This is a genomic window from Buttiauxella izardii, from assembly GCF_003601925.1.
In the GTDB taxonomy this organism is placed as follows: Bacteria; Pseudomonadota; Gammaproteobacteria; order Enterobacterales; family Enterobacteriaceae; genus Buttiauxella; species Buttiauxella izardii.
Window position 1 is genome coordinate 224,670 of the sequence record NZ_QZWH01000006.1, and the last position, 115,343, is coordinate 340,012.

General features: G+C 51.9%; 101 protein-coding genes, 1 other RNA gene and 1 pseudogene (2 of these 103 cut by a window edge). 59 read left to right on the forward strand and 44 right to left on the reverse strand.

What is annotated here, in order from left to right:
* The 9 genes from pheT to selO form a co-directional block, all read left to right on the forward strand.
* Window positions 1-1,513, forward strand: partial view of a phenylalanine--tRNA ligase subunit beta gene (pheT, locus tag D6029_RS04250; protein ID WP_120063567.1) — the 3' portion only. Its footprint begins 875 nt before the window's first position; the window shows 1,513 of its 2,388 coding nt (coding positions 876-2,388); the start codon falls outside the window, past its left edge; it ends in the stop codon at window positions 1,511-1,513.
* 4 nt (window positions 1,514-1,517) lie between these two features.
* Complete coding sequence (gene ihfA, locus D6029_RS04255; protein WP_001229265.1) at window positions 1,518-1,817, forward strand: integration host factor subunit alpha; 300 nt, start codon at window positions 1,518-1,520, stop codon at window positions 1,815-1,817.
* 118 nt (window positions 1,818-1,935) lie between these two features.
* Window positions 1,936-2,916: a vitamin B12 ABC transporter permease BtuC gene (gene btuC / locus D6029_RS04260; RefSeq protein WP_120063757.1), complete on the forward strand. Its 981-nt coding sequence runs from the start codon at window positions 1,936-1,938 to the stop codon at window positions 2,914-2,916.
* A gap of 28 nt (window positions 2,917-2,944) precedes the next feature.
* Entirely contained in the window at window positions 2,945-3,493 is a 549-nt protein-coding gene (locus tag D6029_RS04265; RefSeq protein WP_120063568.1) for a glutathione peroxidase, read from the forward strand.
* Window positions 3,490-4,239, forward strand: a complete 750-nt coding sequence (btuD, locus tag D6029_RS04270) for a vitamin B12 ABC transporter ATP-binding protein BtuD (protein WP_147365219.1) — start codon at window positions 3,490-3,492, stop codon at window positions 4,237-4,239. The genes D6029_RS04265 and btuD overlap by 4 nt, the downstream gene beginning before the upstream one ends.
* A 78-nt stretch (window positions 4,240-4,317) precedes the next feature.
* A complete protein-coding gene (locus D6029_RS04275; protein WP_120063570.1) occupies window positions 4,318-4,779 on the forward strand; it encodes an NlpC/P60 family protein in 462 nt (153 codons plus the stop codon).
* Between the two features lie 22 nt (window positions 4,780-4,801).
* On the forward strand, window positions 4,802-5,776 hold the full coding sequence (locus D6029_RS04280; protein ID WP_120063571.1) for a LacI family DNA-binding transcriptional regulator: 975 nt from the start codon (window positions 4,802-4,804) through the stop codon (window positions 5,774-5,776).
* A gap of 168 nt (window positions 5,777-5,944) precedes the next feature.
* A complete protein-coding gene (locus D6029_RS04285; RefSeq protein WP_120063572.1) occupies window positions 5,945-6,670 on the forward strand; it encodes an EAL domain-containing protein in 726 nt (241 codons plus the stop codon).
* Window positions 6,671-6,739: 69 nt separating this feature from the next.
* Window positions 6,740-8,185, forward strand: coding sequence for a protein adenylyltransferase SelO (selO, locus tag D6029_RS04290; RefSeq protein WP_120063573.1), 1,446 nt, complete (start codon window positions 6,740-6,742; stop codon window positions 8,183-8,185).
* 5 nt (window positions 8,186-8,190) lie between these two features.
* Here selO and D6029_RS04295 read toward each other — a convergent pair whose 3' ends face one another.
* The 8 genes from D6029_RS04295 to ppsR all read right to left on the reverse strand — a co-directional run bounded on the left by D6029_RS04295 (window position 8,191) and on the right by ppsR (window position 16,313).
* The gene (locus D6029_RS04295) at window positions 8,191-8,970 is read right to left on the reverse strand and encodes a heme ABC transporter ATP-binding protein (protein ID WP_120063574.1); all 780 of its coding nucleotides are present in this window, start codon (window positions 8,968-8,970) and stop codon (window positions 8,191-8,193) included.
* The gene (locus D6029_RS04300; RefSeq protein WP_167455965.1) at window positions 8,963-9,961 is read right to left on the reverse strand and encodes a FecCD family ABC transporter permease; all 999 of its coding nucleotides are present in this window, start codon (window positions 9,959-9,961) and stop codon (window positions 8,963-8,965) included. Before D6029_RS04300 ends, D6029_RS04295 begins: the two co-directional genes overlap by 8 nt.
* Entirely contained in the window at window positions 9,961-10,776 is an 816-nt protein-coding gene (locus tag D6029_RS04305) for a heme/hemin ABC transporter substrate-binding protein (RefSeq protein WP_120063575.1), read from the reverse strand. The genes D6029_RS04300 and D6029_RS04305 overlap by 1 nt, the downstream gene beginning before the upstream one ends.
* Complete coding sequence (locus D6029_RS04310) at window positions 10,773-11,804, reverse strand: hemin-degrading factor (RefSeq protein ID WP_120063576.1); 1,032 nt, start codon at window positions 11,802-11,804, stop codon at window positions 10,773-10,775. Before D6029_RS04310 ends, D6029_RS04305 begins: the two co-directional genes overlap by 4 nt.
* Before the next feature lie 9 nt (window positions 11,805-11,813).
* Complete coding sequence (locus D6029_RS04315; RefSeq protein ID WP_120063577.1) at window positions 11,814-13,790, reverse strand: TonB-dependent hemoglobin/transferrin/lactoferrin family receptor; 1,977 nt, start codon at window positions 13,788-13,790, stop codon at window positions 11,814-11,816.
* Window positions 13,791-13,871: 81 nt separating this feature from the next.
* A complete protein-coding gene (gene hemP, locus D6029_RS04320; RefSeq protein ID WP_120063578.1) occupies window positions 13,872-14,036 on the reverse strand; it encodes a hemin uptake protein HemP in 165 nt (54 codons plus the stop codon).
* Window positions 14,037-14,272: 236 nt separating this feature from the next.
* Window positions 14,273-15,319, reverse strand: a complete 1,047-nt coding sequence (gene aroH / locus D6029_RS04325) for a 3-deoxy-7-phosphoheptulonate synthase AroH (RefSeq protein WP_120063579.1) — start codon at window positions 15,317-15,319, stop codon at window positions 14,273-14,275.
* 160 nt (window positions 15,320-15,479) lie between these two features.
* Window positions 15,480-16,313, reverse strand: coding sequence for a posphoenolpyruvate synthetase regulatory kinase/phosphorylase PpsR (gene ppsR, locus D6029_RS04330; RefSeq protein ID WP_120063580.1), 834 nt, complete (start codon window positions 16,311-16,313; stop codon window positions 15,480-15,482).
* 319 nt (window positions 16,314-16,632) lie between these two features.
* Between ppsR and ppsA the strand changes: the two genes are divergently transcribed.
* Window positions 16,633-19,005 carry a phosphoenolpyruvate synthase gene (gene ppsA, locus D6029_RS04335; RefSeq protein ID WP_120063581.1) on the forward strand — a complete coding sequence of 791 codons (2,373 nt, stop codon included), beginning with the start codon at window positions 16,633-16,635 and terminating at the stop codon, window positions 19,003-19,005.
* A 76-nt stretch (window positions 19,006-19,081) separates the two neighbouring features.
* Here ppsA and D6029_RS04340 read toward each other — a convergent pair whose 3' ends face one another.
* On the reverse strand, window positions 19,082-20,479 hold the full coding sequence (locus tag D6029_RS04340) for a glycoside-pentoside-hexuronide (GPH):cation symporter (RefSeq protein WP_120063582.1): 1,398 nt from the start codon (window positions 20,477-20,479) through the stop codon (window positions 19,082-19,084).
* Between the two features lie 309 nt (window positions 20,480-20,788).
* Here D6029_RS04340 and D6029_RS04345 point away from each other — a divergent pair, with 309 nt between their 5' ends.
* Window positions 20,789-23,161 carry a glycoside hydrolase family 3 N-terminal domain-containing protein gene (locus tag D6029_RS04345; RefSeq protein ID WP_120063583.1) on the forward strand — a complete coding sequence of 791 codons (2,373 nt, stop codon included), beginning with the start codon at window positions 20,789-20,791 and terminating at the stop codon, window positions 23,159-23,161.
* 147 nt (window positions 23,162-23,308) lie between these two features.
* On the opposite strand, the gene rprA is transcribed toward D6029_RS04345, so the two are convergent.
* An RNA gene (gene rprA / locus D6029_RS04350) (antisense sRNA RprA) lies at window positions 23,309-23,413 on the reverse strand.
* Window positions 23,414-23,626: 213 nt separating this feature from the next.
* Window positions 23,627-24,721 carry an AI-2E family transporter YdiK gene (ydiK, locus tag D6029_RS04355; RefSeq protein WP_120063584.1) on the reverse strand — a complete coding sequence of 365 codons (1,095 nt, stop codon included), beginning with the start codon at window positions 24,719-24,721 and terminating at the stop codon, window positions 23,627-23,629.
* A 203-nt stretch (window positions 24,722-24,924) separates the two neighbouring features.
* Between ydiK and ydiJ the strand changes: the two genes are divergently transcribed.
* Both ydiJ and menI read left to right on the forward strand, forming a co-directional pair.
* Entirely contained in the window at window positions 24,925-27,981 is a 3,057-nt protein-coding gene (ydiJ, locus tag D6029_RS04360) for a D-2-hydroxyglutarate dehydrogenase YdiJ (RefSeq protein WP_120063585.1), read from the forward strand.
* On the forward strand, window positions 27,978-28,388 hold the full coding sequence (gene menI / locus D6029_RS04365; protein ID WP_120063586.1) for a 1,4-dihydroxy-2-naphthoyl-CoA hydrolase: 411 nt from the start codon (window positions 27,978-27,980) through the stop codon (window positions 28,386-28,388). Before ydiJ ends, menI begins: the two co-directional genes overlap by 4 nt.
* Here the strand turns inward: menI and nadS are convergent, their stop codons facing one another.
* Both nadS and D6029_RS04375 read right to left on the reverse strand, forming a co-directional pair.
* Window positions 28,389-28,679, reverse strand: a complete 291-nt coding sequence (gene nadS, locus D6029_RS04370) for a NadS family protein (RefSeq protein ID WP_120063587.1) — start codon at window positions 28,677-28,679, stop codon at window positions 28,389-28,391.
* A gap of 53 nt (window positions 28,680-28,732) precedes the next feature.
* Window positions 28,733-29,047: pseudogene (locus D6029_RS04375) on the reverse strand (type II toxin-antitoxin system RelE/ParE family toxin); the annotation flags it as partial.
* Window positions 29,048-29,322: 275 nt separating this feature from the next.
* Here D6029_RS04375 and nudI point away from each other — a divergent pair.
* The 5 genes from nudI (at window position 29,323) to D6029_RS22490 (ending at window position 32,638) form a co-directional block, all read left to right on the forward strand.
* Complete coding sequence (gene nudI, locus D6029_RS04380) at window positions 29,323-29,748, forward strand: nucleoside triphosphatase NudI (RefSeq protein ID WP_120063588.1); 426 nt, start codon at window positions 29,323-29,325, stop codon at window positions 29,746-29,748.
* A 34-nt stretch (window positions 29,749-29,782) separates the two neighbouring features.
* Window positions 29,783-31,096, forward strand: a complete 1,314-nt coding sequence (locus D6029_RS04385; RefSeq protein ID WP_120063589.1) for a sensor histidine kinase — start codon at window positions 29,783-29,785, stop codon at window positions 31,094-31,096.
* A complete protein-coding gene (locus D6029_RS04390; RefSeq protein ID WP_120063590.1) occupies window positions 31,096-31,710 on the forward strand; it encodes a response regulator transcription factor in 615 nt (204 codons plus the stop codon). The genes D6029_RS04385 and D6029_RS04390 overlap by 1 nt, the downstream gene beginning before the upstream one ends.
* Window positions 31,711-31,811: 101 nt before the next feature.
* Window positions 31,812-32,312 carry a GlcG/HbpS family heme-binding protein gene (locus tag D6029_RS04395; RefSeq protein WP_120063591.1) on the forward strand — a complete coding sequence of 167 codons (501 nt, stop codon included), beginning with the start codon at window positions 31,812-31,814 and terminating at the stop codon, window positions 32,310-32,312.
* 164 nt (window positions 32,313-32,476) lie between these two features.
* On the forward strand, window positions 32,477-32,638 hold the full coding sequence (locus D6029_RS22490) for a hypothetical protein (protein WP_167455966.1): 162 nt from the start codon (window positions 32,477-32,479) through the stop codon (window positions 32,636-32,638).
* A gap of 78 nt (window positions 32,639-32,716) precedes the next feature.
* On the opposite strand, the gene D6029_RS04400 is transcribed toward D6029_RS22490, so the two are convergent.
* Window positions 32,717-33,031, reverse strand: a complete 315-nt coding sequence (locus D6029_RS04400; protein WP_120063592.1) for a hypothetical protein — start codon at window positions 33,029-33,031, stop codon at window positions 32,717-32,719.
* A gap of 435 nt (window positions 33,032-33,466) precedes the next feature.
* Here D6029_RS04400 and sufA point away from each other — a divergent pair, with 435 nt between their 5' ends.
* The 7 genes from sufA (at window position 33,467) to ldtE (ending at window position 40,281) form a co-directional block, all read left to right on the forward strand.
* Window positions 33,467-33,835: a Fe-S cluster assembly scaffold SufA gene (sufA, locus tag D6029_RS04405; RefSeq protein WP_120063593.1), complete on the forward strand. Its 369-nt coding sequence runs from the start codon at window positions 33,467-33,469 to the stop codon at window positions 33,833-33,835.
* Window positions 33,836-33,843: 8 nt separating this feature from the next.
* Window positions 33,844-35,328, forward strand: coding sequence for a Fe-S cluster assembly protein SufB (gene sufB, locus D6029_RS04410; protein ID WP_120063594.1), 1,485 nt, complete (start codon window positions 33,844-33,846; stop codon window positions 35,326-35,328).
* 154 nt (window positions 35,329-35,482) lie between these two features.
* Window positions 35,483-36,229 carry a Fe-S cluster assembly ATPase SufC gene (sufC, locus tag D6029_RS04415; protein WP_120063595.1) on the forward strand — a complete coding sequence of 249 codons (747 nt, stop codon included), beginning with the start codon at window positions 35,483-35,485 and terminating at the stop codon, window positions 36,227-36,229.
* Window positions 36,204-37,484, forward strand: coding sequence for a Fe-S cluster assembly protein SufD (gene sufD / locus D6029_RS04420; protein ID WP_120063596.1), 1,281 nt, complete (start codon window positions 36,204-36,206; stop codon window positions 37,482-37,484). Before sufC ends, sufD begins: the two co-directional genes overlap by 26 nt.
* Complete coding sequence (sufS, locus tag D6029_RS04425) at window positions 37,481-38,701, forward strand: cysteine desulfurase SufS (RefSeq protein WP_120063597.1); 1,221 nt, start codon at window positions 37,481-37,483, stop codon at window positions 38,699-38,701. Before sufD ends, sufS begins: the two co-directional genes overlap by 4 nt.
* Window positions 38,702-38,714: 13 nt before the next feature.
* Complete coding sequence (sufE, locus tag D6029_RS04430; protein ID WP_120063598.1) at window positions 38,715-39,131, forward strand: cysteine desulfuration protein SufE; 417 nt, start codon at window positions 38,715-38,717, stop codon at window positions 39,129-39,131.
* A 100-nt stretch (window positions 39,132-39,231) separates the two neighbouring features.
* Window positions 39,232-40,281, forward strand: coding sequence for a L,D-transpeptidase LdtE (ldtE, locus tag D6029_RS04435; protein ID WP_120063599.1), 1,050 nt, complete (start codon window positions 39,232-39,234; stop codon window positions 40,279-40,281).
* A gap of 76 nt (window positions 40,282-40,357) precedes the next feature.
* Here the strand turns inward: ldtE and D6029_RS04440 are convergent, their stop codons facing one another.
* The 3 genes from D6029_RS04440 to ynhH form a co-directional block, all read right to left on the reverse strand.
* Entirely contained in the window at window positions 40,358-40,594 is a 237-nt protein-coding gene (locus D6029_RS04440) for a major outer membrane lipoprotein (protein ID WP_034455915.1), read from the reverse strand.
* Window positions 40,595-40,901: 307 nt separating this feature from the next.
* On the reverse strand, window positions 40,902-42,314 hold the full coding sequence (gene pykF / locus D6029_RS04445; protein WP_120063600.1) for a pyruvate kinase PykF: 1,413 nt from the start codon (window positions 42,312-42,314) through the stop codon (window positions 40,902-40,904).
* Entirely contained in the window at window positions 42,311-42,535 is a 225-nt protein-coding gene (ynhH, locus tag D6029_RS22830; protein WP_418230241.1) for a protein YnhH, read from the reverse strand. The genes pykF and ynhH overlap by 4 nt, the downstream gene beginning before the upstream one ends.
* A 320-nt stretch (window positions 42,536-42,855) precedes the next feature.
* On the opposite strand from ynhH, the gene D6029_RS04450 reads away from it, so the two are divergent.
* Entirely contained in the window at window positions 42,856-43,062 is a 207-nt protein-coding gene (locus D6029_RS04450; protein ID WP_120063601.1) for a hypothetical protein, read from the forward strand.
* 59 nt (window positions 43,063-43,121) lie between these two features.
* On the opposite strand, the gene D6029_RS04455 is transcribed toward D6029_RS04450, so the two are convergent.
* The 6 genes from D6029_RS04455 to D6029_RS04480 all read right to left on the reverse strand — a co-directional run bounded on the left by D6029_RS04455 (window position 43,122) and on the right by D6029_RS04480 (window position 49,259).
* Window positions 43,122-44,288: a cupin domain-containing protein gene (locus D6029_RS04455; RefSeq protein ID WP_120063759.1), complete on the reverse strand. Its 1,167-nt coding sequence runs from the start codon at window positions 44,286-44,288 to the stop codon at window positions 43,122-43,124.
* Window positions 44,289-44,299: 11 nt separating this feature from the next.
* On the reverse strand, window positions 44,300-45,091 hold the full coding sequence (locus D6029_RS04460; RefSeq protein WP_120063602.1) for an HpcH/HpaI aldolase family protein: 792 nt from the start codon (window positions 45,089-45,091) through the stop codon (window positions 44,300-44,302).
* Complete coding sequence (locus tag D6029_RS04465; RefSeq protein WP_120063603.1) at window positions 45,088-45,819, reverse strand: alpha/beta fold hydrolase; 732 nt, start codon at window positions 45,817-45,819, stop codon at window positions 45,088-45,090. Before D6029_RS04465 ends, D6029_RS04460 begins: the two co-directional genes overlap by 4 nt.
* A complete protein-coding gene (locus tag D6029_RS04470; RefSeq protein WP_120063604.1) occupies window positions 45,816-46,580 on the reverse strand; it encodes an SDR family NAD(P)-dependent oxidoreductase in 765 nt (254 codons plus the stop codon). Before D6029_RS04470 ends, D6029_RS04465 begins: the two co-directional genes overlap by 4 nt.
* A gap of 2 nt (window positions 46,581-46,582) precedes the next feature.
* Window positions 46,583-47,914: a histidinol dehydrogenase gene (gene hisD, locus D6029_RS04475; RefSeq protein ID WP_120063605.1), complete on the reverse strand. Its 1,332-nt coding sequence runs from the start codon at window positions 47,912-47,914 to the stop codon at window positions 46,583-46,585.
* A gap of 94 nt (window positions 47,915-48,008) precedes the next feature.
* Window positions 48,009-49,259, reverse strand: coding sequence for an MFS transporter (locus tag D6029_RS04480; protein WP_120063760.1), 1,251 nt, complete (start codon window positions 49,257-49,259; stop codon window positions 48,009-48,011).
* 294 nt (window positions 49,260-49,553) lie between these two features.
* Between D6029_RS04480 and D6029_RS04485 the strand changes: the two genes are divergently transcribed.
* The 5 genes from D6029_RS04485 to D6029_RS04505 all read left to right on the forward strand — a co-directional run bounded on the left by D6029_RS04485 (window position 49,554) and on the right by D6029_RS04505 (window position 54,724).
* Window positions 49,554-50,624 (forward strand): LacI family DNA-binding transcriptional regulator, encoded by a 1,071-nt coding sequence (locus D6029_RS04485; RefSeq protein ID WP_120063606.1) that lies wholly within the window; start codon window positions 49,554-49,556, stop codon window positions 50,622-50,624.
* Window positions 50,621-51,592: a nuclear transport factor 2 family protein gene (locus D6029_RS04490; protein WP_120063607.1), complete on the forward strand. Its 972-nt coding sequence runs from the start codon at window positions 50,621-50,623 to the stop codon at window positions 51,590-51,592. Before D6029_RS04485 ends, D6029_RS04490 begins: the two co-directional genes overlap by 4 nt.
* A 191-nt stretch (window positions 51,593-51,783) precedes the next feature.
* Complete coding sequence (locus D6029_RS04495; RefSeq protein ID WP_120063608.1) at window positions 51,784-52,923, forward strand: nuclear transport factor 2 family protein; 1,140 nt, start codon at window positions 51,784-51,786, stop codon at window positions 52,921-52,923.
* Window positions 52,924-52,926: 3 nt separating this feature from the next.
* Entirely contained in the window at window positions 52,927-54,234 is a 1,308-nt protein-coding gene (hisD, locus tag D6029_RS04500) for a histidinol dehydrogenase (RefSeq protein ID WP_120063609.1), read from the forward strand.
* 175 nt (window positions 54,235-54,409) lie between these two features.
* Window positions 54,410-54,724, forward strand: coding sequence for a hypothetical protein (locus tag D6029_RS04505; RefSeq protein ID WP_120063610.1), 315 nt, complete (start codon window positions 54,410-54,412; stop codon window positions 54,722-54,724).
* Between the two features lie 91 nt (window positions 54,725-54,815).
* On the opposite strand, the gene D6029_RS04510 is transcribed toward D6029_RS04505, so the two are convergent.
* The 5 genes from D6029_RS04510 to D6029_RS04530 form a co-directional block, all read right to left on the reverse strand.
* Window positions 54,816-55,685: a transporter substrate-binding domain-containing protein gene (locus tag D6029_RS04510; protein WP_167455967.1), complete on the reverse strand. Its 870-nt coding sequence runs from the start codon at window positions 55,683-55,685 to the stop codon at window positions 54,816-54,818.
* A 74-nt stretch (window positions 55,686-55,759) separates the two neighbouring features.
* On the reverse strand, window positions 55,760-56,677 hold the full coding sequence (locus D6029_RS04515) for an amino acid ABC transporter substrate-binding protein (RefSeq protein ID WP_120063612.1): 918 nt from the start codon (window positions 56,675-56,677) through the stop codon (window positions 55,760-55,762).
* Entirely contained in the window at window positions 56,674-58,917 is a 2,244-nt protein-coding gene (locus D6029_RS04520) for an EAL domain-containing protein (protein ID WP_120063613.1), read from the reverse strand. Before D6029_RS04520 ends, D6029_RS04515 begins: the two co-directional genes overlap by 4 nt.
* A gap of 448 nt (window positions 58,918-59,365) precedes the next feature.
* On the reverse strand, window positions 59,366-59,764 hold the full coding sequence (locus tag D6029_RS04525) for a hypothetical protein (protein ID WP_147365220.1): 399 nt from the start codon (window positions 59,762-59,764) through the stop codon (window positions 59,366-59,368).
* A gap of 189 nt (window positions 59,765-59,953) precedes the next feature.
* Window positions 59,954-61,024: a LacI family DNA-binding transcriptional regulator gene (locus tag D6029_RS04530; protein ID WP_120063615.1), complete on the reverse strand. Its 1,071-nt coding sequence runs from the start codon at window positions 61,022-61,024 to the stop codon at window positions 59,954-59,956.
* A 257-nt stretch (window positions 61,025-61,281) separates the two neighbouring features.
* Here D6029_RS04530 and D6029_RS04535 point away from each other — a divergent pair, with 257 nt between their 5' ends.
* The gene (locus tag D6029_RS04535) at window positions 61,282-64,389 is read left to right on the forward strand and encodes a beta-galactosidase (protein WP_120063616.1); all 3,108 of its coding nucleotides are present in this window, start codon (window positions 61,282-61,284) and stop codon (window positions 64,387-64,389) included.
* Between the two features lie 78 nt (window positions 64,390-64,467).
* Window positions 64,468-65,733, forward strand: coding sequence for an MFS transporter (locus tag D6029_RS04540; protein ID WP_120063617.1), 1,266 nt, complete (start codon window positions 64,468-64,470; stop codon window positions 65,731-65,733).
* 57 nt (window positions 65,734-65,790) lie between these two features.
* Here D6029_RS04540 and D6029_RS04545 read toward each other — a convergent pair whose 3' ends face one another.
* A complete protein-coding gene (locus D6029_RS04545; protein WP_120063618.1) occupies window positions 65,791-68,049 on the reverse strand; it encodes an FAD-dependent oxidoreductase in 2,259 nt (752 codons plus the stop codon).
* Window positions 68,050-68,111: 62 nt separating this feature from the next.
* Here D6029_RS04545 and D6029_RS04550 point away from each other — a divergent pair, with 62 nt between their 5' ends.
* Window positions 68,112-68,807 (forward strand): IclR family transcriptional regulator, encoded by a 696-nt coding sequence (locus D6029_RS04550; protein WP_120063619.1) that lies wholly within the window; start codon window positions 68,112-68,114, stop codon window positions 68,805-68,807.
* Here D6029_RS04550 and D6029_RS04555 read toward each other — a convergent pair.
* From D6029_RS04555 to D6029_RS04570, 4 genes are all read right to left on the reverse strand, one after another.
* Window positions 68,776-70,113: an MFS transporter gene (locus D6029_RS04555; protein ID WP_120063620.1), complete on the reverse strand. Its 1,338-nt coding sequence runs from the start codon at window positions 70,111-70,113 to the stop codon at window positions 68,776-68,778. The two genes, D6029_RS04550 and D6029_RS04555, sit on opposite strands and share 32 nt — an antisense overlap.
* A gap of 250 nt (window positions 70,114-70,363) precedes the next feature.
* Window positions 70,364-71,359, reverse strand: coding sequence for a DUF2891 domain-containing protein (locus D6029_RS04560; RefSeq protein ID WP_120063621.1), 996 nt, complete (start codon window positions 71,357-71,359; stop codon window positions 70,364-70,366).
* Window positions 71,360-71,394: 35 nt separating this feature from the next.
* Window positions 71,395-72,381 carry a DUF979 domain-containing protein gene (locus D6029_RS04565; RefSeq protein ID WP_120063622.1) on the reverse strand — a complete coding sequence of 329 codons (987 nt, stop codon included), beginning with the start codon at window positions 72,379-72,381 and terminating at the stop codon, window positions 71,395-71,397.
* Window positions 72,378-73,106, reverse strand: a complete 729-nt coding sequence (locus D6029_RS04570; protein WP_120063623.1) for a DUF969 domain-containing protein — start codon at window positions 73,104-73,106, stop codon at window positions 72,378-72,380. Before D6029_RS04570 ends, D6029_RS04565 begins: the two co-directional genes overlap by 4 nt.
* Window positions 73,107-73,266: 160 nt before the next feature.
* On the opposite strand from D6029_RS04570, the gene D6029_RS04575 reads away from it, so the two are divergent.
* The 4 genes from D6029_RS04575 to D6029_RS04590 all read left to right on the forward strand — a co-directional run bounded on the left by D6029_RS04575 (window position 73,267) and on the right by D6029_RS04590 (window position 75,822).
* On the forward strand, window positions 73,267-73,830 hold the full coding sequence (locus tag D6029_RS04575; protein WP_120063624.1) for a winged helix DNA-binding protein: 564 nt from the start codon (window positions 73,267-73,269) through the stop codon (window positions 73,828-73,830).
* Window positions 73,831-74,061: 231 nt separating this feature from the next.
* On the forward strand, window positions 74,062-75,207 hold the full coding sequence (locus tag D6029_RS04580) for a transglutaminase-like domain-containing protein (protein WP_120063625.1): 1,146 nt from the start codon (window positions 74,062-74,064) through the stop codon (window positions 75,205-75,207).
* On the forward strand, window positions 75,179-75,541 hold the full coding sequence (locus D6029_RS04585) for a mercuric transporter MerT family protein (protein WP_120063626.1): 363 nt from the start codon (window positions 75,179-75,181) through the stop codon (window positions 75,539-75,541). Before D6029_RS04580 ends, D6029_RS04585 begins: the two co-directional genes overlap by 29 nt.
* Window positions 75,538-75,822, forward strand: a complete 285-nt coding sequence (locus D6029_RS04590; protein WP_120063627.1) for a heavy-metal-associated domain-containing protein — start codon at window positions 75,538-75,540, stop codon at window positions 75,820-75,822. Before D6029_RS04585 ends, D6029_RS04590 begins: the two co-directional genes overlap by 4 nt.
* Window positions 75,823-75,884: 62 nt before the next feature.
* On the opposite strand, the gene ychF is transcribed toward D6029_RS04590, so the two are convergent.
* Window positions 75,885-76,976 carry a redox-regulated ATPase YchF gene (gene ychF / locus D6029_RS04595; RefSeq protein ID WP_064518423.1) on the reverse strand — a complete coding sequence of 364 codons (1,092 nt, stop codon included), beginning with the start codon at window positions 76,974-76,976 and terminating at the stop codon, window positions 75,885-75,887.
* 136 nt (window positions 76,977-77,112) lie between these two features.
* Window positions 77,113-77,697: an aminoacyl-tRNA hydrolase gene (pth, locus tag D6029_RS04600; protein WP_064547411.1), complete on the reverse strand. Its 585-nt coding sequence runs from the start codon at window positions 77,695-77,697 to the stop codon at window positions 77,113-77,115.
* 275 nt (window positions 77,698-77,972) lie between these two features.
* On the opposite strand from pth, the gene ychH reads away from it, so the two are divergent.
* Window positions 77,973-78,251, forward strand: coding sequence for a stress-induced protein YchH (ychH, locus tag D6029_RS04605; protein ID WP_120063628.1), 279 nt, complete (start codon window positions 77,973-77,975; stop codon window positions 78,249-78,251).
* A gap of 56 nt (window positions 78,252-78,307) precedes the next feature.
* On the opposite strand, the gene dauA is transcribed toward ychH, so the two are convergent.
* The 4 genes from dauA to lolB all read right to left on the reverse strand — a co-directional run bounded on the left by dauA (window position 78,308) and on the right by lolB (window position 82,637).
* Window positions 78,308-79,981 carry a C4-dicarboxylic acid transporter DauA gene (gene dauA, locus D6029_RS04610; RefSeq protein WP_120063629.1) on the reverse strand — a complete coding sequence of 558 codons (1,674 nt, stop codon included), beginning with the start codon at window positions 79,979-79,981 and terminating at the stop codon, window positions 78,308-78,310.
* Between the two features lie 93 nt (window positions 79,982-80,074).
* Window positions 80,075-81,022 (reverse strand): ribose-phosphate diphosphokinase, encoded by a 948-nt coding sequence (gene prs, locus D6029_RS04615; RefSeq protein WP_008454180.1) that lies wholly within the window; start codon window positions 81,020-81,022, stop codon window positions 80,075-80,077.
* A gap of 122 nt (window positions 81,023-81,144) precedes the next feature.
* Entirely contained in the window at window positions 81,145-82,014 is an 870-nt protein-coding gene (ispE, locus tag D6029_RS04620; protein WP_120063630.1) for a 4-(cytidine 5'-diphospho)-2-C-methyl-D-erythritol kinase, read from the reverse strand.
* Complete coding sequence (lolB, locus tag D6029_RS04625; protein WP_120063631.1) at window positions 82,014-82,637, reverse strand: lipoprotein insertase outer membrane protein LolB; 624 nt, start codon at window positions 82,635-82,637, stop codon at window positions 82,014-82,016. The genes ispE and lolB overlap by 1 nt, the downstream gene beginning before the upstream one ends.
* Before the next feature lie 203 nt (window positions 82,638-82,840).
* Here lolB and hemA point away from each other — a divergent pair, with 203 nt between their 5' ends.
* From hemA to kdsA, 6 genes are read left to right on the forward strand one after another with little or no spacing between them, the layout of a single operon-like run.
* Window positions 82,841-84,097 (forward strand): glutamyl-tRNA reductase, encoded by a 1,257-nt coding sequence (gene hemA, locus D6029_RS04630; RefSeq protein ID WP_120063632.1) that lies wholly within the window; start codon window positions 82,841-82,843, stop codon window positions 84,095-84,097.
* 35 nt (window positions 84,098-84,132) lie between these two features.
* Window positions 84,133-85,215 carry a peptide chain release factor 1 gene (gene prfA / locus D6029_RS04635; protein ID WP_120063633.1) on the forward strand — a complete coding sequence of 361 codons (1,083 nt, stop codon included), beginning with the start codon at window positions 84,133-84,135 and terminating at the stop codon, window positions 85,213-85,215.
* Complete coding sequence (gene prmC, locus D6029_RS04640; protein WP_120063634.1) at window positions 85,215-86,045, forward strand: peptide chain release factor N(5)-glutamine methyltransferase; 831 nt, start codon at window positions 85,215-85,217, stop codon at window positions 86,043-86,045. The genes prfA and prmC overlap by 1 nt, the downstream gene beginning before the upstream one ends.
* 18 nt (window positions 86,046-86,063) lie before the next feature.
* Window positions 86,064-86,453 carry a SirB2 family protein gene (locus tag D6029_RS04645; RefSeq protein WP_120063635.1) on the forward strand — a complete coding sequence of 130 codons (390 nt, stop codon included), beginning with the start codon at window positions 86,064-86,066 and terminating at the stop codon, window positions 86,451-86,453.
* 3 nt (window positions 86,454-86,456) lie between these two features.
* On the forward strand, window positions 86,457-87,266 hold the full coding sequence (sirB1, locus tag D6029_RS04650) for an invasion regulator SirB1 (protein ID WP_120063636.1): 810 nt from the start codon (window positions 86,457-86,459) through the stop codon (window positions 87,264-87,266).
* Between the two features lie 40 nt (window positions 87,267-87,306).
* The gene (gene kdsA, locus D6029_RS04655; RefSeq protein ID WP_120063637.1) at window positions 87,307-88,161 is read left to right on the forward strand and encodes a 3-deoxy-8-phosphooctulonate synthase; all 855 of its coding nucleotides are present in this window, start codon (window positions 87,307-87,309) and stop codon (window positions 88,159-88,161) included.
* A 240-nt stretch (window positions 88,162-88,401) separates the two neighbouring features.
* On the opposite strand, the gene chaA is transcribed toward kdsA, so the two are convergent.
* Entirely contained in the window at window positions 88,402-89,505 is a 1,104-nt protein-coding gene (gene chaA / locus D6029_RS04660; RefSeq protein ID WP_120063638.1) for a sodium-potassium/proton antiporter ChaA, read from the reverse strand.
* A 280-nt stretch (window positions 89,506-89,785) separates the two neighbouring features.
* On the opposite strand from chaA, the gene chaB reads away from it, so the two are divergent.
* Complete coding sequence (gene chaB / locus D6029_RS04665; protein WP_120063639.1) at window positions 89,786-90,016, forward strand: putative cation transport regulator ChaB; 231 nt, start codon at window positions 89,786-89,788, stop codon at window positions 90,014-90,016.
* 342 nt (window positions 90,017-90,358) lie between these two features.
* The gene (locus D6029_RS04670; protein WP_147365221.1) at window positions 90,359-91,054 is read left to right on the forward strand and encodes a gamma-glutamylcyclotransferase; all 696 of its coding nucleotides are present in this window, start codon (window positions 90,359-90,361) and stop codon (window positions 91,052-91,054) included.
* A gap of 43 nt (window positions 91,055-91,097) precedes the next feature.
* Here the strand turns inward: D6029_RS04670 and D6029_RS04675 are convergent, their stop codons facing one another.
* Together D6029_RS04675 and D6029_RS04680 are read right to left on the reverse strand one after the other, a co-directional pair.
* Window positions 91,098-91,343, reverse strand: coding sequence for a DUF1883 domain-containing protein (locus D6029_RS04675; RefSeq protein ID WP_120063641.1), 246 nt, complete (start codon window positions 91,341-91,343; stop codon window positions 91,098-91,100).
* 236 nt (window positions 91,344-91,579) lie between these two features.
* On the reverse strand, window positions 91,580-91,933 hold the full coding sequence (locus D6029_RS04680) for a DsrE/DsrF/TusD sulfur relay family protein (RefSeq protein WP_120063642.1): 354 nt from the start codon (window positions 91,931-91,933) through the stop codon (window positions 91,580-91,582).
* Between the two features lie 71 nt (window positions 91,934-92,004).
* On the opposite strand from D6029_RS04680, the gene D6029_RS04685 reads away from it, so the two are divergent.
* The 7 genes from D6029_RS04685 to D6029_RS04715 all read left to right on the forward strand — a co-directional run bounded on the left by D6029_RS04685 (window position 92,005) and on the right by D6029_RS04715 (window position 104,602).
* Window positions 92,005-93,216, forward strand: coding sequence for a nitrate regulatory protein (locus D6029_RS04685; RefSeq protein WP_120063643.1), 1,212 nt, complete (start codon window positions 92,005-92,007; stop codon window positions 93,214-93,216).
* Between the two features lie 334 nt (window positions 93,217-93,550).
* On the forward strand, window positions 93,551-94,804 hold the full coding sequence (locus tag D6029_RS04690) for a CmpA/NrtA family ABC transporter substrate-binding protein (protein ID WP_120063644.1): 1,254 nt from the start codon (window positions 93,551-93,553) through the stop codon (window positions 94,802-94,804).
* 10 nt (window positions 94,805-94,814) lie between these two features.
* The gene (gene ntrB, locus D6029_RS04695) at window positions 94,815-95,696 is read left to right on the forward strand and encodes a nitrate ABC transporter permease (RefSeq protein ID WP_120063645.1); all 882 of its coding nucleotides are present in this window, start codon (window positions 94,815-94,817) and stop codon (window positions 95,694-95,696) included.
* A gap of 2 nt (window positions 95,697-95,698) precedes the next feature.
* A complete protein-coding gene (locus D6029_RS04700) occupies window positions 95,699-96,487 on the forward strand; it encodes an ABC transporter ATP-binding protein (RefSeq protein ID WP_120063646.1) in 789 nt (262 codons plus the stop codon).
* A 10-nt stretch (window positions 96,488-96,497) separates the two neighbouring features.
* Window positions 96,498-100,565 carry a nitrite reductase large subunit NirB gene (nirB, locus tag D6029_RS04705; protein ID WP_120063647.1) on the forward strand — a complete coding sequence of 1,356 codons (4,068 nt, stop codon included), beginning with the start codon at window positions 96,498-96,500 and terminating at the stop codon, window positions 100,563-100,565.
* Window positions 100,562-103,135, forward strand: a complete 2,574-nt coding sequence (locus tag D6029_RS04710) for a nitrate reductase (protein WP_120063648.1) — start codon at window positions 100,562-100,564, stop codon at window positions 103,133-103,135. Before nirB ends, D6029_RS04710 begins: the two co-directional genes overlap by 4 nt.
* A gap of 66 nt (window positions 103,136-103,201) precedes the next feature.
* Window positions 103,202-104,602 carry a YchO/YchP family invasin gene (locus D6029_RS04715; protein WP_120063649.1) on the forward strand — a complete coding sequence of 467 codons (1,401 nt, stop codon included), beginning with the start codon at window positions 103,202-103,204 and terminating at the stop codon, window positions 104,600-104,602.
* A 79-nt stretch (window positions 104,603-104,681) separates the two neighbouring features.
* Here the strand turns inward: D6029_RS04715 and narL are convergent, their stop codons facing one another.
* Window positions 104,682-105,332 (reverse strand): two-component system response regulator NarL, encoded by a 651-nt coding sequence (narL, locus tag D6029_RS04720; protein ID WP_064518454.1) that lies wholly within the window; start codon window positions 105,330-105,332, stop codon window positions 104,682-104,684.
* Window positions 105,325-107,109, reverse strand: coding sequence for a nitrate/nitrite two-component system sensor histidine kinase NarX (gene narX / locus D6029_RS04725; protein ID WP_120063650.1), 1,785 nt, complete (start codon window positions 107,107-107,109; stop codon window positions 105,325-105,327). Before narX ends, narL begins: the two co-directional genes overlap by 8 nt.
* A gap of 309 nt (window positions 107,110-107,418) precedes the next feature.
* On the opposite strand from narX, the gene narU reads away from it, so the two are divergent.
* The 5 genes from narU to D6029_RS04750 all read left to right on the forward strand — a co-directional run.
* Window positions 107,419-108,810 (forward strand): nitrate/nitrite transporter NarU, encoded by a 1,392-nt coding sequence (gene narU / locus D6029_RS04730; protein WP_120063651.1) that lies wholly within the window; start codon window positions 107,419-107,421, stop codon window positions 108,808-108,810.
* 198 nt (window positions 108,811-109,008) lie between these two features.
* Window positions 109,009-109,716, forward strand: coding sequence for a GntR family transcriptional regulator (locus D6029_RS04735; protein ID WP_120063652.1), 708 nt, complete (start codon window positions 109,009-109,011; stop codon window positions 109,714-109,716).
* Between the two features lie 8 nt (window positions 109,717-109,724).
* Window positions 109,725-110,693, forward strand: coding sequence for a sugar phosphate isomerase/epimerase family protein (locus tag D6029_RS04740; RefSeq protein ID WP_120063653.1), 969 nt, complete (start codon window positions 109,725-109,727; stop codon window positions 110,691-110,693).
* 103 nt (window positions 110,694-110,796) lie between these two features.
* Entirely contained in the window at window positions 110,797-112,062 is a 1,266-nt protein-coding gene (locus D6029_RS04745) for an MFS transporter (protein ID WP_120063654.1), read from the forward strand.
* Window positions 112,063-112,379: 317 nt separating this feature from the next.
* Window positions 112,380-115,343 carry the 5' portion of a nitrate reductase subunit alpha gene (locus tag D6029_RS04750; RefSeq protein ID WP_120063655.1) on the forward strand. It continues 783 nt past the right edge of the window, so 2,964 of the gene's 3,747 nt are visible here — the first part of the coding sequence; the start codon lies at window positions 112,380-112,382; its stop codon lies off the right edge, out of view.

A 115,343-nucleotide genomic window follows, 5' to 3' on the forward strand; every position in this document is an offset into this window, starting at 1 on the left:
CAACGAAGCGAAGCTGAATGCAGATACGCTGATTATCGCTGACCACAACAAAGCACTGGCAATGGGCGGTATCTTTGGTGGCGAACATTCTGGCGTAAATGATGAAACTCAAGACGTGCTGCTGGAATGTGCATTCTTCAGCCCGCTGTCCATCACCGGTCGTGCGCGTCGCCATGGCCTGCATACCGATGCTTCTCATCGTTATGAGCGTGGTGTGGATTCAGCTCTGCAATATAAAGCCATGGAGCGTGCAACTCGCCTGTTGACTGATATCTGCGGTGGTGAAGTCGGTCCGGTTATTGACGTGACTAACGAAGCACATCTGCCAAAAGCTGCCACAATTACTCTGCGTCGCAGCAAACTGGATCGTCTGATCGGTCATCACATTGAAGATGCACAGGTTAGCGATATCCTGCGCCGCTTAGGTTGTGAAGTGACTGAAGGTGACAACCAGTGGACGGCAGTCGCACCAAGCTGGCGCTTCGATATGCAGATTGAAGAAGATCTGGTTGAAGAAGTGGCGCGTGTATATGGCTACAACAGCATCCCAAATGAGCCTGTGCAAGCGGGTCTGATCATGGGCAGCCATCGCGAAGCAGACTTGTCGCTCAAGCGTGTGAAAACCATGCTGGTCGATAAAGGCTACCAGGAAGTGATCACTTACAGCTTTGTTGATCCTAAAGTTCAACAACTGCTGCATCCGGGTGAAGAAAATCTGATTCTGCCAAGCCCAATTTCCAGCGAAATGTCAGCAATGCGTTTATCCTTGCTGACAGGCCTGCTCAATACGGTGGTCTATAACCAAAACCGCCAGCAGGCACGCGTGCGTATCTTTGAATCAGGCTTGCGCTTTGTTCCTGATACTCAGGCAGACCTGGGTATCCGTCAGGATCTTATGCTGGCTGGCGCGATTTGTGGTAACCGCTACGAAGAGCATTGGGATCTGGCGCGTAACGGCGTCGACTTCTATGATCTGAAGGGCGATCTGGAAGCGGTATTGGATCTTACTGGTAAGCTTTCTGACATCGAATTTAAAGCTGCAACCAACCCTGCGTTGCATCCAGGCCAAAGTGCTGCAATTTATTTACGCGGCGAATACGTTGGTTTCATTGGTGTTGTGCATCCAGAACTCGAACGCAAGCTGTCACTCAATGGCCGTACTCTGGTGTTCGAAGTGCTGTGGAACAAGCTCGCAGACCGCGCTGTGCCTGAATCGGCTGAAATTTCGCGCTACCCTGCGAACCGTCGCGACATCGCTGTTGTGGTCGCTGAAAACGTTCCCGCAGCAGATATTTTGGTCGAGTGTAAGAAAGTTGGCGCAAATCAGGTAGTTGGCGTAAACTTATTTGATGTGTACCGTGGCAAAGGCGTAGCCGAAGGCTATAAGAGCCTTGCCATAAGCCTTATCCTGCAGGATACGGGCCGTACACTCGAAGAAGAGGAGATTGCCGCTACCGTTGCAAAATGCGTAGAGGCATTAAAAGAGCGATTCCAGGCATCATTGAGGGATTGAACGTATGGCGCTTACAAAAGCTGAAATGTCAGAATATCTGTTTGATAAGCTAGGGCTTAGCAAACGTGATGCTAAAGAGTTGGTAGAGCTGTTTTTCGAAGAGATCCGTCGCGCTCTGGAAAACGGTGAGCAGGTTAAGCTATCAGGCTTTGGTAATTTTGACTTACGCGATAAAAACCAACGTCCCGGGCGTAACCCGAAGACTGGTGAAGATATTCCTATCACGGCTCGCCGTGTTGTGACTTTCCGACCTGGTCAGAAGTTGAAAAGTAGGGTTGAAAACGCGTCGCCAAAAGACGAGTAACCTGAGTTAACCAAAAAGGCCGCTTCCAGCGGCCTTTTTCTTTTCTTCTTGTCCTGCACGGAAATTCCCCCGTAAAATCAATTTTATGAAATGTTACTAATTGGATCTTATTATCCAGATGCACACTTTTGTTGCGCGACAACGCTCTCTCGAACGCCGTTGGCTACTCGCATTATTTGCCACAATGTTGGGAATGGTAGTGCTGAGTTTGAGTGCCGGGGATCAATGGTTTGCCCCTCAACACTGGATGCGCGAGGATGCGCAACTGTTTATCTGGCAAATTCGCCTGCCACGCACATTAGCGGTTTTGCTGGTGGGCGCAGCACTGGCGATTTCTGGCACCATCATGCAAGCGCTTTTTGAAAACCCCCTGGCAGAGCCCGGACTATTAGGTGTCTCCAATGGGGCGGGTGTCGCATTGGTGGCGGCGGTACTACTCGGGCAAGGCATGTTGCCGAGTTGGGTGTTGGGTATTTGTGCGATTGCTGGCGCGCTGATTATCACATTTATCCTGCTGCGCTTTTCGCGGCGCCATCTTTCTAATAGCCGTTTGCTGCTTGCCGGTGTGGCGCTGGGGATCATTTGTAGCGCACTCATGACCTGGGCCATTTATTTCAGCAGTAGCCTCGATTTGCGCCAGTTAATGTACTGGATGATGGGCGGATTTGGCGGCGTGGATTGGCGGCAGTGGTGGCTAATGATCACTTTATTGCCTGTGATGCTATGGTTATGCCGCAACTACGCGCCACTCAATTTAATGGCATTGGGCGAAATATCCGCCCGACAGCTAGGTTTACCCGTCTGGATGTGGCGCAATATTTTGGTGATTGCCACCGGCTGGCTGGTGGGAGTGAGCGTGGCGCTTGCCGGGGCGATTGGTTTTATCGGCCTGGTCATTCCCCATATGCTGCGCCTCAAAGGCTTAACCGATCACCGTATTTTACTGCCCACTAGCGCGCTGGCAGGTGCTACCGTGTTATTGGGTGCCGATGTGATTGCGCGTCTGGCACTGGCTTCCGCAGAATTACCGATAGGCGTCGTGACCGCAACTTTAGGCGCACCTGTATTTATCTGGCTATTATTAAAGGCTGGGAAATAATCAATGTAGTTCAATTCAGGGGTAAACAATGCAAGACATTCTGAACACTCAAGTTACGACCATTGATGGTGAAACGACCACGCTCGAAAACTGGAAAGGGAAAGTGCTGCTGGTGGTGAACGTTGCCTCTAAATGTGGCCTGACCGTGCAATACGAACAATTGGAAAACCTGCAAAAAGAGCTCGAGCACGATGGTTTTACCGTTTTGGGCTTCCCTTGCAACCAGTTCCTGGGGCAGGAACCGGGTAGCGAAGAAGATATTAAAACGTTTTGCAGCACCACTTACGGTGTGACCTTCCCGATGTTCAGCAAGGTGGATGTTAACGGCGAAAACCGCCATCCACTCTATGCAAAACTGACTGCAGCAGCGCCGCAAGCGACTGCGCCAGAAGGCAGTGGTTTCCTGGAAAAAATCAGCGGCAAAGGATTGGCTCCAGCTCAGACTGGCGACATTCTGTGGAATTTCGAAAAATTCCTGATTGGCCGCGATGGTCAGGTGATTCAACGTTTTGCTCCAGATATGAAACCTGAAGATCCGATTGTTGTGAGTGCGATTAAGTCGGCGTTGGCCAGATAATGCCGTTGTTGCAACTTAATGAAATAGCGGTGGCGGAGCGGCTTGGGCCGATTTCCGCCACGGTTCAGGCTGGCGAACTGGTGCATTTAGTGGGGCCAAACGGAGCCGGGAAAAGTACTTTGCTCACGCGTGCTGCGGGTTTAAGTTCAGGTGCCGGGAAAATTACCTTCCTTGAGCGTGAACTGAATGACTGGCAGCCGACGCAACTGGCACGCCACCGCGCTTATCTGTCTCAGCAACAGATGCCGCCGTTTTCTATGCCGGTCTGGCACTATCTACAGCTTCATCAAACGCTCGGCCCAACAGACACGGTAATGCTCAACCTGGTGGAAACGCTCGGTCTGGCCGACAAACTCACCCGCAGCGTGAATCAGCTTTCGGGCGGGGAGTGGCAGCGCGTTCGTCTGGCCGCCGTCGTTCTGCAAATTCACCCTGAAATTAATCCGCAAGGGCGTCTACTTTTATTAGACGAGCCGATGAATAGCCTGGATGTCGCTCAACAAACCGCGCTGGATAGAATCCTGGTGGCGTTGTGTGAAGCGGGCATTGCAGTGGTGATGAGCAGCCATGATTTGAACCACAGTTTGCGTCATGCGCACACCGTCTGGTTATTGCGGGCAGGTAAAATGATTGCGCAGGGAAGTCGGGATGAAGTGCTGTCACCGCAACATTTAGCGACAGCTTATAACATGCACTTCCGCCGATTGCAGATTGAAGGGCACAGTATGCTAATAGCCCCGCTTTAATGATGGTAAAAACTTGCACCAAATCATAGGTAAGCGCTAAATTACTGGAAATTATAAACGGGTGAGGATTAGCCTGAAATGCGTGTGTGGATTCTTCTTGTAGCATGTCTGGTACTTGCAGGGTGTAGCCATCATGCGCCGCCGCCAAATTCTCGTCTCTCGGACTCGATAACGGTCATTGCGACACTTAATGATCAACTAAGCGGATGGCATGGAACACCGTATCGTTATGGTGGAATGAGTCGTCGTGGCGTTGATTGCTCCGGCTTTGTGTCAATTACTTTCCGCGACCGGTTCGAGCTACAATTGCCGCGTGAAACAAAGCAGCAAGCGAAGATTGGAACTGAAATCGATAAAGACGATCTGCTTCCGGGCGACCTGGTATTCTTCAAAACGGGGTCTGGCGAAAGTGGCTTGCACGTCGGTATTTACGATACTGATAACCAATTTATTCATGCCTCGACCAGCCGTGGCGTTATGCGTTCGTCGTTAGATAACGTCTACTGGAGCAAAAAATTCTGGCAGGCTCGCCGCATCTAGCCTCTCCTTGAAAGGACAGTTCATGGTTACTCTGGAAGATGTTGCCGCCAGTGCAGGTGTATCCCGGGCAACCGTTTCACGCGTGGTGAATGGCGATACTAAAGTCAGATCCCAGACGCGAGTCAAAGTTGAAGCTGCCATTATTGAACTGGGTTATTCCCCTAATCCTGCCGCTCGCGCGTTAGCCTCCAGCCAAAGTCATACTCTCGGTTTAGTAACCACGTCATATCGCGGAGGTTTCTTCGGTGCCTTAATGGACACCGTGCAAAGTGAAGCGGAGCTACACGGTAAACAGTTACTGGTGACGCAAGGGCGGGACACGGCCGAGAAAGAACTCAATGCGATTTCGCGGCTTTTCAATCTGCGCTGCGATGGGCTGGTATTACACGTCCGTGCCATCAGTGATGAAACACTTAACCAACTGGCCGAGCGAGAAAAAAAATTTATCGTATTAGATCGGGATGTTCCCGGCCTCGAACAGCGTTGCGTCGTGTTTGATCATCGTGCTGCGAGTGCGCTCGCGACTCAGGTTTTTATTGATGCAGGCCATACAGAAATTGCCTGTTTGCACGGGCCGAATACGCGTTCCTCAAGCATGTTGCGCAGGCAGGGGTTTATTGATGCCATGGCGCGGGCAAAATTAGAACCCGTGGCAGTTTTGGGTGGTGAGTATGATATGCCCAGTGGCTATGAACTGGCCGCACAACTGCTTGAAAATACGCGCCCGACGGCTATTTATTGTTGTAACGAAGAACTGGCGATTGGAGCCATGCTGGCTATCACCGAACGTGGGCTGCGAATTCCCCAGGATATCTCGCTTATTTGTTATGATAGTGGGGAGCGTGCCGCATTTGTGCGTCCGGCAATGACCAGTGTGCATTTCCCGATAAGTGAAATGGCTCGTTTCGCTATCCGGAAATTATTGGATAATGATTGTGAGAATGAATCTTTTTCTCCCGAGATAATCTCTCGTGAATCGGTTCGAGTTATTCGCTAAAACTGGCGATAGTAAGATAACCAGGATAATATAAAATAAATTCAAAAATAATTCTGATAAAGACTCAGGGATGAACTTGCGCTTAATACTTTTAAAATCAATCCAGTTAATGCTGGATGTTCATTGTGCTGCGATACCCTCCACCCCTTTTGATACACGGCTGGCACCATGATCCTGGAACTTGAAACACAATATCGTTCAGATTTTTACTTTCAGCCAGTTTACTTGCCGGGTGATGAGGTTTTAGGCATTGAATTATTAGTTAATTTTGTTGGGATTGATGCGCCAGTACGTATTCCAACAGAATTAGTCACAACAGTAATTACGCCCGATCAGCAATTAATATTATTCAAAGAACAAATAGAATTACTCGAAAACTATCAAGAGTTCTTTAAGGCTGAAAGAATAGTTGTGTGGGTTAATATAAGCGTGGTAATTGTTGACGCGATTTTAGCCAGTACCGAGCTGCTTTCCCAGCTGGTGCAGCTTTCTTTCATTGAATTTTCAATCAATGAGAACTTTCCCGAACTTAATCTTGGCAATGAAAATGCCCGGCTAATGGCAATGATTAAGCATTATCCATTAGCGCTGGCTAATTTTGGTGCCGGCATTGCGACCACCAAACCGATTTTCGACGGCTTATTTAAACGTGTTTTTTTGGATAAAGTATTTATTCACAAACAAATTAAACAACGTTCTTTTGAGCCTTTTATGATGGCTTTGCTGGCACAGCTTTCACCGTTTTGCCAGACTCTGGTGATTAACGGTATTGAAGATGCCGCCGCTCGCCAAACAGTGCTGAAATTATCGGACTTCGCAATGCAGGGTAATTACTGGCCTGGCATTCCCTCAAATGCACTGATCGACTGGCTTCATCCTTATTCTCTGCATTAATGGAATACCCCTGCCAATGTGCCGTGTTTAAAACTTCACACAAGCACTACACTATCGGCAGGAGGATCCATGACCCATAAACCTGTATTCAATAATAGCTGGCACGATGAATTGTCCGGCTTCTATACGGCTCTTAAGCCAACGCCGCTGCATAATGCGCGCTTGTTTTACCATAACCGTCCGCTGGCCGATGACCTTGGGCTTGATGACTCGCTGTTTGATGAAACTCACAGCGGTATCTGGAGTGGCGAAACGCTGCTGCCGGGAATGCAGCCCCTCGCGCAAGTTTATAGCGGGCATCAGTTTGGTGTCTGGGCAGGGCAACTGGGCGACGGGCGCGGAATTTTGCTTGGTGAACAACAACTGGCAGACGGGCGTAAATTCGACTGGCACCTGAAAGGGGCGGGGCTCACGCCATATTCACGTATGGGCGATGGGCGCGCGGTGTTGCGTTCAACGATTCGTGAATTTCTCGCCAGTGAAGCGATGCACGGTTTGGGCGTTCCCACCACTCGCGCGCTCACGATTGTTACCAGCGACACGCCAGTGCAACGTGAAACCACCGAGCAAGGTGCGATGCTGATTCGCATTGCGCAAAGCCATGTTCGCTTCGGTCACTTTGAGCATTTTTACTATCGCCGTGAACCGCAAAAAGTCCAGCAACTGGCGGATTACGTGATTGCTCATCACTGGCCGCATCTGGTTGATGAAGCAGACAAATATCAGCTTTGGTTCCGTGATGTTGTTGAGCGCACCGCGCAGATGATTGCCCACTGGCAAACAGTTGGCTTCGCCCATGGCGTGATGAACACTGACAATATGTCGATTCTCGGACTGACGATGGATTACGGCCCCTACGGTTTCCTCGACGATTACCAGCCTGATTTTATCTGCAACCATTCTGACCATCAGGGGCGCTACGCTTTTGATAATCAACCCGCCGTGGGATTGTGGAACCTGCAACGCCTGGCGCAAACTTTGTCACCGTTTATTTCGGTGGAGTGGCTCAACGAATTGCTCGACCATTATCAATTCGCATTGATGAAAGCCTTCGGGGAATTGATGCGCGGGAAATTGGGTCTGTTAACCGAGCAAACGGCGGACAACGAAATACTGACTGAAATGTTCGGGCTGATGGCAAAAGAGGGGAGTGACTACACGCGCACCTTCCGCATGCTAAGCCTGACCGAACAGAACTCGGCAAGCTCGCCGCTGCGCGATGAATTTATTGACCGCGCCAGTTTCGATAGCTGGTTTACCCGTTATCGCGACCGTTTGCAGACTGAGCAAATTAGCGACGAGCAACGGCAGCAGACGATGAAAGCTGCCAATCCATCGGTAGTGTTGCGTAACTGGCTGGCGCAGCGGGCAATTGATGCTGCCGAACGAGGTGATGTTAGTGTTCTTGCGCAGTTGCATGAAGTATTACAAAACCCGTTCGCCGATCATTCAAGTGATTTAACCCAGCGCCCACCTGACTGGGGCAAACGTCTCGAAGTGAGTTGTTCGAGTTAACGCGATTACTGCTGCAACCAAACCTGTGGCACCGGGTGTTCGGGATGATTGAACACCCGTAAATCGGCCTGATACCAATGCTGCAATACTGATTCGTTCAGCACTTCTTGTGGCGAACCACTGGCAACCAGACGCCCTTCATGTAACAACACAATCCGGTCGGCCCATAGTGCGGCCAGATTTAAATCATGCAGCACTACGCAAACTGATAACGTCCCCATCAGCGATAAGCGGCGCAATAAACGCAGAATATGTTGCTGATGATAGAGATCGAGTGCGGAAGTGGGTTCATCTAAAAACAGCCAGCCGTGCGGTTGCCCGTTCTGCCATAACTGAGCCAGTGCGCGAGCAAGTTGCACTCGTTGTTGCTCGCCGCCAGAAAGCTGGCAAAAATCCCGTCCGGCGAGGGAGTCGCAACCCGTCAACGCCATCACTTCCTGAACGATTGCTTTGGTATCCTTTTCGGGCCACGGCGCTCGCCCCATGGCAATCACATCTTCCACCGCCCAACTAAATGCCATGCCGCTGCGCTGGCGCATCACTGCACGTTTAAGTGATAGCGCCTCGCCAGACCACTCTTGTAGCGGGTGCCCGGCAAGGGAAATCGCGCCGCTTTCGGGCAACTGAAATCCCGTAAGCACTCGCAGCAAAGTGGATTTCCCGGCACCGTTCGGGCCGATTAATGCCACCACTTCGCCCGTAGCCAGCGTCAGATTAATATCATCGAGCAACTTTCGTTCGCCACTGCGCAGCGTGACGTTTCTCGCCAGGAGTAAATCAGCCATCCGTTTCTCTCCGTTGACGGAAAATGAGTGCTAAAAACCACGGGCCACCGAGCAGGCTGGTCAGCAAGCCGACGGGCATTTCCGCAGGAGCAACCAGCGTGCGGGCGAGGGTGTCGGCAACCAGCAATAACATCGCCCCAGCCAGTACCGAGCCTGGAATCAGCCAGCGATGATCGGCACCGAGCCACATCCGCACCAGGTGCGGAACCACCAGACCCACGAAACCAATCACGCCACTGACGGCAACTGCTGCCGCCACTAAAAGCGCGCTGAGAATCAGTAATTGCCGCTGAGTTTTTTTGACATCAACGCCAAGGTAATGCGCCTCTTCGTCGCCAAGCTGCAAAAGGTTAAGGCGTCTGGATGCAAACGCGATAGCCACTGATGCCGGAACAATAAACGAAGCGGTAGCCAGTAACGTTGACCACTGCGCCTGCCCGAGGCTGCCCATTCCCCACAGCGATAACTGGCGCAACTGCGCGTCGTTGCTGATCCACGAAAGCACACCCACCGCCGCACCGCATAACGCGTTAATCGCGATACCGACTAACAGCAGCCGCGAAAGGCTGTTATTGCCCTGGCGGCTCAGGAAGAAAATCACCAGCGTGACGGCAATACTGCCCAAAAATGCGGCCAGCATCGGAACGTACAACGCCAACACCACGGGCAAGGCGATCGGCAGAACCACCGAAAACCCAACCGCCAGCGCCGCACCGCTGCTGATCCCGAGCAAACCCGGATCAGCAAGCGGATTGCGAAACAGCCCCTGCATCACGCACCCTGAAAGCGCCAGCGCACCGCCCACCAATGTGGCGAGGAGCACACGCGGCAGGCGAATGTTGAGCCAAATATGGCGTAAGGCTTCATCCTGCGCTTGCCACAAAACGGCAATAGAAAGCCGCATCGCACCTAAATTGGCGGCAACCAAAGAAAGTGCTAACAACGCCAGAACCATGGCGAACAGGGCGCGTTGAGGCAAGGGGCGACGCATCAAGGCAATTGCTCCGCTTTATGACGTAGTGCAAGAATCGCATCCGGCGTTTGCAGGCCAAAACCCAACAGCGCCATATCATCGACAACTAACAGCTGGCGATTTTTCCCGGCGGGTGTTTGTGCAAGCCCTGGCAAATTCCAGACGTTGTCTTCACCGCCCAGGGTTTTCACGCCATCGGCAGTCACCAAAACCAGTTGTGGTTGGCTGGCAATCACGCCTTCCTGCGACATCGGCTGGTAACGTTTGAAACCTTGCATTGCATTTTGCAAACCTGCGGCATGAATCGCGGCGTCCGCTGCCGTTTCTTGTCCGGCTGCCATCGCAGTCATGCCGCCGTGACTCATGATAAACAGCACTTTAACCGGCAGCGGTTTATCAGGAATCGCTGCCAGTTTTTCATGCACTTGCTTGCGCAAAGTTTCACCCTGAGCGGCTTTCCCCATCGCCTGCGCGACGGCATCAATCTTGTCATCAATGCCATCCAGCGAATTGGTTGCCGGAATAGTGACGACTTTGACGTGGCTGCTCGCGACTTGTTCAAGCGCCAGCGACGGTTTGGCCTGAGCGCTCGCCAGCACCAGCGTCGGGCGCATTGCCAGAATCCCTTCGGCATTGAGCTGACGCATATAGCCCACATCGGGCAGTTGAGTGGCCGCCGCCGGATGCAAACTGGTGCTGTCGCGAGCGACTAACTGGTCGCTCGCGCCTAACGCAAAGGCAATTTCTGTCACGTCACCGCCAATCGCCACCACGCGTTCACTGGCGGTGGCAACTGCTGGCAATGCAAGCAGGGCAATTAACCAGCGTGTCATGCGGCAAGCCCTTTGTTGACCAGCGCTTCAAGCTGGGTGCGCCACTGTTGTTGCTCTGGTTCACCTTCAGTACGTTGGCCGTAAAGCTGGGCGATTTGCGTGCCATCGGCGGCAAACAGTTCCAGGCTGGTGACGTAACCGTCACCGCTGGGTTTGCGGGTTACCCAGCTTTCAGCGATGGTGTCAGCCAGCAAATGCAGCGTAAATTGCGGGTTAAAGATGTTAATCCAGTTGTCCATCGGCACCACTTTTTCAACGGTGCCAGTGAAAATCTGCACGCTGCCACGGTTGCCTACAAACACCATGATTTCGTTTTTGTCTTGTTTAGCCATCGCCAACAGTTGTGCCAGCGCGCTGTTATCCACCTGGCAGGCAAGATCTTCAGCAACCAGACGGAACGCCTGTTGGCGCGTGAGCTGGTGGCGTTTGAGCAGGCCAAAGAACTGATGCACGTCACGCATGGCACGCCATTCAGCTTCAATTTCTTTGCCATCAACGGCTGGCGTCATCACACTTTCTTCCGGGGCTTGCAGCTCAAGCTCCGGGTTATCGGCATAAATATAGGTCGCCAGAACCTGACCCCAGGCCGCGAAATCCGTGTTGTCGGTGGTATACACCTTCAGCAGCGCATCACCCTGATGATCAAAGAACTGAATACTTTGACGCTCGCCGCGCGCGGTTTCTTCACGAACATGGAAGGCGAAAGCCCATTGATTCAGGAACAGACGCAAATCCAGCGCGCGCGGGTTCAGCACCAGCCCGGCATGGCCGTGCAGTTGCTGGTTTTCAAAACGCCCGATGTGTTCATGCACCGCATATTCGTTACGGCAAATGGACTTGATTTCGCCGACGCTTTCCAGCGACGTCAGAATGTCGCGCACTTCACCTTTTAAACGCCAGGCATCATGCCCCACGCGGGCATGAGTCAGTTCGGCTTCGCTGATATTCATCAGACGAGCGATGTCGCGAGCATATTTTTTAGGGTTCTCTTTTTTGAGCTGCAACCAGTTTTCATAACGCTGAGTCATTTTGCTTCCTTACCATTGATAACTAACGAAGATTTTGCCGTTACGGCCATCTTGTGGGAGCCCCTGTGGTGACCAGTATTCCTTATCAAAGGCGTTACCCAGTACCAGGGAAGTGGTTAGCCCGCGCAGTTGCTGCTGGCCGGTATAACTGATGTAGAAATCGTTCACGCCGTAGCCCGGCTGCGCGCTGTAGCTGCTGCTGATGTGCGTTGAACGCTCGGCAAATGTGCCGACCCAGCCCACTGAGAAGCCGCTTTGTGCTACGGGAACATCCAGAATGCTGGTGACAGTGTCCGGGTTCAGGCTTGAAATCCAGTCGCCGGTATCGGTGTCTTTCCCACGGGTACGGTTGTACGCCAGGTCCAGGCTAAACCATGTGCTGGTATATTTCGCCGTCATATCCCAACCCCAGATTTTGGCATTCGGGACGTTGTAGGACATGGTGGTCGCTTTGGCGAAATCGACGGTGGTGGAAATGTAGTCTTTCGCGTTGGTATCGAAGTAGCTGGCTTTAAACTCGATGCCGTCGTCAGCCAACATTAAATCGTCGAAGCGCAGGCCAAAACCGTATTCCTGGGTTTCGTTAGTTTCCGGGCGCAGGTTCGGGTTCGGCACCCAATAGTTGGTGTAACGCGTGCCAATCGAGAAGTGTTTCGCGTCGTTATACATCTCGCCCATTGTTGGGGCGCGGAAGGCTTGCGCGTAAGAGCCGAACAACATCAGCCAGTCGGTTGGCGTAATAGAAAGTGCACCACGAGATGACCATTGGTCGGCATTCACATCTTCATAGCCGTCGCTGCTGCCGCTGTAATCGTCGTAACGCGTGCCCGCAAGAATCGACACCGGCAGGTCGCGCAGAGTGATTTCATCCTGCAACCAGCCAGAACCGAAGTCGATATTGGCCTGTGGGAAGCCGGTGGTATTGCCGCCCGGTTTTTGATCCTGGCGATAATATTCACCGCCGTAAGTCAGCAAATGCCCGGCGAAGCTGTCGGTAAACAAGTGGCTGCGGTTTTCAAGTTTGCCGCCAGTGGTGGTTTGTTTGCGGAATTCAGCGCCGTCCGTTTGGCCTTGTGCGTTGATACGCGCCTCAGACCAGTAAGCGGTAGCGTCGGCATTCAGCCAGTCGCTTTGGTCAGGGCCGATATGGTATTTCAACTGCGCGTCACGCTGAATCGTTGAGCGATCCACCATCGGATTGCTTGGATCTGCCGTGGTGACCTGCGGGTTTTTCGGTTCCTGAGCGGCGTTATTGTAGTAACGCAGAGAGCCGCCCAAAGATTGCGCCGGGTCGATATACCAGGTGCCTTTGGTCAGGAAGTTACTGATGTTTTCATCGTTGGGTGCTGTTTCGCCATCGCTCTGACGAATATCCCCACGGTCACGGCTTGACCAGGCGACAAGGCCATCAAGATTGTCAGTGCGGCCAAAGGCGCTGGCACCCATTCCCACACTATGATCGCCCGTTGCGCCAGTGCCGAAAACGCGGAAACCACTGTTCTGGCCTTCATACAACAAATCGCTGGCATCGGCGGTTTCGTAAGAAATCACACCGCCCAACGCACCGCTGCCGTACAACAAAGCGCCGGGGCCACGTACCACTTCGATACGTTTGATTAACGCCGGGTCGATAAATGTGCTGTTAAGGTGCCCGGTGTCAGTCCCCTGGCGAACGCCGTCAACCAGCATCAATACGCCACGGCGGTCGTAACCACGCATATTGATATCCTGGCCGTTGGTACGCCCAGAGCCGGAAGCGGTAATCCCCGGCACTTTACGCAACATATCGGCGGCGGAAGAAGAGGTCTGGCCTTCAGGGGTATCGCCATCAATGACGGTGACCATCATCGGCGCTTCAAAAGTGCTGCGTTGGTTGCCGGTGGCGACGACGGTCATTTGATCATCTTTGGCACTGGCAGGCAGGGCAGAAAAAACCGCAACAGTCAGTAATGACAGACGGAAGCCGACTGTGTGTAAAGCAGGCATGCGCAAATCTCCATAGGAAAAATTAAAAGCGCTGGCTGCCTGGGATAACCTGGGTGGCTTGCGGAACTGATTATTTAGGGTTTATTTGGTCAGGATTAACTTTCCTGCCTGGGTCTGACGTAATTGATATTGTTGGCCTTCGTGGACAATCACCACGCGTCCGTCAGGGCCGAGCAGAAGTTTACTGTCTATCTGACGGGGAACAGCCGCAGATTGCGAATTCGTAGGGGCGAATGTTTTATCCATGTTTCACTCTGTATACAAATGACAATCGATGTAACAATGATAATCATTATCAATAAACTGTGTTTCGTCATCAAGTGTTATTTGTAAGAAATTTGTGAATGGATCAATTTTGAGTAAATCGGGGAAGTAAGGGGCGCGCAAACCCCCTCTCCCTAAGGGAGAGGGCTGGGGTGAGGGTGGCTTCAAAATGAGACACCCTCATCCCAACCTTCTCCCCAGGAGAAGGAGCTCAAAAATCAGAAGCGGCTGTCCGTCGCGTCTGCCAGCATATCCAGCAGCGTTTCAGTGTCTTCCCAGTTCAGGCAAGGGTCGGTAATCGACTGGCCGTAAACCAGCGGTTGCCCGGCGACAATCTTCTGTGTGCCTTCGCGGATAAAACTTTCTGCCATCACGCCTGCAATGGCGCGTGAGCCGTTGCGAATCTGGTTACAGACGTTTTCGCACACTTCTAACTGGAGACGATGCTGCTTCTGGCAGTTGCCGTGGCTGAAATCAATCACCAGTTGTTCTGGTAAATCAAATTCATGCAGGCTGTCGCAAGCGGCGGCGATATCGGCTGCGTGGTAGTTAGGCTGTTTGCCACCGCGCATAATAATATGGCCGTACGGATTGCCGCTGGTCTGGTAAATCGTCATCTGGCCGTGCTTGTCCGGCGAGAGGAACATATGGCTGGCGCGAGCGGCGCGAATCGCATCAACCGCAATACGCGTATTGCCGTCGGTGCCATTTTTGAAGCCGACCGGGCAGGAAAGGGCTGATGCCATTTCGCGGTGGATCTGGCTTTCCGTAGTACGTGCGCCAATCGCGCCCCAACTGATTAAATCGGCAATGTACTGACCCGTCACCATATCGAGAAATTCAGTGGCGGTCGGAACGCCCAGCTCGTTCACCTGCAACAGCAAGCGACGAGCCTGCTCAATGCCGTGATTCACACGATAGCTACCGTTTAAATCCGGATCTGAAATTAACCCTTTCCAGCCGACAACAGTGCGCGGCTTCTCGAAATAAGTGCGCATCACAATCTCAAGGCGATGTTGGTGCTTTTCACGCGCCGTTTGCAGGCGATGGGCATAATCCATGGCTGCATCCAGGTCATGAATTGAGCAAGGGCCAACAATAACCAACAAGCGATTGTCTTCGCCATTGAGGATTTTTTCGATACGACGACGTGCGGCAGTTACGTTTTGCGCAACTTCCTGCGAAACGGTCAGGCGCTGGGCCAGTTCCGCAGGTGTAACCAGACTGTCGATGCGCGCGGTGCGCAATTCATCTGTTTTATTCATTGGGTGTCTCAGAAAATTTTGTCTTCAGCTCGGCAGGAATACCGGGAAGTGATGGCAGTCACGATAAACCAATTTATGTTGAATTCAACCGTAAAACTGAATCGTTACCACCAGATTGCGTACACCCTACCATACAAAATTGCACCTTTGAACTAGTTTGTTAGTACATGCGGCGATTCAGACCCATGATATCGAGGATCTTAGTCGCCATCTCTTCAACGGAATAATTGGTGCTGTTGAGGTAACGAATTTGGTTCTTGCGAAACAGCGCTTCCACTTCCGCCACTTCAAGGCGGCACTGGCGCATTGACGCATAACGGCTGTTTTCGCGACGTTCTTCGCGGATGGCGGCGAGGCGTTCTGGGTTGATCGTCAGGCCAAACAGTTTGTGTTGCAGCGGTTTGAGCACCGCAGGCAGTTGAATATTGTCCATATCATCGGCAATAAACGGGTAGTTTGCGGCACGGATCCCAAACTGCATCGCCAGATACAAACTGGTTGGCGTTTTCCCGCAGCGCGACACGCCGAGCAAAATCACCTGCGCCTGGTCGAGATTACGCATTGAAATGCCGTCATCATGCGCCAGCGTGTAATCAATGGCGGCGATACGCGCATCATATTTGATTAAGTTGCCTGGATTCAGGCCATGAGTTCGGTGGGCAATCGGCGTTGGCTCAAGCTTCAATTCTTGCTGCAAAGGCGCAACCAGCGCTTGCACGATATCCTGACAAAAACCTTCACTTTGCAAAATAATGTCGCGAATTTCCGGTAAAACGATGGAGTAGAACACCAGCGGACGCACGCCAGATTGCTGGTAAATAGCATTAATTTGCTCTTTCACCGCATTGGCCCGACTTTCGTTTTCGACAAACGGCAAGGTAATACTGTTTATCGCCACTGGGAACTGCGACATCACCGCGTGACCGAGCACTTCAGCGGTAATCGCGGTGCCGTCGGAAATATAAAAAACCTGTCTATCTACAGAGTTATCCATTTTTCAATCCTGAAAGTTTCGACCTTCGCTGAAGCATAAATTAAAACTTAGCCTGATGGATCATTCTCATTTCATTTTTAAAAGTGAAACGTGGTTTTTATTTTTAATGAAATCACTGGTTCATTTTTATAATTGCATTAACCCCTTATTAAAATAGGGATTAAATTAAGAATCAATGGGTTATGCAAAAGGTAAATATATCTGAAAATTTCAAATTTTTATTTTGCTTGAACGATTCACCCGTTTCACTACGCCCTACAAATATGCCAATCTAAAAGAGATGTAATACCCATTCATCTATCACAAAAGGATTGTTTCGATGTCCAACTCGTCACCGCTGGTGCTTTGGTACAACCAACTCGGCATGAATGATGTAGACAGGGTCGGGGGCAAAAATGCCTCTTTGGGTGAAATGATTACTAACCTTTCAGGCATGGGTGTTTCCGTGCCGAATGGTTTTGCCACCACGGCCGAAGCGTTTAACTTGTTTCTTGACCAAAGTGGCGTGAACCAGCGTATCTATGAGCTGCTGGATAAAACGGATATTGATGACGTGACTCAGCTTGCAAAAGCGGGCGCGCAAATCCGTCAATGGATAATCGATACGCCATTCCAGCCTGAGCTGGAAAAGGCCATTCACGACGCCTACGAACAACTTTCCTCAGACGATGCTGATGCTTCCTTCGCTGTGCGTTCCTCCGCCACCGCCGAAGACATGCCGGATGCGTCGTTTGCCGGACAACAAGAAACTTTCCTCAATGTGCAAGGTTATGACGCGGTATTGATTGCCGTGAAACACGTCTTTGCGTCCTTGTTTAACGACCGCGCTATTTCTTATCGCGTTCACCAGGGTTATGACCACCGTGGCGTTGCGCTCTCTGCGGGCGTGCAGCGTATGGTGCGTTCGGATCTTGCTTCTTCCGGCGTACTGTTCTCCATCGACACCGAATCTGGTTTCGACCAGGTGGTGTTTATCACCTCCGCTTATGGCCTGGGCGAAATGGTGGTGCAGGGCGCGGTCAACCCGGACGAATTCTACGTTCACAAGCCAACGCTTGCGGCGGGTAAACCGTCGATTGTGCGCCGTAATATGGGTTCTAAAAAAATCCGTATGGTGTACGCGCCAAGTCAGGAACACGGTAAGCAAGTGCGCATCGAAGATGTGCCGCAGGCCGACCGCGATAAATTCTCTATCACGCCGGAAGAAGTGCAGGAACTGGCGAAACAAGCGGTACAAATCGAGAAACACTATGGCCGCCCGATGGATATCGAGTGGGCGAAAGACGGGCATACGGGCAAGTTGTTTATTGTTCAGGCGCGTCCGGAAACCGTGCGTTCGCAAGGCCAGGTGATGGAGCGTTACCAGCTGCATTCTCAGGGCAAAATCATTGCTGAAGGGCGTGCCATCGGTCATCGCATTGGCGCGGGGCCGGTGAAAGTGATTCACGACATCAGTGAAATGAACCGCATTCAGCCGGGCGACGTGTTAGTCACCGACATGACCGACCCGGACTGGGAACCGATCATGAAAAAGGCGGCGGCTATTGTCACGAACCGTGGTGGACGTACTTGCCATGCGGCGATTATCGCCCGTGAACTGGGTATTCCGGCAGTGGTCGGCTGCGGCGACGCCACCGAACGCATGACGGATGACCAGAATGTGACGGTTTCTTGCGCCGAAGGCGACACCGGTTATGTCTACCAGGAACTGCTGGATTTCAGCATCAAGAGTTCCACCGTCGATACCATGCCGGATCTGCCGCTCAAAATCATGATGAACGTCGGCAACCCGGACCGCGCCTTTGATTTCGCTTGTTTACCGAACGAAGGTGTGGGGCTGGCGCGTCTGGAATTCATCATCAACCGCATGATTGGCGTACACCCGCGTGCGTTGTTGGAGTTTGATCAGCAAGAGCCTCAGATTCAAAACGAAATCCGCGAAATGATGAAGGGTTATGACGACCCGGTTGAGTTTTATGTTGGCCGCCTGACGGAAGGGATCGCCACACTCGGCGCGGCCTTCTGGCCGAAGCGAGTGATCGTGCGTCTTTCTGATTTCAAATCTAACGAATACGCCAACCTGGTCGGCGGCGAGCGTTATGAGCCGGAAGAAGAAAACCCGATGCTCGGCTTCCGTGGCGCGGGGCGTTATGTTGCTGATAGCTTCCGCGACTGCTTCGCGCTGGAATGTGCGGCGATGAAACGCGTGCGTAACGAAATGGGCCTGACCAACGTCGAAGTGATGGTGCCGTTTGTCCGTACCGTGGCGCAAGCCAAAGCTGTGGTTGAAGAACTGGAACGTCAGGGGCTGAAACGCGGTGAAAACGGCCTGAAAATCATCATGATGTGCGAGATCCCATCGAATGCCTTATTGGCCGATGAGTTCCTGCAATACTTCGATGGTTTCTCAATCGGTTCTAACGATATGACTCAGTTGACGCTGGGGCTGGATCGCGATTCTGGCGTGGTTTCTGAACTGTTTGACGAGCGCAACGATGCGGTGAAGGCACTGTTATCGATGGCGATTAAAGCGGCGAAGAAACAGGGTAAATACGTTGGGATTTGTGGTCAGGGTCCGTCCGACCATGAAGATTTTGCCGTGTGGTTGATGGAAGAGGGGATTGATAGTCTTTCTCTGAACCCGGATACCGTGGTGCAAACCTGGTTGAGCCTCGCAGAAACGAATAAGTAAAAAAAAGCTCCTCATTGTGAGGAGCTTTATTATCTCGTAGGTCGGATAAGCGCTTGCCCGACCTACCATACATTTATTACAAGGTTCCTGGCGTCATCACTCCAGTGACTTCGCTCTCGCTCTGGAATCTTCCTTCGCGAAGGTCGCTCACCACCACGTTCATTCTCTCTTCGGTCAGTTTGTAATAACGAATCGAGATAGCGGTAATCAAGTAGAAAATAGCGGGCAGTACGGTAAACAGAATCAACACACCCTGCACAGCTTCGGCAGATTGCTGTTCAACGCCAGCCTGATAACCAAATGCCGCCAGACCCCAACCGGTTAATGCACCACCAATCGCGACACCTAATTTAATAATGAAGATATTTGCTGCGACGTTCATACCGGTAATACGGCGCTGGGTTTTCCATTCGCCATAGTTATTGGCATCGGTAATCATTGACCATTGCAGCGGGGCGTTAATGCCTTGCAGTATATTCAGGAATATATGCACCAGGAATGCGGGAATCCAATAATTGGTTGGCAGTACGAGGAATAATAATCCGACTAATGCGCTCAGTACGTTAATCCAAATAGAGGCGCGGATTTTACACATCCAGCCACCGAGATGTTTGGCAAACAAACTACCAAATACGGCGGCAATCGTTGTGGCAAGCATAAACATCGAAATAATGCCACTACCTTGATTGAGGATATATTGCACAAAGTAAACTAACAGGCTGCCACGAACCACCACACCGCACAGCATCGCCAGGTTATAAACCGACAAAATACGCCACTGATCGTTTTTTAATAATACTTTCACGTCACGCATTATATTCAGGTTTTCTTCTTTCACTGGCGTAATACGTTCGCGAGTAGTAAGGAAACAGATCAGGAACATGATGCAGCCAATCACGCCAAAGAGGCCCATCGCCCATTGCATACCGGCAGCTCTGTCGCCTGGCGAGATAAAATCAGCCAACGGCAGAATCAATGCTGTACCCATCGCACCGCCAATAGGCGCTATAGCGAAACGCCAGGATTGCAAAGACAAGTTTTCTTTTGGGTCAGAAGTAATAGCGGCACCCAGCGAGCAATAAGGGATATTAATCGCCGTGTACATTAGCGTCATGAATATATAAGCGAGGACGGCATAAACAATTTTACCGGTTTGCTCAAAGTCTGGCGTTGAATAAACCAGCACACAACTTACAGCAAAGGGAACGCAGATAATCAATAACCATGGGCGGAAACGACCCCAACGGCTTTTAGTCTGGTCGGCAATTGCACCCATAATCGGGTCGGTAATCGCATCCAATACCCGGACAACTAAAAACAGTGTCCCCATTACGGCTGGGGGTAAGCCATAAATGTTGGTGTAAAAATAAGCCAGAATAGCGACGGAGGAATCAAAAACGATGTGGCTTGCCGCATCGCCAAGGCCAAAGCCCAGTTTTTCTTTGTTGGTAATTTTTTCAGTAAGCACGGACATGCATCCACCTTTATTAAAATCACGAATATGGCACTAGTTATATGTTGTGAATGTTAATTGGAGTATTGTAATTTTTCATTTGTGTTTTATGTTTCTTATCAAATGTGACGGAGTTATCTCTAAATCCATTTTCTTTGTACAGAAAAGTCCTGATTCCCTGTCTATTTTTGAATCCCGTCACACTTATGGCTAAAAACCAAAAAACGTAATCTCACTGGTTATTCTGGCAATTGTTCCCCGCGCTATACATCACTCATATTGATGATTGGATCTCATCTTTGCGAACGCCTGAATTGAAAAGGGGAATATATGTCTGCCATTTACCAGGATGCTCACCGCCCAATAAACGAAAGAGTCGTTGATTTACTCACCCGTATGACGCCGGAAGAAAAATTTGCCCAAATGCATGCCTACTGGCTGATTTTATCCAGCGACGGCAACCACCGGGAACGCACCGATTTGAGCGATGAGTTTTCCGGCGTCACCGAACAGGCAGCACTTTCGGAGCGTTTAAAGCTGGGCATCGGTCAAATCACCAGGCCGTTAGGCACGCATATTGTGGATGCAAAAGAGGGCGTTCGTGCCGCTAACCGCTTACAGAAAACGCTGGTGGAAGAAACCCGACTCGGCATTCCTGCCTTGTTCCATGAAGAGTGTTTAGTCGGATTGTTATGCAAAGACGCCACGCTGTTCCCGTCCTCGCTTAACTACGGTTCCACCTGGGATTTGGAACTGATTGAGAAAGCCGCCGCCGCGATTGGCGAAGAAGCTCGTTCGACGGGTTGCCACCAGGGTTTGGCACCGGTTCTTGATGTATCGCGTGATGTGCGATGGGGGCGCACCGAAGAAACATTCGGTGAAGATCCGTGGCTGGTGGGCATGATGGCGACGCATTACGTCAAAGGTTTGCAGGGCAAAAACCGTGACTTATTAGCCACTCTCAAGCATTACGTCGGCCACTCGTTTAGCGAAGGCGCACGTAATCACGCCCCGGTTCATCTGGGCTTTTGCGAATTAAACGATACCTTCCTGCTGCCATTTGAAATGGCGGTAAAACTGGCGAACGCCGGTTCAGTGATGCCCGCTTACCACGATATTGATAACCAGCCGGGGCATTCGGACGAATTCCTGATGACCACCGTTTTGCGCGAGCAATGGGGCTTTGACGGGCTGATTGTGGCGGATTACGGCGGCGTGAGTTTGTTGCATCAGCACCACGGAATTTCACACGATGCGGCTGAGTCCGCGGCGCTGGCGTTTAACGCCGGGCTGGATGTGGAATTGCCAAAAGATGATTGCGCCCGTCATTTGGCTGAAGCCGTGGAACGCGGTTTGATTTCAATGGCAAAGGTCGATGAAATCGTCAGCCGTGTATTAAAGGAAAAATTCCGCCTTGGACTGTTTGAACATCCTTATCGCGACGAAAATGGCATTGTTTTGCAAAGCGAATCGACCAAACAAATCGCCCGCGACGTGGCGACGCGTTCAATAACGCTGCTGGAAAACCACGGCATTCTGCCCCTGCAAGGCAAACCTCGCGTGGCGGTAATCGGCCCGACGGCGGACGATCCTCTGGCGTTATTGAGCGGTTATAGCTTCCCGGTACATCTCATCATCAGCGACATGCTGGAACAAACCTCGCAAGTCACCACGCCTTTGGAAGCCCTGCGCGAGCAACTGGGCAGCGACAACGTTCGTTACAGCAAAGGCTGTCACATTATCGAAAAACGTATGGCGGGCGCACCGGTATTCCCCGGCGATAGCGGCGGAAAACCAATGCAGTCATCGCCTGTTTCACGCGATATTTCTCTGATTCCTGACGCCATAAAAACAGCTGAACAAAGCGATGTGGTGGTGCTGTGCGTCGGTGATTTATCCGGCCTGTTCCAGAGCGGCACCGTGGGCGAAGGCTCCGATACCGACAGCCTGGAATTGCCTGGCGTACAGCAACAATTGCTTGATGAATTAGTCGCGACCGGGAAACCCGTAATCGTGGTGATGACCGGAGGGCGACCTTACAATTTAGGCGGCCAGGAAGATAAAGTCGCCGCATTACTGATGGCTTGGGCTCCGGGACAAGAGGGCGGATATGCTATTGCCGATGTGCTGACCGGACGCGCAGAACCTGGCGGACGGCTGGTGGTTTCCATGCCGAAAAGCGCGGGTGCCGTACCGTATTACTACAACCACAAACTGAAAAGTGGCGGCACGCCGTTTGCTTTCCATTTTGGCTCGCGTTACCCGTTTGGCTACGGCAAAACCTGGACCGAGTTCGACTACAGCCCTCTGCAAGTTGAAAGCGACAGTGTTCCCAACGACAACGGCGTGGTGAGTGTCAGCGTCATCGTTCGCAACAGCGGAACCGCAGCTTGCAGCGAAGTAGTGCAGGTTTATGTTCACGACAAAGTGGCATCAATGGTGCGCCCGGTGCAGGAATTAAAAGCCTTCCAGCGCGTGCATCTTGAACCCGACGCCAGCGCGAAACTCACCTTTAACATCCCCACCGATATGCTGAACTTCACTCGCCGAAATGGTGAGCGCGTCGTGGAACCGGGCGAGTTTGAAATTCGCATCGGTGCATCGAGTGCTGATATCAGAAGTGTTGGAGTCGTCAAGGTTACGGGCGAAACGCGAGTGATTAACGGAAATTGGCGCATGGTAAGTGATTGTAAGGTTTTATAATCACGAATTTAATGCGTGCCCTAAATAATTCGAGTTACAGCAAGGCGGCAAAGGAACTCATCCCCAGGAGCTTACTCAAGTAAGTGACTGGGGTGAGTGAGTGCAGCCAACGCCGCTGTAGCGCGAAGTATGACGGGCAAACGATATGCAAAAAAAAGCCCATCAGTGATGGGCAAAGACTACACACAGCAATTCGTTGTTTCACTCAGGGGATTTCCATGCTTATAAATCAATGTGTTGATTCATAGCCATGGACTAATAGTAGGCATCTCGACTTTGAGCGTCACTCGGATTCGTCTCAATAGTTAATAAGAAGTTAACGGTTGAGATCACATTACGGCATGTTTGTAGAATCAAAGGGTTAAACAGAAGATTAAAAGCGGGGGATTGATAAGCTTTGTTAATCAGTTTGCCTGTATTGCTCCCCATCCGGGCGAGCAACACAGGCTTTAACGTCTTTTATTCTTATCCTTCGAGAATTTCTACCACTTCATTTGGGTCATCTTGTGGCGGTGGGGCTTCGTGCATCCATACCGAAATTAAACGATAAGAGACTGCCAACAGAACTGGGCCGATAAACAGGCCAATCATGCCAAAGGCAATCAAACCACCGATAACGCCAGACAGAATCAGGATCATCGGCAAATCGGCACCCATGCGAATCAGCACAGGGCGGATAAAGTTATCCATCGTCCCGACCACACAACTCCACACCAGCAACACCGTGCCCCAGGTGGTATCACCGGTCCAGTACAACCAGGCAATAGAAGGAACCAACACCAGCAACGGGCCGATTTGCACCAGGCAACACAGCATCATCACTACGGTTAACAGCGTGGCATTCGGAATACCTGCAATGGCTAAACCCACACCACCAAGTACCGACTGAACCAACGCGGTAACAACCACGCCCAGCGCAACGGCGCGAATCGCTTGCCCTGCCAGTAGCACCGCAGCATCACCACGTTTACCCGCCAGACGGAATGCAAAGTGACGAATACCATTACCCAGCGTTTCACCTTTGGCATACAGCAGCACGCTGAACAGCAACATCAGGCCGCAATGCATCAGGAAGCTTCCAACGTGGATTGCCTGGCCGAGGAACCAGGTTGTCGTGGTGCCAATATAAGGGCGAATTTTCGCCATAATGGCGCTGCCGCCGCTATCAACCAGCGCATTCCAGCCGGCATAAAGTTTGTCGCCTACCAATGGAATGGTATTAAGCCAATCAAACTTCGGCAGTTCCATATTGCCTTTGGTCGCCCAATCAATAACCGGGCCGCTGTTATCCACCAGACTATTCACCAACAGAGCAACGGGGATCACGAATAACATCAATAGCAACAGCGTCATCACCAGAACGGCAAGCGAGCGTTTGCCCCATAGCAATTTCTGAAATTTGAGCATCAGCGGCCAGGTGGCGATAACGATCGTGCCAGCCCAGGCAAAACCAAGCACAAAGGGGCGGACTATCCACAAACAGGCGATGATCATCACCGAGATAAACAACACCGACAGCAGGATTTGTAGCAGATCCTTTGGCTGAGTCACTTTAACCATAGATAAAATCCCTTAATTACTGATAACGGGCAAAACGCCACGTTAAAACCGCGAAGCGGATGGGTTAATGATGATGTATTTCCTCGATTTTGGACAGGGACAAAACAGACGGGATTGTCTGAATAAAATGTGTTAAAAAATAAATGGAAGCAAACGCAAACGATAACTCACAACTTATAACGTCAGGCAGGGTCGACCCACTAATGATCCCACAAATTTCTCAGGCACCTGGACTCGTTCAATTGGTGCTCAATTTTTTGCAGGCACTGGAACAACAAGGTTTCACCGGCGATACCGCCACCAGCTACGCTGACCGGCTGACAATGGCCACTGATAACAGCATTTATCAACTGTTGCCGGATGCCGTGTTATTCCCCCGTTCAACAGCCGATGTCGCGCTACTAACAAGGCTCGCCTCGGAAGATCGTTTCAAATCTCTGGTCTTTACGCCAAGAGGCGGCGGCACTGGCACCAACGGCCAGGCGCTGAACAAAGGCATCGTCGTCGACATGTCGCGCTACATGAACCGCATCATCGAAATCAACCCTGAGCAGGGTTGGGTGCGCGTCGAAGCGGGCGTGATCAAAGATCAGCTCAATCAATATCTCAAACCTTACGGTTACTTTTTCGCACCGGAACTCTCAACCAGCAACCGCGCAACCCTGGGTGGGATGATCAACACCGATGCCTCCGGGCAGGGTTCGCTGGTCTATGGCAAAACTTCCGACCACGTGATGGGCGTGCGCGCGGTGCTGTTAAACGGCGATATTCTTGACACACATCCTATGTCGACAGCGCTCGCCGAAGAGATGGGGCGCGATGACACCTCGACCGGCAAGATCTATAGCACCGTGCTTGAACGTTGCCGCGAACAGCGCCAGTTGATTATCGATAAATTCCCAAAACTGAACCGCTTCCTGACCGGCTACGATCTGCGCCATGTCTTTAACGACGACCTCACGCAGTTCGATTTGACGCGTATTCTCTGCGGCTCTGAAGGCACGCTGGCGTTTATTACTGAGGCGAAGCTGGATATCACGCGCCTGCCAAAAGTGCGCCGCCTGGTAAATATCAAATATGACTCTTTCGACTCGGCCCTGCGTAACGCACCATTTATGGTGGAAGCGAAAGCCTTATCCGTCGAAACCGTCGATTCCAAAGTGCTCAATCTGGCGCGGGAAGATATCGTCTGGCATTCAGTCAGTGAATTAATCACCGATGTTCCCGGCAAAGAAATGCTCGGCCTGAACATCGTTGAATTTGCCGGCGACGACCTGGAATTAATCGAAGGGCAGGTTGCGTCACTGTGTGAACGCCTTGATTCATTGATTTCACAAGGCGAAGGCGGCGTAATTGGCTGGCAAGTTTGTACTGAACTGGCTGGCATTGAGCGCATCTATAACATGCGTAAAAAAGCTGTCGGCTTGTTGGGTAATGCCAAAGGTCAGGCGAAGCCGATTCCTTTTGCGGAAGACACCTGTGTGCCACCGCAACATCTGGCTGATTACATTACCGAATTCCGCGCATTGCTCGACAGCCATCATCTGAGTTACGGCATGTTCGGCCATGTTGATGCGGGTGTTTTGCACGTGCGCCCGGCGCTGGATATGACCGATCCGCATCAGGAAGTGCTGATGAAACGCATTTCTGATGATGTGGTTGCGCTAACCGCGAAATACGGCGGTTTGTTGTGGGGCGAACACGGCAAAGGGTTCCGCGCCGAATACAGCCCGGCGTTCTTTGGCGAAACGTTGTATGAAGAACTGCGCCGCATCAAAGCAGTATTCGACCCGGATAACCGTTTAAATCCAGGGAAAATCTGCTCGCCGTTGGGCGTTGACGATCCGATGATGCAGGTTGATGCCGTCAAGCGTGGCACTTTCGACAGGCAAATTCCTATTGCTACGCGTACTTCATGGCGTGGGGCGATGGAATGCAACGGCAACGGTTTATGCTTTAACTTCGACGTGAAAAGCCCAATGTGCCCGTCGATGAAAATCACCAGCAACCGCATTCACTCGCCGAAAGGGCGCGCAACATTAACTCGTGAGTGGCTGCGTTTACTGGCGGATCGCGGCGTCGACCCGGACGCACTCGAAAAACAACTGCCAGAAAAACGCGCCAGCCTGCGGGGGTTAATCGAACGGACGCGCAACACCTGGCATGCAAATAAAGGCGAATACGATTTTTCACATGAAGTGAAAGAGGCGATGTCTGGCTGCCTGGCGTGCAAAGCGTGTTCCACGCAATGCCCAATCAAAATCGACGTGCCGGAATTCCGCTCGCGGTTCTTGCAGCTTTATCACACTCGCTATTTGCGCCCGATGCGTGACCATCTGGTGGCAACCGTTGAAAGCTACGCACCGCTGATGGCGCGCGCACCTAAGACATTTAACTTCTTTATTAGCCAGCCGTGGGTGCGCAATCTTTCGGCTAAACACATCGGCATGATTGATTTGCCGTTGCTCTCTACGCCGTCGCTACAGCAGCAACTCGTCGGACACACTTCAGCGAACACCACGCTTGAGCAGCTCGAAAGTTACAGCGCTGAACAACGTGCCAGAACGGTGCTGGTGGTGCAGGACCCGTTCACCAGTTATTACGATGCACAAGTGGTCGCCGATTTTGTGAAGCTGGTTGAAAAACTCGGCCTTGATCCAGTGGTATTGCCATTCTCACCAAACGGTAAAGCTCAGCACATCAAAGGTTTCCTGCAAAAATTCGCTCGCACTGCGCGCAAAACCTCTGAATTCCTCAACCGTATTTCAAAACTGGGGATGCCAATGGTCGGTGTCGATCCGGCGCTGGTGCTGTGTTATCGCGATGAATACAAGCAGACGCTTGGCGAAGAACGCGGCGATTTCCACGTTCAACTTGTTCACGAATGGCTGCCGGATGTGTTGGCAAACCGTGAGTTAACGACGGTGGGCGGTGAATCCTGGTATTTGTTTGGTCACTGCACAGAAGTCACTGCGCTGCCAACTGCACCAAACCAATGGGCGGCAATATTCGCACGTTTTGGTGCGAAGCTTGAGAACGTCAGCGTCGGCTGCTGTGGCATGGCGGGAACCTACGGACACGAAGTGAAAAATCACGCCAATTCGTTGGGCATTTACGAGCTTTCCTGGCATCAGGCAATGCAACGCCTGCCTCGCCAACGTTGCCTGGCAACCGGTTATTCGTGCCGCAGCCAGGTAAAACGCGTGGAAGGCAACGGCGTGCGTCATCCGCTACAAGCATTACTGGAGATTATGGGATGATCTGGCGACGTGAAGTAAACCTGGAAGCGCTCAATAAAATGGGCGCGAACAACATGGTTGAACATGTTGGCATCGTTTTCACCCGCATTGGTGAAAACGATCTTGAAGCCACCATGCCAGTCGATAATCGTACCCGCCAGCCGTTCGGCCTGTTGCACGGCGGCGCATCTGTGGTTCTGGCGGAAACGCTCGGTTCTGTTGCCGGGTATCTATGTACCGAGGGCGAGCAGAAAATTGTTGGCCTGGAAGTCAACGCCAACCATCTGCGTTCCGCGCGTGAAGGCATGGTGCGCGGCGTATGCAAAGCGGTTCACGTCGGGCGCAGGCATCAGGTCTGGCAAATTGAAATCAGCGACGAACAAGGGCGGCTTTGTTGTACATCGCGGCTGACGACGGCGGTGGTGTAATTAAATTGCCAGCAGCACATTAATCAGCGCCGGGTTATGTTCGAGCATCAGCAATATTTTTAGTGATGACCCGGACGGGATTCGGCGCTTTTGCTCCCAGCTTTGCACCAGCGAAGGGCTAACACCCACCGCCTGGGCAAATTCTTCTTGTTTTAGCCCGACATTTTCACGCAGGGCTTTAACATCTGGCAGAGGGTGCCGATGGACTCGTGCTGGCTGCATTTCACCTTTTTCAATCGCCACCATCTCTTCCATGCTTTGCACAAGATCGTTGAAAAGTTGCTTATCCATAATGTCACCCTTAAATTTTCTTCGTGAAAATCAGACAGCGCCTGATCGAGTTGATGTATCAACCGTTTAAGCACTGTTTTCTCAGCTTCGGTCATATCCTCTTTGACGTTCTTCGCGTAAATCGTCAACAGATAGAGTTTTCCTTTTTCAGTCACCGCGTAGTAGATAACTCTGACACCACCCCGTTTACCCGTTCCTGGCCGATTCCAGCGCAGTTTCTTACAGCCCCCGGTATTTCTTATGGTGTCACCGTCAACATGCTGTTTCAGGAGATATACCTGTAATTGCTGGAAAGTCTCATCATCCAATAAGTGCTCACGCTGCCTGAAAAACGTCGGTGTCTCTATAAATTCGAAATATTCCATCATCTGAGTTGTCCTTGAGAGGTATTTTTAATCGTACTCGGTGCGAGTGTCAAGGTTTGGTTTCGTACTTGGTACGAAATTTTATCCATCGTTCGAAGCAGTATTGGCTACGAATCTGTGACTCTAATTTCATTGCAAGCGTAAAAACAAATTCATGAATAAACTCCGGAAAGCGCCTCGCAAATAATTAATTCTCAGCGTCATAAGCGCTATGCGGGGTGAGACTCGCTGGCCCATTTCTGCTAACGTTTGCGAAATAAAAGACATCAGGAGGTCGTATGCGTCAGAGAGTTATCGTTTGTCCCATCATCGAAAATAATGGTGAAGTGTTGCTGTGTAAGATGGCAAACGATCGCGGTGTTTTCCCTGGGCAATGGGCATTATCTGGCGGCGGAATGGAGCCAGGTGAACAAATGGAAGAAGCTTTGCTGCGAGAAATTGGTGAAGAGTTAGGAACACAACTGCAAATTACCAGTATCAAGCCCTGGACCTTCGCCGATGATGTGCGCGTGAAAACTTACGCTGACGGCAGTAAAGAAGAGATTTATATGATTTACCTGATGTTTGACTGCGTGAGTGCCAACCGCCTGGTGGCCTTTAACGAAGAGTTTCAGGAAATCGCCTGGGTTAAACATTCCGACCTCAACAACTATGATTTAAACGAAGCGACGAAAGTGACATTCAGCAAGAAAGGCTGGATTTGATTCCCAATCAACTATTTCCTGATTAAGGAACGCAATGCTTAAGGTACTCATTTGGCTGATTTTGACTGCGCTGTCGGGTAGCGGCGTGGTCGTTTATGCGTTGCATCAGCAATATGAGGAACAAAGTGCCGAGTTCCGTATTTTGTACCGTGACATTACCGTTAAACTCTCGCAAAACGATGTGATTCTCGCACTGCTTTCTAACAGCAGCGACCCTGCGGTGGTGCAACAAAAATTCCCCTATATTTTGCGCTGGCAAACCAAACCCCATAAACCTCCACGCCCGGATATCAATCCCGCACGAGCCGGGACCTACTGGATTAATTCTCCGCAAGGCTCTCTGTTGATTGATTTACCTAAGCTGTTGGCTGATTTCGTGCATTCACAGAAATTTCATCACTTTAGTTTGAGTTGGCAGGGAACGCCGCTTCTCAGTCAGGGCGCGGAAGGGAAAAAAGATAGGTGGCGTTGGGAAAAACAGATCGCCAGCCCTTCGCAGCCGCTTAATCTGCTGGTGACCAACAATCCGGATTGGCGAGCTTTGCCGTGGTTTGTTCTGCTGTTAATCGGTATTTTCTGGGCTGCGGTTATCTACTTTTATAATCAGTATCAGGTGACTAAACGGCAGCGCTATATTGCTGACTTACGCGCCCATTATTCAGAGTTGGCGCGGTTGAATGCGATGGGGGAAATTGCGGCGGGTATGGTGCATGAACTGAATCAGCCGCTGACGGCGATTCTCAGTTATTCGCAAACGGCGCAGCGATTGATTAAAAACCAACAAGCGGAAAAAGCGCAGCCCCTGCTCGATGCTGCGGTGATGCAAACCAAGCGGATTAGCGCTTTGCTGCTGGCGTTTCGGGAAAAATTGCACAGTGATGAACAGGTTTTACAACCGGTCAATTTACGCCAGGTTTGGGAAAGAGTGGTGATGCTGTTGGGCAACGAAATCGAGCGTGGAAAACTCAGCATTATTAATCAGATTCCTGATTCGTTGCCGCCGCTCACCGCCTCGCCATTGGGTATTGAGCAAATCTTCCATAACCTGCTTAATAATGCGATTCAGGCGCAGCAGCAAACAGACAAACCCTGGGTCGCGATTAATGCAACACAGACGTCGGACAGCATTATGCTGACCGTTACGGATGGCGGGCCAGGTCTGTCCGAAGTGGCGTTACAACAGGTCTTTATGCCGTTCTTTACGACTCGCAAAGAGGGGCTTGGGCTAGGAATGGCGCTGACGGAAACGTTGGTGCAGCGCTTAAATGGCAGAATTCAGGTTGAAAACAGTGCCACTGGCGGGGCATGTTTCACTTTAGTTTTCCCTCTCACTCAACAGGAGGCGTGATGGCGCAATGTATCTATTTAATTGATGACGATGAAGCCATCCGCTGCTCATTGACGGCACTTTTGGCGACGATGGGTTGGGAAACGCAATCCTATGAAAGTGTGCAAAGTTTCCTGGAATCTCAGTCGGAGTTGCGAAATCTGAATGGTTGCCTGCTGCTCGATATTCGTATGCCCGGTAAATCAGGCATCACGTTGCTTGAAAGCTGGGAACAAATGGGCAGCACGTTGCCGGTTATCATGATGACCGGCCATGGCAGTATTGACCTTTGTCGCCGAGCATTTAAAAACGGCGCTTTTGAATTTCTCACCAAACCGGTTGATGCTGATTTATTGATTGAAACGGTTGGGGCGGCACTTGAACAGCAGCAACAGAGTCAACAACTGCGAGAAAATCAGGCTGATTTGCAGGCAAAACTTGCCACGCTTTCTGCTCGTGAACAGGAAGTGATGGCACTGATTATTCAGGGTAAATCAAATAAAGAGATGGCTCGGGATCTTTCGCTATCACCGCGAACCGTGGAAGCGCATCGCGCCAGTTTGTTTGCCCGGCTCGAAATAAACTCGCTGGCGAAACTGATTAAAATCTACGGTGGCCTGAAGGGGATTACGTAAAATTACCTGGTTTGCCAGGTATTCGCCCGAATGGTTTTGCATCACACGGTTCGTTACCTTAACTCCTGTCAATTAATCACACCGAGTTGAGGGAATAAACCATGAAAACATCAATCTTGCTAGCGGCTGCTCTGTTCAGTAGTGCGGCGGCAATGCCAGTATTTTCCAGCAGTGTTCTGACTGAAAAGAACCTCTCTCTCGAGTTTGCTGACAAACTCGCCCAAAGCGCAATTCAGGCTTGTGGAGCTAAAAACTACAACGTAGCGGTAACGATTGTTGACCGTGCGGGTGTGGTGAAAGTGGTTAAACGTATGGATAACGCAGGCCCGCACACCGTGGAAGCCAGCCGTATGAAAGCGTATACCGCGCTGACCACCAAATCTGTCACTGGCGATGTGATGAAGAGCGCACAAGATAACGCGGGCGCACAAAACCTGCGTGATATTCCTGGCTTCCTGTTGCTCGGCGGCGGCGTGCCGGTGAAAGTGGATAACCAGACCATCGGAGCAATTGGGATTGGCGGTGCACCGGGCGGCCATTTGGATCAACAGTGTGCAGTTGACGCGCTGGAAGCGAATAAATCTGCGCTTAACGCTTCTTAATAACGAGACATTTTCAATGCTTTAGTTGCAGGCGCCTTACAGTCCTGCAACAAACCTCACCTTGATCATGGTCAAATTTTTTGTCAAAATATTACTTTAAGCGTCAAATACTTTGAGTGTTACACGGACGTTTTAAGCATTGATAAAAAAGTGAGGGAGTAAAAATGAAGTATATGGTCGCACTGGTACTGACGATGACACTATCAGGCTGTACAGCGAGTGATTGGGTTGATGCCGCTGGTGGAATTATGCAGGCCAAAGATCAAAATGAAAAAGATGCGCGTAATAAGCGCATTAAAGCCGCTAACAAAGCCGCAGGTTATTAATATTTTTCATCTTTGAAATAGCATTTGAAGTGTTCCTCTTTTGATAGCTGAAGAGGAACACGACATTAGAGAAATAACTTAGCGACTAAAAACACCCTTAGATCTTGCTTCTATGCAGGTAATATAACCAAATTGTTTCCGGTTTCCGTTCTTATCAAAAGCGACGTAAAAAGGCATAGTTTCAGCCTCTTTTTTTAACGTGTAATTGATGCAAGTCCCGCCGATTTCAGGAACATTCATCTCGCTATCCGGTTTGCCACCAGCAGCAATAACCGAACTCTTTGTCGCACCAGTGGCATACGTTGCCTGCACCACAGGGTCATTATCAAATTTCATAAAACTAAAGCTACATGCACTTAATAAAGGCACAATTAATAAAGGTGTATAGCGCATTAAATATCCTTCCGTAGAATATAGAGTAATAAAAACAAAATGATTCAGCGGGACTAAGCAATACTGGCTAAATTCATTAGCGTATTATTTTACGCAAATGATTGAACAGAACAAATATCCCGCTAATGGTCACTGTGATTAACAAATTGCTTGTACCAGCTTATCGCGCGACCAATCGCACAAATTGGTATTTTCTATACATCTTCTGTTTTCTATCGCCTAAGCTTTTTCTACGCAAATAAATCCTCTTTGTATCAGCATGTTAATAAGCCCTGAACACCGTCTGCAAGAGTTTCAGCAGGGTCTATCCTTAACTAAGACGCTTAAAAAGTCAGCATTTCGTGAATACCCCTGTTATCAGGATGTTGTATTGATAATTGTTATCATTAACATAGGGTATTGGCCTTTGGGCGGCAAAACATAAAGAGGTGAACTATGGATGTGCAAACCGGTAGCTTCGATCCCAACGACTTCGCCTGGAAGGGGCTGACGTTAACCCCTGATGCTGCGGCACATATTCGCAAACTAGCCAGCCAACAGCCGGGGTTTTTGGGCGTGCGTTTGGGTATCAAACAGACGGGATGTGCGGGTTTTGGCTATGTGCTGGACACCGTAAAAGAGCCTAAGCCTGACGATCTCCTTTTTGAAACGGACGGCGCAAAGTTGTGGGTTCCGCTTTCAGCGATGCCGTTTATCGACGGAACGGAAGTCGATTATGTGCATGAAGGATTAAACGAAATATTCAAATTCAACAACCCGAAAGCACAGCACGAATGTGGCTGTGGTGAAAGCTTTGGGGTGTAGGCGGGATTATGTCACGTAACACTGAAACGTCTGAAGAAGTGCAAACCTGGGCGGGAAGCCATTCTTATAAAGAAGGTTTTTTCACCCAGTTAAAAACCGACGAAATGGCGCACGGCATCAACGAAGATGTGGTGCGGGCAATCTCTGCGCGTCGTAATGAGCCGGAATGGATGCTGGAATTTCGCCTGAGCGCTTATCGCGCCTGGCTTGAAATGGAAGAGCCGCACTGGCTGAAGGCCAATTACGAAAAACTGAATTATCAGGATTACAGCTACTATTCCGCGCCGTCTTGTGGCAGTTGCGATGATAACTGCGAGTCGCAGCCGGGCGCGGTTCAGCAACCTGGCAGCAACGCGTATCTGACGGGCGAAGTGGAAGAAGCGTTTAAACAGCTCGGCGTGCCGGTGCGTGAAGGTTCGAATGTCGCCATGGATGCGATTTTTGACTCGGTTTCCGTCGCCACCACTTATCGTGAAAAACTCTCCGAACAAGGGATTATTTTCTGCTCCTTCGGGGAAGCGATTCACGAGTTTCCTGAACTGGTGCAGAAATATCTCGGCACCGTGGTGCCGAGCAATGACAACTTCTTTGCTGCACTAAACGCAGCAGTGGCCTCCGACGGCACCTTTATTTACGTGCCGAAAGGCGTGCGCTGCCCGATGGAGCTTTCAACTTATTTCCGTATCAACGCCGAGAAAACCGGTCAGTTTGAACGCACCATTTTAATCGCCGACGAAGGCAGTTACGTCAGTTACATCGAAGGGTGTTCGGCTCCGGTACGCGACAGCTATCAGCTGCACGCGGCGGTGGTGGAAGTCATCATCCATAAAGATGCGGAAGTGAAGTATTCGACGGTGCAGAACTGGTTCCCAGGCGATGGCAACACAGGCGGGATTCTTAACTTCGTCACCAAGCGTGCGCTGTGCGAAGGGGCGAATAGCAAAATGTCCTGGACGCAGTCTGAAACGGGTTCGGCGATTACCTGGAAATACCCGAGCGTGATTCTGCGCGGTGATAACTCCATCGGTGAATTTTTCTCGGTGGCGCTGACGGCGGGGCATCAGCAGGCGGATACCGGCACCAAGATGATCCATATCGGCAAAAACACCAAATCGACGATTATCTCGAAAGGGATCTCCGCCGGGCATAGCCAGAACAGCTATCGCGGGCTAGTGAAAATCATGCCGACGGCGACCAACGCCCGTAACTTTACCCAGTGCGACTCAATGCTTATCGGCCCGGACAGCGGTGCGCATACGTTCCCATATGTCGAATGCCGCAATAACACCGCGCAACTGGAACATGAAGCGACAACGTCACGCATCGGCGAAGATCAGCTGTTCTATTGCCTGCAACGCGGGATCGCCCAGGATGATGCTATCTCAATGATCGTTAACGGATTCTGCAAAGATGTGTTCTCGGAATTGCCGCTGGAGTTCGCGGTGGAAGCACAAAAATTATTAGCTATCAGCCTCGAACACAGCGTCGGATAAAGCCTGGACCAGCAGGCTATTTTATTTGTCATTTTGACCCGGGGCAGTGCTCAGAATCCTCACGTACTACGTGTACGCTCCGGTTCTTGCGCGCTGTTCCGCGCCAAACTGACGGCAACAATTACGCCTGATGGACCAGGCTTCAGGAGAAAGTATGCTGAGCATTAAAGATTTACAGGTAAGCGTTGAGGACAAAGAGATCCTGCGCGGTTTGAGCCTTGAAATAAAACCGGGTGAAGTGCACGCCATCATGGGGCCGAACGGTTCAGGAAAAAGTACGCTTTCTGCCACGCTTGCCGGGCGTGAAGATTATGAAGTCACCGGCGGCGAAGTTCATTTTAAAGGCAAAGATTTGCTGGAGTTATCGCCAGAAGATCGTGCCGGTGAAGGCATTTTCATGGCGTTCCAGTATCCGGTGGAAATCCCTGGCGTCAGCAACCAATTCTTCCTGCAAACCGCGCTGAATGCGGTACGTGAATATCGTGGCAAAGAAGAACTCGACCGTTTTGATTTCCAGGATTTGATGGAAGAGAAAATCAAATTGCTGAAAATGCCGGAAGATTTACTGACCCGTTCGGTGAACGTTGGTTTCTCCGGTGGTGAGAAAAAACGTAATGACATTCTGCAAATGGCGGTGCTGGAGCCTGAACTTTGTATTCTTGATGAATCCGATTCCGGGCTGGATATCGATGCGCTGAAGATCGTTGCCGAAGGGGTGAACTCCCTGCGTGATGGCAACCGTTCGTTCATTATCGTCACGCACTACCAGCGTATTCTTGACTACATCAAGCCTGATTTTGTTCATGTGTTGTATCAGGGGCGAATCGTGAAATCGGGTGATTTCAGTCTGGTGAAACAACTGGAGGAGCAGGGTTATGGCTGGCTTACCGAACAGCAATAGCAGCAACGCCCTGCAACAGTGGCATCACCTGTTTGAAACCCAGGGCGAAAAACGCAGCAAAGAAGCTCAGGAACATATGCAGCAAATGCTGCGCCTGGGGCTGCCAACGCGCAAACATGAAAACTGGAAATACACTCCGCTGGAAGGGTTGCTGAATAACCAGTTTGCGTTGCCTGCACCAGAAGCGTTGAGCGAAATAGAGCGCGATAAACTGGCATTGCCGGTGGACGCATGGCGGCTGGTGTTTGTTGATGGCCGATTTAGCCGCGAGTTAAGCGACGATCTCACCAACAGTGGTTTTGATGTGTCCGTGGATGAAAAGCGTGAATCGTTGCCAGCCGCAGTACAGAGCGAAGTATTTTTGCATCTCACCGAAAGCCTCGCCGAAACCGTAACGCATATTCGCGTGGCGCGTAACCACAGCCCGGCGAAAGCCCTGTTGCTGATGCACATCAGCCGGGGAAGCGGGCAGGAGGAGATGAACACCGCGCATTATCGCCACCATTTGTCTCTTGGCGAAGGCGCAAAGGCGACGGTTATCGAACACTTTGTGAGTTTTGATGAGCAGCCGCATTTTACTGGCGCACGTTTTACTGCAGAAGTGGCGGCCAATAGCCAACTCCATCATGACAAACTGGCGTTTGAAAACGCCCAGAGCTACCACTTTGCCCATAACGATTTAGTCGTCGGGCAGGATGCGACGGTTGAGAGCAATAGCTTCCTGCTCGGCGCGGCGGTGTTGCGCCACAACACCAGCACCCAGCTTAAAGGTGAGAACACGCAACTGCGCATGAACAGCCTGGCGCTGCCGGTTAATAACGAAGTGTGCGACACGCGCACCTGGCTTGAGCACAACAAAGGCTATTGCAACAGCCGTCAGCTGCACAAAACCATCGTGCGAGACAAAGGCCGGGCGGTGTTCAACGGCATGATTAAAGTCGCGCAACATGCGATTAAAACTGACGGACAGATGACCAACAACAACCTGTTGCTCGGGCGTCTGGCGGAAGTGGATACCAAACCGCAGCTCGAAATTTATGCCGATGACGTGAAGTGTAGCCACGGCGCGACCATTGGCCGCATCGACGACGAACAGATGTTTTATCTGCGTTCGCGCGGGATTAAAGAACAGGCCGCCATGCAGATGATTATTTTTGCCTTTGCCGCAGAATTAACGGAAAACATCGGTGACGAGGCATTAAAACAGCAGGTGTTGGCGAGGATCGGCCAGCGCTTTGCAGGAGATGATGCATGAGTTTTTCCATCGAACGAGTGCGGGCTGATTTCCCGATTCTAAGCCGCGAAGTCAACGGCCAGCCGCTGGTCTATCTGGACAGCGCCGCCAGTGCGCAAAAACCGCAGGCGGTTATCGACGCCGAACTGGATTTTTACAGCCACGGCTATGCGGCGGTGCATCGTGGGATCCACACCCTGAGCGCGGAAGCCACGCAGCTTATGGAAAACGTGCGCAACCAGGTTTCACGCTTTATTAATGCGCGATCGCCAGAAGAAATCGTCTTTGTGCGCGGCACGACTGAAGGGATTAACCTCGTCGCCAACAGTTGGGGACGCGCCAATATTCAGGCTGGAGATAACATTATTATTTCCGCCATGGAGCACCACGCCAATATCGTGCCGTGGCAGATTCTGTGTGAGCACACGGGGGCGACGCTACGCGTAATCCCGCTCAATCAAGACGGCACGCTGCAACTTGATGTTTTCCCGACGCTGATTGATGAACGCACCAAATTACTGGCGATTACCCAGGTTTCCAATGTGCTCGGCACCGAAAACCCGGTTCAGGAAATGATTGCGACCGCGCATCAGGCAGGCGTGAAAGTGCTAGTGGATGGCGCGCAAGCCATCATGCATCACGCCATTGACGTGCAGGCGATGGATTGCGATTTCTATCTTTTCTCCGGCCATAAAATTTATGGGCCGACAGGCATCGGCGTGCTGTATGCGCGTGAGGAAATCCTGCAAAACATGCCGCCGTGGGAAGGGGGCGGATCAATGATTGCCAGCGTCAGTCTCACTGAAGGCACCACGTATGCTGCTGCACCGTGGCGTTTTGAGGCGGGTACGCCCAACACCGCCGGGATTATCGGACTAGGTGCGGCGTTACGTTACGTAGAAAGCCTGAATCTGGTCGAGGTGAGTGAGTATGAGCATTCGCTAATGCGCTACGCGCAGCAGGCGTTGAAAGCGGTTCCTGACTTGACGATTTATGGCCCCGAATCCCGGCTTGGGGTTATCGCGTTTAATCTCGGCAAACATCACGCTTACGACGTGGGTAGTTTCCTTGATAACTACGGCATTGCAGTTCGTACCGGGCACCATTGCGCGATGCCGTTGATGGCGTTCTACCAGGTTCCGGCGATGTGTCGTGCTTCGTTCGCCATGTACAATACCGAAGAAGAAGTGGACCGCCTGGTCACCGGATTACAGCGCATCCACCGCTTGCTGGGCTAACAGGGAGAAAGCCATGGCTACGTTGCCAGACAAAGATAAATTACTTAAAAATTTCAGCCGCTGTAGCAATTGGGAAGAGAAATATCTCTATATCATTGAGTTGGGTGGGCGATTGCCGGAATTACCGCCGGCTGAACATAAAGCGGAAAATATCATTCAGGGCTGCCAAAGCCAGGTGTGGATTGTGATGCATCAACAACCCGATGGGGTGATCACGCTTGAGGGTGACAGCGACGCAGCAATCGTCAAAGGGCTGATTGCTATCGTGTTTATCCTCTACCAACAGATGACTCCACAGGATATTGTCGCGTTTGATGTCCGTCCGTGGTTTGAGAAACTTGAGCTGGCTCAGCATCTTACGCCGTCCCGCTCCCAGGGCCTCGAAGCAATGATCCGCGCAATTCGCACCAAAGCAACCAATCTTAGCTAAACTCATAGAACAGCTTTCATCCTGTTAACGCGAGGCGATTTTATTGCCTCGCATGGCTTTCAGCATTCCGGCATTCAGCCGGTGAATACAGGAATTCAATATGAAACGCGCGTTCTCTCAAATAACACTTCTAATGTTAAGCACTCTGGCCGCAAGCCAGTCGGCGTGGGCTGTCGATTATTTACTCCCGCCACCGGGTAGCCGGATTATTGGCATGAATCAAACTTACATTGTTCCCAATGATGGTAAAAACCTCGAAACAGTTGCCGCAAAATATAATACCGGCGTACTACTACTGCTTGAGGCGAATAATACCGTTGACCCATTCCTGCCAAAACCTGGCAGCGAACTGACCATTCCTTCACAAATGATCCTGCCGGATACGCCACGCGTCGGGATTGTGATTAATCTTGCCGAGTTGCGGCTGTATTACTACCCGCCAGGGCAAAATCGCGTTGAGGTTTATCCGTTAGGGATTGGCCAGCTTGGACGTGAAACGCCGGTAATGGTGACGCGTATTAGCCAGAAAATCCCGAATCCAACCTGGACGCCGACGGCGAATATTCGTGCACGTTCTGCTGCACAAGGAATTACGCTGCCCGCAGTCGTGCCAGCAGGGCCAAACAACCCGCTGGGGCGCTATGCGCTGCGACTGGAGCAGGGTGGGGGCGAATATCTGATTCACGGCACCAATGCGCGTAATAGCATTGGGCTGCGCGTGAGTTCTGGCTGTATGCGTATGCGCGCGCCGGATATTAAAGCCCTGTTTAGCCAGGTCGCCTGGGGCACGCGGGTACAAATCATTAATGAGCCGGTGAAATTTAGCATTGAGCCGGACGGCAGGCGATTTGTGGAAGTGCATCAGCCGCTGTCGCGTAACGATTGGGAAAACCCGCAAACGGTGCCGATTGCGATTTCTGCCTCGTTCGGTGAGTTTATCGATAACCCAATGAGTGACAGAGCGCAGGTGGACAGTGCCATTGTCAGGCGGGCGGGATATCCAGTGCTGGTGAACGCGCCGCAGGGTGTTCCTTCACAGCCAGTTAACATCACGCCAATACAGAGCGTCAAAGCGTCCTCTGGCAGCACGTTAACCCCAAACAGTAACGGAAGCGTGATTAGCGGACAAAACAGCGTGGTGATGAACTAGCGGGGCTTTTACGGGGTAAGGAATTTCAGGCAAAAAAAATGGCGCACAATGTGCGCCATTTTAATACAAGTTACTCTTACTTACGGTAAGAGTGAGCTTGGTTGTCCAGACGCTGGTTAGCGCGTGCTGCGTCGTCTTTAGCAGCTTGAACGTCTGAACGCATTGCGTTCACGTCGTTGCTCAGCTGATCAACTTTAGCGTTCAGAGTCTGAACGTCAGAAGACAGTTGATCGATTTTAGCGTTAGAAGAACAACCTGCCAGCATAGTAGAAGCCAGGATTACCGCGCCCAGTACCAGTTTAGTACGATTCATTATTAATACCCTCTAGATTGAGTTAATCTCCATGTAGCGTTACAAGTATTACACAAACTTTTTTATCTTGAGAATAAATTTTTGATGGGAATGCACTTAAATTTGATCGTTCGCTCAAAGAACCAGCGAACCGGGGCTAAAATCTAAAAAAAATAGAAAAAACAGAGGATTTTAATCGGATTCATCTTACTAAATTGCGACTTAAATAGAGCAGGCCGATTTGATTTTTATTTCAGACAGTCTATTTAACCCAATAAAAAAAGCGCCCGTAGGCGCTTTTTTAGCAAATTATTCGTTCACAGGAAATTTACAGTACGTGAACAGATGCAGTATTGGTGGTGCCGCTTGGTACTAATGCGCCAGAAACCATCACTACGATGTCGCCTTTACGAGCCAAACCGCTCTCCAGAGCAACTTCTTTACCCAGACGGTAGAAATCATCGGTAGAAGCGATTTCTTTAACCAGCTGAGGAATCACGCCTTTGCTCAGAACTAACTGACGAGCAGTGACTTCATTGGTGGTCAGCGCCAGGATAGTTGCGTTCGGGAAGTATTTACGCACAGCTTTAGCTGATTTGCCGCCCTGGGTTGCAACAACAACCACTGGAGCTGACAGGTTTTCTGCAGTTTCAACTGCGCCACGGCAAACTGCTTCGGTGATACGCAGTTTACGGCTGTCATTGTTGTTATCCAGACGGCTGGTCATCACGCGGTCAGTACGCTCACAGATGGTTGCCATGATGGTCACAGCTTCCAGTGGGTATTTACCTTTAGCAGACTCACCAGACAGCATAACTGCGTCGGTGCCGTCGATGATGGCGTTAGCAACGTCGCCCGCTTCTGCGCGAGTTGGACGTGGGTTTTTGATCATGGAGTCGAGCATCTGAGTTGCAGTGATAACAACTTTACGTGCGCGAACACATTTCTCGATCATCATCTTCTGAGCGAAGATAACTTCTTCAACCGGGATTTCAACGCCCAGGTCGCCACGAGCAACCATGATGCCGTCAGAAGCTTCGAGGATTTCGTCGAAGTTGTTCAGGCCTTCCTGGTTTTCGATTTTGGAGATGATCTGGATGTTTTCGCCGCCGTGAGCTTTCAAATGCTCGCGGATTTCAACAACGTCAGAACGTTTACGGATGAAGGACGCTGCTACGAAATCAACGCCTTGCTCGCAACCGAACACCAGGTCTTGTTTGTCTTTTTCAGCCAAAGCTGGCAGCGCGATGGAAACGCCCGGCAGGTTAACGCCTTTGTTTTCGCCCAGGTCGCCGTTGTTCAGCACTTTACAAACAACGTTTTTACCTTCGATTGCAGTGACTTCCATACCGATCAGACCATCGTCTACCAGTACGGTGTTACCGACGCTCAGGTCGCTGGTGAAACCTTCGTAAGTTACAGCAACGATATCGCTGTTACCCACAACAGTTTTGTCGGTAGTGAAAGTAAAGGTCTGGCCCGCTTTCAGGGAAACGTCGTTGCCGCCTTCCAGTTTGATAGTACGGATTTCAGGACCTTTGGTGTCCAGCAGGATTGCTGCTTTCTTACCGGTTTTTTCCATTACGTTGCGCAGGTTCTTGATACGCTGACCGTGTTCTGCATAGTCACCGTGGGAGAAGTTCAGACGCATTACGTTCATGCCAGCATCAAGCATTTTGCTCAGCATTTCTTCGGATTCGGTTTTTGGACCGATGGTGCAAACAATTTTAGTCTTTTTCATGACAGTCTTATCTGTAAGTTGAGAAGGATTGTGAAAATTCGGTTCCGGTCGATACGGGCGCCGGAGCGCAAACTAAAGCTGGTATTGTTCATGTGCCACCCGGTAAGGATAGGTGACAGAAATAAAGCGTGCAGAGGAAAGTGTGCTTGCGGTTCAGCCTGCCGGGGATATTGATTGCTTTCTAGTGTATTAGGACAGTTCAATGCGCTGAAACCATTCAAGTCAAGACGCGCACATTATAGAGGTAACTTGCCTCGAAAGGAATTGAAAACGCTGTTTCAAATACGGAATGCGCATAAATACGGCGAAGTGTTATCAATGCGTTAAGTGGGTATTAATGAAATTGGCGTCGTAAAAGAGATAACCCTACTTTCGGGAGGGGCGATGGCAATAGACGCGACATTGCAACTTTTTTAATCATATTTAATCCCTATGGGTAGTTTCCTAAAATATAATTGCGAATTATAATATTTTTTTGAATAACAGGGGTTATCGAGTCATAACCTTGTTTATGGTTTTTAGTTAAGCGAAAAAATAATTCATGATGAAGTTTATTATCCCTGGTGTTGTGGTAGTCGGTTTTCTGCTGGCTTGTGGCAATGCGCCAGCAAAACGCATTGCGCAATGCGAAAGCCAGGGTGGGATTGACGGAATGTGTGCCGCACACGAATGGGATTTTTCGATGGAAAGCCCGTTCCCGGATACCGATCTTTCAACGCTGGCAAGCCGCGCAACCGCTCAGAACTAAGCCGTCACGCGGGTTTCTTTCAGCCGCCATGCCTCCCTGCAATATAATGAGAAGCTCGCCTACAACGCGCGAGCTATTTTCTCACCCGCCCGGCGTGCGGTTGCTGGCAAAATACTTGCCGTTGCCACATAGCCATCAGGATCGAGACAGCGATCCCGCTCCAGCGCCTGCTCAATAATTTCTGCATCCCAGTAGATTTTTTTACGATGATCGCCCTGCGTAGTTAGCGTCGCTTCCATCACGCCATCAAGCGCACGATATCTGCGCCAGCTATTGGCAGGCACTGAAATCACCGAACCTTCTTGCGCCACAATCGTCACTTCTTCGCCAGGCCGGTTCCACGTCACTTCCAGCGTGCCTTTGAACACCATCAATACCTGAACATCCGGGCAGCTATGCAGGCCGACGCGGTTTTCATTCTGAATGCGCAACCACTCCACCGAGAAGCCGTGGGGATTAATAATCGGCGGCGTATTATGTAAATCTTGCGAAATACCGTAGCCAATCACCGGGGCGATTTCCCCACCGTGACCCGGCAGAACGGAATCCAGCAGCGCGTTGGTTGACCATTTCCGCTGCTCGCCCGTCACCGCTCGCTGGCTCATTTCCTCAACCGAATAATCGCGCAGCGCGGCGATATGTTCCGCACCCAGTGGCTGCAACAAGTCGGCTTCGTCAGGGACTTTTGCCCCGGCCTCGACATCAATCAGCATATTGTCGCGGCTCAGATAAAGGCCATATTCACGCGCGGCTTCCAGAATCGACGGATGCCAGATAATCCCGCCGGTATTGTTGCCGCCAAGTACCGTGAACACCATGCCGCAGGTATCTGTTGGGCTGACGTTAGTAAAACCACGGAAAATCCACGTCGGGATCGACAAAATCGCAGGCGCGCTAAATTCCGCCTGATGTTCGCCATTAGCGCCCCAGCGGAAGCGCCAGCTCCCTTCATGAATCAAAAACACTTCCGCCGTGAAATGCAGATGCAGGTTGTTGGTCACGCCTTTAGGCATCGCCGCCGCACCGATATTAAAGCCGTGCGGCTCGGGAATATTCACCACTTGCGATGCCGATTGCGTCACGCCGGGGCCAATAAAGGAATAGTTCTGTTTGAGGTGCGAACCCGGCAGTTTGCAGTCAATAAACGCCACGCTACAAGAAACACGGTCTTCCCGGCGTACCAGGCGGCGTTGGGCTTCTTCCTGGGTCAGAGTGATATTTTGCATATTGTTCTCCATTAATATCCAGATGCGCCACTGGCTGGCGGGGTTTCACCTCGTGCGGCGGCGATTGCAGTGCGTGAAGCGCTGCCGAGTTGCATCACGTCATTCGCCGGGGTCACAAAGTTGAACCCTTGCGCAATGCGGTTTGCGGCGGCTTGCCCGGAGGTACAAAAAATCCCGGCGAGCTTGTGATGAACGCGGCAACGACTGAGCACTAACTCAATGGCCGCCAGCATTTCCGGGTGCTGCGATTCAGCACTCGCACTGCCCGTGAGGGTTAAAGACAGGTCGTTCGGCCCGATAAACACGCCATCCAGCCCGTCGGTATCGAGAATCGCATCGAGGTTTTGCAGCCCTTCGCGGGTTTCAATCATCGCCAGCGTCAGAATTTCTTCATTGGCATACTGCGGGTAATCTTTGCCGCCGTATAAAAGGGCACGCGCCGGGCCAAAAGAACGGTTGCCGAGCGGCGGGTAGCGACAGGCTGAAACAAACTGCTGCGCTTGTTCAGCCGTTGAAATCATCGGGCAGATAATTCCCCAGGCTCCCGCATCAAGCAGGCGCATAATTTGCGCCGGTTCGTTGGTATTAACGCGCGCCAGCGGAGTGGCAGGCGTTGCGGAAATCGCCTGCATCATCGACAGCGCGCTGGCGAAATCAATCATCCCGTGCTGCATATCGACTGTGACCGAATCATAGCCCTGATGGCCGACGATCTCGGCGCTGTAGCCAGAAGGGATCGCCAGCCAGCCATTAATAATCGGTTGCTGCTGGCGAAAGGCCGCTTTAAGCGGATTTTTTCTCATGAAGCTGACTCCTGTATCCAGTTGCGCATGGCGATTGCCACTAATTGCGGTGATTCAAGGGGTAAGAAATGGCCGCTGTCCGGGAGCGTTATCCAGCGGGCATTTGGCGCAGCGCTTGCCACCGCCTGATGATGTTGCGGGGTACAAATGGCGTCATAAGCGCCGTTGATGATGAGAATCGGTGATGTAAAGGCAGCCAGCGCTGAACGATGATCATCGCGGGTAATCGCGACTTCCGTCTGGCGTGCAAAAACGTCGATGCCGCATTCCTCGGCCATTTTTACAATCGTTTGGTGAAGCGCCGCGTCATCCAGACGATGCGGCGCAACATACTTCGGCCACAGATTTTTGGTGAGCCACGGTGTGATCCCCAGGCTTGCCGCTTCCTTTATTGCTGCCCTGCGCGTGGACGCGTTAGCGGGTAAATCACGCAGCGGATTCACAGACAGCAACGCCAACCCGGCAATACGCTGCGGGGCCAGCGCCACCATTTGCAGGGCGACCATCGCCCCGAGTGAAAATCCCGCCAGGCAAAAACGCGGCGGTAACACTTCCAGCAATTGCGTTGCCAGCGCATGAGCGGAATCACCCCCGCTGAGAGTGACGCAACTATAATGCGCGACATTCAGCTGCTCGATGAGCGGCTGCCAAAGCCGCCCGTTGCACAGCGTTCCGCCAAGCAAAATCAGCGGCGCGTCATGATTTTCCAACAAAGGCGCTGTATTCATGTTGCCGTCCACCCGCCGTCGACCATTAATGACGTGCCGGTAATCAGCGCCGCAGCAGGCGAGGCGAGAAATACAATCGGCCCCATCACGTCTTCCAGCGTTCCCAGCCGTTTCAGTTTGATGTTATCCAGCACGTATTGGCTGAAAGCAGGATCGGCCAGATTGGCGCGTGACAGTTCAGTCTCAATAAACGTCGGGCACAACGTGTTGACGCGAATACCCGATTCGCCAAGCTCCAGCGCCATGGTTTTGGTTAACCCTTCGAGGGCAAACTTCGACGCGCAATACACGCTGCGCTGCGGCCCGCCGACATGGCCCATCTGCGAAGAAATATGAATGATGGAACCGGCCACCTGGCGCAGCTTCATACTGCGAGCGACTTGCTGACTGACAAAGAAAGTGGCCCGCAAATTGAGCGCCATCACCGCATCAAAATTCTCTTCACTCACTTCAAGGAACGGCTGATGGCGCGCAAGCCCGGCGCTGTTTACCAGAATGTCGAAACCCGGCAACTCCGCCAGCGTTTTGCCAACCTGCGCGGTATCGGTAATGTCCAATTCCACGCTGTTTAAGTGCAGCCCTTCGGCGGCGGCACTCTTGACCGCCTGCGCCAGTTGCTCGGGCTGGCGGGCGATAATCCACACCTGCGCACCCGCCCGTGCCAACGCAATGGCTGCCGCAAAGCCGATACCACGGGAGCCGCCAGTGACTAACGCCCGTTGGTTATCAAGACGAAATTCTGGAGTGCGTGGAAGCGCCATGATTACGACGCCTTCTCGATATCCACCGCCGGAACGGTGCCAGCGTAGGGCACATGCTGATTGCCGTAGCGGCGCACGCGGATATTGGCTTGTTCTGCATGGCCGGAAAAACCTTCCAGTTGGCACAGGCGCGAGCAATAGCTGCCAATTTCCGCTGAGGCTTCATCACTCAGCACTTTCTGCCAGGTGCAGGTTTTCATGAATTTGCCGACCCACAATCCACCGGTATAACGCGCGGCTTTTTGCGTTGGCAGCGTGTGATTGGTGCCGATGACTTTATCGCCGTACGCGACGTTAGTCCGTGGCCCGAGGAACAATGCGCCAAAGTTGGTCATATTGGCGAGGAACCAGTCATCGCGGTTAGTCATCACCTGCACATGTTCGGAAGCGATGCGGTCGGCTTCTTGCAACATTTCTTCGTAGCTGTCGCAAACAATCACTTCGCCGTAATCGCGCCACGCCTGGCGGGCAATTTCTGCTGTAGGGAGTTGCGTCAGCAGGCGTTCCACTTCACGCATCGTTTCCTGCGCCAGTTTCAGGGAATTGGTCAGAAGAATCGCTGGCGTCGTCACGCCGTGTTCGGCCTGGCCGAGCAGGTCGGTGGCGCACATTTCAGCATCGACACTTTCATCGGCAATCACCAGCGTTTCCGTTGGCCCGGCAAACAGGTCGATGCCCACGCGTCCAAACAGCTGGCGTTTGGCTTCTGCCACAAACGCGTTGCCAGGGCCGACCAGCATATCGACAGGCGCGATGGTGTCGGTGCCAAGCGCCATCGCGCCTATCGCCTGAATGCCGCCGAGCGCGTAGATCTCGGTCGCGCCCGCCATTGCTTGTGCGGCAACAATTGCCGGGGCAGGGCGGCCATTAAACGGCGGTGCACAACTAATAATGCGTGAACAACCGGCGACGTTGGCGGTAATAATCGACATATGCGCGGAGGCTAATAGCGGATATTTACCCCCAGGGACATAACAACCGACGGCATTAATGGGGATGTTTTTGTGACCGAGAATAACACCGGGGCGCGTTTCAATTTCTAAATCCGTCAGGCAACCTTTTTGCGCCGTGGCAAAGTTGAAAACTTGCTGCTGAGCGAATTCAATATCTTTAATATCCTGGCGGCTTAATTGTTTGATGCAGGCATTAATTTCACTTTGCGATAAACGATAATCCTGGCGGTCGTAATTATCGAACTTAATGGATAATTCACGAATCGCTGCGTTACCGCGTTGTTCAATATCGGCCAGCGTATTTTCAACCACAATACTGATTTGTTTATTGGCTTGCTGACGTTCAGATAATGATTTACTGGTTTTTAAATATTGCGCCATGACGCTCTCCTTTCCTTTTATATGCGTAACTGTCCCGCCCGGCAAAGCGGGTGAGTGGGTCGTATCGGATTAAATAAAGTGTGACGTATTAAATTTACTGGCTGGTCTTATTGGCATATTCCTGTGCGGATGAAACTTTCGGCATATTTCTTTGCGCCGCTTTAACCTGGCGCAATTCCACACTGCGAGCCGCCATTGGTGTCAGGAACGCGGCAACCACACAAAGCGCACCAATCACCAGATAACCTGAGGACAAATTAATATGTTGCAGCATCAAGCCCATGGCGACAGGGCCAATAAACATGCCGACGGAATAAATGGTCTGGAACAAGCCCATGCGTGTGGATTGCTCATCTTCAACCGTGTTCACCACGCTCAAGGACATAAACACCGCGAACGCCATGCCGAACGAGAAACCCGCCATCGCCTGTAAGAAATAAATGAGAGTCATATTAGTGGTGAACGGGATGCCAATACTGGAAATCACTTGCAGAATAATGCCGATCACTGCGGTGTTCACCAGACCCAGGCGCTTATAAAACACCGAACTACACAAGGCGATAGCCAGCGCGTAGAAAATCAGGTGGATATTACTGAGTAAAGTCAGGATCCCCGCTTTTGCGCCGAGCTGCTGGGCATAAATTGGCGTCAGCGTATCGCGGGTAGCGAACGGCACGAGAATAACAATCGTCGCCAGTAAACCGATAAACCATACAGACGGATCGGCCAGTTGGCGTTTTGCGCTGGTCAGGCAGGCTTTCAGAGTGGGTGCGCGGGCGGCATCGTGAATTTCTTTAATGCGGAAGGTCAGGACAAGTGCGAGCAAGGCCGCAACGCTTGAGACAAAATAGCCGATGCTTTTGTCAAAATAGTGAATCAACAACCCGCCGATACAGTTGCCAAGGAACACGCCCAACGGCCCGGCCAGAGCCAGTAAAGCAACGGCAGCAGGCGCTTCTTTCTTATCAAAGTAACGGATAAACAGGATGTTATAGAGAACCCAGGTCGCTGCCGTAAAACCATCGGCCGCTTTCGCCAGATACAACGTGGTGGCGTTAGGTTCAAAATAGGCAATCGGCCAGGTCACCAGCGGCAACAGCAGGCTGAACTGGATAAAGATTTTTCTACTTTTCACCACATCGGACAAAATGCCAATCGGGAAGCGCACGAACAACGTCGCTAATCCGCTGGCACCCATAATCATTCCCACCACTTCAGGCTGCATTCCTTCGCTGATTAACATCGGGGCGAGGAAGGCATCAATACTGTGAATGCAAATGAAGAACAGTACGCTAATGGTAAAAAACAGTCTGACTTCGGATCGACTAAATAGTGCACGAAACATGGTGGTGAACCTCTTAATAATTAGTGGGTTATAACCAATCAAGTACGGCATTAACCGGTGCATTCCTTTGTCGCGAACTCGCGTTACCGGTAAAACTGACGGCGTATTTTTATAGTATGTATACGTCCTATGAATACGTATTCAAAAATTGAAGTTACGAAAAGGTTTCAATTTTGTAAAGGTCGATGGTGTAAATGTGAAAAAAATAATTTTGTCTGTTGCATACGCATGCAAAGTTGGTGTAAGTATAAAAAACAGGCATTCCATTGGGATGCGGAGAAGGAATACCAAAACATGAAACGTAAGACTTTTGGCCCCGTGACTTCGCAGCAAGTGGCGCAAGTGGCGGGGGTATCACAATCGGCGGTATCGCGGACCTTCACACCGGGGGCGAGTATTTCGCCAGCCACCCGTGAAAAGGTGCTGAAGGCGGCGCGTGAGTTGGGTTATCGGCCAAATGCCATTGCCCGCTCGCTGAACACCGCTCGTTCGCGCATCGTTGGCGTGGTGATGTCCTATTTTGATAACCAGTTTTACCCGCAGGTGCTGGAAGCGTTGGCGCAAAAACTCGATGAGCTGAACTACCACCTGCTGCTGTTTGTCGGCGACCGCGACGGTAACGTCGACCGGATTTTTGACCAGATCATGCAATACCGTGTGGATGGCATTGTGCTGGCCTCGGTATCGCTTTCGGTTGAGCTTTCAGAAGAGTGTGTCGCCGCCGGGATCCCGGTGGTGCTGTTTAATCGCAGTGAAGAAAATGCCACGGCGTCGAGCGTGAATACCGATAACGAAGCCGCCGCCCGGCAGATTGCCGAGTTTTTGCTGGCGGGAGAACACCAGCGTTTCGCTTATGTTGCCGGGCTGTCGGATTCTTCGGTCAACGTGGCGCGCCAGAACGGGTACATCAGCACTTTAGAGCGTCATGGAATCGAGAATGTGCGCGTGGTGCAGGGCGATTACGATGCGAAAACAACGGCAAAAGCGGCATGGGAACTCTTTTCAGCACCGAATCCACCGGATGCCATTTTTGCCGCCAACGATCATATGGCGCTCACCGTAATGGACGTCGCCCGTTTTGAATTTGGCCTGCGCATTCCTGAAGACCTTTCGGTGATTGGTTATGACGATACCGGCCCGTCCGGCTGGCCGTCTTACGCGCTGACTTCCGCATCGCAGCCGGTGGATGCCATGGTCAGCGCCACGCTAGCGCTGCTGATGAAACAAATTGAAAGTGAAAACATTGAGCCGGAGCAGGTTGTGGTTCCCGGCGTGCTGGTGGTGCGACACTCCGCAAGGCGTCCACACTCTGGCGTTATCGAAAAAGACGGGCTGTTTTTATTCCAGCCGCAGGAGGTTGAATGACCAGGTTGCCGGGCTTTAGCCCTCAGTTTGATTCTATCCAGCAGTTTATTTTGACGCTGACCCATGTGGTGTGGGAGCAAAAAGACATCGGCCAACTGGCGGATTTCTACGCAACACCAGTGGTGTTTAACACCCCGGAAAGACAGCTCAATGACCTCTCACAGTTTATGCGCCTGACACTCGAAGCGATGCACAGTTTCCCGCAACGCACGGTATTAACTGAAGATATTCTCTGTTCTCATTCGCCGCAGTCGGAGTATTACGCCGCCCAGCGTACCGTGGCGTGTATTCAACATCAGGGCGAAGGGTTCTTTGGTAAGCCGAGCGGCAAATCTATCTGGGTGCGCACCTGGGCCGACCGGGTGTGCGCGCAAGGCGCGGTGCGTCAGGAATGGTTGCTGCAAGACCGCGCCGCCATCATTTTGCAAACTGGTGTGGAAGTGCGTGATTTTGCTCGCCAGTTGGCGGATGCACGCCGCGAAGCGGGGCTGGAAAATATCAGCGCTGAAGAGATGGACGCCCGTTGGGCTGGCGGCCCGGAAGGCGATGACGTTGACGGCCCATTAGCGGGGCTGGTGGAACGTTATTTGTCGATGTGGGCTGGCGGAAACAGCGGCGTGGTGCCGGGGCTTTATCATCCCGCCGCCACATTACACGGGCCGGGGCATGTTTTATGCACGGGCGAGCAGGATATTGGCGGGTTCTTATCGGGTTATCGCGCATCGTTTGCCGACAGCGAAACGCATCTGCACCATTTAGTTGTGCGACGGGATGCGAACGAACCGGTTCGCCTGTCGCTGCGTTGGTCGCTATTAACCTGGCATGACGGTTATGGGAAGTTTGGCACACCGACACGACGCCCGGTTTCTATTACCGGTATTAGCCAACTGGAATTACGCGACGGTTTAATTATTCGCGAATATTTGGGTGTCGATGAATTAGCGATTTGGTCACAGATTTTTAATTAATCGCAATTTATTAATCATGATTTATTAATCATGATTTTTTAATTACTGACAGCGGCGGGGAGTCATTCCCCGTCAAAATATCTGAACAGAGCAATAAAGATTATCGCCATTTGCAGGTGAGGGATATTCCTATCCATGAATAATGTGCGCTGACAATTTTTGTCGCGCATTCAAATAACGCAGGAGGTCATATGTCTTCAACTGAAATAACCAATAAAACGCCAGTCGCTTCAGAGAAAAGCAATACCAAATCCACACGCGATGAACCTGTATTACAAGTCGAACGCCGCGACTTTATTGATCTGGTGCCGGAGAAACGCCCACGCGTGCAATCATTACGTGGCTTTGATGATTGCTATACCGATATTGTTGATTACATCGTGCGCTGCACCCATAAAATATGGGACGAACGCGACGTGGGTTTAATTTACACCCACTATACGCACAACTGCGTTTTATATAACGCGCTCGGCACCATGTATAACCGCGAGCAAGTGGTGCAGGATACTTTGCAGCGTTTAATTGCCTTCCCGGAACGTCGCGGCATGGCGACTCAGGTTATCTGGAATGGTAACGACGTTGACGGCTTTTACACATCCCACCTGGTGACCGGCACGGGCCGCCACACGCAATACAGCCATTTGGGCAAACCGACCAACCGCACCTTTGTGACCCGCACCGTCGCGGATTGCATGATCCACGAGAACAAGATTTATCGCGAATGGGTGGTCAGCGACAACATGGCGATGATGCGCCAGTTGGGACTTGATACCGATGCGATAGCTTACGGCATGGCGAAAGAGCAGTTTGATAAAGGCTTCCGCGTGACCGACATCGGTGAAAACCGTCGCATGTTGGGGCAATACCCGCCGGAAATGGAATGCGACGTTTCTATCGCTCACACCGATACCGAAGAGCAGTGCCTGCGCTGGCTGCATGAAATTTATAACCGCCGCATGCTCGGTAAAATTAAAGACGTTTATGCGCCAAACGTGCAGTGGCATGGCCCATTAATGAAAGAGCTGTACGGCCAGGCGGCGGTGATCCACCAGACGCTGGCGCTGATTGGCATGATCCCGGACGGCGCGTGGATGCCGCAGCACATCTGTTCTAACCCTTGCGAAGAAGGCGGCACCAAAGTGGCGGTGCGCTGGATTATGGAAGGCCATCACCTGGGTTACGGTGAACTGGGCAAACCAACCGGTGAACGCCTGTTCGTGATGGGCATGTCCCATTACCACATCGTCAACGGCAAAATCGTCGATGAATGGGTGGTTTACGACCATCTGGCACTGCTGGCACAAATCAAATTGGGACAAATGGAGGAGTAACAGATGGGCACGATTTCTGAAGCTGATGTTGAGTTTATCAAGCGCCCGCAGGGGCAAGATGTTCAGGCCGACCGCACGCTAACCGCGACGGTGCAAAATATTATTGACCAGGTGCGTGAACGAGGCGATGCCGCGCTGCGCGATTATTCGGCCAAATTTGATAAAACGACACCGGAGAAATTTGAAGTCTCAGAGCATGAAATCGCCAGTGCGTTAGCGGCGCTTGACCCGCAAACCCGCAAGGACAGCGAGTTTGCCATTGCGCAAGTGAAACGCTTTGCCGAGGCGCAGTTGGCCACCATGCAGCCGCTGGATATCGAAACGCTGCCGGGCGTGCATTTAGGGCATCGCATTATCCCGATTCAAACCGTGGGCTGTTATGTGCCAGGCGGGCGCTACCCGATTTTATCCGCCCCGGTGATGTCCATCGTCCCGGCGGTGGTCGCGGGTTGCGATGAAATTATTGCCTGCCTGCCACCGGGCGCGCATCCGGCGATGATCGCTATTTGCCATCTTGCAGGGGCGCATCGCATCTTTAAAGTCGGCGGCGCGCAGGCGATTGCCGCCATGGCCTGGGGAACGGAATCTGTTCCGGTGGTAGATAAAGTCGTCGGGCCGGGAAATGCCTTCGTTAATGAAGCGAAACGCCAGGTGTTTGGCAAAGTCGGCATTGACGCGTTGGCGGGGCCGAGCGAGATTTATGTGATTGCCGATGACAGCGCCGACCCGCGCATTTTGGCTGCCGACCTGCTGGCTCAGGCCGAGCATGATGTGCATACCCGTGTCGGCATGGCGACCACCAGTGCGCAAATTGCCCGCGCCACACTTGCAGAAATTGAGCGTCAGCTAACCAACTTGCCAACGGCTGCCACCGCGGGAGAAGCCTGGAAGCGGCAGGGCGAAATTGTTATCTGTCGCGATGAAGAGCAACTGATCGCCTGGGCCGATCATATGGCAACCGAACATTTGCAAGTGCACACCCGCGACCCACACGCCACGGCCAGCAAAATTCGCAATTATGGTTCGTTGTTTATTGGGCAAAACGCCAGCGTGGTGTTCTCCGACAAATGCTGCGGAACCAACCATACGTTACCGACCATGGCAGCCGCGCGTTATACCGGCGGTTTGTGGGTTGGCGCCTACGTAAAAATTTGCACCCATCAGTGGATTGACGACCACGGCATTGCGGCGGTTGCCCAACCCGCAGTGCGCCAGAGTCGCACCGAAGGAATGCAGGCGCATCGCCGTGCTGCTGAAATTCGTTTGTTACCCGACAGTATTGATGCAATAACCAACGGGGAGCGTGATTAATGATTATTTTCAGGTGAACAATATAACGGCAACTCACCTGAAAAATTTTCAACTTAAGTTTTATTAATGTTTATTATCTTGCTTAGGGTGTTTCTTAACGACATTATTATCTTGAAAGGGATGGGTGGTAAATGAATTACCCCCAGAGTGTTATTATTAATCATGGATTTGGATTATGCTGTCACTGGAAATGGAAGAAGATGTTGTCCTGCGGGTAAAAGGCATGGAAAAAATGCTTGAAGGAATTGTCCGCGAACTCAAAGCCAACAAGGGCGTTGTCGATGAGTTTATACGGGATGACATTGCAAGGTTCCGGCACTGTTCAAAAGATGTCATAACACACCATACTCAGGTTTCGCGCAGCGTCCGTAAAAGACTGGAAGACGTAACCATCCATTCTCAAAAACGTGTACGTAAAACGGCGCGGAGTAATTTGTTATATGGTGTTTTGTGCGGAATGTCTTTCTGCATGTTACTTCAACTGATGTAATGAATATCAGTGTATTGGGGAGAAAGTTAACTTTCTCCCTTTTTTATTTTTTTCTGGCCGACGGCTAAATATTTTTAGTGTGATGCTGGAGTTACATTTTTCGAGTCAGGTATTTATACATTTCAGCGGTCAATGGAATATGCAGGTTGATATTTTTGTCAGGCAAATTGCTATTAAACCATTGGTTGAATAATTGTTTGAAATCTGCGCGATTGAATCGACTATCAAGACTCGCATCAACCACACTTTTTAATTCTTCATCGTCATGGCGCATCATGATGCCCAGATCTTGTGGCGCACCGAGCGCGAGTGCTGAAATCTGGTAACTCGCTGGATCTTCGCTGCTTTCCACCAACTCCTTCAGTGAAACTTCGTTCATCGCTGCCGCAAAACTCTTACCGTTACTCAGAGCTTCAAAGGACTCTTGCATGGTTGGTTGACTCAGAATCAACAGATTAAGTTCCTGCAAACGGTTCAGCCTATTAATATTCACTAAGTCTGAGGTGCCTTTTGTCACGCTAATTGTTCTACCCGCCAAATCAAAAGATGAGTAAATATTAGTGCTGATACGCGTGGCAAATCGAGTATGGACTGATAAGTAATGGTGAGAGAATAAAACGATTTTTTGACGCTTCACGGTATCGGTATTGACTGAACAATCCATATCAATAACATTATGGTTAAGCATGGCGGTGCGCATAGTTAATGGCGCTGGCACATAATTAACCACCAGAGTGTTAATGTGTAATTTGTTTTTTAGCGACTCGGTGACGTCTTTGCACAAGTCAATAACGTATCCTACTACATGCCCGTCGCTGGTTTTATAAGCATAGGGCGGGGCGTCGCGATAGCCAATATTAATCAATTTATGGCTGGCAATTCTCTCCAGCGTCGACATCTGTGGCTCCGCATACACCCCTGTGGCGAAACAAGTTAATAAAAACCCTAGCGCGTAATTCATAAGTTGTTTCTGTTTCATGTGTCGACTTGTCTGATTTATCGTCATTTTTATGGGGCGAAAAATAGCGAAAAGGGTTAATAAGAGTAAAACGCTGCCGATGAAATAGAATTTTCTAATTCGGGCGACAACGGTAAATTAAGGGTAATGCCTTCAGGCATAATCGGTTGCATAAACCATTTGTTATAAATTTTGATGAAATCTGCGCTTTGCATCAGCTGCTTTAGAGAGCCGTTGATTAGCCCAATAAAAGCTGCGTTGCCTTTTTGCATGGGAAAAGCAATCGGCAGACGCGGGCTGAGAGAGTCTTTGGAAATGACAAACTCTTCCGGATGTCCAGAAAGCGCAATTTGCGCAAGGAGCAAAACATCGCTGGAAACTATCGCCGGGGTTCCGCCGCTTTCCAGCTCTGAAAAAGCCTTAATATTGTCCGTGCCGAGGTCAATATTCAGTGATAACTGATGTTGAGAATTGGCTTCCTGAAGATGCCGGACGAAAACGGTACCACTTTTCACGATAACCGTGTGGCCGTTGAGCTGGGTAATATCGCTAATATCGTCTTCTTTACGGGAAACATAACGAGTGGCCGAGAAGAAATAGGGTTCCGAAAAGGTCACTATTTTTTGCCGCTCCGGGGTGTAGATAGTCGGAATGCAGCCCATATCCACGCTTTTGTTTTTGATGGTTAAAAATTGCGTAGCCGTGCTCACCGGTACCCATTTTATGTGTAACCCCGGCAGGCTCAGTTGTTGTTTAAGCATGTCGATAAGTTGCTTGCAGATATCTATAGAGTAGCCACGGGGCTGTTTATCTTCGACATACGAATAAGGAAACACATCGGTCTGATAACTCAGAGTGATGGTTTTGGTTTGTGCGAGGCGAGACAACACCTCATCGGCCCGGCTGGTTGATGGAGTCAGCATGCCGATACTGAGCAGCAGGGCAGCAGACAATGAGAACAGTGTTTGATACCAATGATTAATGAAAAGTGTCATGTTGATTCCATTCCATCGTGCTCCAGTTCTGCCATAACGCTTATGTTTTCAACGGCCCGACCAAAGTAATAGCCTTGTGCCGTCATATTTTCCTCGCCCAGAGAAGCCAGGAATTCATATTGCTGTTTTGTTTCTACCCCTTCGGCGGTGACCTTCAAACCGCGTTTTAACGCGTAGCGCGCTAACATGCTGACCAACGCTTGTCGGTCCTCACATTTATCCAGCATATCAATCAATGGACGCGCAATTTTGATGTGGCTAAACGGGAAAATAATCAGGTAGTCCAGCGTCGCAAAGCCGGTGCCAAACCCATCAAGCACAATCCCCACACCGAGTGCCTGAATGGCATTAAGAATCGGCAACGTGACTTCGCGGTCGAGAGGTTCAGATCCGGTTATTTCAATTTCCAGACGCGCAGGTTCCAGGCCACTTTCTTGTAATGCGTTCCGAATGGTGTCCAAAATTCCTGGGTGGCGTAACTGATGCGGGGAAACATTCACCGACACGGTTTTCGCCACGGGCCAGTTCGCTGCATCCTGACACGCGCTGTGAATGAGCCATTCGCCCAATTTGGCGATAAGCCCGATATCTTCAGAAACAGAAATAAAATGATGGGGTTGCAGCAGGCCACGAAGCGGATGTTGCCAACGCACCAGCGCTTCATAACCTGTTGTTCGGCAATGATTGAGGCTGACGATTTTTTGATAATGCAGGAAGAACTCATTGTTTTTAATGCCGTTCTCAATTTCCTGGCTAAAGAGCAGGTTATTGGACGGGTTCATCGTCATGCCGTGAGAATAAAAATGGAAGCAGTTCCGCCCGTAACTTTTCGAGGTGTATAACGCGAGATCGGCGTGGGTGAATAAATCCTCACGGGTATTTCCATGGTGCGGTGCACAGGCAATACCGATGCTGCTGCTGATGGTAAAGGTGTTCCCGCTACAGGTAAAAGGTGCGCTTAGCGCGGCGAGCACTTTTCTGGCCAATGTTTCGGCCTCGGGAAGGGAGTCGTGATGCACATGTTGCAGAATGGCAAATTCGTCCCCGCCGAGGCGTATCGCCATATCTTTCTCGCCGACCAGGGCGCAAAGACGTGCGGCGGTAGCAATCAGTAACTCATCGCCGACGACGTGACCCCAGGTGTCATTGACCGGTTTGAAATTGTCTAAATCAATCAACAGCAGGTTGAAGATACTGCCTTCGGTACGCAATTTTATCAGCCGGTCGTCAATAGAATTGCGGTAAGCAACCCGGTTCGGTAACAGCGTCAGGGAATCATGATGCGCCATGTATTCCATTTTTTGCGCCATTTCCTGCATTCGTTGCAGATAACCCCGGTCAACCATTGCCACGCGTAACTTTTCAATTGCCCGAGCCAGCTCGCCAATTTCATCGTCCTGATCCTGGAATGGCGTCATCTGGTCGGTTTTTTCATCGGCAATCAGCGTGACGGTTTGAATCAGGCGGGGAACCGGGCGGAACAGGTTGCGCACCAACCAGTTGACCACAATGACGGTTGCGCCGAGCAGTAAAATCAGCATCAGCAGGGTATGCATCAAAAGCTGATTATGCGTGGCAAACAGGGCGTCGCGTTCGCCGATACTGCTGACTACCGCACCGATAAGTTTCCCGGACGGGTCAACAATGGGAATCGAGCCAACGAAATACTCTTTGCCATCAATACTGGCAAAGCCGCAGTAATACTTCTCTAATGCGGAGCGATTCGACGTGTCTGCCACCGTGGTGATTGTTTGTGGCTTACCGGAGGTGTTATGGAAATCAGTAAAACCGTGTTTCTCGTCGTACAGCAATAACCAGGTGGGATTGTGGGTTTGCGTCGACACCAGGGTGAGCATATCGTCCGGGTTAAAACCGGTCTGGATCACCGTTTCGTCATCACTCAAAGGGCGTTCGGACTCAATAGAGATCACCTGGCCTTCGTGATTAGATTTCACTGTCACCGAGGTGTAGATATTGCGAATGATATAACTGGTGATTTGCGAATTGGTGGCGGCTTGTTTAAACCACTGTTCATGGGAGATGCGATTGACTTCAAAAACACCGGCACCTGAACCCACACCGTAAGCAATTAAAATGCCTAACATCAAATAGATAGCGACTTTACCAGTAATCGAATGATACCAGTTGTAACCCCGACGTAATGCGGGATTTTGTTCGCGGGGCGATTCAGCTTCACGTTGAATGAGCTCTTTATCAACCATTTTTCTATTTGTACTCATATCAAATCGATTAAAGAAGGCTCAAAACGCTATCCATGAAATATCAGGTGATATTTTCATATCAAGAGTTATTCAGGATATATAAACCGTGGCTTTTATTATTTAGTTATTGTTTGTTATTTATGTAGGAATGTATTTTAACGTGATGTTTAATTGATGTTAGCACAATGTAGATATGTGATGGTTTGTTCTGTTTATAGATAACATCTGATTATACATTTAAAATGTTCCTTCACTTAATTTCGCGATTATAGAGTTAGCTAATAAATGCGTCAACGACAAATGTTAACATATTCATACGTCTGAAAAGCTGTTCAATTCAATGTTTAATCATTTTTGGACAATGCAAACCCATAGTTCATTAATGAACTATTTACCTGGGCGGCCAGGTAGATAGCTGTTTGTTGTTAAAACTTCGCACCAAACAATGAAGTACTTAAACAATGACTTATAAATATTTTTTGCAGCCATATATAAATGCATCTGAGCGATAAGTTAATGTTTTTATTTCTTTAGGGCTTAATCCCTTTTTTAAATAAGTGATGACCTGTTGCCGGTCAGTGTCGACATTGTTCATCTTGTTAGATGCACGTTTAATGCATTCACTTTCTTGACGAATTTTTTGCGACTGCAGTGAGGTAATTTGCACTATCTTTTGCCAGGCCAGATTTCGCTCCTCATCATCGGCGGTAGTATCAATAGCAATACTTTGCCAGACGGTCATTGAACGTCGCAGTAATCCCCGCATTTCAAGTGAATTAGCATCTTCAATCATCAGCTTAACGTTTTTGATTTTGAACTCCTCATTATTGACATTAGCTAAGGAAAAATGGCGAACGCGACCCACGCGCAGCTGGCACATTTCAGAAATAGTGAACGAGTTATCGGGTCGGATAACTTGATTTATTATTTCAGCTTATTAATGCAATGTATTTTGAAGAGCGGTCAAGTTGTGTCGAGCAACTGACATCCTGGCCTTTGATAGCTGCCGAATTAACCAACGACCACGCGCTTGCGTATAGCCATTACTGTTTAATTAAAGACTGTTTATCAGAGATTTTAACTGCTCGACAATTTCACTCTGCGACTCATTGGCTGGATGCGGATAAGTGGACTCACGCACCACCAGTCGGGTCGGTAATAACTTCAATACTTTTTGCGACGAAGATGATTGCGCCATAAGGGACGTCACGATTTCAACTGCCCGCTTGCCAAGCAAATCGAAATCTTGTGCCACAGTGGTTAAGGCCGGCTGGAAGAAAAGGCTGTCGGCCGTATCGTCGTAGCCTGTTACGGAAACCGCATTGGTTCCGGTGCGTTTGAGCTGCGCCAGCGCACTCAAGACGCCTAATGCCATCTGGTCATTGGCCACAATAATGGCGCTGATACGCGGGTTGGCGTGCATAAGCTCGAAGGTTTTTGCCCAACCGCTACTGGCACTCCAGTCGCCCCATGCTGTGAAGGCATTGGTTATGCCATAGCGATGAAGTGATTCTCGCCAACAACCCAGGCGCAGACGGGCAGAGATAGACTCCGCCGGGCCTGCTAACAAGCCAAATTGTCGATGCCCCAACTCCCACAAATGTTTTACGCAAGCACCAGAGCCCTCCTGGTGATCAAAGCGAACGCAGGAAACATCCGTCTCGGGTGGAACATCCAAAAACAAACAAGCCAGATCGTCGTTTTCCCGGGCCAGCCGCTCGGCGAGTGAGCTTTCCAGTGGCAGGTTTGCAATCACACCGCGTATGTTTTGCGCGCGAAACTCGTTAAGCACCACCTGCAATGCCGCGTATTCCGCGCCTTTTGGCATGGCAACGGAAACCTGCAACTGCTGGTCTTCGGCATGGCTTTTGATGGCTGCAGCGATTTGCGATGGAGCATGGTAGGTGAGAGAGGAAGTGATTAGCCCGAGCGCAGGCATCGTTTTACCCGCCAGTAATTGAGCGGAACGGTTCGGGACATAGTGCAGAACGGTCATCGCGTGCAGCACTTTTTCACGAGTACGGGACGAGACTAAATCTGGGCTGTTCAGCACTCGTGAAACCGTTTGCTGAGACACACCCGCTTCGCGCGCCACATCGTTCAACGTTGCCTGTCGATTGCTCATCTTGTTCCCCTTTTTGCTCAGCATAATGCGTAGCCGATTAAGCCGCGTCAAGACTGGTTATTATGAAATGTATAGCGCTAACATTATATGTCATGGTGACGACAGAAATGCTGATTAATCCACCACTTTTGCGACCGTGCTTTGAAATGACAAATCCTTCATTTGCCAGTTAGGCTGATTCTCTGCCTAAATTTACCTCATTGAGTTGTGAATAATTGTATTGCGCATAACATTTTAATGACGACAGGTGAATCGGCATGACACAAAGTTCGGGCACTTTCGGCCCAGAAGCAGAGTTTGTAGAAATTCTTAACCGCCGCGACTGGCAGCAACAAGGCATAACGCATCTCAACCGTTTACCGGCGCATCCTCAGTTTCGAGGATGGCGGGAAACGAGTGCAGCGCGAGATGAGCAGCCGTCACCCCATTTTTGCTCGCTGGATGGCGCATGGCAATTTAGCTGGCGTGCGAAACCACAAGCCGTTGACGCCAATTGGTTGCGGCAAGATTTAGCCGATGCACGCACGGTAAAAGTGCCATCGAACTGGCAAATGACCGGCGACGATGCGCCGATTTATACCAACGTGCGCTATCCCATTGAAACCACGCCACCGTTTGTTCCGGAAGAAAATGCCACCGGATGTTATTCACGCACGGTAGATATTGCTGGCGAGTGGCTGGCGGGCGGGCAAACACGCATTATTTTTGATGGCGTCAATTCTGCGTTTCATTTGTGGTGTAACGGAAAATGGGTTGGCTATTCGGTCGACAGCCGCTTGCCTGCTGAATTCGATCTGACACCGTTTTTGCACAGCGGAGAAAACCGACTTTGCGTGATGGTGCTGCGCTGGAGCGCTGGAACCTGGCTGGAAGATCAAGATATGTGGCGCATGAGCGGTATTTTCCGTTCCGTTTCACTGATGAATTTGCCAGAAATTCATCTGACGGATATGCAGATAACGCCCGTGATGGACGCCTTGTACCGCGACGCTGTGCTTGATATCCACATCGCGGTTGCGGCACCCAGTTCGTGTTTATCCGAACTGGAAGTGGAAACTACGCTCTGGCAGGGAAACCAGCAAATTGCCACCATCCGCCAGCCCCCTGGCACCCCGATGATCGACGACCGGGGAAATTATGCTGAGCGTGCGTATCTGAATTTGCCTGTTGAACGCCCGTTGCTGTGGAGTGCGGAAACGCCGCATTGTTATCGCGCCGTGGTGGCGGTATGGCGGGGCGACGAGCTAATTCAGGCCGAAGCGTGTGATGTGGGATTCCGTAAGGTTGAAATCAAAAACGGGCTGCTGCGGGTGAATGGCAAACCGTTGTTGATTCGCGGCGTGAACCGCCATGAACATCATCATCTGCACGGCCAGGTCGTGACCGAGGCGGATATGGTGCAGGACATTTTGCTGATGAAGCAAAACAACTTTAACGCCGTCCGTTGCTCGCACTACCCGAACACCGCTTTGTGGTATCAACTTTGTAATCGCTACGGTTTGTATGTGGTGGATGAGGCGAACATTGAAACTCACGGCATGGTGCCGATGAGCCGTATTTCTGATGATGCCAGTTGGCTACCTGCCTTTAGTGCCCGCGTCTCGCGCATGGTGCAAACTAACCGCAATCACCCGTGCATTATTATCTGGTCTTTGGGGAATGAATCTGGCTATGGCGCAAACCATGATGCGGTGTACCAGTGGCTGAAGAAAAGTGACCCGTCGCGCCCGGTGCAATATGAAGGCGGCGGCGGAGATACGGCGGTGACTGATATTATTTGCCCGATGTATTCACGCGTTGAAACGGATTTGCCCATCCCGGCAGTGCCGAAATGGGCGATTAAAAAATGGATAAGCCTGCCTGGCGAACAGCGCCCGTTAATATTGTGTGAATATTCCCATGCCATGGGCAACAGCCTCGGTAACTTCGCGGATTACTGGCAGGCATTCCGCGAATATCCTCGTTTGCAGGGCGGGTTTATCTGGGACTGGGCCGATCAGGCTCTCATGAAAACTTTCGATGATGGCACCCAGGGCTGGGCTTATGGCGGGGATTTTGGCGACACGCCGAACGACCGACAGTTCTGTATGAACGGCCTGGTTTTCCCTGACCGCACACCGCATCCGGCACTGTTTGAAGCCAAACAAGCGCAGCAATATTTCCAGTTCGAATTACTGAGCCAGCAGCCGCTCAACGTGCGTATCCATAGTGAATATTTGTTCCGCCAGACCGATAACGAAACGCTGCACTGGCGTATCGAAGCGGCGGGGGTGCCGGTGCTAAACGGGCGCGAAACGCTGTTTATCGAAGCTGAAGGAACCGTAGATCTGACATTGACCGAAAACCTGATTCTCCCTGCTGGTGCCAAAGATGTCTGGCTAACGCTGGAAGTTCTCCAGCCACACGAAACGCCGTGGTCAGCCGCCGGGCATCGCGTGGGGTGGCAGCAATTTGCAATCGCGGCACCGCTGGTTTTAGCCGCCAAAGCTACGGGGGCGAACCCACCGGTTCTTATCGCATCAGCAAATCGATTTACCGTGCAGGCCGCAGGCCAGCAATGGGAAATCAATCGTACCAGCGGGTTGCTTTGTAGCTGGCTGAAGGATGGAAATGAGCAGTTGATGCAACCCCTGCGTGACAACTTTGTTCGTGCGCCTATCGACAATGATATTGGCGTCAGCGAAGTGACGCGCATTGATCCGAATGCGTGGGCGGAGCGCTGGAAAAGCGCCGGGTTGTATCATCTGGAAACGGAGTGTGTGCGTTGCGAAGCGACTCAATTTGGCGACGATATTGTGGTGGTCAGTGAATGGCGTTATCACAATCATCAAGGCGTTGCGATTGTGAGCTGCTGGCAGATGCGCTTTGACGGCCTGGGGAAACTGCATCTTACCGTGACCGGCGAGCGTGCTGAAACGCTGCCGCCGCTCCCGCGCGTAGGCCTGAATTTCAAAGTCAAACCGCAGAGCGATGACATTAGCTGGTTAGGGCTTGGCCCGCATGAAAACTACCCTGACCGCCGCAGTAGCGCGAGCTTCTCTCGCTGGACATTACCGCTAAACGAGATGAGCACGCCGTATATCTTCCCGACGGAAAATGGCTTACGCGGAGGAACAAAATCACTGGACTGGGGAATCTGGCATGTTAGTGGGAATTTCCATTTCTCTGTGCAACCCTGGGGCATTGAACAACTGATGGACGTTTCACACTGGCACAGGATGGTGCCAGAAGATGGCGCGTGGATTTCGCTCGATGCTCAGCATATGGGGGTTGGCGGGGATGATTCCTGGACGCCGAGCGTGCTGAAGAAATGGTTGTTACTGGATACACAATGGCAATACCAACTGACTTTTAGCCTTAAATGAACCACCGAGGGGAGGATCTCCCCTCAATCTCAACCCTTACATACCTAATCCATAAATAATAAAAAGTGGAAATACCCTATGAAACTGTCAGCGCTGAGTCGTCGGGAACAACATAATTTCATCTATTTTATGCTGTTCTTCTTTTTCTATTATTTCATTATGTCTGCCTATTTTCCGTTCTTCCCGGTATGGCTTGCAGATGTAAACCATCTCACCAAAACCGAAACGGGCTTGGTGTTCTCGTCGATCTCGTTATTCGCCATTATCTTTCAAATTGCTTTTGGCTTAATTTCCGACAAGTTAGGACTGCGTAAACATCTACTGTGGTTTATCGTCGTGCTGTTGGTTTTGTTTGCTCCGTTCTTTATTTACGTCTTATCACCACTATTACAACTCAATATCTATCTTGGGGCGATGGCGGGCGGGATGTATCTGGGCTGCGTCTTTTCTGGTGGCTCAGGTGCGGTGGAAGCCTATATTGAACGCGTGAGCCGCAATAACCGTTTTGAATACGGCCAGGTGCGCGTATCAGGCTGTGTGGGTTGGGCGATTTGCGCCTCGTTGACCGGCATCTTATTTAGCATCAACCCAAATATTACCTTCTGGATTGCCTCTGGATTCGCGTTGGTGTTAGCGGTGCTGTTACTGCTCTCGAAGCCCGATCCTCGATCTGAGGCTGAACTGACTGATAACGTCGCGGCTAAAAAGCAGGAGTTCTCGCTCCATATGGTAGTTGAATTGCTGAAGATGCCACGTTTCTGGGCATTCTTGTTATACGTGATTGGCGTCGCCAGTATTTATGACGTATTTGACCAGCAGTTTGCCAACTTCTTTAAAGGTTTCTTTTCCTCTCCACAAAGAGGCACCGAAATATTTGGTTTCGTCACCACCGGCGGTGAGTTATTGAACGCCACGATTATGTTCTTTGCGCCTTTCATTATTAATCGCATCGGGGCAAAAAATGCTTTGCTGGTGGCGGGCGTGATTATGTCTGTGCGGATAATTGGCTCCTCGTTTGCCACAACTGGCGTTGAAGTCATTATTCTTAAAATGCTGCACATGTTTGAATTGCCATTCCTGCTGGTGGGAACATTCAAATACATCTCGTCGGTATTTGATCCTCGCCTGTCGGCGACGCTATTCCTGATTGGTTTTAACTTATCCAAACAGCTTTCTGGCGTTGTGCTCTCAACCTGGGCGGGTTCGATGTATGACTCGGTGGGCTTTAGCCAGGCTTATCTGACATTAGGTCTGATTACCGCCTGCTTCACGTTAATTTCATTCTTTACGCTGCGTAACTCCCCGCGCAGCCAGCTTTTAACGCCGGAAGTGAGCCAGGCGTAATCATTAAGCAAAGCCACCGCCGCATCGCGCTGCGGTGGCTTTATTTTTAACAAACGTTTAGCGGATGTTCAGAGAGTAAAGGGCGGCGATGCTGCCTGCGGTTTTCACAATTTCCAGTTTGACTTGTTCAGCGCGGATAGCCTGCGTCAAACGATGTTCACAAACGGAATGGCGGTTATCAGCCACTTCTTCCAACAACGTGTCATCGGCCCACAAGCGATAGTGCGTGACGCAATGTGGTGTCACTGGCAGGGCATGGCCCATCTGCACCGTTTCCATGGCATTGTCGAAATCATTATCAAACACCAGCGTCAGCGCCTGTATTGTCTGCGGCTGTTGCCAACGCCACGTCACGGTCGGCAGGCTATCGCCAGCGGCAGGCACCCACGCATTAGTATGCTGTTCCGGGCGCAAACGTCCATTAAGTAGATTTCCTGGAGCGTAACAACGCAGCGGTGAAGCAAAGCGCAGAGCCGGAAGAATTTGATTGGGCTGGCGGCGCGGTAACCAGAAATCGAATTCATCCACGCCGTAATCGCCATCCGCGACCTGACGCGTGTGTTTCGCCACCCTGGCGTTCAGGCTGTTAAACACCGTCATAATCCCTGGAAGCCGTGCGTCGGTCAGCGCGATTTCAATATGTTCATTGTTCTCGAAAGCGATAAACACATATTCATCACGCACGCTTTGATACCCGAATTGCACTTGATATTCGCCCGGCTCCAAAACTGATATTTCGCGTTCGTCCAGTGGCATATCAGGTGTGAAATTACCGGCGCGTTCACTGCCGAGCAGGCTGATTTTAAGCGGCTGCGGTGAACCGGCCCGCAAGGTGAAGTTCAGTTCTGGTAATGTTTCGCCCGCTTTCAGCGGCAGAAGCAATGCCATACGCTCGTTCAACACATTCCAGACGCCATTGGCAGATAATTCAGTTAATTGCCATTCGCTGCTGGTGGTTACCGTTGCGCCGCGAGCCGGGTCATTCAACCATTGGCGAGGAATATAACAGCCAGTTTGTTGCAGATGCTGTTGCAGTGAAGCGATGCGGTTTTGCTCTGCCAGTTGCGGCGCATTGATTTGCTGCTGATGGCACAACGCTGCCGCCCGGCCCACCACTTCGCCCAATAATCCGCAGGTGCACATCACCCGTGCGCTGCCAAATGCCACATGTGAGGCGGAAATCAGGCGTCCCGTCAGGAACAAGTTTTCCAGCGAGCGGCTATACAAACTGCGGTAAGGAATGGTGTAGGTGCCTTTGCTGTGGAACTGGCGGCAGCCGTCGTGTTTACTGTAAACGCCGTCGGCGGGATGCAAATCAATAGACCAACCGCCGTAGGCCACCGCGTCGTAATGGTCGCGCTGCGCAATAATATCTTTTTGGCAGAGCATATGGTCGCCAACAAATCGGCGGCTTTCGCGTTTGCCGGGGATTGAACCGACCCATTCGATGGTCATGTTTTCAGCGTCCGGGAATTGCCCGGAGTTTTTAATGTAATCCCATACGCCCCAGACGATTTTCCACAGTTCCCACTTAATTTCTTCGCTGTCATGAATGGTATCAAGACGGCCTCCCCATTCCAGCCACCACAAATCACACCCGTTCAGCGTGGAGGTCAGGCGCGTATAGCGGGGGATTTCTTCGATATCTTTCAGGGCAAAAGAGGGCGGGATAAAGTTAACCGGGGCGCTGCCTTTTTTGGTGTAGAAGTAAATAGAATGCCCGAGTTTGTGACCGAAATTATCGCCCGGTGCCATTTTCTCATCAAACTCTTCCGGGTCTTCAGCGCCTACGCGATATTCAGCCCCCGCCAGATGCCCCAGTACGCCGTCGCCTGTCGCATCGCAAAATTGGCTGGCGGCAATGTCATAAAAGGTTTCGTTAATCGCGTTAAAACCTTTGGCACTTGTGATGCGTGTGCCTGCGGTTTCAACTTCGTATAAAGCGGTATTCAGCAGTAGCGTCAGGTTCGGTTCGCTGCGAGCCATGTCTAACAGCACCAGATCAAACATCACCGGATTGCCTTCTTTATTCCGGTAAACGTTCTCCTCCATGATTTCACCCATGATGCCGCCTTCGCGCGACCAGCGGTTATTATTCCCCATATGCGAGGTAGCGCCGTTGGCCCACAGGCGAACTTCGCTTGAAGCGTTGCCTCCGAGAACCGGTCTATCTTGCACCAACACCACCTGCAAGCCATCCCGCGCGGCGGCAAGTGCCGCACATAACCCGGCAAGACCGCCACCGGCGACCAGTAAGTCTGTTTTTAATTGTTGAGAAGGGAATTCCCTGGCGTTGGTTTGCTGAAAAATTTGCATAAAGTTTGTTTCCTATAAAACTGACGATAAAATCGGGTTTCTTAAATTAATGTGAAGCCGCTATGTCATCACAACCGAATCAAAGTCTTATCGACGGTATCCGTTGCTTGCAGTATCTGGTGACCAGTGGCCGGGCGATTGGTTGCCGGGAACTGGCGCGCCTGATGGGTATTAATGCCACCCGCGTTAATCGCCTGTTGATGACCATGGCGGCGATTGGCCTGACTCAACAGGATGAACAGCGTCGCTATTTGCCAGGCCCTGGGATTCATGCGCTGGCAGCGCAGGCGATTCGAGGTTCTGCACTGTTTTCCCAGGCGTTGCCTTTGCTGGAGCGCCACGCGCCGAAAGACATCGTGGTGGCGCTCGGCGTGCTGTGGGAAGACCAGGTTATCTACATTTACCACTCCGAGCCTGGAAGCCAGGTGAGCCAGGCACTGGCCGGTTTCCACACGCTTCCTGCCTGGCAATCGGTGATCGGCATGGCACTGCTTGCCAGTGAAACCGACGAAGCATTGCAGTCGCGCTTCTCCCCTGAAAACTGGCAGGAAATGGCGCCTAAACTGGCTCAACAACGGGAATCTGGCCATGTTGTCTGGCGCCACGATGATGGCGAACTTTCGATGGCCCAACCGTTGGGTGCTCATAACGCCGCTATCGCTTTTGCCGGAATGTGGGACGCGGATGAAAACCAGATGGCTCCGCGTCTCGCCCAGCTCAATCAACTTACCGCGCAACTCGTGACCCCTGCGGCTTAACCTCTGGTGGCGTGTCCAGGTCGATACGCCCGACTACAAACAGGTAAGAACAAATCCCCAACCCGGCCAGAATGGCGATGAATGCCAACGCCGGGGCAAAGTTATGCCCGTCAATTAATGCGCCAATCGCAATCGGCACCACGATGGATGACAGCGCGCCGGTAAAGTTAAACACGCCGCCCGCCAGGCCGATTAAATGGCGCGGCGCGAGGGCGGTTACAAAGACCCACGTAATGGTGGCAAGGCCGTTGCCAAAGAACGCAATCGACATGAAAAGAATGATCAGCGTTGGGCTGTCGGTGTAGTTGGCACCGAGGATAAACAGTGTTAACGACATGCCGAGGATCACCGGGGCTTTACGGGCAAAACTGGCGCTGACCCCGCGTTTGATTAAACGGTCAGAAACAAATCCCGCCAGCAATACACCGAAGAAGGCCGCCAGATAAGGCACGGAGGCGATATAGCCGGACTTAATAAAATCCATATGGCGATACTGCACCAGATAAGTCGGGAACCAGGTCAGGAAGAACCAGAAGGTGGCGGAAATGGTGAACTGACCAAAGTAAATGCCAATCAGTTTGCGGCTGCGGAACATCAGCGCCAGATCGCTCCAGGCAAATTTGCGTTTAGCGGCTTCCTGTCGGCTTTCCAGAATTGCGCCGCCCTGGCGAATATGATCAAGCTCCGCCTGCGAAACCCCTTTGTGTTCTAACGGTTCGCGGTACAGGCAATACCACACCACCGCCCACACCATGCCGACGATCCCGGTAATCAAAAACAAACCGCGCCAGCCGTACAGTTCCTGCACATGGAACAACAACGGCGTCATACAGGCCAGGCCAACAAATTGCGCAGATGAGTAAATACCAATGGCACTGGCGCGTTCGTTTTCCGGGAACCAGCTGGAAATCACACGGTTATTGGAGGGCATGACCGGCGCTTCAAAAGCACCGACGCCGAGACGTAAACCGACCAGGCCACCAAAGCTGTTGGCAATCGCGTGTAGCGCGGTAATCATCGACCAGATAAACAAACCGACGCCGTAAACAATCCGCGAACCGAATCGGTCGATAATGAAGCCGCCGGGAATTTGTAACGCGGCGTAAATCCAGCCGAAGGCTGAAAAAATCAGCCCCATTTGTAACGGCGTGAACTGTAACTCTCCGGCCATCTGCGTGGCGGCAACGGAAAGATTAGTGCGGTCCATGTAGTTAATAATGATGTTGATGAAAACCAGTCCAAGTACCAGGAATCGGACGCGCCCGGTATTTTTTACCTTTGTCGTAGAAAGCGGTTGTTCTGCCATATCAATGTTCTCTTTGTTTTTGTTCTCACGGCCTGTTTTGGCAACAGAGTGGGGTTTTATTATCTTTCTGTGTTTCTTTTATAGAAACACAAAGACGTACGCAAAGAGAAATCGCCTGAATTGTGATCAGCATAAAATTTATGGGGTGAATGAATTACAGAATTGAAAGGTAAGGCGGCGTTACGGTGGGGCGAGAATTCCCCCGCACTTGAACGTGCGGGGAAAGCGGTACAGAGGAAGATTGGGAAGGTTATTCCAAAGCTAACATGGCAAAACTGGCTAACCAGTGGCCGCCGCTGTAATGGCTGCCGACGACGTGATCAAGGCTCGCTTCCAGGTGGCGGGTTATCGCTTGTTGCAAAGCGGGTTGAGCAGGGTGCTCAGCGGGCAATGCCGCCGCAATGCGCTTAAAACACCACGTGCGGCTGAGGTTCAGGCCATCAAGATGCGCGATTTTAGGGTCGGTGCGGTCGCTAACCACCGCCGGTTGCATCAGCGCATTAATACCCGCCAGTTCCGGCAAATAACGGTCAAACCAGGCCGGGAAATCCGCACTGACCTGGCTCATCAGCAGCGCTTCACACAGCGCGCCTGACACGTATTCATCGCCGCCCGGTTCATAGTGAGCCGGGTAATTGACATCGTTTTGATAGAACCGATTCGCGCCATCAATAATTGCGGTTTCAAGCTCTGCATCATGACGTGAACGGGCGTAGTCCAGCCCTAAAGCCAGTGCGAAAGCGGTGTTGTAATGCGTCCCGACGCGAATCGGATAAGTGAGCTTTTCCAGATAACCTATCAGACGGGCGCGAATATCCTGCGTTAACGGCTCAAGCAGAGTCGACCAGCGTTTTGCCTGTGGCAGAGTCGATTCCGCTAGTTCTTGTGCCAGCGCCAGCAGCCAGCCGTAGCCATACGGGCGTTCAAACGAAGCGCGGAACGGTGCCGTAAAATAGGCCAGTTCGCGGGTGACGTTGGCTTCGGTAAAGTGTTCTTCAAACAGGTTGATGATGGCTTCACGGCAAGGCAGTTCCGGGTAACGGCGCAAACAACGCAGCAGCAACCAGTAGCCGTGTACCGCCGAATGCCAGTCAAAACAGCCATAAAAAATCGGGTGTAATTCACGCGGCGGCAACACATCACCATCATCATTGAGCAAATGCATAATGTGATTGGGATATTCCTGACGTAAAAACGTCAGCGGCATGTTGGCAAAAGCTTCAGCCTGAATTGGGCTTAATGACATAAAAACTCCTTCGATATTCATCGTTTTTCAGTGCTTTAGCGGAATGACAGGAAGTACATCAAGAACACGTTCGCCAGCAGGATTGCCAGTGCGCTCGGGATCTGAATCTTGATGACCTGGTATTTATCTTTAAGCTCGAGCAACGCCGCCGGAACAATGTTGAAGTTGGCGGCCATCGGCGTCATCAACGTGCCGCAGTAACCGGCATACATGCCGATTGCCAGCAGTGGCGCGGGGTCGGCGTGGTGGTGGGTGATAAGAAACGGCACCGCAATGCCCGCCGTCAACACCGGGAATGCGGCGAAAGCGTTACCCATAATCATGGTAAATACCGCCATGCCCACGCAATAAATAACGACCAGCATGAAGCGGTTTTCCGGGTTAACGAATAGCTCCACCACTTTGCGCACCGACTCGCCAGTATTAGCAACGATAAACACGCCGCCGAGCATCGCCAGCATTTGCGGCAAAATAATTGCCCAGCCGACGGTGTCAACAATGCGGCGCGATTGGGCGATGGCCTGCACCGGCGAGCCTTTGGTTATCCACCATCCCGTCAGGATTGCCGCCACGCTTGCCACACAAAGAGAAGCCAGCGTGAGTTGCTTTTGATCCAGCAGATAAACGCCGCCAATCGACACGTTTTTCATAAATAGCGTGCAGATGACAGTGATGATGGGAATCAGCAGGGCGGGCAAGAATAACCAGTTTTTGATGCGCAAGGCGGAAGCTTCACGTTGCTCATCCGTCGCCATGGGATATTTCCCTTTGCCGACTAAACCGCAGCCCGCCAGGAGCGCAATCACAATCACGCCGCCGCCCATAATCCGGTACGCCAGCGATTTTCCAAGGTTCTCGACCATTAAGTCGCCAAACAGGAAAATTGCCCCGAATAAGAACCAGAACAGAGCCGTCGTGAAGCGCTTAGGGTTGCCGCGATCGCGCAGTGTCATCACCACCAGAATCATGACGATAATGCCAATCAGGTAATAAACGCGGTTGATGGTTAGCAAAGTGCTCATTTGGTCACCTCTTTCATGTCAGGTTCTTGCTGAGCACGCCAGGCCATCACATCGCGATGGAGACTCGCATCAAGTCGGGTGAGGCGGAACATATGAATTATCAGCGCGGCGATAGCCGTCGGAATAGCCCAAAGGCCAATGTGCAGCGGCTCAATATTCGCAATACCGTTTTCTTTCAAAAATGCGTCAATCAGCAGAACGGCACCGAAGGCGATGAAAATATCTTCGCCAAAAAAGACGGCGATATTGTCGCAAGCGGCGGCGTGGGCTTTGATTTTATCGCGAATGTGTTGAGGAAGTTCGCCGTACTTATTGAGTGCGGCACCTTCCGCCATCGGTGCTAACAGCGGGCGAACGGTTTGTGCGTGGCCGCCGAGAGACATCAATCCCAGTGCGGCGGTGCCTTCGCGGCCTATAAAATAGATCATCAGGATGCGTGCTGAAGTAGCACTGGCGATTTTGGCAATCCACGCCTGCGCACGTTCCTTCAATCCGTAATATTCCAGCAGGCCAATCACGGGCAGAATCAGAATAAAGGTGGCGAGCGAGCGGCTATTAAAAAATTTCTCGCCAAAGGTTTCCAGTAGCATTCCGAAATCCATTCCAACTGCAAGCCCAGTTGTTAATCCTGCAATAACGACAACAATCAGCGGATTGAATCGAAGTGCAAAACCAATAACTACAACGGGTATCCCGATGAGCGGTAAAAGGGTGGCACTATCCATTATTTTTACCCTGTCTATGTGTGTTGTGTTTTTTTAGAATCATGAAGAGATAAAAACATATAGCAAAACGACGATAAAATGAAAATAAATTATCATTAATTTATTGGTGTTTTATTAGGATTCAATTATGTTTTATGGACGACATAATAAGGGGCAGCCAATGGCCGCAGAAAAAGAAAGACTCGATTCAGCAGCAGGAACAATCGCAAATAACGCCGGCATTAAAGATCCGATTGTCTCTTCTCACCATTTGGTTTCTGAGCGATGTGCGGAATTATCGGAGCTTGAATACGCATTAATCATGACCAGCAATGCGTTCAATAAATGGATGGTGCGCTGCATGACAGCCGCCGGAGAGCCGGATATGGGGCCGCTTGATGTCTCGTTGCTGCATCATATCAATCACCGCGACCGGCAAAAAAAATTGGCGGATATCTGCTTTGTGCTGAATGTTGAAGACACCCATATCGTGGCTTACGCCTTAAAGAAATTGGTCAAAGCGGGCTATGTAAAAAGCGAAAAACAGGGTAAAGAACTTTACTTTTCCACCACGGAAAAGGGAAAAGAACTCTGTGCTAAATATCGGGAAGTTCGCGAAACATGTCTTATTGGTCTGCAGGTTGAGACAGGGATATCTGCTAAATCTATTGGCGAGAACGCACAATTATTACGTGCCATTTCTGCTCTCTATGATAATGCCGCCCGAACCGCCGCTTCACTATAATTAATTGTTATGGAAACACGTGAAGTTAATAGTCGATATTAACCATTGTATAATTATGGCTATTTGGTGTTTACCCATTTAATTCGCTGCACATGTATAAAAAGGCAACAAAAACTAAAACGGTTTGATCCAGCCTATTATCTTTGCGTCTGGTTGAATGCATAATGGCGGCCGACCTCCGCAGGTGCGGGGTTAAGCGCCAGCTTTTTCTGGCGATTGAAGGTTAGTGAAATGGAAAGGCGTCTTTTTCTGAAAAGTGTTGCGGCACTGTCAACCATCGGCCTGGTTCGTCCCTCGTTTTCAAAAACTCAACATGTCGATTCTCCAGCCATCAGTATTTCTGATACTTCCCGCCGCTTTGAGGTGACACAAACCTATAATCTGAAAGCGCCAGAAGGCTCCAAAGGCAAGGTGAATCTGTGGATACCGGTGCCGGAAGACACGCCTTTTCAGACATTGCTCGACCTTTCCTTTAATGGCAATTACCAACAAGCACGACTTAACGCGAACAACGCCTACGGTGCCAGAATGCTGTTTGTCACCTGGCCAGATTCTGAAGGTAAGCTGGAAATTCAGCTTTCGATGACCATTGAAACCCGCGACTGGGAAGTGTTCAAAGACAACAAGCTGGCTGACTGGACGCTGCCCGAGCACGATGCGGTTATCCCAAATGAAATTAAACCGTTCCTGCTGGCGACCCCGCATATTCCTGTCGATGGCGTCGTGAAAGAAACCGCGCTGAAAATCATTGGCGATGAAAAAGCGCCCGTTAAGCAGGCGCGCCTGATTCACGATTGGGTGAGCACGCATATGCACCGTGACGACGCCGTGATCGGTTGCGGTACTGGCGATGTCGGTGAAATCCTTAAAACCGGAAAACTGGGTGGCAAATGTACCGACATTAACTCGGTGTTTGTTGCCTTGTGCCGCGCGGTGGGCATTCCGGCGCGTGAAATGTTCGGCATTCGCCTCGGTGCCAGCCGCAAGCTTGGGCAGTACTCGAAGAAAGCCTTTGGCAGCGCGGACGAGCAGGGTGTGGCGAAAATCAACGGCGGGCAACATTGTCGCGCGATGTTCTGGCTGGCAGGGTTTGGTTGGGTGCCTGCTGACCCAGCGGATGTGACCAAAATGCGTCTGACGGAGAAGAAAGAGAACGGCGACCCGGCGGTGCAAGCGGTTAACGATTATCTGTTTGGCAACTGGGAAATGAACTGGGTGGGCTTTAATCACGCTCGCGATTTCGCGCTTTCCCCGGCGGCGGAGCAGGGTGATGTGAACAATCTCGGTTATCCGTATGCTGAAGTGGATGGCGACCCGTTAAACTTTTATGACCCGGCAGCATTTAGTTATGACTATGTCAGCACCGAACAGCATTAAGGGTGGCGTTGCCACGGTGCTGGCGGCGCTGGTGGCGGCTGGCGCATCGACACTGTGTTGCATCGGGCCGCTGCTGTATCTGGTTTTCGGGATTTCCGCTGCGGGGCTGACGGGCATTCCGACGCTGCCGTGGCTACAAATTCCGATGGTGATTATTGCGCTGGGATTGATGGCTCGCGGATTCTGGCGGCTGTATTTATCGCCTAAACCGGTCTGCACCAGCGTTGTCAGCCGTCGCATGTTGGTGTGTTTATATTGGTTGTCAGTGCCGTTGATACTGTTCCTGATTAGCTATCCGTATGTTTTGCCCTGGATTTGGGAAGCACTGGAATGAAGAAATTGATTTGTCTCGGGCTACTTTTTTTGGCGCCGATGAGCTGGGCGGCCGATAAAATGGTCATCATTGATATCAGCCAGATGAACTGCCCGCTGTGCGTTATCTCGATAAACCAGGCGTTGCGCAGTACCGATGGCGTGATTAAAGCCAAAGCGTCGTTAAAAACGCATCAGGCGCAAGTGACTGTGCCGGAAGGGTTTGATAATCAGCAGTTATTGGCAGCGATTGCGAAAACGGGATTTACCGGGAAAATTAATTCGGTGAGTGACGTTCAGTAATTTCAGAGGTTAGAAAACAAAAAAGCCACGCATTTGCGTGGCTTTTTACGTCAGAGCGGAGATTAGACGTTGAACAAGAAGTTCATCACATCGCCATCTTTAACGATGTAGTCTTTACCTTCGGCACGCATCTTGCCGGCTTCTTTCGCACCTTGCTCACCTTTGTAGGTGATGAAATCTTCATACGCGATGGTCTGTGCGCGGATAAAGCCTTTCTCGAAGTCGGTGTGGATTTTGCCCGCAGCTTGTGGAGCAGTAGCGCCAACCGGGATAGTCCATGCGCGAACTTCTTTCACGCCAGCGGTGAAGTAAGTTTGCAGGTTCAGTAGCTCGTAACCCGCGCGGATAACGCGGTTCAGGCCTGGTTCTTCCAGGCCCATTTCTGCCATAAATTCGTCACGGTCAGCATCGTCGAGTTCAGCAATGTCAGACTCAACAGCGGCACAAACAGCAACCACTACAGAACCTTCGGCAGCGGCGATTTCGCGCACTTTGTCGAGGTATGGGTTATTTTCATAACCGTCTTCGTTGACGTTGGCGATGTACATGGTTGGTTTCAGCGTCAGGAAGCTCAGGTATTTGATGGCCGCTTTGTCTTCTTCGGTCAGAGGAAGCGCGCGCAACATACCGGCGTTTTCAAGCTGTGGCAGACATTTTTCCAGCGCAGCCAATTCAGCTTTAGCGTCTTTATCGCCACCTTTCGCTTTCTTCTGCACACGGTGAATAGCACGTTCGCAGGTGTCGAGGTCAGACAGCGCCAGCTCGGTGTTGATCACTTCGATATCATCAGCCGGATCAACTTTGTTGTTCACGTGAATGATGTTGTCGTTTTCAAAGCAACGCACCACGTGGCCGATAGCTTCGGTTTCACGGATGTTGGTCAGGAACTGGTTGCCCAGGCCTTCACCTTTGGATGCGCCTTTCACCAGACCGGCGATATCAACGAATTCCATGGTGGTTGGCAGAATGCGCTGTGGTTTTACGATCTCGGCCAGTTTGTCCAGACGTGGGTCCGGCATCGGCACGACACCAGTGTTCGGCTCAATGGTACAGAACGGGAAGTTTGCTGCTTCGATTCCCGCTTTGGTGAGCGCGTTGAACAGGGTTGATTTACCAACGTTCGGCAAGCCGACGATACCGCATTTGAATCCCATGGTTTAATTCACCTTAATTACTTGATATTCAATGAGTTGATGTTGTCTCATTGATAAAATGATCATAACTTTCCCCATTATACACGCAAACGGCATATAACGGGCGCAGAAATCCTTGCTGACCGCCGCCCAGGCGTTATTGCGCCTTAAAAGCGTGCAGGCGATTAGTCGCTTTGGTCAGGCCTTCTTTCAGCCAGACTTCGGTGCAACGTGCCGCTTCGTCTACCGCATCGTCAATCAGCTTCTGTTCGCTAAGGGGAGGTTTGCCCAGCACAAAGCCGACAACTTTGTTTTTATCGCCCGGATGGCCGATTCCGACACGTAAGCGGTGAAAGTTGGGGTTATTGCCCAATTTGCTGATGATATCTTTCAGGCCATTATGCCCGCCGTGGCCGCCGCCGAGTTTGAATTTTGCCACACCTGGCGGCAGGTCTAATTCGTCATGTGCGACGAGAATTTCATCGGGTGCAATGCGGAAAAACGTCGCCATCGCGCCGACCGCTTTACCGCTGAGGTTCATAAACGTGGTTGGCACCAGCAGGCGAACATCTTCCCCGGCAAGGTTTATGCGCGCGGTATAACCGAAGAATTTGCTTTCTTCTTTGAGCGACTGATTATGGCGCTGCGCCAGCAAATCCACATACCAGGCTCCTGCGTTGTGGCGAGTTGCCGCATATTCCGCGCCTGGGTTTGCCAGGCCAACAATTAATTTAATACTCACGTTTAATATCCTGAAAACAGACCAGAGCCGCGTAGTTTACTGCGCTCCCGGCGCGATGACAAAGAAGCAATGCATTACCCATTCAATAGTTGAATAATTCAGCGTGTGAACCATTAGAATTTCATGCTATTCAGCGGCTTATTTGTAAATATTTGTAGTCCTTTCATTCGTAATTGTGATCGCTGACGCACATAATCCGAAGCGGTGTTGTCTATACTTTACACACAAGGAATGGGGATTTCCCCCGCCGACCCAGGAACACCCGGAGGTGACACATGAAACGCAAAAACGCTTCATTACTCGGTAACATTTTCATGGGCTTGGGGCTTGTCGTTATGGTGGGTGGTGTTGGTTACTCTATTTTAAACCAGCTCCCTCAATTCAACTTTCCGCAATATTTCGCCCACGGTGCTGTGTTGAGCATATTTGTTGGTGCGGTACTTTGGCTGGCTGGTGCGCGCGTAGGCGGGCACGAACAAGTCGGTGACCGTTATTGGTGGGTACGCCACTTTGATAAACGTTGTCGTCGTGACGATAACCGTAAACACGGTTAACCTCGTTCAGAAGTGAAAAACGGTTCTTCTCAGAACCGTTTTTTTTTGGCAAAAAATTACCCGACCAGCGCGGCCTGGACATCAGGATAGAAAGCCAGGCGACCCGGAATGGGTTGCACACGCGCACGCGCCAGGGTTTTTAGCGGCTGAAATTCCAGATTAGTGACCCGCAATTCGCAACCTTCCGGCAGTTTTTCCACAAAGCGTTGAAACGCCTCCAGACCACCCGCATCGAGAACCGGTACGGCGTCCCATTGCAGAATAATCAGATGGTTTTGTTCAATGCGTTGGCTGAGGTCATTGAACAGCCCTTCAGCGGCGGCAAAAAACAGTGGGCCGGTGACGCGTAAAGCCAGAACACCGTCAGGAGTGGGAACATTGACCGGGGCGAGACGCGTCATGCGAGCGATGCGGCGCATAAACAGCAAGGAGGCCAGAACGATCCCGACGCTAATTGCAATCACCATATCGAACAGCACCGTCAGCGACATACAGATAAGCATCACGATGATGTCGTCTTTCGGCGCGTGGCGCAGTAACTTCACCACTTTGTGCGCCTCGCTCATATTCCACGCCACCATCAGCAGCAGGGCGGCCATGGCAGAAAGCGGCAGCCATGAGAGCAGCGGCGCCAATACCAGCAAAGCCATAATCACCAACAGGGAGTGAATCACTGCGGCTATTGGCGATGTCGCTCCAGCGCGCACGTTGGCAGCCGAACGCGCAATCGCGGCGGTGGCGGTAATCCCGCCAAAGAATGGCGCAATAATATTCCCGAAACCCTGTCCGATAAGTTCGCTATTGGCGTTGTGTTTGGTGCCGGTCATGCCATCGAGCACAACGGCGCACAGCAGCGATTCAATGGCACCGAGCATCGCCATCGAAAATGCCGCAGGAAGCAGGGCGCTTAATGAATCCCAACTTAGCGTGAAGTTCGAATCGGGGATATTCCACGGCAGCATTAATTGCGGTAATAACTGCGGGATGCCGTTGCCTTGCGTGCCGTCGGCGAGAACGTAATGGAACCGTGAGCCGATAGTCGCCACATCAAAACCGAAGGCATGAACAACCGCCATCACTCCACAGCCCGCCAGCAGCGCCGGTAAATGCCCCGGCAAACGAATGCCCAGGCGCGGCCACAGCATCAAGACCGCAAGTGTCACCACGCCAATGGCTGCATCGCCGAAGTTAAGGGTCGGCATTGCCATCGCCAGCGCCGCGACTTTATTCAGATAGTGTTCGGGGACGTGTTCGAGCGTCAGGCCAAAGAAATCTTTTACCTGCATGGTGGCAATGGTAATCCCAATCCCGGAGGTAAAACCGAGCGTCACGGAAACGGGAATGTATTCAATCAGGCGGCCAAACCGCGCCAGACCAAACAGAATAAGGAATACGCCGGACATCAGCGTGGCAATCAATAACCCCGCAAGGCCAAATTGCTGAGCTACCGGGTAGAGAATGACAACGAATGCCGCCGTCGGCCCGGAAACACTAAAGCGCGAGCCACCGCTTAAGGCGATAACAATCCCGGCAATGGCGGCAGTATAGAGGCCGTATTGAGGGGCGACGCCGCTGCCAATCGCCAACGCCATCGCCAGCGGAATGGCAATAATGCCGACGGTGATACCGGCAATCGCATCACGGCTAAAACGGGAAACCGTGTATTTCTCACGCCAGCAAGCCTCTACCAGGGCGCGGAAAGGTAATACAGAAGAAGATACGTTTTTCACTTTGATTCCATCCGTGAGCGCATCAACTGTCAAAATTGGCAGGTGATAGAAAAGAAAAAACCCGCCGTGGCGGGTTTTTTTAAGCGAGTTCGATTAGTGCTCGAACATCGCAGAGATTGATTCTTCGTTACTGATACGGCGAATCGCTTCGGCCAGCATACCGGACAGAGTCAGGGTGCGGACGTTAGGCAGCGCTTTGATTTCGTCAGACAGTGGGATGGTGTCACACACGATAACTTCGTCGATCACGGAGTTACGCAGGTTGTGAACCGCATTGCCAGAGAAAATCGGGTGCGTTGCGTAAGCAAACACACGTTTAGCTCCACGTTCTTTCAACGCTTCAGCTGCTTTGCACAGAGTGCCGCCGGTATCGATCATATCGTCAACCAGTACGCAATCACGGCCAGAAACATCACCGATGATATGCATAACCTGGGAAACGTTAGCGCGAGGACGACGTTTGTCGATGATAGCCATGTCGGTATCGTTGAGCAGTTTTGCGATAGCACGAGCACGCACAACGCCACCGATATCTGGAGAAACCACGATTGGGTTTTCCAGGCCGATTTGCAGCATATCTTCCAGCAGGATTGGGCTGCCGAAGACGTTATCTACAGGAACATCGAAGAAGCCCTGAATCTGTTCTGCGTGCAAGTCCACGGTAAGAACACGGTCAACCCCAACACTTGAGAGGAAGTCAGCCACCACTTTCGCGGTGATTGGCACACGGGCGGAACGCACGCGGCGATCCTGACGGGCATAACCAAAGTAAGGGATAACTGCGGTGATACGACCTGCAGAAGCACGGCGCAGGGCGTCGACCATAACAACCAATTCCATGAGGTTGTCATTAGTTGGTGCACAGGTGGACTGGATGATGAAAATATCACCACCGCGTACATTTTCGTTGATTTGTACGCTTACTTCGCCGTCGCTAAAACGACCGACGGCGGCGTCACCAAGGGAGGTGTACAGGCGGTTGGCAATACGTTGTGCTAGTTCCGGGGTGGCGTTACCAGCAAAAAGCTTCATATCAGGCACGAGAAAAACCTCAGGCATGCGTCCAGTGGCGGATGGTACTACCGCAGCTTATGCGGGCGGGGTAGCGCCATCCAGGCGGTGTATAAAGAGCTTGATGCAACGTCTGAAACAAGGTGACGTTGTCACCAATACTCAGCTTGCCCGGATATGGCCTGATGCAGCGGGGAGACATTAACGCCTCGCGCAACAAACCCATGCAGCCATTCCGGGGCTTGCTTAAGCACCTGGCGGGCAGCGTTCTCGGTGTCAAATTCAGCAAACACACAAGCGCCGGTGCCGGTCAGGCGCGACGGCGCGTATTCTAACAGCCAGGAAAGCAGCTCATCAACCTTACGAAAACGTTTTCTTGCGATAACCTCACAATCATTACCAAATTCACAGTTTAATAACGTGTCAATTGATCTGATCGGGGTATTTCGTGGTAGCTCAGGATCCTGGAAAATGACCGGAGTGGGAATACTGACTCCAGGATGCGCCACCAGATACCATTTTTCCGGTGGCGAAACCGGCGTGAGCTTCTCACCGACTCCCTCAGCAAAAGCGGCAAAACCACGGACGAACACCGGAACATCGGCACCCAATGTCACGCCAATCGCCGCGAGCTGATCTTCAGTCAGGCCGGTGTTCCAGATGTGGTTGAGGGCGACTAAAACCGTCGCTGCATTGGACGAACCACCACCTAAACCGCCGCCCATCGGTAACTTTTTCTCAACGCTAATATTCGCCCCGGCACCTTGGGGCAAAGTGCCCATCAGCAGCGCGGTGTCTTGCAATAAACGAGCGGCACGAACTATTAAATTTTCTTCATTTGGCACGCCTTCAATGGGCGTCTCAAGATGAATTTGACCATCGTTTCTCGGCTCGATGGTGAGGGTGTCGCCATAATCGAGGAACTGAAATAAAGTTTGTAAATTATGGTAGCCGTCTTCACGACGCCCGGTGATATACAAAAAAAGGTTCAGTTTTGCCGGTGATGGCCAACGTTTTCTCATTATTTAACCGTCCAGCTATCCATTTTGAGTTTGATGCGCTGCGAGCCTTCACGCAATTCCATGTTTGATGGCAAAGCGGGTTGCACGCTGTCGTCATAATCACTGTAAACCACTTTCCAGCTTTTGCCGTCCTGGGTGTAGTTGATTTCGCTCAGGCGATATTTGTCATCAAGTTTGTAATCTGTGGCTTCACCTGGCAGGCCAAGAATCCACTGACGCAGGCTATTTAAAGGGATCGGCATCCCGGTCAGTTTGCCGACCATTTCTTCGGCATTGTCAGAAACGTATTTTTTGCCGTTACGGTCGGTCAGTTGCACCACGCCCGGTTTGGCATTGAGTTCAAGCTCGGTGCTGCCCAATGGGTTGGTGAGCAATAAACGGTAGCTGTCTGGCGTGGTTTGCTGCCAGTTGTAACGCGCATACACTTTTTGGCTATCGGAAAGATAGGCAAAAGCACCACGCGTTTGATATTGGGTGATTTTTTGCACTTGTTGCTGGTGTTGTAACCATTGTGGAGAGGTTGGGCTTTTACCCGGGCCAGTGGACTGCGGGGTCACACAAGCGGTCAAAACAAGGCTGGCGAGTGGCGCAAGGCACAGCAGACGGGGTTTAGACATAAACATAGCGGCGGCGGATCCTTCTCATTAATTTTAGTTGTTAACTGTTTATGCTAGCGGTGCCAGCCCAGGTCGTCTACGGTCAAGTTATCTTAAATCATTAATTGCAGTGATACCCCGCAAGGGTGACTCTCTTTTATTGAATGCCCGCATCCTGTATGATGCGCCGAGTTAATCCTTATCAACATCGGTATTACTCAGACCGCTCAATGACCCTGTTAGCACTTGGCATCAACCACAAAACAGCTCCAGTCTCGTTGCGAGAACGTGTTACGTTTTCGCCGGACACGCTCGACCAGGCTTTGAAGAGCTTGCTCGAACAGCCGATGGTGCAAGGCGGCGTGGTGCTTTCAACGTGTAACCGCACGGAGTTGTACCTGAGTGTTGAAGAACAGGAAAACCTGCACGAACAACTGGTGCGCTGGCTGTGTAACTACCACAACCTCAACGAAGAAGAAGTGCGTAACAGCCTGTACTGGCATCACGATAACGACGCGGTAACGCATTTAATGCGTGTTGCGAGCGGTCTGGATTCCCTGGTACTTGGCGAGCCGCAAATCTTAGGCCAGGTCAAAAAAGCCTACGCTGATTCCCAAAAAGGGCATTCGCATTCCAGCGAACTGGAACGCATGTTCCAGAAATCCTTCTCCGTGGCCAAGCGTGTCAGAACCGAAACCGACATCGGTGCCAGCGCCGTTTCCGTGGCGTTTGCGGCGTGTACACTGGCGCGACAAATCTTTGAATCTCTATCAACCGTGACGGTGCTGTTAGTCGGCGCGGGTGAAACTATCGAACTGGCGGCGCGTCATTTGCGTGAACACAACGTGAAGAAGATGATCATCGCCAACCGTACGCGTGAACGCGCCCAGGTGCTGGCGGATGAAGTCGGCGCGGAAGTGATAAGCCTCAGCGAAATCGATTCGCGCCTGCAGGAAGCCGACATTATTATCAGTTCCACCGCCAGCCCGCTGCCGATTATCGGCAAAGGCATGGTGGAGCGCGCGCTAAAAGCTCGCCGCAACCAACCGCTGTTGTTGGTGGATATCGCCGTTCCGCGTGACGTCGAACCCGAAGTTGGCAAGCTGGCGAACGCCTATTTATATAGCGTCGACGATTTACAGGCGATTATTCAAAGCAACCTCGCGCAGCGCAAAGCCGCCGCGGTTGAAGCGGAAACTATCGTCGCGCAAGAGTGCAGCGAATTTATGGCCTGGTTGCGCGCCCAAAGCGCCACAGAAACCATCCGCGAATATCGTAGTCAGGCTGAACAGGTGCGTGATGACCTGGCAGCCAAAGCGCTCGCCGCCCTCCAGCAGGGAGGCGACGCCGAAACCGTTCTTCAGGATCTGGCATGGAAATTAACCAATCGCCTGATCCACGCACCAACCAAATCTCTCCAGCAGGCTGCCCGTGACGGGGATGACGAACGCCTGCAGATTCTGCGCAACAGCCTCGGGCTGGATTAGCAAATAAACTCTTATTACAAGGTGAAACACCGCCCATGAAGTCTTCTATCGTTGCCAAACTAGAAGCCCTGCAAGAGCGCCATGAAGAAGTTCAGGCCCTGCTTGGTGATGCTTCCACAATTGCCGACCAGGACCGTTTCCGCGCGTTGTCGCGGGAATATGCCCAGCTAAGCGACGTTTCCCGTTGCTACCTGCAATGGCGTCAGGTTCAGGAAGATATTGAAACTGCACAAAGCATGCTTGATGACCCGGAAATGCGCGAGATGGCGCAAGAAGAATTAAACCAGGCTAAAAGCGACAGCGAAGAATTAGAACAACAACTGCAAGTGCTGTTACTGCCGAAAGATCCTGACGACGAACGTAATGCGTTTGTGGAAGTTCGTGCCGGAACCGGTGGCGATGAAGCCGCTATTTTTGCCGGCGACTTGTTCCGCATGTACAGTCGTTACGCAGAAGCACGCCGCTGGAAAGTTGAAATCCTCAGCGCCAACGAAGGCGAACACGGCGGCTATAAAGAAGTGATCGCTAAAATTAGCGGTGATGGCGTTTATGGACGTCTTAAATTTGAGTCCGGCGGCCATCGCGTGCAGCGTGTGCCAGCCACTGAATCCCAGGGCCGTATTCATACGTCCGCTTGTACCGTTGCGGTAATGCCAGAAATTCCAGAAGCAGAATTGCCGGATATCAACCCAGGTGATTTGCGCATCGACACCTTCCGCTCCTCGGGCGCTGGCGGTCAGCACGTTAACACCACCGACTCTGCCATCCGTATTACCCACTTGCCGACCGGTATCGTCGTGGAATGCCAGGACGAACGTTCCCAGCACAAAAACAAAGCCAAAGCACTTGGGGTGTTAGGCTCGCGTATTCGTGCTGCTGAAATGGCAAAGCGCCAGCAAGAAGAAGCGTCAACGCGCCGTAACCTGCTGGGTAGTGGCGACCGTTCAGACCGCAACCGTACCTATAACTTCCCGCAAGGCCGCGTAACAGATCACCGCATCAACGTGACGTTATATCGTCTTGATGAAGTGATGGAAGGCAAGCTCGACGGGCTTATCGAGCCAATCGTGCAGGAATTCCAGGCAGACCAGTTAGCGGCGTTGTCTGAGCAGGATTAATGGATTTTAAACACTGGCTGCAACAGGCCATCGCCCAGCTTCAGGAAAGTGAAAGTCCGCGTCGCGATGCGGAAATCCTGCTGGGTTTTGTCACGGGCAAGGCGCGCACGTTCATTCTGGCCTTCGGTGAAACCGAGCTGACAGCTGAACAACAGCAGCAATTAGAAGTGTTGCTGGCGCGGCGTGTGAAGGGCGAGCCGATCGCGCATTTGGTTGGCGAGCGTGAGTTCTGGTCGCTGCCGCTGCGCGTGTCTCCGGTGACGTTAATCCCGCGCCCTGACACGGAATGTCTGGTTGAACAAGCTCTTGCCAGAATGCCCGAAACGCCTTGTTCGGTGCTGGATTTAGGCACCGGAACAGGGGCGATTGCCCTGGCGATTGCCAGCGAGCGCCCGGATTGTTCCGTGACGGCACTCGACCTTATCCCTGAAGCCGTCGAACTAGCGCGCGATAATGCGAGTCGCCTCGGAATTACCAATGTTGAGGTCTTGCAAAGCAATTGGTTTAGTGCGCTCAATACACGACGTTTTGCCGTCATCGTCAGCAACCCGCCATATATCGATGAGCAAGATCCGCATTTGTCTCAGGGTGATGTGCGTTTTGAACCACGCAGCGCGTTGGTGGCTGAAAACCACGGTTTAGCCGATTTACGCACGTTGGTCGAGTCTGCGCGAAACTTCCTTGAGCCGGGTGGCTGGGTACTGCTTGAGCATGGTTGGCAGCAGGCCGCGCAGGTGCGTGAATTGTTTAGAGATGCCGGATATACCGAGATACAAAGCTGTCAGGATTACGGTGGCAATGACCGCCTGACAACAGGACGCTATTTTTAAGATAAGGAACTGAGCAAAATGGCCACTTACTTCGCGCTCAAACATTTGCATATTCTGACGGTCTTCATTTCCATCAGCCTGTTCGTTGTCCGCTATTGGTGGCAATACCGTCATTCAGCCATGTCAACCAAGCGCTGGGTGCGCATTGTGCCGCATGTCAACGACACGCTATTGCTCGCCAGTGGCGTCGCATTAGTGATGATTACGCATTTCTATCCTTTCACGCCGCAAGGTGCATGGCTGACTGAGAAGCTATTTGGCGTTATCATCTATATTGTTTTAGGGTTTATCGTGCTGGGCAAACGCCCGCGCAGCCAGCAGATTCGGTGGTTCGCCTTTTTGTTGGCCCTGGTGGTGCTCTACATCATCATTAAACTCGCCACCACAAAAATACCATTACTGGGGTAAGTCATGAGGTCGTTAGCCGATTTTGAATTCAATCAGGCGCCGTTGTGCGAGGGCATGGTTTTAGTCTCGCAGCTGATCCGTGATGATTTCCCGGCGCAAGAAGTGCGTGCACAACTCGAAAGCCTGGCACGTCAGGCGCGTGAAGAGATCTGCGAAGGTCTTCACCAGGATGTGCAACTCGAAAAATTAATCGAACTGTTTTATGGCACCTGGGGTTTTAAAGACGCCAGCGGCGTATACCGTTTATCTGACGCATTATGGCTCGATAAAGTGCTGGCAAAACGCCAGGGCAGTGCGGTGTCATTGGGCGCGATTCTGTTGTGGATTGCCGAACGCCTGGATATTCCCTTAAATCCGGTCATTTTCCCGACGCAGCTGATTTTACGCGGCGACTGGATGGACGGTGAAATGTGGCTTATCAACCCGTTTAACGGTGACACACTCAACGAACACACGCTGGAAGTGTGGCTGAAAGGCAACGTTGGGCCAACCGCCGAACTGTTCGATGAAGATTTAGATGAAGCCGACAACGCAGAAGTGGTGCGTAAGTTACTCGACACCCTGAAATCTGCATTGATGGAAGAGCGTCAAATGGAACTGGCATTGCGTGCCAGCCAGGTTCTGCTTCAGTTTAACCCGGAAGATCCGTATGAAATCCGCGATCGTGGTTTGATTTATGCCCAGCTCGATTGCGAACATGTGGCTCTGACTGACCTCAGCTATTTTGTTGAACAGTGCCCGGAAGACCCGATTAGCGAGATGATCAAAGCGCAAATAAACACTATTTCGCAAAAACAGGTCACTCTGCACTGATGCCAAATTTTTACATGTTTCCCAACAAGGCGAGATAAAGATGGAACAAAAAGTAGTTAAGATTGGTGACATCAAGGTCGCAAACGACCTGCCATTTGTGCTGTTTGGTGGCATGAACGTGCTGGAATCACGCGATCTGGCCATGCGCATTTGTGAGCATTACGTCACCGTCACTCAGAAACTGGGTATCCCATACGTCTTCAAAGCCTCTTTCGATAAAGCCAACCGTTCATCCATCAACTCTTACCGTGGCCCAGGCCTGGAAGAAGGGATGAAGATTTTCCAGGAACTGAAGCAAACCTTCGGTGTGAAAATCATCACTGACGTTCATGAAGCAAGCCAGGCGCAGCCGGTTGCGGAAGTGGTTGATGTGATTCAGCTGCCAGCATTCCTGGCTCGTCAGACCGATCTTGTTGAAGCGATGGCGAAAACTGGCGCGGTGATCAACGTTAAGAAACCTCAGTTCGTCAGCCCTGGTCAAATGGGTAACATCGTTGATAAATTCCATGAAGGTGGCAACGACCAGATCATCCTGTGTGACCGTGGCGCAAACTTCGGTTATGACAACTTAGTGGTTGATATGCTGGGCTTCAGCGTCATGAAGCAGGTTTCCAACGGTTCCCCGGTGATCTTCGACGTGACTCACGCGCTGCAATGCCGCGACCCGTTTGGCTCAGCTTCGGGCGGCCGTCGTGCGCAGGTTACTGAACTGGCTCGTGCCGGTATGGCGACTGGCCTGGCTGGCCTGTTTATCGAAGCGCACCCGGACCCGGACAACGCACGTTGTGATGGCCCATCAGCGCTGCCGCTGGCGAAACTTGAGCCGTTCCTGAAGCAGATTAAGGCGATTGACGATCTGGTGAAGAACTTCGAGCCACTGGATACCAGCAAGTAATATTTAAAACCCCTCACCCTAACCCTCTCCCAAAGGAGAGGGGATTGTCCGATTTTCTCCATCGTCCACGGGAGAGGGGATTGTCCGGTTTTCTCCATCGTCCACGGGAGAGGGGACTGTCCGGTTTTCTCCATCGTCCACGGGAGAGGGGACTGTCCGGTTTTCTCCATCGTCTATATGAGAGGGGATTATCCGGTTTTCTCCCTCTCCTGGGGGAGAGGGCCGGGGTGAGGGGAAATATCAGGCAAATATCGTCATCAAATAAGCGGCAAACAACGCAAGGTGTGCCGTCCCATTCAGCACGTTAGTTCGCCCGGTCGAGAACGAAATCTGGCACAGCACCAGTGACGTCAGCATCACCACCAATTCCGGCATTCCTAAACCAAACGTCAGGTCATTACCGGTCAGCATCGCAATCAGCGTCACGGCTGGAACCGTCAGTGAAATCGTCGCCAGCACTGAACCAAAGAACAGGTTCATCGCACGTTGCACCTGGTTGCTCAATACCGCTTTTAACGCTCCCAAACCTTCCGGCGAGAGAATCAGTAATGCGATCAGGAAACCCGTGAACTGCGCTGGGGCATTCAGAGTATTCAGCAAAGACTCAAGGGGTACTGCATTCATCTTCGTTACGGCAATCACCGCAATCAGATGCACAACCAGCCAGATAGCGTGCCAGGTGCTGCTGTGCGCCGACGGTTTACCATGATGCGGGTCATCGTCGTCAGACTCATCTTCATGCTCATAAACGAACAAACTCTGGTGCGTTTTGGTCTGAATCAACAAGAACACGCCATACATCGCCGCCGAAATAGCCGCCGCCATCAACGCCTGGCCGGTACTAAAGTTGCCTTCAGGAAGCGCTGTCGGTAGCACCAACACAATCACGGCAAGCGGGAACAGGGCAATCAAATACTGCTTGATGCCAAACAGGTTCATATATTGCGTAGCGAATTTGTTTCCGCCCAGCAGAAGTGAGAAACCGACCAGACCCCCCGTCACAATCATAATGATGGAATAGAGTGTGTCGCGCATCAGCGTCGGCGCGGCATCGCCGGTCGCCATCAATGCAGAAATGAGACTAACTTCGAGAATAACCACCGAAAGACTAAGAATCAGGGAACCATAGGGTTCGCCTAAACGATGCGCGAGCACGTCAGCATGACGAACCACGCTAAAAGCACTACTTAAGATGCCCACCAGGGCCAGAATATTGATCCCTATCACCGCCGGTAAAGACTGGCTTCCTCCCCACATCACCAGTACGACCAGCGCTAATACCGGGAAAATGAGGGAACTCTCCTTATGACGGGTTTTCACCGCCTCATGTTGTGTTTTGGTCAAAATACGTCTCCAGTTGCACAGGGATTAAGCAATTTAATTATTATAGTCGGACATTAAAGCCTCGTTAAAATAGCAAACAATGGACATTTTTTAATAAAATTTACTCAGTTTTACCGCTTATATAGCTATAGTATTTCTGATGTATGAAAGTCGATGTTTACTGATTTTAAACAATGAAAAACATGTGGATAGGATTGGTGTAAAAGCAATTATCGATATTTTCTGGCAGGATCAACCATGCTGTCTCACACTTTAGTTTTACTCAACTGAGGATGACACCATGCCCTACAACAGCCGAAATGACCTCCCTGAAAATGTTCAAAACGTTCTTCCCGCCCACGCCCAGGATATCTATAAAGAGGCATTTAACAGCGCCTGGGACGAGTATAAAGACAAAGACGATCGCCGGGATGATGCCAGCCGCGAGGAAACGGCCCATAAAGTCGCCTGGGCTGCGGTGAAACATGGTTATCAAAAAGGGGACGACGACAAATGGCACAAGAAAAAGTAAACCTTACATAATGTATTGATATCCATATTCAAACGCCGCAGCACACATCAGTATGGCAAGTTAATATGACATTTTTGTTGTTTTGTGATCGTCATCAAACTTGTCAGCGTCCCGCTAATTGCTTATGTTCACAGATATGTTGCTCTATAAATAACCTTCATAATTCGATTCACAGGTAGGCGGCAAAGGAGCTTATCCCGATGAGCTTACTTGAGTAAGTGATTCGGGTAAGCGAGAGCGCCAACACCCCTGTGGATTGAAGAATGAGGGTTATAAAAGTCAAAAGCCTGGAAGGCGCATCTGACGTAATCACACGGAAGTATGCAGTGGCGGAGGTGTATGGTGTTAACGCGTGATTTCTTAATGAAAGCGGATTGTAAGACAGCTTTTGGTTCCATTGAGGAATCGTTGTTGTGGACTCCTGAGCAGCGCTCGGCATCTCTCGCCGCGACGCTCGCTTGCCGTCCCGATAACAGCCCCGTATGGATTTTCGGCTATGGTTCCCTGATGTGGAACCCGGCTTTTGAACATGAAGAGTCAGCACCAGGAACGCTGGTCGGCTGGCACCGGGCTTTTTGCCTGCGTTTAACTGCCGGGCGCGGAACGGCTTGCCAGCCTGGACGCATGCTGGCGCTCAAAGAAGGCGGGCGCACCACAGGCCTGGCTTACCGCCTGCCTGAAGCCATACTTGAAGATGAACTCACTCTGGTGTGGAAGCGTGAAATGATCACCGGCTGCTACTTGCCGACCTGGTGCAAACTCGAACTGGACGACGGGCGAGTGGTGAATGCGCTGGTGTTTATCATGGACCCGCGCCATCCGCTTTACGAAGCCGATACACGCGCTGAAATTATCGCGCCGCTTATTGCCGCCGCCAAAGGCCCGCTGGGCACCAACGCACAATATCTTTTCTCCCTCGAGCAAGAGTTGCTAAAGCGTGGGATGCATGACGATTGCCTGGATGAACTGGTGAATAAAGTCAGAGACTGGCTACAGCCGAAGGGTGATGAAGGCGATTTACAAACACGATTTGCTTAAAATTTCATGGCGGCGCTTATCAATAAGCGCCGCCATGTTGCATTTATGCAGCGACATAACTAATTGAATGCTCGAGCGATTTGCTGTGGCTATCAATCAACACTTTCCATTTTCCGCTGTACGGCACCGTCAAATAAGCAGACTGCTTATCTTCCACACTCAGAATATCGGCCTCGGGTTTGCCCGTAGCACTGTTGTCGCTCATCAAATGAATATGGCTTTTATTTGAACAGTGAACCACCACGGTATCACCGCCGAAAAGATGCAGACTGGCTTTCACTACTGGCATTTTTTTACTCCGCTATCACATCAAAGTTAGACATCCGTGCCGCTAGTTTTGCTGGCAATCAGTGACGTTGTTCACAAATCACACTTCATGCATAACACCAGACCCCGGCGTCACAAATCCTGACTTTGATCAAAAAATGCTGTAACGAATCAACTTTAGTGTAGATGCACCTGAAACCATTCAGCTGGTGAATTTTTATGCGGAAAATTAGCCTGTGGTCATCATTAAATTTGGTGTCAGAACGTTAACACTTTATCCGCACTCAACGTCCACTCCGCCAGCTCAACCAAAGTGCCAATCTCAACGCCATCCACCAACGGTAAATCAGTAATACCGCGCCCATCCGTGCAGGTCTTGCATAATTTCACCGGCACATTCTGCGCGGTCAAAATCTCCAGCATTTGCTGAATGTTATAACCCTCAGCGGGTTTCTGTCCGCGTAGGCCAGCGGTGACTGCGTCAGACATCAAAAACAATTTCACTTCCGGCTGCGGTTGTTGATCGCATAGCGCAATAGCCAGACGCAGGCTGTTAAACAACGATTCGCTGCCGTAAGCCGCGCCGTTGGCAATAATCACAATCTTTTGCATTTGTTCTCCTTGTCACCCGACGGCACGACTTTTGCTTCTCACCATTATCCGTTGCCGCTCAGGAGTATTTTATGAAGGCTACCGTCGCCGTGAACCCTACCGCTCGTGACTTTTTAATGGCGGCCCGAAACCGCGGGCGTGAGCAATTGCAGGATATTCTGCAAATCGGTGAACTTACAGGCTGCATCGCCAGACTCGCCCACATGCTACAACGCGAACGCGGGGCTTCCAACATCTGGCTGTGTTCACAGGGCCGATTATTTGCCGCTGAACGCGTGCTTTGCATTCAGGAAGTGGATAACGAATTAGCCCTTTTGCGCCAGGCCATCGCCGAACCGGATTACCTGCCGGGAAGCGCATTGTTTGTAAGCCTCGCGTGCGCGCTGCATTATCTGGAGCAACTGCCCAAGCTGCGAACACAAATTACCGCCCAACAGATTCAACCGCTGAATGCGATGGAGCAGTTTAATATCACGCTGCGTCATTTGTTGAGCATTGTTCCTGAAACCAGCAACGTGGTGGATGACACCGGTGTGGCGCGAGCGCTGGCGGCATTGTTCAGTTTTATGCAGGGGAAAGAACTGGCGGGGCAGGAGCGGGCGATTGGCGCGCTCGGTTTCATGCAGGGAGAATTTAGCGACACCTTGCGCCAGCAACTGGTCGATAGAATCGACAGCCAGCAGCACTGTTTTGACGCCTTTTGCAGCATGGTCGATATGCCACTGCGCCAGCAATTTCTCACCTGCGCGGAACCGTGCCGCGAAACCGAACAACTCCGGCGAATCGCCTGCACCCGGCTGCCAACTGCCGATGAACCGCAGCGTGCGCTGCGCTGGTTTGCGTTATTAACGACGCGAATTGATGCTCTGAAAGAAGTCGAAGATGCGCTGATTGAAGCCGTGATGGCGCAGGCGCAACAGGCGCTCGGGCAGGTTTTGCAGCAAACAGAACCCGGTGAGAGTGAAATTGCCCGTTGGGTGGCAGGCCATGGCCGTCATGATACCGACCGTTATTTTGACCGCCACCTCTTGCCGCTAGTGCGCCAACAGGCACAGCAACTCGAAGCCATGGCGCAACAATTAGCCTCGCTCAAAGCAACGCTTGAGGAGCGCAAAGTGATCGACCAGGCCAAAGCGCTACTCATTCGCCATCAGGGTTACAGCGAAGAACAGGCGTGGCAAACCCTGCGCAAGATGGCAATGAACCAGAACAAGCGCATGGTGGATGTCGCCAGCGCGATGGTGTCTGTGGCGGATATCTGGCAGATACCCACAAGGGGGTAGCTGCACAAACAGTGGGCGTAAACTGCCTTTTCACAGTGCAAAACCCTTCATCTTTCACGTTGCAGATGCGTTGGCTTCACTCACTCACCTCAGTCACTTACTTTAGTAAGCTCCTGAGGATTCGTAAGTTTGCCGCCTTCCTGCACCACGAAATCTAAAGGGTTTAAAGGTGTGCTCTTGAATCTGGCACGCGAGTTGCAACACTCATTATGAAAATTACTTTGACCTGAATCGCGCCAATGGCGGTGTGGTTCCGGTTGGACAAAGGCGTCCTTCAATGTGCTGACCCACATTGTTGGGCGCTTTTTTTTACCTTTTTATCAGGAAGAAGCCGATGAGCCACAAAACCATAACCCTTTCGCGCCGTCGATTTTTACAGGCGGGTGCGGCACTAGGCGGTGCGTATTTGCTGCCAGGCATGATGAATTCCGTATGGGCGGCGGGGAGCGACAAACCGGAACAAACCACAGTGAAAGTCGGTTTTATCCCGCTCACCGACTGCGCCTCGGTCGTGATGGCGGCTGTCAAAGGCTTCGACAAAAAATACGGCATCTCCATTGTGCCGAGCAAAGAGGCGAGCTGGGCCGCGGTACGCGACAAAATGGTTTCCGGTGAACTCGACGCCGCCCATGTTTTATACGGCCTGGTCTACGGGCTGGAAATGGGTATCGCCGGAAAACAAGAGCCAATGGCGAACTTGATGACGCTTAACAACAACGGCCAGGCGATTTCCCTCTCGAGCGATTTGGCGAAGCAGGGCGTCACCGACGGGCAAAGCCTGAAGAAGTTAGTCGCCAGCAAAGAGCCGGGCAGCTTCACCTTCGCTCATACCTTCCCGACTGGCACCCACGCGATGTGGCTTTATTACTGGCTGGCGCAGGCAGAAATCAACCCGTTTACCGACGTGCGCACTGTGGTAGTTCCGCCGCCGCAAATGGTGATGAACATGCGTATCGGCAACATGCAGGGTTTCTGCGTGGGCGAGCCGTGGAACCAACGTGCCATTAGCGACGGCATCGGCTTTACCGCCGCAACGTCGCAATCCATCTGGCCGGATCATCCTGAGAAAATCCTCGGTACGCGCAGTGCGTGGGTCGAACAAAACCCAAACACCGCTCGCGCATTAGTGGCGGCCATTCTTGAGGCATCGCGCTGGATTGATGCCAGCGACGACAACCGCCGCGAAACCGCCAATGTGCTTGCCGGACGCGCTTATCTGAACACCAAAGCCGATTTCCTGACCGGACGCATGCTCGGGCAATACGACAACGGTATCGGCAAAAAATGGCAGGACGACCACGCCATGCACTTCTTCCGCGACGGCGAAGTGACATTCCCGTGGCTTTCCGACGGCATGTGGTTCCTGACTCAACACCGCCGCTGGGGTCTGCTCGATAAAGACCCGGATTATCTCGCCGTCGCCAAACGCATCAACCGCATCGACATCTATCAGCAAGCCGCCACCGCCGTGGGCAACATTTCTGTGCCAGCCAGCCCAATGCGCACCAGCACCCTGATGGATGGAAACACCTGGAACGGCAGCGACCCTGCCGCCTACGCCGCCAGTTTCGCCATTCATAAACGTTAAGGGGAACAATATGAACCAGCCTGCACATAAACCGCCCGCCGCAGCGCTTAGCGCCACGGTTGGGGAAGTGATTACCCTGCCGCCCGTCACCGTTCGCCGCCGCACGCCGCAGTGGCGCAAGTTTTGCCTGAGCTTTTTCCAGCGCCTGGTGCCCGCCGTTCTGGGGATGGGATTGTTGGTCGTCGCCTGGCAAATCGCCGCGCTCAACAGCAAGGGTTTCCCGACGCCGCTCAGCACTTTGGAATCAGCAATCACACTGTTTTCTGACCCGTTTTATAACGCCGGGCCGAACGACCAGGGTATCGGCTGGAACGTGCTGGCCTCGCTCCAGCGCGTGGCGGTTGGGTTTGGCCTCGCCGCGATGGTCGGTATTCCTGCGGGTTTCCTGATTGGCCGTTTCACCTTTTTAGCCCGCATGTTCAACCCGATTATCTCGTTATTGCGCCCGGTCAGCCCGCTCGCCTGGTTGCCGATTGGCCTGCTTTTATTCCAGAAAGCGGAACCGGCATCGAGCTGGACGATTTTTATTTGCTCCATCTGGCCGATGGTGATTAACACCGCTGAAGGCGTCAAACGCATCCCGGACGATTACCTCAACGTGGCGCGGGTGCTGAAACTTTCCGAATGGACGGTGATGCGCAAAATTTTATTCCCGGCCGTGTTACCCGCAGTGCTAACCGGCGTGCGCTTGTCCATCGGCATTGCGTGGCTGGTGATTGTCGCCGCCGAAATGCTCACCGGAGGCCTTGGGATCGGCTTCTGGATCTGGAACGAGTGGAACAACCTCAACGTCGAAAACATTCTTATCGCGATTGTGATTATCGGCGTCGTCGGGCTGCTGCTCGAACAGGCTTTGATGTTGCTGGCGCGTCGCTTCAGTTGGGAGAAATAATCATGAAGAAAATTATTCAGGTACAAAATGTTAGCCAGCGTTTTTCCACTGCCAGCGGCGAATTTCTGGCGCTGAGCAACGTCAGCTTTGATATTGAAGAAGGCGAAACCATCAGCCTGATTGGTCACTCAGGATGTGGCAAATCCACGCTGCTGAATTTGATTGCCGGGATCACCTTGCCCTCCGAAGGCGGCCTGCTGTGCGACAACCGCGAAATCGCCGGGCCAGGGCCAGAGCGCGCCGTGGTGTTTCAGAATCATTCGCTGCTGCCGTGGATGACCTGCTTCGAAAACGTGGCGCTGGCGGTGGATCAAGTCTTTCGCCACACCATGAACCGCGCCGAGCGCCGCGAATGGATTGTGCACAACCTCGAGCGCGTGCAGATGGGCCACGCCGTTAACAAGCGTCCCGGAGAGATTTCCGGTGGCATGAAACAGCGTGTCGGCATCGCCCGTGCGCTGGCGATGAAACCCAAAGTGCTGCTGATGGACGAGCCGTTTGGCGCACTCGATGCGCTGACTCGCGCCCATTTGCAGGATGCTGTGATGCACATCCAGCAAGAGCTGCACACCACGATTGTGCTGATCACTCATGACGTTGACGAAGCGGTACTGCTTTCCGACCGCGTGCTGATGATGACCAACGGCCCGGCGGCGACGGTAGGCGAAACATTGCAGGTTGATTTGCCGCGCCCGCGCAACCGCGTGGAACTCGCCGAAGACAGCCGCTACCACCATTTGCGCCAGCAAGTGCTGCGCTTCCTCTACGAAAAACAGCCCAGGGCTGCCTGAGGACACGCTCATGACGCGACGTCTGATTGTTATCGGCAACGGCATGGCGGCCATTCGTCTGGTGGAGCAAATTGTGGCGCGGGCAGCGGGGCGTTTCGCCATCACTGTTTTTGGCGAAGAACCCGCGCTGAGTTACAACCGCATCTTGCTCTCGCCGGTGCTGGCGGGGGAAAAGCCCGCGCTAGCGACGCAATTGCACGATGCCGCCTGGTATGTTTCCCACGGTATTGAGCTGCTGACGGGCGAAGCGGTGCGGGAAGTGGACACGCAGCTCCAGACCGTTCGCTCTGATATTCGCACTCTCAACTATGACGAACTGGTGTTCGCCACCGGTTCACGCCCGTTTATTCCGCCTATTGACGGGCACCAATTGCCGCACGTACACGGTTTCCGCACCCTGGCGGACGTCGATTCAATTCTCGGTGGCGAGGGAAATGCCGTGGTGCTCGGCGGAGGTTTGCTGGGCGTGGAAGCGGCGGCGGCACTTTGCGCACGCGGTATTCCCGTCACGTTGATTCACCGCCAGCCGTGGCTCATGGACATTCAGCTCAACCAGCAGGCAGGTTTGCTGCTTGAGGAACATCTCGCAGAACGGGGCATTCGTTGCCTGCTCAACTGCGGCATAGAGCGCATTTCTGAAACTAGCGTGACGTTAAGCAATGGCGAAGTTTTACCCGCAGGAAGAGTCATTATCGCCACCGGCGTAAAACCCAATATCGCCCTCGCGCAACAGGCCGGAATGGCTTGCCAGCGCGGAATCACCGTTGATGCCCAATTGCGCAGTTCAACGCCTCGCGTAAGCGCATTAGGTGAATGCTGTGAAATCGACGGGCAAACCTGGGGGCTGGTGGCACCATGTTTACAACAGGCCGACGTTTTAGCCGCCCGTTTATGCGGCGAATCCACGGCTGATTTTCAGTACCAGGACTGCGGCACGCGCCTCAAAGTCAGCGGCATCCCGCTATTTTCCGCAGGCGACCTTCGCGAACAGCCCGACACGCGCATCCTTACCGCTTTCGATCCTCTTTCAAAACATTATCGCTGCCTGCATTTACGCGGCGACACGCTGGTGGGCGCGTTGCTGCTGGGCGATATCAAGCCCGCGAATGCGCTTACCGACATCTTGCTCAGCGCGGCACCCGTTACGCCTGCCGCGCTGTTTGACGAATACCACTCTGATGAGCAGCCGCTGGCTGCCGGAAATGACGACATGACAAAAGCAACGCTGGTAGTAATCGGTCACGGCATGGTCGGGCACCACTTTCTGGAACAGTGCGTGGCGCAGCAACTGCACCACAGCTATCACATTGTGGTGTTTGGTGAAGAGCGCCATCCGGCGTATGACCGCGTGCATCTTTCGGAATATTTTGCCGGACGCAGCGCCGAATCGCTTTCGATGGTGCAGGGTGATTTCTTTAATAACAATGGCATTGAACTGCGTTGTAACAGCAAAATCGTGGAGATAGATCGCCAACAGCGCGTAGTGCGCGACAGTGAAGGGCGCGAAACTTACTTCGACAAGTTAGTGCTGGCAACCGGCTCGTACCCGTTCGTGCCGCCGGTTCCCGGTAACGATCTGCCCGGCTGCTTTGTGTATCGCACGCTCGACGATCTGGATGCGATTGCCGAACGCGCCCGCAGCGCCAGACGCGGCGTGGTGATTGGCGGCGGTTTATTAGGGCTGGAGGCGGCGAATGCGCTTAAACAGCTTGGCCTCGAAACGCACGTGGTGGAGTTTGCGCCCAACCTAATGGCGGTGCAGCTTGATAACGACGGCGCTGCGATGCTGCGCGCAAAAATCAGCGAAATCGGCGTGCAGGTGCATACCAGTAAATCGACCACCGCCATTACCGATACCGACGGTTTACAGCTGAATTTTGCCGACGGCGAAACGCTGCCGACCGATCTTATCGTCTTTTCTGCCGGTATCCGCCCGCAAGACGCGCTGGCAAAAACCAGCGAACTGGTGCTGGGTGAACGCGGCGGAATCGTGATTAACGATCATTGCCAAACCAGCGACAGCGCGATTTACGCCATCGGCGAATGCGCCTTGTGGGAAGGCAAAATCTTTGGCCTCGTGGCTCCGGGTTATCAAATGGCTCGTGTCGCGGCGGCAACGCTTGCGGGCGTTGAATCCGCATTCCTCGGCGCGGACATGAGCACCAAACTGAAATTGCTCGGCGTGGAAGTGGCCTCGTTTGGCGATGCTCACGGGCGCACGCCCGGCTGCCAGAGTTACCAGTGGACTAACGGCCCGCAGCAAATCTACAAAAAGATCGTCGTTTCAGCCGATAACAAAACCCTGCTCGGCGGCGTGCTGGTGGGCGACAGCAGTGAATACGCGACGTTGCTGCAAATGATGCTCAACGGCATGGCGCTCCCCGCGCAGCCGGAAAGCCTGATTCTGCCCGTATCGGCAGGCGGCGCACCAAAAGGGCTGGGCGTCGCGGCATTACCGGAAACTGCGCAGATTTGCTCCTGCCATAACGTCAGCAAAGCGGATATTTGCGCGGCGGTGAGCAACGGTGCGGGAGAGATGGGCGCAATCAAAGCCTGCACCAAAGCGGCGACGGGCTGCGGCGGCTGTTCGGCGCTGGTGAAACAGGTGATGGAATACCAACTGCAAGAGCAGGGCGTGGAGGTGAAAAAGGACATTTGCGAACACTTCCCGTACTCGCGCCAGGAAATCTACCACCTGGTGCGCGTCAACCATATCCATAGTTTTGAGCAACTGATTAGCCGCTATGGGCACGGCCATGGCTGTGAAATCTGCAAGCCGCTGGCAGCCTCGGTGCTCGCGTCGTGCTGGAATGAATATTTGCTCAAACCCGCGCACTTACCGCTGCAGGATACCAACGATCGCTACTTCGCCAACATCCAGAAAGACGGCACTTACTCGATTGTGCCGCGCGTTCCTGCAGGCGAAATCACCCCGGACGGTTTAATCGCCATCGGCCAGGTGGCAAAACGCTACCAACTGTACAGCAAAATTACCGGCGGCCAGCGCATCGACCTGTTTGGCGCACGCCTTGAAGAGCTGCCTGCGATTTGGGAAGAGCTGGTGGCGGCGGGCTTTGAAACCGGTCACGCCTACGGCAAGTCGCTGCGCACCGTAAAATCCTGCGTCGGTTCCACCTGGTGCCGTTACGGGGTGCAGGATTCCACAGGCCTCGCTATTGAGCTGGAGAATCGCTACAAAGGGCTGCGCTCACCGCACAAAATCAAAATGGCGGTGTCCGGTTGCACCCGGGAATGTGCCGAAGCGCAGAGCAAAGACATCGGCGTGATTGCTACCGACAAAGGCTGGAACCTGTACGTGTGCGGCAACGGCGGCATGAAACCGCGCCATGCGAACTTGTTCGCCAGCGATCTCGACCGGGAAACGCTAATCCGCACCATCGACTGTTTGCTGATGTTTTACATCCGCACCGCCGACCGTTTGCAGCGCACCAGCACCTGGATGGACAACCTCGAAGGCGGCATTGAATACCTGCGCGATGTGATTCTCAACGACAGCCTCGGCCTGAACGACGAGCTGGAAAAAGAGATGATCAGCGTCGTCGATACTTTCCAGTGCGAATGGCAAACCACGCTCAACAGCCCGGATCGCCTTGCGTTGTTCCGTTCGTATGTGAACAGCGAACAGCCGGACGAAGCGGTGCAGCGCCAGACTCTGCGCGGACAATTACAGCCAGTTAGCGAAGTGGTGCATCTGCCAACGGTCGCGCCAGCCAAACCCTGGCAGGCAGTTTGCAACGTTAGCGAAATCCCCGCGCAGGCGGGAATCGGCGCACGTCTTGGCGAGCAGCAAATTGCTTTGTTCCGCTTTGGCGATGCGATTTATGCCCTTGATAACCTCGAACCGGGCAGCGATGCCAACGTGCTTTCGCGCGGTATCGTCGGCGATGCGGGCGGCGAGCCGATTGTGATTTCACCACTGTACAAACATCGTATTCGCCTGCGCGACGGGCGCACTCAGGATGGCGAACAGGCGGTTCGCGCCTGGCCGGTGAAAGTGGAACAAGGCACCGTGTGGGTGGGCAGCCAGGCGCTGATTATGCGTGCGGAGGCATCATGACAAATGTTGTGCGCACGACATGCCCATACTGCGGTGTCGGCTGCGGCGTGAAAGCGCAGTCAACGGAAAATGGCTTCCAGATTAGCGGCGACGAACAGCATACGGCAAACTTTGGGCGATTGTGCGTAAAAGGCGCGGCACTGGGCGAAACGCTCGGCCTCGAAGGGCGCTTACTGCACCCGGAAATCAACGGCGAGCGCGTGGAATGGGAAACCGCGCTGGATGAAACCGCCCGTCGTCTGCAAGGGATTATTGACGAATTCGGCCCCAAAGCGGTGGCGTTTTACGCCTCCGGCCAGCTGCTAACCGAAGATTATTACGCCGGCAACAAGCTGATGAAGGGGTTTATTGGCGCGGGGAACATCGACACTAATTCGCGGCTGTGCATGTCCTCGGCGGTGGTGGGGTACAAACGCGCATTTGGCGCGGATTTCGTGCCATGTAGCTATGAGGATCTGGAGCAAACAGACTTAGTCGTGCTGGTGGGATCTAACGCCGCATGGGCGCATCCGGTGTTATATCAGCGCCTGGTCAAGGCTAAACAGCAGCGCCCGAATATGAAAGTGGTGGTCATCGACCCGCGCCGCACCGCGACCTGCGATATCGCCGATTTGCACCTGGCGCTTCGCCCAGGAACTGACGCCGCATTGTTTGTCGGTTTACTGAATGTTTTGCCGCCGCCTGAGCCAAATGCTTTTGACGGACAAACCGCCGCGCTGGAAATAGCCGCAAACTGGACGCTGGAAAAAACCGCCGACTTTTGCCAACTGGACAGTGCAGATGTGCAAACCTTCTGGCACTGGTTTGCGCAGGCCAATCGCGCCATGACGCTTTACACCATGGGCATTAATCAGTCGTCGAGCGGCAGCGACAAATGCAACGCGATTATCAATGTGCATCTGGCGAGCGGCAAAATTGGCCGCGACGGCTGTGGCCCGTTTTCGCTGACCGGGCAGCCCAATGCCATGGGCGGGCGCGAAGTCGGCGGGCTTGCCAATCAGCTCGCCTGCCATATGAATTTTGAACCTGCGGATATCGCCCGCCTTGGGCGATTTTGGGGCAGCGAGCGCATTGCCGAAACGCCGGGCTTGATGGCCGTCGAACTGTTTGAAGCGATCGGGCGCGGTGAAGTCAAAGCCGTGTGGATTATGGGCACCAATCCGCTGGTATCGTTGCCCGATAGCTCACATGTGGCGCAGGCGCTGGCGAACTGCCCGCTGGTGATTGTCTCGGACGTGGTGCGTGAAACGGACACCTCGCGCTTCGCCACCGTGAAATTCCCGGCGCTGGCGTGGGGCGAAAAAAACGGCACCGTCACTAATTCCGAGCGGCGTATTTCACGCCAGCGTGCATTTTTACCCGCGCCCGGTGAGGCGCGAGCTGACTGGTGGATTATTTCCCAAATCGCACAACGCCTGGGTTATGGCGAAGCGTTTAACTGGCAGCATTCACATGAGATCTTTTGCGAACATGCGGCACTTTCAGGCTATGAAAATAACGGCACACGCGCCTTTGATATCAGCGGCCTGGCAACGTTAGACCGCGAGCAATACGACGCGCTCGAACCGGTGCGCTGGCCAGTAACCTCAACCATTAATTCAACGTTTAAAAGCTGGCGAGCGAATGGAAAGTTCCAGTTGCTGCCAGTTGAACCGGCTTTACCGCAGGCAAACGCTGACCATTATTATCCGCTGATCCTCAATAGCGGGCGCATTCGCGATCAATGGCACACCATGACGCGCACCGGCAACGTGCCACGCCTGATGCAGCACATCAGTATGCCGTTTCTCGAAATACATCCACAGGATGCAAAACGTTACGGTGTCACTCAAAATAGCCTGGTTCGAGTCGCCTCGCGCTCCGGCGGCGTGGTGGCGAAGGTGCTGATTAGCGCAAACCAACTACCGGGGAACGTGTTTGCACCGATGCACTGGAACCAGCAGTTTGCCCGAAAAGGGCAAATTAACGGCCTGATAAAAAGCGTGTGCGATCCGCATTCCGGGCAGCCGGAAAGCAAGCAAACGGCGGTGCGTATTCAGCGCTGGCAGCCTGCGTGGCAGGGGGAGATTTTCGCCCGCGAAGACATCGCTTTTGCCGACGATATTCAATGGTGGAAACAGGCGACTTCTGGCGTGCAGCATTTCCTTTGCGCGGCAGACAGCAACGCTCAGGTATGGATTGAAACTCTCGCCACCGGACGTGGCTGGCAGTTGCAAACAGCCTGCGGTAATGGTGAGTTTTACCATGTACTGGCCTGGCAAAACGGGGAGTTACAGCTGGCGTTTTACAGCGCCAACGTCTGGCCTGAGATTAGCGCAGCGGCGGTTGTTGCGGCATTTGAACAGGCTCCGCCAACGGCCACCGAACGTCATCGTTTATTAGCTGGTAAAACGGCTGGAACCGCTGTTGATACAGGTGCGACGGTGTGCAGCTGTTTTGGCGTGGGAGAGAAAACCATTCGTGCGGCGATCGCCAGCGGGTGCAAATCAGTGGGTCAACTGGGTGAAAAACTGCGTTGCGGCACTAACTGCGGGTCGTGTATTCCAGAGCTGAAGGCATTGCTAAAGTAATACCGGAGTAATCTGTGTTTACGAGTTTGGGAATGAATTGCTGTTGTGTGATGTTATAATTTCCAGATGTTTAGAAAAGCCGTTCCATTTTTCACTTTGTCATACGCACTCCTCAGCGCAGGAGGGGCTGCCAGTACCCGCCAGACCTTTATCGAAAAAGCCGCCGATCCTTTTGACCAGTCCACCGAACAATTACCGGATTTGGGTATTGCCCCAGAAACCGATGCCGCCGCGCGTGAAATTGCTGCGATGGCGAAGAAATTTGGCGAAGCGAGTATGGTCGATGACGGACTGGATGCAGGGGATCAGGCGCGGTTGCTGGCGTTTACTCGCCTGCGAGATGTGTTGACCGACAAAGTGACCAGTGAAGCGGAATCGCTGTTATCGCCGCTCGGCAAAGCCAACATCAATTTACTGGTCGATGAACACGGGAACTGGAACGGCAGCAGCGCCTCGGTGTTTACGCCGTGGGAAGATAACAACCGTTATCTGACCTGGAGCCAGGTGGGTTTTACTCAAAAAGACGACGGCACGATTGGCAATATTGGCGCCGGGCAGCGTTGGGTGGCGGGCGATTGGTTGCTGGGCTATAACGCGTTTTATGACAATCAGCTTGCTACTCAATTACAACGTGCCGGGTTTGGCACCGAAGCGTGGGGCGAGTATTTACGCCTCTCTGCGAACTATTACCAGCCATTAGCCAGCTGGCAGGAAGGCGATAGTGAAACGCTGGAACAACGGCTGGCGCGGGGTTATGACATTACCGCGCAGGCGTGGCTGCCGTTTTATCGCCATATCAATACCAGCCTCAGTTTTGAAAAATACTACGGTAACAGCGTGGATTTGTTTGATACCGGCACCGGTTATCGTAACCCGGTGGCGGTAACAATGGGATTGAGTTACACGCCGATCCCGCTGCTGACGCTTACTGCGCAGCATAAACAGGGGGAAAGCGGTGTTTCGCAAGATAATCTCGGCCTGAAGCTCAATTACCGTTTTGGCGTTCCGGTAGCCAAACAGCTTTCTGCTGCCGAAGTAGCGACCACAAGTTCACTGCGCGGCAGCCGTTATGACAACGTAGAACGTGATTCGCTACCGGTGATGGAGTATCGCCAGCGTAAAACATTATCGGTCTTTTTGGCGACGCCGCCATGGGAACTGCACGCGGGCGAAACCGTGGCGCTCAAGCTGCAAATCCGCGCCAGCCACAAAATCCGCAATATTACCTGGCAGGGCGACACTCAGGCATTGAGCCTGACGCCGCCTGCGGATAACCGCGACACCAGCGGCTGGAGCATGATCATGCCGACATGGAACGAAAATGGCCCGAATGAATATCGGCTTTCAGTGGTGATTGAGGATGATAAAGGCCAGAAGGTGACGTCGAACTGGATTACGCTGAAACTGGCGGAGCCGCTGGTGGTGAACCCACTTGCCGATCCGCGTTATGAGTTGTTACCGCAATAACGAGTGATGTCGGGATTCGGTTTGGGGTTGTAGGGTGGATAAGCCGCAGGCGTCATCCACCACATTCACCGTTTTAACATTAAAAAATTCGATCCTGATGCACCCAAACCGCCGCTTCAACGCGGGATTTCAGCTTCATCTTTTTAAGCAGATGCTTAACGTGAACTTTCACCGTGCTTTCGGTGATGTCCAGACGGCGGGCAATCATCTTATTCGGCAAACCTTGAGCAATAAGTTTGAGAATATCGCGCTCGCGTGGCGTGAGCAGATTGACATCGCGGTCAGACGTGGCGCGGTTGGCACGTAAGCTGGCGGCCAGCACCGGCGTTAATGCTTCGCTTAAAACCATTTCACCCGCAGCGGCTTGTTGCAGCGCTTTGAGCAAATCTTCCGGTTCCATGTCTTTCAACAAATAACCATCCGCACCACGTTTTAGCGCCGTGACCACATCTTCTTCATGGTTCGAGACGCTGAACACCACAATGCGCCCCGAAAGCGGCTTCTCACGCAGGCAGTCGAGGGTTTCCAGGCCGTTCATGCCGGGCATATTTAAGTCCAGCAGAATCAAGTCCGGGTCGAGTTCCTCGGCAAGTAAAACGCCTTGCTCGCCGTTACCCGCTTCACCGACAACCGCCAGCTCCGGCGCCATACTGATGAGTTGTTTAACGCCAGTGCGCAGCATGGGATGATCGTCGATAAGCAGTATGGTCGAGGCTTCCGGGTTACTCATGTTGTGCTCCTGAGGTGATTTCGGGGATAAAACTGACGATGACTTGAGTACCGCCACCAGGGCGTTCGCGGATCTGGCAATCGCCTTTTAAGCTTTGCGCACGATCTCGCATAATAATAAGTCCGTAATGGTTGCGGCGCTCGCCGTTGTCAGGAATGCCGCAGCCGTTATCCCAGATGGTTAACGTAATTTGATTGTCTCGATGAATAACGCTGACGCCGCTCGCGGTCGCGTTGGCGTGTTTCAGGCTGTTATTTAAGGCTTCGCGGGTAATTTGCACCAGGTGAATAGCCTGATGAGAAGGCACCAGGCGCGGTGGCACCTGATAATCGAGATTGACCGGGAAACCCAGTTTTTCACTAAATTCGCGGCAACTGGCTTCCAGCGCCGGGCGCAGCCCAGGTTCGATGAGTTGCAGGCGGAAGGTGGTCAATAACTCACGTAGTTGTCGCCACGATGTATTCAACTCGCTGCGCATCTGCCCGAGCAACGTTTGCATTTCAGCGGGCAGGGAATCCCCTTGCATCTGCATACAGCTGACCTGCATTTTCAGGCATGAGAGCGATTGGGCGATGGAGTCGTGCAATTCACGGGCAATGGCGGAACGCTCTTCCATCACGACCAATTGCTGCTGGCGCTCGTACTGGCGCTCAAGCGCCAGCGTGGCGGTGAGCTGTTCCATCAGCGTCAAAACGAGCTGCTGCTGGTCGTGCGTCAGGCTGCAACCCAACGGCAATTGCGCCAGCACCAGGCCGTACTGAATGTGGTTGTCGGTTAAACGCCATTTCTGCGCTGTGGTTTCGCCAGGCTGCAACAGCGGCTCGCGCGGGCAAAGATTGCAGCCGCTGGCTTCACAGCTGCTGTCTGGCTGGTAGGTATATTCTTCGTAATTCTCTTCGTCTTCACATTCATAAACCCGCAGCTCGATATTTCGCAGCGGCGTCAAATGCTGTAACTCGCTGAGAACCGGCGACAGACGCTGGCACAGCGGAGCCTGAGAGTGCAGGCGGCGGTTGGCCTGATACAAGAAAGAGAGGATCTGGTTTTTTTGCTCCAGCCCGGCGGTTTTCTCACGCACACGCTGTTCAAGGCTGGCGTAACTTTCCGCCAGTTCGGCAGACATGCTATTCAGCGCGATGCCGAGCGTTGCCATTTCATTGCGCCCACGCACATTCACCCGGTGAGTGAAGTCACGTTGCCCAATTGCCTGCGCCATCGTCAGGAGTTTTTGCCACGGCTGCAATAGCCGCTTGCGTAACCAAATGACCGTGAAAATGATCAGCAAACCCATTAGCGCCGCCATGCCAAGTTGCAGCTGAATGATGCGCTGGAGGCGCATTTCTGTGGTGTGATCGAAGGTGGTGACGAGCTGGTCGATACGAGTGACAAACCCGGCAACATGCGGTTTGACCTGTTCGGCATTGTTGGCGCGACGCAGGGCAGGTTCGAGTTCTTCACGCCAGTAGTGTTGCAGGGCGGCTAATTTATCTTGTTGCCCGTCTTGTTCTGCCGCTTCCTGGAGATCTTTGCTCCAGGTGGTCTGCTCCATCTCATCTAAAAGCGCGCTGTCTTTTTCGCTAAGAGGGATCGCCGCCAGCAGACGGTAGCTTTGCATACGCATCGAACCCGCCTTGTTGATGGCGTGCGCATTCCCCTGAATCCCTTGTGCCAGCCAGCCTGCCAAACTCATTCCCGCGACACCCAACAACGCCAACAACAGCACAACAAGTGCCAGTTGGTTGAACAAAGTGAGTGGCGAGAGCAGGCGTTTAAGCATTAACAGAGGAACTCCGTGGAGATAAAAAAGACAATGCGCTTATTCTCAGACATCCCCTGGAGTATACCCATACCCCTTAAGGATTACCCACTAATTGCCGGAGGTGGCATATTCAGGTGTTAGGTCATTAACCCCTTCTTTCAGGCATGTGAAAAACCACACTATTTACGATTTTTAGTGTTACCCACAAAGAATGACGGTCAATTTTTAGCCATTATTCTGATGGGTTATCCCTTGATTCACATCAATTTTTATTCTTGATTAGCCCCTACTGTGACGGCAATTACTCTCACTCTTTTTGAGGTGTTTATGTCTCAGTCTCCCGCCAATAACCAGAAATCGGGATCGCTCATTACCGAATGGCGTCCGGAAGAACCTGCATTCTGGCAAAGTAAGGGCCACGGCATTGCCAGCCGTAACTTATGGATTTCCGTTCCTTGCTTACTGTTAGCATTCTGCGTTTGGATGTTGTTCAGCGCGGTCGCGGTAAACCTGAACAAAGTCGGCTTTAACTTCACCACTGACCAACTGTTTATGCTGACCGCGCTGCCGTCAGTGTCCGGTGCATTACTGCGCGTGCCGTACTCCTTTATGGTGCCTGTTTTCGGCGGTCGTCGCTGGACGGCGTTCAGCACCGGGATTTTGATTATCCCTTGCGTGTGGCTGGGCTTCGCGGTGCAAAACCCATCAACGCCATTTAGCGTGTTTATCATTATTGCGTTGCTGTGCGGTTTTGCGGGGGCGAACTTCGCTTCCAGCATGGCAAACATCAGCTTCTTCTTCCCGAAAGCCAAACAGGGCGGCGCGCTGGGTATCAACGGTGGCCTGGGTAACCTGGGCGTGAGTGTGATGCAGCTTGTTGCACCGCTGGCGATTTCGCTTTCCATGTTTGCCGTGTTCGGTGGAACGGGCGTTGAGCAGGCCGACGGCACTATGCTGTTCCTTGAAAACGCCGCCTGGATTTGGGTGCCGCTGCTGGCTATCTTCACCGTTGCGGCCTGGTTTGGCATGAACGACCTGGCGACCTCAAAAGCCTCTTTAAAAGAGCAGTTGCCGGTACTCAAACGTGCGCACCTGTGGATTATGGGCGTGCTTTATCTGGCAACGTTCGGCTCGTTTATCGGTTTTTCTGCCGGTTTCGCGATGCTGGCAAAAACGCAGTTCCCGGACGTCAACATTCTGCATTTCGCCTTCTTCGGCCCGCTGTTTGGTGCGCTGGCTCGTTCTGCGGGTGGGGCGATTTCAGACCGCTTTGGCGGCACGCGTGTTTCACTGCTGAACTTTATCTTTATGGCGATTTTCAGTGCGCTGCTGTTTACCACGCTGCCGCACAATGGCGTCGGCGGTAACTTTATTGCCTTCTTCGGCGTGTTCCTGATGCTGTTCCTGACGGCCGGTTTGGGGAGTGGTTCTACCTTCCAGATGATCTCCGTGATCTTCCGTAAGCTGACGATGGACCGCGTGAAAGCGCAGGGTGGAACCGAAGAGCGTGCGCTGCGCGAAGCGGCAACTGACACGGCTGCGGCGCTGGGCTTTATCTCTGCGATTGGTGCGATTGGCGGGTTCTTTATCCCGAAAGCCTTCGGCACATCCCTTGCGCTCACCGGTTCTCCGGCAGGCGCGATGAAAGTTTTCCTCGTGTTTTATATTGTGTGTGTGGTGATCACCTGGGCCGTTTATGGCCGTAAATCATCAAAATAAATTCCAACGATTGACCTTTTGGTTATCCCTTGCGCGACTTCGGTCGCGCTTTTTTTTGCCTGAAATTCCCCCTCGATCCTGCTTGTTTCTGCGAGAAACCTCACATTTAGAATAACTACCCGCCCTGGCACCATTGTCACATTCGCAGGTGAAGAGTACCGTGATAACAAATCTGGTTTAAACCAAATGGATTAAAGCATGAAAAACCATTCCACAGTTGAAGCAGCAAAAGAGATGCTCAACGACTGGCTGAGCAAAGGCGTTGTCCAGCCTGGCAGTAAGTTACCTTCCGAGCGCGAGTTAGAAGAATTATTGGGCATCAAGCGCATGACGCTGCGCCAGGCGCTGCTGTTTCTCGAAGGGGAAGAGAAGATCTTTCGTAAGGATCGTCGCGGCTGGTTTGTGGCCTTGCCGTGCTTCAAATATACGCCGAATACCTCCACCAGTTTTAAACAGGCGGCGCTGGAACAAGGGCGTTTGCCGTCCTGGGGTTTTCTGGAAAAAGAGTGCGTTTATACAGCGGAAGCAGAAATTCTGGCGCAGTTAAATGTAAAAGACGGCGAGGAAATTTACAAAATCTGCGGTTGGGGAGCGCTTGATAACCATAAAGTTTTCTATCACGAAACCTTTATCAATGCGCAGTCTGCCCCCGGTTTTATCGACAAATTAGGCGAGCGTTCTTTTGTCGAAGTATGGCGAGAAGATTTTGGCAAAAGCTCGCACACGCAGCATTTAGCGTTTAAACCCACCCGGTTATCGGCGGGCGCATGCAAAGGCATGGGCGGCACGCCGGGCACACCGTCTATTCGCGTTGAAAAATACCGTGCCGACGAATCCAGGCGCGTCATTCAGGTTGATATCGAATATTGGCGTTTTGAATCTGTAGAGTTTTATATCGATTTTTAGGAGTTTCCATGAACCACATCCAGGCTAAAAAAATTGTCGAGCGCGCGAGGGATCTGCCGCTTTATCTGCATGCCTACGCGTTTCATTTAAATATGCGTATGGAGAAGATCCTGCCGGAAGATTTGCTGGATATCGCCAGCCAACAGCAACTGAAAGGGGTGAAAATTCATGTTGTGGATGGTGAGAGCCAATCGCTAAGGCACGCCAGCGATGAGCGGTTTGCGCGTTTTGCTGCCAAAGCGCGCCGGTTGGGGTTGGATGTTCACATCGAAACCAGCGCCTCAGATGCCGGTACAATTGATGAAGCAGTGAAAATTGCACTGAAATCTGGAGCCACGTCAGTGCGTTTCTATCCGCGCTATGAAGGCACGCTTTCGGAAGTCATGGAGATTATTGCCAAGGATATTCAATACATTAAAGCGCAATACCAACACAGCGGGCTGACATTTACCCTCGAGCAGCATGAAGATTTGCAGAGCCACGAACTGGTGCGATTGATTCAACAGGCCGACTTCCCGCAGCTTTCGCTGCTGTTCGATTTTGCCAATATGATTAACGCTAACGAAGAGCCACTTGAAGCGTTGGCCGTCATGGAAAATGAAGTCACCCAGGTGCATATTAAAGATGCGTTAATCACTAACGAAGGTGAAGGGCGCGGGCATACGGCGTGTATTTCCGGGCAGGGTGAATTACCGTTTAAAGAGTTACTGCTGCAATTAATTTGTTTAGGTGAAGATAAACCGCAGGTCACGGCTTTTGGTCTGGAAGAAGAAGTGGATTATTATGCCCCGGCATTTCGTTTCACTAATGAAGATAAAAATCCGTGGATCCCATTGCGCGAAATGAGTGAAACACCATTGCCGACTTCCGGGCTGGAAGAAAGGCTGAATAAAGAAATTGATGATGCCATGAATCAAATAAACCATGTGCGTAATATTCTTTCCGAGCTTAACCAAGATGCTATGGCTATTTTGTAGAAATAAATAATCCGAATCGTTTAATTCCGGCGCTTTGCGTTTCGTGAAGTGACTGTACTCTCAAATAATAATCAATTCCGCTAGTTCAGGGGTGGGGTGTCTTATGCTAACGAAAAAAAGATGGACTATATTTAGCTTGTTGGTTTTGTGCGGCGGTACAATATATAAATTGCCGTCATTGAAAGACGCATTTTATGTTCCGATGCAGGAATATTTTCATCTAACGAATGGTGAAATTGGGAATGCGATGTCGGTTAACTCTATTGTCACGACCATTGGCTTCTTCTTATCAATCTACTTTTCTGACAAATTGCCGCGCCGGTTTACGATGTCGCTTTCACTGATTGCGACGGGTTTGCTGGGGATCTACCTTTCCACCATGCCGGGCTACTGGGGCATACTTTTTGTCTGGGCGCTGTTCGGGGTGACCTGCGACATGCTGAACTGGCCGGTGCTGTTAAAGTCGGTGAGTTTGCTCGGAGACAACACCCAACAGGGAAGGTTGTTTGGCTTCTTTGAAACCGGGCGAGGGATTGTTGATACCGTTATTGCCTTTAGCGCACTGGCTGTTTTTACCTGGTTTGGTAGCGACTATTTCGGTTTTAAAGCGGCAATATTATTTTACTCCTTCATCGCTATTGCGGTGGGTGTGATTATTTTCTTCGTATTAAAAGAAAGCCCGGAAGAGCAAACGGCGAAAAAAGAGAATGCAGCCAAAAAAGAAGCAAATCCAGGCCTGGGTAATGTATTAAAAAACAAAACCGTATGGTTAATTGCTTTTAGCGTGTTCTGTGTTTATGCCGTGTATTGCGGATTAACCTTCTTTATTCCCTTCTTAAGGAATGTCTACGCACTGCCAATTGCTTTGGTGGGCGCATATGGGATTATCAATCAATATTGTTTAAAAATGGTCGGCGGCCCTATTGGTGGGTTAATAGCGGATAAAGTTTTAAAGTCCCCGAGCCAATATCTGTTCTATACCTTTATTATTAGCGCGCTGGCGTTGGTTGCATTGATATTATTACCCCATGAGCAAATGCCGGTTTATTTAGGCATGGCCTGCACTCTGATGTTTGGTGCGGTTATCTTTACACAACGTGCGGTGTTCTTCGCCCCAATCGGTGAAGCGGGAATCAGTGAGAAAAACACCGGCGCGGCAATGGCTTTGGGCAGTTTTATCGGTTATGCCCCGGCGATGTTCTGCTACAGCCTGTACGGCTACATCTTAGATACCAATCCTGGTCTGTTGGGCTACAAAATCGTCTTTGGTTTGATGGCCGTTTTCGCCTGCGCCGGGATTGTCATTTCGGGTCTGCTGATCAAAAACATCCGCGCTGAGCGCAAATCAGAACCATTGGCTTCTGTTTAAAACCGCACAATTTATGATGGGGTCTTCTGTGAAAGGGAAGCCCCATTTTTACTCACTTACCCCTTAATACCCAGCGGTTCAAATTTCTACTCCTTACATAATGTGTGATGAGTTAAATATTGATATATTTCAATTGATTAGCCATTAAATTGTTATTGCCACTTTGGTGGTATATCGCCCATCCGTGCGCAAAACTCCCTCAGTTCCAGTTGATCCTCATCAATTATCCCTGCAAATGCGCGGGTTACCGTGCCAGCAAATTAGCAATGTCGTATTCATAAGATAGAGCCTCCAGGCTCCACATCAGGAGAACCCCGATGAGCAAATTTCTTGACCGGTTTCGGTACTTCAAACAGAAGGGCGAAACTTTTGCCGATGGACATGGCCAACTGCTCGATACCAATCGTGATTGGGAAGAAGGTTATCGCCAGCGTTGGCAGCACGACAAAGTGGTGCGTTCCACTCATGGTGTTAACTGCACGGGCTCCTGTAGCTGGAAGATCTACGTCAAAAGCGGCCTGGTGACTTGGGAAACCCAGCAAACCGATTACCCGCGCACTCGCCCTGATATGCCAAACCATGAGCCACGCGGCTGCCCGCGCGGTGCGAGCTACTCCTGGTATCTCTACAGCGCCAACCGCCTGAAATATCCTTTGATGCGCAAGCGCCTGATTAAACTGTGGCGTGAAGCGAAAACGCTGCATGAAGATCCGGTCGATGCCTGGGCTTCAATCATCAACGACCCGGAGAAAGCAAAAAGCTATAAACAAGCCCGTGGTCGCGGTGGTTTTGTGCGCTCAAGCTGGCAGGAAGTGAACGAGCTGATTGCTGCGGCTAACGTGTTTACCGCGAAAACTTTCGGCCCTGACCGTATCGCAGGTTTCTCGCCGATCCCGGCAATGTCGATGGTTTCTTACGCCTCAGGCGCTCGCTACCTTTCCCTGATTGGCGGCACCTGCCTGAGCTTCTACGACTGGTATTGCGATTTACCGCCTGCGTCACCAATGACCTGGGGCGAGCAGACTGACGTTCCTGAATCTGCCGACTGGTACAACTCCAGCTACATTATGGCCTGGGGTTCTAACGTTCCGCAGACCCGTACGCCCGACGCCCACTTCTTTACCGAAGTGCGTTACAAAGGCACCAAAACTGTCGCGGTGACGCCGGATTACGCTGAAATCGCCAAACTGTGCGACCAGTGGCTGGCACCAAAACAGGGCACCGATGCAGCGATGGCGCTGGCAATGGGCCATGTGATGCTGCGTGAATTCCACCTCGACAACCCAAGCCAATACTTCACCGATTACGTGCGCCGCTACACCGACATGCCAATGTTGGTGATGCTGGAAGAGCGTGACGGTTTCTACGCCGCAGGCCGCATGTTACGTGCATCTGATTTGGTTGACGGTCTGGGCCAGGAAAATAACCCGCAGTGGAAAACGGTCGCCATGGACAGCCAGAACGGCGAGTTGCTGGCACCGAACGGTTCTATCGGTTATCGCTGGGGCGAGAAGGGCAAGTGGAACCTGGAACAGCGCGACGGCACCAGCGGCGAAGAAGCCGAACTGCGCCTGAGCCTGCTCGGCAGCCACGACGAAGTGGCGGAAGTGGGCTTCCCATACTTCGGCGGTGAAAGCACAGAGCACTTCAGCAACGTGAAACTCGATAACGTGCTGATGCATAAACTGCCGGTTAAACGCATTCAACTGGCAGACGGTTCCACCGCGCTGGTGACTACCGTTTATGACCTGACGCTGGCGAACTACGGTTTGGATCGTGGCCTGAACGACGAAAACTGTGCGTCGAGCTATGACGACTTGAAAGCGTATACCCCGGCGTGGGCGGAGCAGATTACCGGCGTTTCCCGCCAGAACATTATCCGCATTGCCCGTGAATTTGCCGACAACGCTGACAAAACCCATGGCCGCTCGATGATCATCGTCGGTGCCGGTATGAACCACTGGTTCCACATGGACATGAACTACCGTGGCCTGATCAACATGCTGATCTTCTGCGGTTGCGTCGGCCAAAGCGGCGGCGGCTGGGCACACTATGTGGGCCAGGAAAAACTGCGCCCGCAAACTGGCTGGACTCCGCTTGCCTTCGCCCTTGACTGGCAGCGTCCGCCGCGCCACATGAACAGCACTTCGTTCTTCTATAACCACTCAAGCCAATGGCGTTATGAGTCGTTGACCGCCGAAGAACTGCTTTCCCCGCTGGCGGATAAATCCCGTTATAGCGGCCATTTGATTGACTTCAACGTCCGCGCCGAGCGTATGGGCTGGTTGCCATCGGCACCACAGCTCAATACCAACCCGTTGCACATCGCCAAACAGGCGAAAGCGGCAGGCATGAGCCCGGCTGATTTCACCGCGCAGCAGCTGAAAAGTGGCGATATTCGCTTTGCCGCCGAGCAGCCGGATGCCGGTAACAACCATCCGCGCAACTTGTTTGTCTGGCGCTCAAACCTGCTGGGTTCATCCGGCAAGGGCCACGAGTACATGCTCAAATATCTGTTGGGTACTGAAAACGGTATTCAGGGTAAAGATTTGGGCAAAGAAGGCGGCGTGATGCCGGAAGAAGTCGAATGGGTGGATAACGGCCTCGACGGCAAACTGGATTTAGTGGTGACGCTGGACTTCCGTCTGTCGAGCACCTGTTTGTATTCCGATATCGTGTTGCCAACGGCGACCTGGTATGAGAAAGACGACATGAATACTTCGGATATGCATCCGTTTATTCACCCGCTTTCTGCCGCTGTTGACCCGGCCTGGGATTCAAAAAGCGACTGGGATATCTACAAAGATATCGCGAAGAAATTCTCCGAAGTGTGTGTCGGCCATTTAGGCAAAGAAACCGACGTGGTGACGCTGCCGATTCAGCACGATTCCGCCGCAGAACTGGCGCAGCCGTTTGGCGTGATGGACTGGAAAAAGGGCGAATGTGACCTGATTCCGGGCAAAACCGCACCGCACCTGATCACCGTTGAACGTGATTACCCGGCGACTTACGAGCGTTTCACCTCGATTGGCCCGCTGATGGAAACCATCGGCAACGGCGGCAAAGGGATTGCGTGGAATACGCAGTCTGAAATGGATCTGCTGCGCAAGCTTAACTACACCAAAACCGAAGGCCCGGCGAAAGGCCAGCCGATGATCAACACGGCGATCGATGCCGCAGAAATGATCCTGACGCTGGCACCGGAAACCAACGGCCAGGTAGCAGTAAAAGCCTGGGCGGCACTCAGCGAATTTACCGGGCGCGACCACACGCATCTGGCG

What these genes read in the sequence shown, in the direction of transcription:
- prmC (WP_120063634.1), top strand. Translation starts at nt 85,215, where the DNA reads ATGGATTTTAAACACTGGCTGCAACAGGCCATCGCCCAGCTTCAGGAA.
- hisD (WP_120063605.1), bottom strand. Translation starts at nt 47,914, where the DNA reads ATGGCGCAATATTTAAAAACCAGTAAATCATTATCTGAACGTCAGCAA.
- ntrB (WP_120063645.1), top strand. Translation starts at nt 94,815, where the DNA reads ATGAACCAGCCTGCACATAAACCGCCCGCCGCAGCGCTTAGCGCCACG.
- D6029_RS04275 (WP_120063570.1), top strand. Translation starts at nt 4,318, where the DNA reads ATGCGTGTGTGGATTCTTCTTGTAGCATGTCTGGTACTTGCAGGGTGT.
- D6029_RS04685 (WP_120063643.1), top strand. Translation starts at nt 92,005, where the DNA reads ATGAAGGCTACCGTCGCCGTGAACCCTACCGCTCGTGACTTTTTAATG.
- D6029_RS04505 (WP_120063610.1), top strand. Translation starts at nt 54,410, where the DNA reads ATGCTGTCACTGGAAATGGAAGAAGATGTTGTCCTGCGGGTAAAAGGC.
- D6029_RS04550 (WP_120063619.1), top strand. Translation starts at nt 68,112, where the DNA reads ATGTCATCACAACCGAATCAAAGTCTTATCGACGGTATCCGTTGCTTG.
- D6029_RS04480 (WP_120063760.1), bottom strand. Translation starts at nt 49,259, where the DNA reads ATGTTTCGTGCACTATTTAGTCGATCCGAAGTCAGACTGTTTTTTACC.
- D6029_RS04485 (WP_120063606.1), top strand. Translation starts at nt 49,554, where the DNA reads ATGAAACGTAAGACTTTTGGCCCCGTGACTTCGCAGCAAGTGGCGCAA.
- D6029_RS04710 (WP_120063648.1), top strand. Translation starts at nt 100,562, where the DNA reads ATGACAAATGTTGTGCGCACGACATGCCCATACTGCGGTGTCGGCTGC.
- D6029_RS04490 (WP_120063607.1), top strand. Translation starts at nt 50,621, where the DNA reads ATGACCAGGTTGCCGGGCTTTAGCCCTCAGTTTGATTCTATCCAGCAG.
- D6029_RS04455 (WP_120063759.1), bottom strand. Translation starts at nt 44,288, where the DNA reads ATGCAAAATATCACTCTGACCCAGGAAGAAGCCCAACGCCGCCTGGTA.
- D6029_RS04315 (WP_120063577.1), bottom strand. Translation starts at nt 13,790, where the DNA reads ATGCCTGCTTTACACACAGTCGGCTTCCGTCTGTCATTACTGACTGTT.
- D6029_RS04510 (WP_167455967.1), bottom strand. Translation starts at nt 55,685, where the DNA reads ATGAATTACGCGCTAGGGTTTTTATTAACTTGTTTCGCCACAGGGGTG.
- D6029_RS04680 (WP_120063642.1), bottom strand. Translation starts at nt 91,933, where the DNA reads ATGCAAAAGATTGTGATTATTGCCAACGGCGCGGCTTACGGCAGCGAA.
- D6029_RS04535 (WP_120063616.1), top strand. Translation starts at nt 61,282, where the DNA reads ATGACACAAAGTTCGGGCACTTTCGGCCCAGAAGCAGAGTTTGTAGAA.
- sufB (WP_120063594.1), top strand. Translation starts at nt 33,844, where the DNA reads ATGTCACGTAACACTGAAACGTCTGAAGAAGTGCAAACCTGGGCGGGA.
- D6029_RS04400 (WP_120063592.1), bottom strand. Translation starts at nt 33,031, where the DNA reads ATGCGCTATACACCTTTATTAATTGTGCCTTTATTAAGTGCATGTAGC.
- sufS (WP_120063597.1), top strand. Translation starts at nt 37,481, where the DNA reads ATGAGTTTTTCCATCGAACGAGTGCGGGCTGATTTCCCGATTCTAAGC.
- D6029_RS04285 (WP_120063572.1), top strand. Translation starts at nt 5,945, where the DNA reads ATGATCCTGGAACTTGAAACACAATATCGTTCAGATTTTTACTTTCAG.
- D6029_RS04265 (WP_120063568.1), top strand. Translation starts at nt 2,945, where the DNA reads ATGCAAGACATTCTGAACACTCAAGTTACGACCATTGATGGTGAAACG.
- D6029_RS04565 (WP_120063622.1), bottom strand. Translation starts at nt 72,381, where the DNA reads ATGAGCACTTTGCTAACCATCAACCGCGTTTATTACCTGATTGGCATT.
- D6029_RS04460 (WP_120063602.1), bottom strand. Translation starts at nt 45,091, where the DNA reads ATGAGAAAAAATCCGCTTAAAGCGGCCTTTCGCCAGCAGCAACCGATT.
- D6029_RS04545 (WP_120063618.1), bottom strand. Translation starts at nt 68,049, where the DNA reads ATGCAAATTTTTCAGCAAACCAACGCCAGGGAATTCCCTTCTCAACAA.
- D6029_RS04675 (WP_120063641.1), bottom strand. Translation starts at nt 91,343, where the DNA reads ATGCCAGTAGTGAAAGCCAGTCTGCATCTTTTCGGCGGTGATACCGTG.
- D6029_RS04570 (WP_120063623.1), bottom strand. Translation starts at nt 73,106, where the DNA reads ATGGATAGTGCCACCCTTTTACCGCTCATCGGGATACCCGTTGTAGTT.
- prfA (WP_120063633.1), top strand. Translation starts at nt 84,133, where the DNA reads ATGAAGTCTTCTATCGTTGCCAAACTAGAAGCCCTGCAAGAGCGCCAT.
- D6029_RS04580 (WP_120063625.1), top strand. Translation starts at nt 74,062, where the DNA reads ATGGAAAGGCGTCTTTTTCTGAAAAGTGTTGCGGCACTGTCAACCATC.
- btuC (WP_120063757.1), top strand. Translation starts at nt 1,936, where the DNA reads ATGCACACTTTTGTTGCGCGACAACGCTCTCTCGAACGCCGTTGGCTA.
- D6029_RS04385 (WP_120063589.1), top strand. Translation starts at nt 29,783, where the DNA reads ATGCTTAAGGTACTCATTTGGCTGATTTTGACTGCGCTGTCGGGTAGC.
- D6029_RS04740 (WP_120063653.1), top strand. Translation starts at nt 109,725, where the DNA reads ATGAACCACATCCAGGCTAAAAAAATTGTCGAGCGCGCGAGGGATCTG.
- D6029_RS04700 (WP_120063646.1), top strand. Translation starts at nt 95,699, where the DNA reads ATGAAGAAAATTATTCAGGTACAAAATGTTAGCCAGCGTTTTTCCACT.
- D6029_RS04390 (WP_120063590.1), top strand. Translation starts at nt 31,096, where the DNA reads ATGGCGCAATGTATCTATTTAATTGATGACGATGAAGCCATCCGCTGC.
- ispE (WP_120063630.1), bottom strand. Translation starts at nt 82,014, where the DNA reads ATGAGAAAACGTTGGCCATCACCGGCAAAACTGAACCTTTTTTTGTAT.
- sufC (WP_120063595.1), top strand. Translation starts at nt 35,483, where the DNA reads ATGCTGAGCATTAAAGATTTACAGGTAAGCGTTGAGGACAAAGAGATC.
- D6029_RS04520 (WP_120063613.1), bottom strand. Translation starts at nt 58,917, where the DNA reads ATGAGTACAAATAGAAAAATGGTTGATAAAGAGCTCATTCAACGTGAA.
- ydiJ (WP_120063585.1), top strand. Translation starts at nt 24,925, where the DNA reads ATGATCCCACAAATTTCTCAGGCACCTGGACTCGTTCAATTGGTGCTC.
- sufA (WP_120063593.1), top strand. Translation starts at nt 33,467, where the DNA reads ATGGATGTGCAAACCGGTAGCTTCGATCCCAACGACTTCGCCTGGAAG.
- D6029_RS04690 (WP_120063644.1), top strand. Translation starts at nt 93,551, where the DNA reads ATGAGCCACAAAACCATAACCCTTTCGCGCCGTCGATTTTTACAGGCG.
- D6029_RS04495 (WP_120063608.1), top strand. Translation starts at nt 51,784, where the DNA reads ATGTCTTCAACTGAAATAACCAATAAAACGCCAGTCGCTTCAGAGAAA.
- D6029_RS04310 (WP_120063576.1), bottom strand. Translation starts at nt 11,804, where the DNA reads ATGACTCAGCGTTATGAAAACTGGTTGCAGCTCAAAAAAGAGAACCCT.
- pykF (WP_120063600.1), bottom strand. Translation starts at nt 42,314, where the DNA reads ATGAAAAAGACTAAAATTGTTTGCACCATCGGTCCAAAAACCGAATCC.
- hisD (WP_120063609.1), top strand. Translation starts at nt 52,927, where the DNA reads ATGGGCACGATTTCTGAAGCTGATGTTGAGTTTATCAAGCGCCCGCAG.
- nudI (WP_120063588.1), top strand. Translation starts at nt 29,323, where the DNA reads ATGCGTCAGAGAGTTATCGTTTGTCCCATCATCGAAAATAATGGTGAA.
- ldtE (WP_120063599.1), top strand. Translation starts at nt 39,232, where the DNA reads ATGAAACGCGCGTTCTCTCAAATAACACTTCTAATGTTAAGCACTCTG.
- D6029_RS04395 (WP_120063591.1), top strand. Translation starts at nt 31,812, where the DNA reads ATGAAAACATCAATCTTGCTAGCGGCTGCTCTGTTCAGTAGTGCGGCG.
- lolB (WP_120063631.1), bottom strand. Translation starts at nt 82,637, where the DNA reads ATGTTTATGTCTAAACCCCGTCTGCTGTGCCTTGCGCCACTCGCCAGC.
- D6029_RS04470 (WP_120063604.1), bottom strand. Translation starts at nt 46,580, where the DNA reads ATGGCGCTTCCACGCACTCCAGAATTTCGTCTTGATAACCAACGGGCG.
- ppsR (WP_120063580.1), bottom strand. Translation starts at nt 16,313, where the DNA reads ATGGATAACTCTGTAGATAGACAGGTTTTTTATATTTCCGACGGCACC.
- kdsA (WP_120063637.1), top strand. Translation starts at nt 87,307, where the DNA reads ATGGAACAAAAAGTAGTTAAGATTGGTGACATCAAGGTCGCAAACGAC.
- selO (WP_120063573.1), top strand. Translation starts at nt 6,740, where the DNA reads ATGACCCATAAACCTGTATTCAATAATAGCTGGCACGATGAATTGTCC.
- D6029_RS04295 (WP_120063574.1), bottom strand. Translation starts at nt 8,970, where the DNA reads ATGGCTGATTTACTCCTGGCGAGAAACGTCACGCTGCGCAGTGGCGAA.
- sufE (WP_120063598.1), top strand. Translation starts at nt 38,715, where the DNA reads ATGGCTACGTTGCCAGACAAAGATAAATTACTTAAAAATTTCAGCCGC.
- D6029_RS04575 (WP_120063624.1), top strand. Translation starts at nt 73,267, where the DNA reads ATGGCCGCAGAAAAAGAAAGACTCGATTCAGCAGCAGGAACAATCGCA.
- D6029_RS04735 (WP_120063652.1), top strand. Translation starts at nt 109,009, where the DNA reads ATGAAAAACCATTCCACAGTTGAAGCAGCAAAAGAGATGCTCAACGAC.
- ychF (WP_064518423.1), bottom strand. Translation starts at nt 76,976, where the DNA reads ATGGGATTCAAATGCGGTATCGTCGGCTTGCCGAACGTTGGTAAATCA.
- D6029_RS04590 (WP_120063627.1), top strand. Translation starts at nt 75,538, where the DNA reads ATGAAGAAATTGATTTGTCTCGGGCTACTTTTTTTGGCGCCGATGAGC.
- D6029_RS04585 (WP_120063626.1), top strand. Translation starts at nt 75,179, where the DNA reads ATGACTATGTCAGCACCGAACAGCATTAAGGGTGGCGTTGCCACGGTG.
- chaB (WP_120063639.1), top strand. Translation starts at nt 89,786, where the DNA reads ATGCCCTACAACAGCCGAAATGACCTCCCTGAAAATGTTCAAAACGTT.
- D6029_RS04530 (WP_120063615.1), bottom strand. Translation starts at nt 61,024, where the DNA reads ATGAGCAATCGACAGGCAACGTTGAACGATGTGGCGCGCGAAGCGGGT.
- nirB (WP_120063647.1), top strand. Translation starts at nt 96,498, where the DNA reads ATGACGCGACGTCTGATTGTTATCGGCAACGGCATGGCGGCCATTCGT.
- D6029_RS04515 (WP_120063612.1), bottom strand. Translation starts at nt 56,677, where the DNA reads ATGACACTTTTCATTAATCATTGGTATCAAACACTGTTCTCATTGTCT.
- ydiK (WP_120063584.1), bottom strand. Translation starts at nt 24,721, where the DNA reads ATGGTTAAAGTGACTCAGCCAAAGGATCTGCTACAAATCCTGCTGTCG.
- D6029_RS04645 (WP_120063635.1), top strand. Translation starts at nt 86,064, where the DNA reads ATGGCCACTTACTTCGCGCTCAAACATTTGCATATTCTGACGGTCTTC.
- D6029_RS04465 (WP_120063603.1), bottom strand. Translation starts at nt 45,819, where the DNA reads ATGAATACAGCGCCTTTGTTGGAAAATCATGACGCGCCGCTGATTTTG.
- narU (WP_120063651.1), top strand. Translation starts at nt 107,419, where the DNA reads ATGTCTCAGTCTCCCGCCAATAACCAGAAATCGGGATCGCTCATTACC.
- aroH (WP_120063579.1), bottom strand. Translation starts at nt 15,319, where the DNA reads ATGAATAAAACAGATGAATTGCGCACCGCGCGCATCGACAGTCTGGTT.
- sufD (WP_120063596.1), top strand. Translation starts at nt 36,204, where the DNA reads ATGGCTGGCTTACCGAACAGCAATAGCAGCAACGCCCTGCAACAGTGG.
- D6029_RS04560 (WP_120063621.1), bottom strand. Translation starts at nt 71,359, where the DNA reads ATGTCATTAAGCCCAATTCAGGCTGAAGCTTTTGCCAACATGCCGCTG.
- hemP (WP_120063578.1), bottom strand. Translation starts at nt 14,036, where the DNA reads ATGGATAAAACATTCGCCCCTACGAATTCGCAATCTGCGGCTGTTCCC.
- D6029_RS04745 (WP_120063654.1), top strand. Translation starts at nt 110,797, where the DNA reads ATGCTAACGAAAAAAAGATGGACTATATTTAGCTTGTTGGTTTTGTGC.
- D6029_RS04450 (WP_120063601.1), top strand. Translation starts at nt 42,856, where the DNA reads ATGATGAAGTTTATTATCCCTGGTGTTGTGGTAGTCGGTTTTCTGCTG.
- ychH (WP_120063628.1), top strand. Translation starts at nt 77,973, where the DNA reads ATGAAACGCAAAAACGCTTCATTACTCGGTAACATTTTCATGGGCTTG.
- D6029_RS04300 (WP_167455965.1), bottom strand. Translation starts at nt 9,961, where the DNA reads ATGCGTCGCCCCTTGCCTCAACGCGCCCTGTTCGCCATGGTTCTGGCG.
- narL (WP_064518454.1), bottom strand. Translation starts at nt 105,332, where the DNA reads ATGAGTAACCCGGAAGCCTCGACCATACTGCTTATCGACGATCATCCC.
- sirB1 (WP_120063636.1), top strand. Translation starts at nt 86,457, where the DNA reads ATGAGGTCGTTAGCCGATTTTGAATTCAATCAGGCGCCGTTGTGCGAG.
- D6029_RS04280 (WP_120063571.1), top strand. Translation starts at nt 4,802, where the DNA reads ATGGTTACTCTGGAAGATGTTGCCGCCAGTGCAGGTGTATCCCGGGCA.
- D6029_RS04305 (WP_120063575.1), bottom strand. Translation starts at nt 10,776, where the DNA reads ATGACACGCTGGTTAATTGCCCTGCTTGCATTGCCAGCAGTTGCCACC.
- ppsA (WP_120063581.1), top strand. Translation starts at nt 16,633, where the DNA reads ATGTCCAACTCGTCACCGCTGGTGCTTTGGTACAACCAACTCGGCATG.
- ihfA (WP_001229265.1), top strand. Translation starts at nt 1,518, where the DNA reads ATGGCGCTTACAAAAGCTGAAATGTCAGAATATCTGTTTGATAAGCTA.
- hemA (WP_120063632.1), top strand. Translation starts at nt 82,841, where the DNA reads ATGACCCTGTTAGCACTTGGCATCAACCACAAAACAGCTCCAGTCTCG.
- D6029_RS04340 (WP_120063582.1), bottom strand. Translation starts at nt 20,479, where the DNA reads ATGTCCGTGCTTACTGAAAAAATTACCAACAAAGAAAAACTGGGCTTT.
- nadS (WP_120063587.1), bottom strand. Translation starts at nt 28,679, where the DNA reads ATGGATAAGCAACTTTTCAACGATCTTGTGCAAAGCATGGAAGAGATG.
- D6029_RS22490 (WP_167455966.1), top strand. Translation starts at nt 32,477, where the DNA reads ATGAAGTATATGGTCGCACTGGTACTGACGATGACACTATCAGGCTGT.
- D6029_RS04540 (WP_120063617.1), top strand. Translation starts at nt 64,468, where the DNA reads ATGAAACTGTCAGCGCTGAGTCGTCGGGAACAACATAATTTCATCTAT.
- D6029_RS04715 (WP_120063649.1), top strand. Translation starts at nt 103,202, where the DNA reads ATGTTTAGAAAAGCCGTTCCATTTTTCACTTTGTCATACGCACTCCTC.
- D6029_RS04555 (WP_120063620.1), bottom strand. Translation starts at nt 70,113, where the DNA reads ATGGCAGAACAACCGCTTTCTACGACAAAGGTAAAAAATACCGGGCGC.
- D6029_RS04345 (WP_120063583.1), top strand. Translation starts at nt 20,789, where the DNA reads ATGTCTGCCATTTACCAGGATGCTCACCGCCCAATAAACGAAAGAGTC.
- D6029_RS04440 (WP_034455915.1), bottom strand. Translation starts at nt 40,594, where the DNA reads ATGAATCGTACTAAACTGGTACTGGGCGCGGTAATCCTGGCTTCTACT.
- menI (WP_120063586.1), top strand. Translation starts at nt 27,978, where the DNA reads ATGATCTGGCGACGTGAAGTAAACCTGGAAGCGCTCAATAAAATGGGC.
- narX (WP_120063650.1), bottom strand. Translation starts at nt 107,109, where the DNA reads ATGCTTAAACGCCTGCTCTCGCCACTCACTTTGTTCAACCAACTGGCA.